At 33.6% G+C, this 103,242-nt stretch carries 97 protein-coding genes and 1 tRNA gene; 57 read left to right on the top strand and 41 right to left on the bottom strand.

Annotation, left to right across the window (positions count from 1 at the left end; all coding sequences use genetic code 11):
- Window positions 1-136: 136 nt before the first annotated feature.
- The gene (locus tag DFQ02_RS14560; RefSeq protein WP_116525181.1) at window positions 137-1,303 is read right to left on the bottom strand and encodes a vWA domain-containing protein; all 1,167 of its coding nucleotides are present in this window, start codon (window positions 1,301-1,303) and stop codon (window positions 137-139) included.
- Window positions 1,304-1,547: 244 nt separating this feature from the next.
- Between DFQ02_RS14560 and DFQ02_RS14555 the strand changes: the two genes are divergently transcribed.
- Genes DFQ02_RS14555 through DFQ02_RS14545 form a run of 3 tightly spaced genes read left to right on the top strand, consistent with a single transcriptional unit; the run spans window position 1,548 to window position 4,994 of the window.
- Window positions 1,548-3,713, top strand: a complete 2,166-nt coding sequence (locus DFQ02_RS14555) for a histidine kinase (RefSeq protein ID WP_116525180.1) — start codon at window positions 1,548-1,550, stop codon at window positions 3,711-3,713.
- Window positions 3,714-4,448 carry a LytR/AlgR family response regulator transcription factor gene (locus DFQ02_RS14550; RefSeq protein ID WP_116525179.1) on the top strand — a complete coding sequence of 245 codons (735 nt, stop codon included), beginning with the start codon at window positions 3,714-3,716 and terminating at the stop codon, window positions 4,446-4,448.
- 33 nt (window positions 4,449-4,481) lie between these two features.
- A complete protein-coding gene (locus DFQ02_RS14545) occupies window positions 4,482-4,994 on the top strand; it encodes a gamma carbonic anhydrase family protein (protein ID WP_116525178.1) in 513 nt (170 codons plus the stop codon).
- Between the two features lie 75 nt (window positions 4,995-5,069).
- Here DFQ02_RS14545 and murI read toward each other — a convergent pair whose 3' ends face one another.
- The 8 genes from murI to DFQ02_RS14505 form a co-directional block, all read right to left on the bottom strand.
- The gene (gene murI / locus DFQ02_RS14540) at window positions 5,070-5,864 is read right to left on the bottom strand and encodes a glutamate racemase (protein ID WP_116525177.1); all 795 of its coding nucleotides are present in this window, start codon (window positions 5,862-5,864) and stop codon (window positions 5,070-5,072) included.
- A 70-nt stretch (window positions 5,865-5,934) separates the two neighbouring features.
- Window positions 5,935-6,441 carry an OmpH family outer membrane protein gene (locus tag DFQ02_RS14535; RefSeq protein WP_116525176.1) on the bottom strand — a complete coding sequence of 169 codons (507 nt, stop codon included), beginning with the start codon at window positions 6,439-6,441 and terminating at the stop codon, window positions 5,935-5,937.
- A gap of 29 nt (window positions 6,442-6,470) precedes the next feature.
- Window positions 6,471-7,487 (bottom strand): OmpH family outer membrane protein, encoded by a 1,017-nt coding sequence (locus tag DFQ02_RS14530; RefSeq protein ID WP_116525175.1) that lies wholly within the window; start codon window positions 7,485-7,487, stop codon window positions 6,471-6,473.
- A gap of 124 nt (window positions 7,488-7,611) precedes the next feature.
- On the bottom strand, window positions 7,612-10,287 hold the full coding sequence (locus tag DFQ02_RS14525; RefSeq protein WP_116525174.1) for a BamA/OMP85 family outer membrane protein: 2,676 nt from the start codon (window positions 10,285-10,287) through the stop codon (window positions 7,612-7,614).
- Window positions 10,220-10,960 carry an isoprenyl transferase gene (locus tag DFQ02_RS14520; protein ID WP_116525173.1) on the bottom strand — a complete coding sequence of 247 codons (741 nt, stop codon included), beginning with the start codon at window positions 10,958-10,960 and terminating at the stop codon, window positions 10,220-10,222. The genes DFQ02_RS14525 and DFQ02_RS14520 overlap by 68 nt, the downstream gene beginning before the upstream one ends.
- On the bottom strand, window positions 10,961-11,650 hold the full coding sequence (gene porG, locus DFQ02_RS14515) for a type IX secretion system protein PorG (protein ID WP_116525172.1): 690 nt from the start codon (window positions 11,648-11,650) through the stop codon (window positions 10,961-10,963). It lies immediately after the preceding gene.
- A 98-nt stretch (window positions 11,651-11,748) separates the two neighbouring features.
- Complete coding sequence (locus tag DFQ02_RS14510) at window positions 11,749-12,633, bottom strand: NAD kinase (RefSeq protein ID WP_116525171.1); 885 nt, start codon at window positions 12,631-12,633, stop codon at window positions 11,749-11,751.
- A 4-nt stretch (window positions 12,634-12,637) separates the two neighbouring features.
- Entirely contained in the window at window positions 12,638-13,297 is a 660-nt protein-coding gene (locus DFQ02_RS14505) for a CBS domain-containing protein (protein WP_116525170.1), read from the bottom strand.
- A 68-nt stretch (window positions 13,298-13,365) separates the two neighbouring features.
- Here DFQ02_RS14505 and DFQ02_RS14500 point away from each other — a divergent pair, with 68 nt between their 5' ends.
- The 4 genes from DFQ02_RS14500 (at window position 13,366) to tig (ending at window position 16,652) form a co-directional block, all read left to right on the top strand.
- Window positions 13,366-14,079: a pyridoxine 5'-phosphate synthase gene (locus DFQ02_RS14500; protein ID WP_116525169.1), complete on the top strand. Its 714-nt coding sequence runs from the start codon at window positions 13,366-13,368 to the stop codon at window positions 14,077-14,079.
- Window positions 14,080-14,844, top strand: a complete 765-nt coding sequence (locus tag DFQ02_RS14495) for an alpha/beta fold hydrolase (RefSeq protein WP_116525168.1) — start codon at window positions 14,080-14,082, stop codon at window positions 14,842-14,844. It abuts the gene before it with no gap.
- A gap of 34 nt (window positions 14,845-14,878) precedes the next feature.
- Window positions 14,879-15,232: a phage holin family protein gene (locus tag DFQ02_RS14490; RefSeq protein WP_116525167.1), complete on the top strand. Its 354-nt coding sequence runs from the start codon at window positions 14,879-14,881 to the stop codon at window positions 15,230-15,232.
- A 91-nt stretch (window positions 15,233-15,323) separates the two neighbouring features.
- Entirely contained in the window at window positions 15,324-16,652 is a 1,329-nt protein-coding gene (gene tig, locus DFQ02_RS14485) for a trigger factor (protein WP_116525166.1), read from the top strand.
- Window positions 16,653-16,792: 140 nt separating this feature from the next.
- On the opposite strand, the gene DFQ02_RS14480 is transcribed toward tig, so the two are convergent.
- Window positions 16,793-17,542 (bottom strand): uroporphyrinogen-III synthase, encoded by a 750-nt coding sequence (locus tag DFQ02_RS14480; RefSeq protein ID WP_116525165.1) that lies wholly within the window; start codon window positions 17,540-17,542, stop codon window positions 16,793-16,795.
- Between the two features lie 25 nt (window positions 17,543-17,567).
- Window positions 17,568-18,212, bottom strand: coding sequence for a DUF4271 domain-containing protein (locus DFQ02_RS14475; RefSeq protein WP_116525164.1), 645 nt, complete (start codon window positions 18,210-18,212; stop codon window positions 17,568-17,570).
- 117 nt (window positions 18,213-18,329) lie between these two features.
- On the opposite strand from DFQ02_RS14475, the gene DFQ02_RS14470 reads away from it, so the two are divergent.
- The 3 genes from DFQ02_RS14470 to DFQ02_RS14460 are packed head-to-tail and all read left to right on the top strand — an operon-like array spanning window position 18,330 to window position 20,982.
- Entirely contained in the window at window positions 18,330-19,058 is a 729-nt protein-coding gene (locus DFQ02_RS14470) for a polyprenol monophosphomannose synthase (RefSeq protein WP_116525163.1), read from the top strand.
- Between the two features lie 50 nt (window positions 19,059-19,108).
- Window positions 19,109-20,449: a dihydroorotase gene (locus tag DFQ02_RS14465; protein WP_116525162.1), complete on the top strand. Its 1,341-nt coding sequence runs from the start codon at window positions 19,109-19,111 to the stop codon at window positions 20,447-20,449.
- Window positions 20,446-20,982, top strand: coding sequence for a DUF4296 domain-containing protein (locus DFQ02_RS14460; RefSeq protein ID WP_116525161.1), 537 nt, complete (start codon window positions 20,446-20,448; stop codon window positions 20,980-20,982). Before DFQ02_RS14465 ends, DFQ02_RS14460 begins: the two co-directional genes overlap by 4 nt.
- Here the strand turns inward: DFQ02_RS14460 and DFQ02_RS14455 are convergent.
- On the bottom strand, window positions 20,960-21,967 hold the full coding sequence (locus tag DFQ02_RS14455) for an NAD-dependent epimerase/dehydratase family protein (protein ID WP_116525160.1): 1,008 nt from the start codon (window positions 21,965-21,967) through the stop codon (window positions 20,960-20,962). The two genes, DFQ02_RS14460 and DFQ02_RS14455, sit on opposite strands and share 23 nt — an antisense overlap.
- A gap of 86 nt (window positions 21,968-22,053) precedes the next feature.
- Between DFQ02_RS14455 and tyrS the strand changes: the two genes are divergently transcribed.
- Entirely contained in the window at window positions 22,054-23,349 is a 1,296-nt protein-coding gene (gene tyrS / locus DFQ02_RS14450; protein WP_116525159.1) for a tyrosine--tRNA ligase, read from the top strand.
- 152 nt (window positions 23,350-23,501) lie between these two features.
- On the opposite strand, the gene DFQ02_RS14445 is transcribed toward tyrS, so the two are convergent.
- The 3 genes from DFQ02_RS14445 to DFQ02_RS14435 all read right to left on the bottom strand — a co-directional run bounded on the left by DFQ02_RS14445 (window position 23,502) and on the right by DFQ02_RS14435 (window position 26,937).
- Window positions 23,502-24,482: a LuxE/PaaK family acyltransferase gene (locus tag DFQ02_RS14445; protein WP_116525158.1), complete on the bottom strand. Its 981-nt coding sequence runs from the start codon at window positions 24,480-24,482 to the stop codon at window positions 23,502-23,504.
- A gap of 79 nt (window positions 24,483-24,561) precedes the next feature.
- Window positions 24,562-26,490: a T9SS type A sorting domain-containing protein gene (locus tag DFQ02_RS14440; protein ID WP_116525157.1), complete on the bottom strand. Its 1,929-nt coding sequence runs from the start codon at window positions 26,488-26,490 to the stop codon at window positions 24,562-24,564.
- A 108-nt stretch (window positions 26,491-26,598) separates the two neighbouring features.
- Window positions 26,599-26,937, bottom strand: coding sequence for a T9SS type A sorting domain-containing protein (locus DFQ02_RS14435; protein WP_116525156.1), 339 nt, complete (start codon window positions 26,935-26,937; stop codon window positions 26,599-26,601).
- A 195-nt stretch (window positions 26,938-27,132) separates the two neighbouring features.
- On the opposite strand from DFQ02_RS14435, the gene DFQ02_RS14430 reads away from it, so the two are divergent.
- Together DFQ02_RS14430 and DFQ02_RS14425 are read left to right on the top strand one after the other, a co-directional pair.
- A complete protein-coding gene (locus DFQ02_RS14430) occupies window positions 27,133-27,813 on the top strand; it encodes a response regulator transcription factor (RefSeq protein ID WP_116525155.1) in 681 nt (226 codons plus the stop codon).
- A gap of 6 nt (window positions 27,814-27,819) precedes the next feature.
- Window positions 27,820-28,863 carry a sensor histidine kinase gene (locus DFQ02_RS14425; protein WP_116525154.1) on the top strand — a complete coding sequence of 348 codons (1,044 nt, stop codon included), beginning with the start codon at window positions 27,820-27,822 and terminating at the stop codon, window positions 28,861-28,863.
- On the opposite strand, the gene DFQ02_RS14420 is transcribed toward DFQ02_RS14425, so the two are convergent.
- Entirely contained in the window at window positions 28,837-29,892 is a 1,056-nt protein-coding gene (locus DFQ02_RS14420) for a glycosyltransferase (protein WP_116525153.1), read from the bottom strand. The genes DFQ02_RS14425 and DFQ02_RS14420 overlap by 27 nt on opposite strands.
- Window positions 29,893-30,001: 109 nt before the next feature.
- Between DFQ02_RS14420 and trmB the strand changes: the two genes are divergently transcribed.
- The 3 genes from trmB to DFQ02_RS14405 are packed head-to-tail and all read left to right on the top strand — an operon-like array spanning window position 30,002 to window position 31,670.
- Window positions 30,002-30,676 carry a tRNA (guanosine(46)-N7)-methyltransferase TrmB gene (gene trmB / locus DFQ02_RS14415; RefSeq protein ID WP_116525152.1) on the top strand — a complete coding sequence of 225 codons (675 nt, stop codon included), beginning with the start codon at window positions 30,002-30,004 and terminating at the stop codon, window positions 30,674-30,676.
- Between the two features lies 1 nt (window position 30,677).
- A complete protein-coding gene (locus DFQ02_RS14410; protein WP_116525191.1) occupies window positions 30,678-31,307 on the top strand; it encodes a lysine transporter LysE in 630 nt (209 codons plus the stop codon).
- A 3-nt stretch (window positions 31,308-31,310) separates the two neighbouring features.
- Window positions 31,311-31,670: an MGMT family protein gene (locus DFQ02_RS14405; RefSeq protein WP_116525151.1), complete on the top strand. Its 360-nt coding sequence runs from the start codon at window positions 31,311-31,313 to the stop codon at window positions 31,668-31,670.
- Here the strand turns inward: DFQ02_RS14405 and DFQ02_RS14400 are convergent.
- On the bottom strand, window positions 31,645-32,484 hold the full coding sequence (locus DFQ02_RS14400) for a hypothetical protein (protein ID WP_116525150.1): 840 nt from the start codon (window positions 32,482-32,484) through the stop codon (window positions 31,645-31,647). The genes DFQ02_RS14405 and DFQ02_RS14400 overlap by 26 nt on opposite strands.
- A 156-nt stretch (window positions 32,485-32,640) precedes the next feature.
- Here DFQ02_RS14400 and DFQ02_RS14395 point away from each other — a divergent pair, with 156 nt between their 5' ends.
- Together DFQ02_RS14395 and DFQ02_RS14390 are read left to right on the top strand one after the other, a co-directional pair.
- Window positions 32,641-33,777: an Mrp/NBP35 family ATP-binding protein gene (locus DFQ02_RS14395; protein WP_116525149.1), complete on the top strand. Its 1,137-nt coding sequence runs from the start codon at window positions 32,641-32,643 to the stop codon at window positions 33,775-33,777.
- Window positions 33,778-33,782: 5 nt separating this feature from the next.
- The gene (locus DFQ02_RS14390) at window positions 33,783-34,025 is read left to right on the top strand and encodes a NifU family protein (RefSeq protein ID WP_116525148.1); all 243 of its coding nucleotides are present in this window, start codon (window positions 33,783-33,785) and stop codon (window positions 34,023-34,025) included.
- Between the two features lie 39 nt (window positions 34,026-34,064).
- Here the strand turns inward: DFQ02_RS14390 and DFQ02_RS14385 are convergent, their stop codons facing one another.
- Together DFQ02_RS14385 and DFQ02_RS14380 are read right to left on the bottom strand one after the other, a co-directional pair.
- The gene (locus tag DFQ02_RS14385) at window positions 34,065-34,439 is read right to left on the bottom strand and encodes a HEPN domain-containing protein (RefSeq protein WP_116525147.1); all 375 of its coding nucleotides are present in this window, start codon (window positions 34,437-34,439) and stop codon (window positions 34,065-34,067) included.
- Between the two features lie 305 nt (window positions 34,440-34,744).
- Window positions 34,745-35,095, bottom strand: coding sequence for a 4Fe-4S dicluster domain-containing protein (locus DFQ02_RS14380; protein ID WP_116525146.1), 351 nt, complete (start codon window positions 35,093-35,095; stop codon window positions 34,745-34,747).
- A gap of 167 nt (window positions 35,096-35,262) precedes the next feature.
- Between DFQ02_RS14380 and DFQ02_RS14375 the strand changes: the two genes are divergently transcribed.
- The 17 genes from DFQ02_RS14375 to DFQ02_RS14295 all read left to right on the top strand — a co-directional run bounded on the left by DFQ02_RS14375 (window position 35,263) and on the right by DFQ02_RS14295 (window position 50,005).
- Complete coding sequence (locus DFQ02_RS14375) at window positions 35,263-37,119, top strand: 2-oxoacid:acceptor oxidoreductase subunit alpha (protein ID WP_116525145.1); 1,857 nt, start codon at window positions 35,263-35,265, stop codon at window positions 37,117-37,119.
- 1 nt (window position 37,120) lies between these two features.
- Window positions 37,121-38,134: a 2-oxoacid:ferredoxin oxidoreductase subunit beta gene (locus tag DFQ02_RS14370; RefSeq protein WP_116525144.1), complete on the top strand. Its 1,014-nt coding sequence runs from the start codon at window positions 37,121-37,123 to the stop codon at window positions 38,132-38,134.
- An 8-nt stretch (window positions 38,135-38,142) separates the two neighbouring features.
- Window positions 38,143-38,493 (top strand): NADH-quinone oxidoreductase subunit A, encoded by a 351-nt coding sequence (locus DFQ02_RS14365; protein WP_116525143.1) that lies wholly within the window; start codon window positions 38,143-38,145, stop codon window positions 38,491-38,493.
- Complete coding sequence (locus DFQ02_RS14360) at window positions 38,484-39,050, top strand: NADH-quinone oxidoreductase subunit B (RefSeq protein ID WP_245940282.1); 567 nt, start codon at window positions 38,484-38,486, stop codon at window positions 39,048-39,050. The genes DFQ02_RS14365 and DFQ02_RS14360 overlap by 10 nt, the downstream gene beginning before the upstream one ends.
- 4 nt (window positions 39,051-39,054) lie before the next feature.
- Window positions 39,055-39,594 (top strand): NADH-quinone oxidoreductase subunit C, encoded by a 540-nt coding sequence (locus DFQ02_RS14355; protein WP_116525141.1) that lies wholly within the window; start codon window positions 39,055-39,057, stop codon window positions 39,592-39,594.
- Between the two features lie 4 nt (window positions 39,595-39,598).
- A complete protein-coding gene (locus tag DFQ02_RS14350; RefSeq protein ID WP_116525140.1) occupies window positions 39,599-40,723 on the top strand; it encodes an NADH-quinone oxidoreductase subunit D in 1,125 nt (374 codons plus the stop codon).
- 12 nt (window positions 40,724-40,735) lie between these two features.
- On the top strand, window positions 40,736-41,794 hold the full coding sequence (gene nuoH, locus DFQ02_RS14345) for an NADH-quinone oxidoreductase subunit NuoH (RefSeq protein WP_116525139.1): 1,059 nt from the start codon (window positions 40,736-40,738) through the stop codon (window positions 41,792-41,794).
- A gap of 5 nt (window positions 41,795-41,799) precedes the next feature.
- The gene (locus DFQ02_RS14340; protein WP_116525190.1) at window positions 41,800-42,276 is read left to right on the top strand and encodes a 4Fe-4S binding protein; all 477 of its coding nucleotides are present in this window, start codon (window positions 41,800-41,802) and stop codon (window positions 42,274-42,276) included.
- Between the two features lie 3 nt (window positions 42,277-42,279).
- Window positions 42,280-42,798 carry an NADH-quinone oxidoreductase subunit J family protein gene (locus tag DFQ02_RS14335; RefSeq protein ID WP_116525138.1) on the top strand — a complete coding sequence of 173 codons (519 nt, stop codon included), beginning with the start codon at window positions 42,280-42,282 and terminating at the stop codon, window positions 42,796-42,798.
- Between the two features lie 2 nt (window positions 42,799-42,800).
- Window positions 42,801-43,118, top strand: a complete 318-nt coding sequence (gene nuoK / locus DFQ02_RS14330; protein ID WP_116525137.1) for an NADH-quinone oxidoreductase subunit NuoK — start codon at window positions 42,801-42,803, stop codon at window positions 43,116-43,118.
- A gap of 182 nt (window positions 43,119-43,300) precedes the next feature.
- Complete coding sequence (gene nuoL, locus DFQ02_RS14325; protein ID WP_116525136.1) at window positions 43,301-45,220, top strand: NADH-quinone oxidoreductase subunit L; 1,920 nt, start codon at window positions 43,301-43,303, stop codon at window positions 45,218-45,220.
- 9 nt (window positions 45,221-45,229) lie between these two features.
- The gene (locus DFQ02_RS14320) at window positions 45,230-46,717 is read left to right on the top strand and encodes a complex I subunit 4 family protein (RefSeq protein WP_116525135.1); all 1,488 of its coding nucleotides are present in this window, start codon (window positions 45,230-45,232) and stop codon (window positions 46,715-46,717) included.
- Window positions 46,718-46,759: 42 nt separating this feature from the next.
- Window positions 46,760-48,166: an NADH-quinone oxidoreductase subunit N gene (locus DFQ02_RS14315; protein WP_220340302.1), complete on the top strand. Its 1,407-nt coding sequence runs from the start codon at window positions 46,760-46,762 to the stop codon at window positions 48,164-48,166.
- A gap of 3 nt (window positions 48,167-48,169) precedes the next feature.
- Window positions 48,170-48,514, top strand: a complete 345-nt coding sequence (locus DFQ02_RS14310; RefSeq protein WP_116525133.1) for a hypothetical protein — start codon at window positions 48,170-48,172, stop codon at window positions 48,512-48,514.
- Window positions 48,515-48,711: 197 nt separating this feature from the next.
- Window positions 48,712-49,041, top strand: a complete 330-nt coding sequence (locus DFQ02_RS14305) for a 2Fe-2S iron-sulfur cluster-binding family protein (protein ID WP_116525189.1) — start codon at window positions 48,712-48,714, stop codon at window positions 49,039-49,041.
- Between the two features lie 171 nt (window positions 49,042-49,212).
- Window positions 49,213-49,407, top strand: a complete 195-nt coding sequence (locus DFQ02_RS15365) for a hypothetical protein (RefSeq protein WP_245940281.1) — start codon at window positions 49,213-49,215, stop codon at window positions 49,405-49,407.
- 88 nt (window positions 49,408-49,495) lie between these two features.
- The gene (locus DFQ02_RS14295; RefSeq protein ID WP_116525188.1) at window positions 49,496-50,005 is read left to right on the top strand and encodes a ferritin; all 510 of its coding nucleotides are present in this window, start codon (window positions 49,496-49,498) and stop codon (window positions 50,003-50,005) included.
- A gap of 43 nt (window positions 50,006-50,048) precedes the next feature.
- Here the strand turns inward: DFQ02_RS14295 and DFQ02_RS14290 are convergent, their stop codons facing one another.
- From DFQ02_RS14290 to DFQ02_RS14250, 9 genes are all read right to left on the bottom strand, one after another.
- The gene (locus DFQ02_RS14290) at window positions 50,049-50,867 is read right to left on the bottom strand and encodes a DUF1853 family protein (protein WP_116525131.1); all 819 of its coding nucleotides are present in this window, start codon (window positions 50,865-50,867) and stop codon (window positions 50,049-50,051) included.
- 18 nt (window positions 50,868-50,885) lie between these two features.
- The gene (locus DFQ02_RS14285) at window positions 50,886-51,638 is read right to left on the bottom strand and encodes an SGNH/GDSL hydrolase family protein (protein ID WP_116525130.1); all 753 of its coding nucleotides are present in this window, start codon (window positions 51,636-51,638) and stop codon (window positions 50,886-50,888) included.
- A 50-nt stretch (window positions 51,639-51,688) separates the two neighbouring features.
- On the bottom strand, window positions 51,689-53,773 hold the full coding sequence (locus DFQ02_RS14280; protein WP_245940280.1) for a TonB-dependent receptor domain-containing protein: 2,085 nt from the start codon (window positions 53,771-53,773) through the stop codon (window positions 51,689-51,691).
- Between the two features lie 104 nt (window positions 53,774-53,877).
- On the bottom strand, window positions 53,878-54,246 hold the full coding sequence (locus tag DFQ02_RS14275; protein ID WP_116525129.1) for a hypothetical protein: 369 nt from the start codon (window positions 54,244-54,246) through the stop codon (window positions 53,878-53,880).
- Between the two features lie 90 nt (window positions 54,247-54,336).
- Window positions 54,337-57,789, bottom strand: coding sequence for a hypothetical protein (locus DFQ02_RS14270; protein WP_116525128.1), 3,453 nt, complete (start codon window positions 57,787-57,789; stop codon window positions 54,337-54,339).
- Window positions 57,790-57,937: 148 nt separating this feature from the next.
- Window positions 57,938-59,116: an acyl-CoA dehydrogenase family protein gene (locus tag DFQ02_RS14265; RefSeq protein ID WP_116525127.1), complete on the bottom strand. Its 1,179-nt coding sequence runs from the start codon at window positions 59,114-59,116 to the stop codon at window positions 57,938-57,940.
- A gap of 126 nt (window positions 59,117-59,242) precedes the next feature.
- Window positions 59,243-59,983 (bottom strand): tRNA1(Val) (adenine(37)-N6)-methyltransferase, encoded by a 741-nt coding sequence (locus DFQ02_RS14260; RefSeq protein ID WP_116525126.1) that lies wholly within the window; start codon window positions 59,981-59,983, stop codon window positions 59,243-59,245.
- Window positions 59,984-60,309: 326 nt separating this feature from the next.
- Window positions 60,310-61,683 (bottom strand): right-handed parallel beta-helix repeat-containing protein, encoded by a 1,374-nt coding sequence (locus tag DFQ02_RS14255; RefSeq protein WP_116525125.1) that lies wholly within the window; start codon window positions 61,681-61,683, stop codon window positions 60,310-60,312.
- Window positions 61,684-61,733: 50 nt separating this feature from the next.
- Window positions 61,734-62,342: a hypothetical protein gene (locus tag DFQ02_RS14250; RefSeq protein ID WP_116525124.1), complete on the bottom strand. Its 609-nt coding sequence runs from the start codon at window positions 62,340-62,342 to the stop codon at window positions 61,734-61,736.
- A 237-nt stretch (window positions 62,343-62,579) separates the two neighbouring features.
- Here DFQ02_RS14250 and DFQ02_RS14245 point away from each other — a divergent pair, with 237 nt between their 5' ends.
- Both DFQ02_RS14245 and DFQ02_RS14240 read left to right on the top strand, forming a co-directional pair.
- Window positions 62,580-64,460, top strand: coding sequence for a helix-turn-helix domain-containing protein (locus DFQ02_RS14245; RefSeq protein ID WP_116525123.1), 1,881 nt, complete (start codon window positions 62,580-62,582; stop codon window positions 64,458-64,460).
- A 166-nt stretch (window positions 64,461-64,626) separates the two neighbouring features.
- Complete coding sequence (locus DFQ02_RS14240; RefSeq protein ID WP_116525122.1) at window positions 64,627-65,079, top strand: DUF2383 domain-containing protein; 453 nt, start codon at window positions 64,627-64,629, stop codon at window positions 65,077-65,079.
- Window positions 65,080-65,083: 4 nt separating this feature from the next.
- On the opposite strand, the gene rimM is transcribed toward DFQ02_RS14240, so the two are convergent.
- Window positions 65,084-65,608 (bottom strand): ribosome maturation factor RimM, encoded by a 525-nt coding sequence (rimM, locus tag DFQ02_RS14235; RefSeq protein WP_116525121.1) that lies wholly within the window; start codon window positions 65,606-65,608, stop codon window positions 65,084-65,086.
- A gap of 173 nt (window positions 65,609-65,781) precedes the next feature.
- The gene (locus tag DFQ02_RS14230; protein WP_116525120.1) at window positions 65,782-66,300 is read right to left on the bottom strand and encodes a 30S ribosomal protein S16; all 519 of its coding nucleotides are present in this window, start codon (window positions 66,298-66,300) and stop codon (window positions 65,782-65,784) included.
- 358 nt (window positions 66,301-66,658) lie between these two features.
- Here DFQ02_RS14230 and DFQ02_RS14225 point away from each other — a divergent pair, with 358 nt between their 5' ends.
- Window positions 66,659-67,108, top strand: a complete 450-nt coding sequence (locus tag DFQ02_RS14225) for a ferritin-like domain-containing protein (RefSeq protein WP_116525186.1) — start codon at window positions 66,659-66,661, stop codon at window positions 67,106-67,108.
- Window positions 67,109-67,320: 212 nt separating this feature from the next.
- On the opposite strand, the gene DFQ02_RS14220 is transcribed toward DFQ02_RS14225, so the two are convergent.
- The 8 genes from DFQ02_RS14220 to DFQ02_RS14185 form a co-directional block, all read right to left on the bottom strand.
- Window positions 67,321-67,719: a c-type cytochrome gene (locus tag DFQ02_RS14220; RefSeq protein WP_116525119.1), complete on the bottom strand. Its 399-nt coding sequence runs from the start codon at window positions 67,717-67,719 to the stop codon at window positions 67,321-67,323.
- A gap of 5 nt (window positions 67,720-67,724) precedes the next feature.
- The gene (locus tag DFQ02_RS14215) at window positions 67,725-68,588 is read right to left on the bottom strand and encodes a hypothetical protein (RefSeq protein WP_116525118.1); all 864 of its coding nucleotides are present in this window, start codon (window positions 68,586-68,588) and stop codon (window positions 67,725-67,727) included.
- Entirely contained in the window at window positions 68,585-69,904 is a 1,320-nt protein-coding gene (nrfD, locus tag DFQ02_RS14210) for an NrfD/PsrC family molybdoenzyme membrane anchor subunit (protein ID WP_116525117.1), read from the bottom strand. Before nrfD ends, DFQ02_RS14215 begins: the two co-directional genes overlap by 4 nt.
- Window positions 69,905-69,906: 2 nt before the next feature.
- Window positions 69,907-70,884, bottom strand: coding sequence for a 4Fe-4S dicluster domain-containing protein (locus DFQ02_RS14205; RefSeq protein ID WP_116525116.1), 978 nt, complete (start codon window positions 70,882-70,884; stop codon window positions 69,907-69,909).
- Window positions 70,885-70,907: 23 nt separating this feature from the next.
- Window positions 70,908-71,174, bottom strand: coding sequence for a hypothetical protein (locus DFQ02_RS14200; protein WP_116525115.1), 267 nt, complete (start codon window positions 71,172-71,174; stop codon window positions 70,908-70,910).
- Window positions 71,175-71,181: 7 nt separating this feature from the next.
- Window positions 71,182-72,051, bottom strand: a complete 870-nt coding sequence (locus DFQ02_RS14195) for a DUF5777 family beta-barrel protein (RefSeq protein ID WP_245940279.1) — start codon at window positions 72,049-72,051, stop codon at window positions 71,182-71,184.
- An 11-nt stretch (window positions 72,052-72,062) separates the two neighbouring features.
- Window positions 72,063-72,428, bottom strand: a complete 366-nt coding sequence (locus DFQ02_RS14190) for a hypothetical protein (protein ID WP_116525113.1) — start codon at window positions 72,426-72,428, stop codon at window positions 72,063-72,065.
- Window positions 72,429-72,536: 108 nt separating this feature from the next.
- On the bottom strand, window positions 72,537-73,667 hold the full coding sequence (locus DFQ02_RS14185) for a hypothetical protein (RefSeq protein WP_147297790.1): 1,131 nt from the start codon (window positions 73,665-73,667) through the stop codon (window positions 72,537-72,539).
- Window positions 73,668-73,929: 262 nt separating this feature from the next.
- Between DFQ02_RS14185 and dnaE the strand changes: the two genes are divergently transcribed.
- From dnaE to DFQ02_RS14130, 11 genes are all read left to right on the top strand, one after another.
- On the top strand, window positions 73,930-78,312 hold the full coding sequence (gene dnaE, locus DFQ02_RS14180) for a DNA polymerase III subunit alpha (protein ID WP_116525111.1): 4,383 nt from the start codon (window positions 73,930-73,932) through the stop codon (window positions 78,310-78,312).
- A gap of 329 nt (window positions 78,313-78,641) precedes the next feature.
- Window positions 78,642-78,959, top strand: coding sequence for a thioredoxin (gene trxA, locus DFQ02_RS14175; RefSeq protein ID WP_116525110.1), 318 nt, complete (start codon window positions 78,642-78,644; stop codon window positions 78,957-78,959).
- Window positions 78,960-79,051: 92 nt separating this feature from the next.
- Window positions 79,052-79,597, top strand: coding sequence for a ClpP family protease (locus tag DFQ02_RS14170; RefSeq protein ID WP_116525185.1), 546 nt, complete (start codon window positions 79,052-79,054; stop codon window positions 79,595-79,597).
- Between the two features lie 17 nt (window positions 79,598-79,614).
- Window positions 79,615-80,544, top strand: coding sequence for a DUF58 domain-containing protein (locus tag DFQ02_RS14165; protein WP_116525109.1), 930 nt, complete (start codon window positions 79,615-79,617; stop codon window positions 80,542-80,544).
- A 73-nt stretch (window positions 80,545-80,617) separates the two neighbouring features.
- Window positions 80,618-80,691, top strand: a tRNA-Asp gene (locus DFQ02_RS14160).
- Between the two features lie 208 nt (window positions 80,692-80,899).
- Window positions 80,900-82,210, top strand: a complete 1,311-nt coding sequence (locus DFQ02_RS14155; RefSeq protein ID WP_245940278.1) for a site-specific integrase — start codon at window positions 80,900-80,902, stop codon at window positions 82,208-82,210.
- A 362-nt stretch (window positions 82,211-82,572) separates the two neighbouring features.
- On the top strand, window positions 82,573-83,421 hold the full coding sequence (locus DFQ02_RS14150; RefSeq protein WP_116525108.1) for a DUF4007 family protein: 849 nt from the start codon (window positions 82,573-82,575) through the stop codon (window positions 83,419-83,421).
- 97 nt (window positions 83,422-83,518) lie between these two features.
- Window positions 83,519-86,644, top strand: coding sequence for a hypothetical protein (locus DFQ02_RS14145; protein ID WP_147297789.1), 3,126 nt, complete (start codon window positions 83,519-83,521; stop codon window positions 86,642-86,644).
- The gene (locus DFQ02_RS14140) at window positions 86,637-87,776 is read left to right on the top strand and encodes a phosphoadenosine phosphosulfate reductase family protein (protein WP_116525106.1); all 1,140 of its coding nucleotides are present in this window, start codon (window positions 86,637-86,639) and stop codon (window positions 87,774-87,776) included. The genes DFQ02_RS14145 and DFQ02_RS14140 overlap by 8 nt, the downstream gene beginning before the upstream one ends.
- A 39-nt stretch (window positions 87,777-87,815) precedes the next feature.
- Entirely contained in the window at window positions 87,816-90,119 is a 2,304-nt protein-coding gene (locus tag DFQ02_RS14135; RefSeq protein WP_181896429.1) for a sensor histidine kinase, read from the top strand.
- Between the two features lie 2 nt (window positions 90,120-90,121).
- Entirely contained in the window at window positions 90,122-91,285 is a 1,164-nt protein-coding gene (locus DFQ02_RS14130; RefSeq protein ID WP_116525104.1) for a hypothetical protein, read from the top strand.
- 52 nt (window positions 91,286-91,337) lie between these two features.
- On the opposite strand, the gene DFQ02_RS14125 is transcribed toward DFQ02_RS14130, so the two are convergent.
- On the bottom strand, window positions 91,338-93,812 hold the full coding sequence (locus DFQ02_RS14125; RefSeq protein ID WP_220340300.1) for a hypothetical protein: 2,475 nt from the start codon (window positions 93,810-93,812) through the stop codon (window positions 91,338-91,340).
- 50 nt (window positions 93,813-93,862) lie between these two features.
- Window positions 93,863-94,027 carry a helix-turn-helix domain-containing protein gene (locus DFQ02_RS15065; RefSeq protein ID WP_147297788.1) on the bottom strand — a complete coding sequence of 55 codons (165 nt, stop codon included), beginning with the start codon at window positions 94,025-94,027 and terminating at the stop codon, window positions 93,863-93,865.
- Window positions 94,028-94,291: 264 nt separating this feature from the next.
- Between DFQ02_RS15065 and DFQ02_RS14120 the strand changes: the two genes are divergently transcribed.
- From DFQ02_RS14120 to DFQ02_RS14085, 8 genes are all read left to right on the top strand, one after another.
- Window positions 94,292-96,097, top strand: a complete 1,806-nt coding sequence (locus DFQ02_RS14120; RefSeq protein ID WP_245940277.1) for a ParB/RepB/Spo0J family partition protein — start codon at window positions 94,292-94,294, stop codon at window positions 96,095-96,097.
- An 87-nt stretch (window positions 96,098-96,184) separates the two neighbouring features.
- Entirely contained in the window at window positions 96,185-96,745 is a 561-nt protein-coding gene (locus DFQ02_RS14115; RefSeq protein WP_116525103.1) for a hypothetical protein, read from the top strand.
- 557 nt (window positions 96,746-97,302) lie between these two features.
- Complete coding sequence (locus tag DFQ02_RS14110; protein WP_116525102.1) at window positions 97,303-97,641, top strand: single-stranded DNA-binding protein; 339 nt, start codon at window positions 97,303-97,305, stop codon at window positions 97,639-97,641.
- An 81-nt stretch (window positions 97,642-97,722) separates the two neighbouring features.
- Window positions 97,723-98,172, top strand: a complete 450-nt coding sequence (locus DFQ02_RS14105) for a JAB domain-containing protein (RefSeq protein ID WP_116525101.1) — start codon at window positions 97,723-97,725, stop codon at window positions 98,170-98,172.
- Between the two features lie 17 nt (window positions 98,173-98,189).
- Complete coding sequence (locus DFQ02_RS14100) at window positions 98,190-98,387, top strand: hypothetical protein (RefSeq protein WP_116525100.1); 198 nt, start codon at window positions 98,190-98,192, stop codon at window positions 98,385-98,387.
- Window positions 98,388-98,809: 422 nt separating this feature from the next.
- Entirely contained in the window at window positions 98,810-99,394 is a 585-nt protein-coding gene (locus tag DFQ02_RS14095; RefSeq protein WP_116525099.1) for a BfmA/BtgA family mobilization protein, read from the top strand.
- A 4-nt stretch (window positions 99,395-99,398) separates the two neighbouring features.
- On the top strand, window positions 99,399-100,418 hold the full coding sequence (gene mobB, locus DFQ02_RS14090; RefSeq protein WP_116525098.1) for a MobB family relaxase: 1,020 nt from the start codon (window positions 99,399-99,401) through the stop codon (window positions 100,416-100,418).
- Between the two features lie 11 nt (window positions 100,419-100,429).
- Window positions 100,430-102,013, top strand: a complete 1,584-nt coding sequence (locus tag DFQ02_RS14085) for a type IV secretory system conjugative DNA transfer family protein (protein ID WP_116525097.1) — start codon at window positions 100,430-100,432, stop codon at window positions 102,011-102,013.
- Between the two features lie 31 nt (window positions 102,014-102,044).
- Here DFQ02_RS14085 and DFQ02_RS14080 read toward each other — a convergent pair whose 3' ends face one another.
- Entirely contained in the window at window positions 102,045-102,836 is a 792-nt protein-coding gene (locus DFQ02_RS14080; RefSeq protein WP_116525096.1) for a toxin-antitoxin system YwqK family antitoxin, read from the bottom strand.
- Between the last annotated feature and the right edge of the window lie 406 nt (window positions 102,837-103,242).

Below are 103,242 nucleotides of genomic sequence, written 5' to 3'. Positions count from 1 at the left end.
ATTTACTAATGGAGGGTTTCATCAGTTTACATTAGGCTATAACTTTAGTTGTAGGCGTTCAAGATATGATTGTAACTGTCCTGCAGTAAATTATTAAAATAACAAACAAGGCCCGTTCAAAACGAGCCTTGTTAATTTAATCCCAGGTATATTGTTTCTTTTTAGCTTGTTCTTTTATGGATTTGGTCATGGCGTTTTCCAAGCCGTTGTTGTTTTTAGTTTTGGTGTTATCAGATATATACTTAGTGCGTTTTGTATTTAATTCTTGAATTTGCTTCTGAATGTTTTCTCTTTCTAATTTCTTTTTAATAACATAAGCTTTTATTTCTGCGTCCGATTTTCCTTTAAGTTCATTGGGCAGAGCTTCTTCTTTTAAGTCTTCAATGACTACTTCTTCATTTTCAACAGCATCTACTAAATCCCATGATGAATTTTTGTAAAAATGAGAACTCTTGCTCACAGATCGTTTTACAGCATTGGCATTACCATAGCTAATAGCATTGGTGTCTTGCATAGCTTGTTCCGCTGCTTTAGCTCTACCTTTTGTACCATAGCCAATATAGGTTTTATTTAATTGTTGATTCAGAATTAAAATCTCATAATCATACGGAGAGGCTATATGAACTGTTCTTTGGTTGTGGTTTATAGCCATGTAATCACCATTGGTTAATTTGGCGCCATCTTTCCAGAAAGTTGAAATACCTTGATTATGATTACCACAGAAAATGGTATTTATCGTAACATCTTTTTCATTGGCATTTACGGCGGCATCCTTATAGTTTACATGCCCTTGTGTAAAAGGTTCGTTACCTGCAATAAAAATAAGTTTTAAATCATCTGGATTGTTGCCCCAATTTAATTGATTTAAAGAGGTTTGAATAACTTGTCCACAATATTCGTTACCACCATTAGTGGTTAAGGAGAAAAGTTCTTTAGAGATATCATCTAAATCATCACTAAATGGAAGTACTTGCCTTATAAAGCCTTCGTCACCATTAAGTCTGTCGTTACCATATTCATATAATGCAATTTTTAAATTAGGTTTTTCATTTCTGCATTTGGCATAAGATAGTTCATTAACAATATCCCAAAGTTGAGCTTTTGCCTGATCTATTAGTCCATCCATGCTATTACTGGTATCCAATAAAAGAGCTACCTTTATATATTGTTTGTTAGGGTTTGGGTGAATAAACGTTTTATCTACTTCAACCAAATTTAGATTTGGTTTTTTACTGTTGGCGTTACAGACCATAAATCCTGTAATTGCTAAACTCAAAATGAGTGTTTTAAAATGTGATTTCATAAGATTTATTTTTTGATTGAATGAATTAATAATCTCCCGCTTTGGGCTGTTATTGATTTAGTAAATCTATATCCAAAGTTTTTATAAAAAAAAGGGCAATGAGTAAAGCCTCTAAATGAATGAGTGAGGGCTTACTATGAATAGGTAAACATTGCTTTTTTGCCAATATAAAAGCCGAAAAATGGTTTAGCCTATTTTATTAAATCAATATAAGTGCGTAAGTTTATCTACAATAAAAGTATACATGCGCAAAGCCATAACATTTATTGGTATTTTATATTTGTTTTTCAACACCTTTGAGTTGTTGGGTCAGGTTGGTTTGGATCCAAATTCATCAAAATTTATGGTTAGAGGAAAGGTTGTTGATAGTGAAACCCAAGACCCTATTGCTAATGTAAATATTGAAATTAATGGAGGCGCTTATACAACCACAGATATATTTGGCGAGTTTCGGGTTGAGGCAAAAAAGGGCGATGAACTTACCATTAGACATAAAGATTTTGAAACCATTTTTTACACCATACAAAGTAACGAACGTATTTTGGTTAAGGTAGAACCTGACTTACAAGATAAATTTGCTACTAAACGCTCAAATAAGTCAGAGTCCCCTCAGTTTAATCATTACATAGATTCTGCCGAAGTTTATTTGAAAAAAGATGCTAAAAAGAGTATTCAATTTGTGATTGATGCCATAGAACTTAGTAACTCTAAAAAAGAAAATGCCGAAGCATATGAGGTTTTAGGTGATATAAATATGTTTTGGAAACAGTATGATTTAGCAGTGTCAAATTATACAACAAGTTTACGAGATAATAACACAAATCAAGTCAATCTAAAACTAGCATTGGCTTATAAAGAGAATAAAAATTACCAGGAAAGCATACAGCAGTATAATGATATTAATAAGAAAAGTTTATCTAATTATCAATTAGTTACATTATACGAAGGGTTAGGGGATGTTTATAAAGCAATTCAAAAATATGACCTTGCCATTCAATCGTATCAGGAAGGATTAAAGCTAGCACAGAAACATTTAATCACTCCTAAAACAACCGATTTAAACTCTAAAATAGCTGAAGTCTACAATCAAAAGGGAGAAGTGAGAGAAGCACAAAATTTCTTCACAAGTTCTTTGCGCCTTGCCGAAGGAGAGAATAAAAAAAGGGCTGTAGAGGAAAAGCTAAAAGTGGCTGATTTTGAAAATAAAAACCTTAACTACTCAAATGAAATCACACTTAGAAAACAAGCTTTAGAGTATATTATCGATATTCAGTTAGATTCTGTTTTAGGTAACGACAGTCCTTTAACTACACAAAAGCAGAATTATAAAATAGGGAAAGCTTATGCCTTTCAAAAAGATATACCAAATGCCATTAAATACCTAGAAAAAAGTATAGAAGAAGCAGATGACAGAGAGGATTTAATTGTTAAAAAAGATGCCACACGTGGGTTGTCTGAAGTTTATAGAGATGCGGGTCAATATGATAAGGCATTGATGGCATACCAAAGTTATGTTGATATTGTTGATAAAATTTATTTGTTGAAGGAGCAAGAGATTTCTCAAGCTACTAAGTTTGGTAAAGATCTTGCTGTTAAACAGAATAGGATAAACAGTTTAGAAAGCCAAAAAGATTTGGCAGATACCAAATATCAACTAAATAAAGAACAAACTAAAAGGCAAAAACTACTTATTTATTCGCTTTTTGGAGGTGTTTTATTGCTTTTAGTTGGAGCTTTTTTAATGTTTAAATACATTAGGCAGCAACGTTTAGCAAATAATTTATTGGCATTAAAATCATTACGAAGTCAAATGAATCCGCACTTTATTTTTAATGCATTAAACTCCGTAAATAGTTTTATTGCCTCAAATGATGAGCGTAAGGCCAATAAATATCTATCCGATTTTTCATTATTAATGCGTGCTGTTTTAGAAAACAGTGAAGAAGATTTTATTCCGTTAGAAAAAGAAATAGAATTGATTCAACTTTACACTAAATTGGAACATTTTAGGTTTAAAGACAGATTTGATTATAATATTAAAATTGATGAAAATGTCAATATAACAGACTTCGTAATTCCACCTATGTTGCTACAGCCTTATATTGAAAATGCGGTATGGCATGGGTTACGTTATAAAAAAAGCAAGGGATATTTAGAGATTATTATTGTACAAACAAAACCTAATGAAATTAGTATTACTATTACTGATGATGGTATTGGCAGAAAACGTTCTAAAGAAATAAAAACCCAGCATCAAAAAAAGCAAAACTCTAAAGGAATGGGTAATATTAAAAAACGCGTATCTATTTTAAACGATATGTACAAAGATAAAGTTGATGTTTTTGTAGCTGATTTAAAAGATACCGAAGATGCTGGAACTAAAGTTGTAGTAACGCTAAAAAAGGATTAAATGAAACTAAATGCAATTATAGTAGAGGACGAGCAAACCAGTAGGGATATTTTAATAAATTACTTAAAAAAGTATTGCCCCAATGTGACCATTTTGGGAGAAGCTGCTAATGTTGATCAAGCTTTGGTTTTAATAAGAAATAATGATTTAGATCTTGTTTTTTTAGATGTAGAGATGCCCTATGGTAATGCTTTTGATTTATTGGATAAAGTTGGTGAAATAGATTTTGAAACTGTGTTCGTTACTGCATATAATCATTATGCTATGGATGCGTTAAATGCCCATGCCTCCTATTATTTAATGAAGCCTATTTCAATAGACGAACTTATTAAAGCCGTGGATTATGTAACCGAAATAAAAACAAAAGAGAACGCTTTACATGATCAGGTTTTGGTGTCTAAAACAAATGGTGTGAATGGGAAAATAACCATTCCACAATTAGACGGATTTGAAGTTTTAAACACCTCAGATATTCTCTATTGTAAAGCCGACGATAATTACACCGAAATCTATTTAAACAATAATAAAAAGAAGTTGGTAAGTAAAACGCTTAAGTACTTTGAAGATGCCTTAAATGATTCTAGTTTTGCTCGTGTTCATAAATCGTATTTGGTTAATGTAAATGAGGTAGTAAAATATGTAAAAGGTAAAGGCGGTAGTGTGGTTTTGAGTAATGGAAAAGAAATTATGGTTTCAGCCTCTAAAAAATCAGATTTATTGACGTTCTTTAAATGATGAAAAACAATAACTATTAAAAAATTAGTTTAAATGCCAGTAATATTACCAGTAAACGAAAAAATGCCCCAAATACCAGACGATTGTTTTGTAGCTGAAAATGCTACTATTGTAGGTGATGTTGTTATGGGTTCTCAATGCAGTATTTGGTTTAGCGCGGTTGTTCGTGGAGATGTACATTACATAAAAATGGGAAACAAAGTAAACGTGCAAGACGGTGCCGTAATTCATGCTACTTACAAAACAGCGCCAACAAATATTGGTAATAATGTCTCCATTGGGCATAATGCTTTGGTGCATGGTTGTACTATTCATGATAACGTTTTAGTTGGTATGGGAAGTATTATTATGGATGGTTGTGTAGTTGAAAGTAATAGTATAATAGCTGCTGGTGCGGTACTTACTCAAAACACAAGAGTAGAAGCTGGCAGCATTTACGCAGGAGTTCCCGCAAAAAAAATAAAGGATATTAGTGAAGAGCTAATAGCAGGTCAAATAGATAGAATAGCTAATAATTATATAAAATACTCTAGTTGGTTTAAATAAAAATATCTGTCATCCTAAACTTGTTTCAGAATCTTATTTAATGCTGCTTTTTAGTTAGTAATTTTAGTAATAAGTTTAAAAATCTAAATATTCTATCTTAAATCTATTTTCTAAAAGTTCTTGCATCACTTTTGGATTTCCGTTCGTATAAAATTCGATTTTAGTTCTGGTAGTTATAGGGATTGAATTTTCAGTATTCAATAAATCGTTTTGTTCTAAAATAGCTTTGGTTTGTCGCGCAACAGCTTCACCAGAGTCAATTATTTTTACATACTTTGGTAATAATTCAATTAAAATAGGGCTTAAATATGGGTAATGTGTACAACCCAAAACTAAATAATCAACATTAGCAAGAATCATTGGCTTTAAATAAACTCTTAGTAGTGATTTCATTTCCTCAGAATAAAGTTTGCCACTTTCAATTAAATCTACTATCCCATCACCATCTTGTTCTATAACGGTTACGCTATTGGCAAACTTTCCAGAGGTTTCAGAAAACAGTTTACTGCTTAACGTGCCTTTGGTGGCTAAAATACCAACAGCATTGGTTTTGGTTTGTAAAGCTGCTGGTTTAATAGCAGGTTCAATACCAATAAATGGTACGTTATAGTTTGCTCTTAAATAATCAATAGCGTTTGTGGTAGCAGTATTACAGGCTACTACGATAAGTTTACAACCTTTTTCTAGAAGTAATTCTGTATTTTTGATACATAAATCTACAATGGCTTCTTTTCCTTTTGGGCCATAAGGGGCATTAATACTATCTGCTAAGTAAATGGTGTTTTCGTTGGGTAAAAGATTATGAATTTCGCTCCAAATAGAGGTTCCACCAACACCAGAATCAAAAATACCAATAGGTTGTTTGTTCATAATTTAACAAAAATAAAAAAGCTGCTTTTTAAAAAGCAGCTTTAAAGTAAGTTATTTACGTTCAGGTAAATTAAATACCTAGTTCTTTTTTTACGTCATCCAGTAAGTTTTTACCATCTGCTAAAATAGTTACACCTTGTGCAGAATCAAGAACATAATCAAAACCTTGAGCTCTACCAACCTTTAAAATGGCAGCTTTAGCTCTTTCAGTGATAGGCTGTAACAAATCAATTTCTTTTTTTCTAATATTTTGTGCAGCATCAGCTTGGAACTGTTGAATATTTTGTTGCATACCTTGAATTTCTTGCATTCTTTTTGCATTCTCTTCATCAGTCTTAGTTGGGCCTTCTGCTTCATATTGTTTTGCTTTGTTTTGAAACTCAGTTACAGACGCTTGATAATCTGTCTCGTAGGTTTTTTGTAAAGCTTGTATTTCTTTTTGGGCCGCTTTCATCTCTGGCATTGCAGCAATTAGTTCTTGAGTATTTATATGGGCAACTTTACTTTGTGCTTGTGAAAAACTAATACTCCCTATGCATACTGCCGTTGCTAATAAAATAGTTTTTAAATGTTTCATTTTTAAATAGTTAAATGTGTTATAAATTATTACTTGTTATTGTTAATACTATCTCTAATTCTTTTTCTTTCCTCTAAAGCCTTTTGCCTTTCCTCTAATATTTTTTTCTTTTTATCCTCTAAAGCTTTCATTCTAGCTTCCCGTTCTGCCAATTTTTTTAACCTGTTTTCTTCAATTAGTTGCTCTCTAGTTTTAGCTTCTGCTTTTTCTTCAGTTTGTGTTTTTGCATCTGTTGCGCTTTCCTCTACTTTATCAGTGGTCTGATTTCTAGCATCCAATTTAGCTTGCCTTGCTTTTTCACGATCTTCTAATATTTTCTGACGTCTAGCCTCGGCTTCTTTTACCTTAGCCTCACGTGCCGCTAGTTTTTTCTGTCTAGCTTCTTCAATGGCACTTTCTCGTGCTTTCTTCTTCTCCTCTAGTGCTTTTTCTCTGGCTTCTTGCTCTAGGTTTATTTCTGGAACCAGATTTTCGGCTTCAGCTGCTTTACGTTCTGCTTTAGATTGTGCCTGAGTTCTTTTAGCTGTTCTGGTGATACTTCTTATCACGGTTTCACTTAAATCATATTGCCTTGCAGAAAAAAGCATGTTGTTGGAATCGGATGATTTATCAAAAATAAAGTCATATTTCCTGCTTGTGGCAATATCTTGAACAGCGGCAAAAATTTGATCTAGAACAGGTTTTGTTAATTGGCTTTGTTGAACGTATAAGTCACCGTTAGGACCAAATCGTTTTTGTTGATAATCTAAGATCTCCTTTTCTTCAAAATAAATATCTTCTTCACGTTCTTCAATTAACTCTTTGGTTAAAAGTGCTTTTTCATTGCTTAAGTCTTGACGCTTTTGTTCAATAGCATTTAACTTAACTTCAATTTCATTTTTCCATTTATCAGCCTTTTGGTTTAATTGATTAACAGCTTCTTGATATTCAGGAACACTTTCTAATATATATTCAGTATCGATGTAAGCAACCCTTACCCCACGTTGTGCATGTAATGATAAACTTAATAAAACTAGTGTCAGTAAAAAAAGAACTTTGTTTTGCATACTGTAATATTTTAATTTTCTCACTTAATCTTCAAAATTAACGAATTTTAATCTTAAAAATTTTAAATCTCACACAAAACATCAAACAGTTATTAGAAAATATCGTGCCAAAATAATTTTCATCTTAAAATTGTTGTCCAATTATGAAGTGGGTTTCCCAGCCGTGTTTCTCTGTAGTGCCTGGCAATGGGTCAAAACCGTGACCAAAATCGATACCTAATAAACCAAACGCTGGCATGAAAATTCTAACGCCCATACCTGCAGATCTATTTACATTAAATGGGTTATAATCTTTAAAGCTATTCCATGAATTGCCAGCCTCTAAAAATGCCAAACCGTAAATTTTAGCCGATGCTTTCAATGTTACAGGATATCTAAGCTCTAATGAGAATTTATTGTATATGGTGGCGCCATCATTAAAAACTTGACCTGTACTTTTATCATAAGGAGCAAGGGATTGATTTGGGTAACCGCGTAATTGAATAGCTTCTCTACCATCTAAACTAAATTGACCTAGACCATCACCTCCAACAAAAAATCTTTCAAAAGGAATGGCTCCTCTGTCATTATTGTAAGCTCCTAAGAAACCAAACTCTACAAGGGGTCTTAAAACTAAGTTTTTTGCTATTTCATTGTACCAATCGCCTTTAAAGTTTATCTTATAGAACTCTAACCATTTAAAGCGTTCTTGGTCAATCTCAGAGATTCTGTCTCTAGCATTTTGTACTTGAGAGGGTGTGCTATTTACATTTTGAGTAATACTTTCATTAAGATCACGCTCTTCTCTTAAAGCAGTATAATCTACACCATTAACAGTTGAGTAAGGGAATGAAAATTTAGCTGTAATTGAAAAATTAGAACCACCCGTTGGGAAAATAGGATCGAACCTAGTGTTGTTTCTAGTCAAACCTATTGTATATGATAGGTTGTTAGAATAACCATCTCCAAAAGTAAATAAACCAGTGTTATAATTATTCAAATCATAACGCTGGTAACCAATGGCATTAGATAATGTAAAATAATTGTCTGGTACCGATAAGCGTTTTGCTAACCCAAAGGTAATTCCAGTTATGTTAAAACTTCTACTTCTGTCCGCTCTTCTATTAATAAAATCAAATAAAAATTGTTTGGTATGCGATATAGAGGTTGAAAATTGAACAGGTTTTTTACCGCCTAACCACGGTTCTGAAAACTGAAAACTATAAGTTTGGAAGAATCTACTGGCTTGCAAACGTAATGCTAAGCGTTGTCCGTCTCCCATTGGAACAGGTTTATAAGCCTCTTTATTGAAAATGTTTTTCATAGAGAAGTTATTAAAAGATAAACCAAGTGTGCCAATAAAGCCACCTCCACCATAACCCCCTTGTAATTCAATTTGGCTAGAGCCTGTTTCTTTAACTGAGTATTCCATATCTATGGTACCCTCAACAGGGTTAGGGTTGTTAAAGTTTGGTGATATCTCTTGGGCATCAAAAAAACCTAATTGACCAAGTTCTCTAACTGTTCTTACAACCTCGGCTTTACTGTATAGTTGACCTGGACGCGTTTTTAGTTCTCTGTAAATAACATGATCATTGGTTCTTTCATTTCCAACAACAGAAACACTATTAAAATATGCTGGTTTCCCTTCAGTTATTCTAATCTCCATGTCAATAACATTATTATCGGCGCTAACTTCTACTTGTCTTATGGTTGAAAACAAATAGCCATTGTTTTGATAAGCATTAGTAATGTCATTAGCATCTGGTTTAGAATTGTCAGCAATACGTTCTTGAAGCAAAACACCATTGTAAGTATCACCTTTTTTAATTCTGAGAATGTTGTTTAGTTGTTTATCTGTATAAACGGTATTGCCAATAAATTTAATGTCTCCAAAGGTATAAAGGTCTCCTTCTGTAACGTTAATATTTATAGATATGGTTTTGTCATTATTGTAAATAATAGAATCTGACACTATGCGGGCATCTCTATAACCATGTTCTTTAAATTTATCAACAACACTAGATAAATCTGCTTGATAAGCAGAATCTACAAACTTAGAGCGTTTTAGAATACGTAAACGATTAATTTTTTTTGTGCTTTTCATGGCTTTTCTAAGCTTTTTGTCGCTTATCATTTCATTACCATTAAACACAATGTCTTTAATCTTTACTTTTTCACCTTTGTCTATATTTAATACCATATTAACTCTGGCTGTCTTCAAAGAGTCTTTAACCTCTATGGTATTGATATGAACTTTGGTATTTAGAAATCCTTCTTTTTTATACTTTCGTGTTAAGAAATTTTTGGTATTAGTTATAAGGTTTTCAGTGACTTTGGTGCCTTTTTTTAGTTTGTTGTCCTCAACAATACCTTCAATTTTACCTTTTTTCACACCATTTACCTTTAATTCATTTAATTGAGGTAAATCCTCTAACCGTATTTGTAGATACGCAATGTTATTTTCAATATTAGTAACATAAACTTCAATATTGTTGAATAGTTTAGTGCCCCATAGTTTTTTAATGGCATTCCCTATTTCTTCTCCTGGAATATTAATTTCTTGATCTTTTTTTAGGCCAGAAAAATTAATGATAGTTTGTTCTCCAAAACTGGAGTTTCCTAAAACAGAAATACCGCCAATGGTGTATTTTTTATTAGTATTTAAACTCTGAGCTTGTATATTAAAGCAACTTACTGTCATAAGTAAAATTGCAAAACAAAACTTTATGAAGGTTTTATATGGTGAAATGTTAGTTAAGTTGCTCACTTGTTTTCCCAAATCGTCTCTCTCTTTTTTGATATTCAATAATAGCTTCATACAAATGCTCCTTTGTGAAATCTGGCCAAAGCACATTTGTAAAATATAATTCTGCATAGGCTATTTGCCAGAGCAAAAAATTACTAATACGTTGTTCTCCGCTAGTTCTAATTAGCAAGTCTACATTTGGTAAATTTTGCGTGTAAAGATGCTCATTTATAATTGATTCATCAATATTTTCGGGCGAAATTATATTATTTTTAACTTTAATACTAATCTCTTTAACAGTATTTATTAATTCTTCTCTAGAGCCATAGCTTAATGCTAAGGTTAAAGTTATCCTATTGTTAGTTTTTGTTTTATTTATAACCTCAGTGAGTTCCTTAAAAACCATAGCTGGGAGCAATTTTAAGTTTCCTATGGCGTTTAGTTTAATGTTATTGTCTTGAAGTGTTTTTATTTCTTTTCTAAGCGAAGAAATTAACAATTTCATCAAAGTTTGAACCTCTAACCTAGGGCGATTCCAATTTTCAGTTGAAAAGGCATAAAGTGTTAAGTTTTTAACACCTAATTCGGCACAGGCCTCAACGGTTCTCTTGACAGATTTAGCACCGTTTTCGTGACCAATAGCTCTTAACCTGCCTCGTTGTTTAGCCCAACGCCCATTACCATCCATAATTATGGCTATGTGTTCAGGAAGTTTCTTGTTTAATATGCGTTCTCTTAAGTCCATTTATTCATTTACACAGTAACAAGGGTTCTCACCAAAGGTATAAGTTAGGGTTATACCAGAAAACATGTACCAATCGTTATTATTGATGTTGCCAAAACTATATTCTGCTCTCCGATTGGCATCAGGAATACTGCCGTCTAATTCATCAGAGAATGTATAGCGAGCTCCTACTTCTATACCTAAAACGATATTGTCAATAAATGTTGTTTTAAAACCAAGTGTCATTGGGATACCATAAGCCCAACTTGAGGTGTTTTCTTGGGTTTGAACACCGTTTAAAAAGTAATGGTTATCATGTTTAGCTACTGTAATTCCTGTATGTAAATAAGGGGTGCTTATTTTTCTTTCGGAGTGTAAGTTAAATTCAGTAAAAGTAAATTCCATACCAACAGAAGCCTCCATGATATTACTGGAAAACTCATATCCTCTTTGAATGCGTCTAGGATCATCTGAATTAATATCTATGCCTTCTAAAGTAGTAAAAATTAGTGATGCCCTGTAGGAGTGTCTTCGGCTTCTGTTCCATTTGTAGATGCCTCCTATTGCTAATTGATTTGGCGAAATATAATCAGTAGCACCAACATCTCCAATAAAATTACTACCACCAAGATATAAGCCTAATTCATTGATTTGAGCAAAGGTTAATTGAACAAAAAAAATACTTAATACTAATACGCTTAAATGCCTCATAGGGGTTTAAAAGTTTGCAAATATAATAAATAAGATTAGCCTGATGTAATTGTATTAGAGTAAAACAGGTTTTCTTGTAAAATATTGTAGATTAGGGACTAATTACGTTTGTCTTCGCCCCAGAGCATTTTTTTTCGAAGCGTTTTTAAGAAGCTTTCGTCAAGCAGATCAATCATCTTAATTTTAAAGTCGGCTTTTTTTATTGTAATAATGGTTTCGTTGTCTAATGTAGCAATTCTAGAGTCTAAAGAGACTAAGTGTTGTTTTTCTCTACCATTAACACTTAATTGAATTTCAGTAGAATCAGGTATTATTAAAGGTCTTGCACTAAGGTTGTGTGGAGCAATGGGTGTAAGAACAAAGCTGTTTGTGCCAGGAGTAATAACAGGGCCACCACAGCTTAACGAATAACCCGTAGAGCCTGTAGGTGTGGATATTATGAGGCCATCACTCCAGTAGGAGGTTAAAAACTCACCATCTAAATGAGTTTCAACAGTAATCATAGAGGTCGTGTTCTTTCTGCTTACTGCAATTTCATTTAATGCAAAATTTATAGATTTTATCTCATCGTTTTCTGGGTTGGTTTCTATAGAAAGTAAACTGCGTTCTGATATGTTATACTTACCTTCCAAAATATTTTGAACGGCATTTTCAATATCTTCTACTTGTATGGTTGCCAAAAAACCCAGTCTACCCGTATTAATTCCAATAATAGGAATATTAAGGTTTTTCACAAATGGAATAGCTCTTAAAATAGTACCATCACCACCAATACTGATGAGTAAATCAAACGAAGAATTTAAACTGTTACACGTTTTTAAGGTGCTATACAAATTAGCATTTGAAGTTACCTCATTTACTAAGTCTAAAAACTTAGACTCAATTAAAACTTCAATATCTTTTTCTTTTAAAAAATTTAAAAGCCTATCAAAAGAAGCTATGGTTTGTTCATTGTTATAACGACCAAAAATGGCAATTTTCATAACATTACATGTTTAAGTATTTCCTTAGATAATCCGATCGCTCTTTTAAATTTTCAAAATAAGTGTCACCTTCATGACCCGAAGCAATATTGTAACTGTACCTGCGGAAGGTTTGTATGATTTCATTAATATTTGAATTGCCAATTTTAAGTGTAACCTGGACCAAATCATTTTTGATTTTCGATACAAAAGCGCCTAAAACTCGTCCTCCATTTGATTCAACTATCTGACTTATTTCACTAAAAGAATAATCGTTAATACCTTTTTCAACTACAATAACAGCCCCAGCAGAATGAAAGAAAGGAGACTCATTAAAAAGACTAATAATATCTTTTAATTCAAAATAACCTAGATAGTTATTGTTTTGATCTAGAACGGGCATAATATTAGCTGAATTTTGAGCAAAAGCCTCTAAAACATCTAACCATAAAGTGGTGTCTCTAACAAAAAAGTTTTCTAAAGCATAAAGGTAGTCACTCACAAGTTTGTTACTCTCAAAACAATGCACATCTGTTTCAAAAAGTACGCCCATAAAAACCCCATGTGTATCTTTGATAGGAATGTGAGAATACGTTAGTTGGTTAAAAAGTGATTGTAAATTGGCAACTTTACTATTGCTGTCAACAGGTTTTATGTCATTAATTATGTATTCTGATAGTTTCATGCTCGTTTGTATACCCTTGCAAATTAATTAAAAAAATCACATACTTTTGTCTCTTAAAAAAATAATTCATGACAAAGTTAAGTGTAAACATTAATAAAATAGCTACTTTAAGAAATTCGCGGGGTGGGGATATACCCAATGTAGTGCAGTTTGCTAAAGATGTACAGAGGTTTGGAGCTGAGGGGGTAACTATTCACCCAAGACCAGATGAGCGTCATATTAGATATCAAGATGCTCGCGACTTAAAACCGGAAGTTTACACAGAATATAATATTGAAGGAAACCCTATAAAATCTTTTATTGATTTGGTTTTAGAAGTGAAACCAACACAAGTAACCTTAGTTCCAGACGCTGAGGATGCTATAACCAGTAATGCTGGTTGGGATACTATAAAACACACAGATTTTTTAGTGGATGTTATAAAGGAATTTAAAAATAACGGAATTCGTACCTCAATTTTCGTAGATCCAGTTTTGAAACAAATTGAAGGTGCCAAGAAAACGGGGACCGACAGAATAGAGCTTTATACGGAGTCTTTCGCTTATCAGTATGGTTTGGGTAACAAAGAAGCTGTAAAGCCCTATAGTGATTGTGCACTATTAGCTAATAAATTAGGTTTGGGAGTTAATGCAGGTCATGATTTATCATTAGATAATATTGAATTTTTCAAACAGAATATATCTGGGCTTTTAGAAGTGTCTATAGGGCATGCCCTAATTGCAGAAAGCTTGTACTTAGGTGTGGAGAATGTCATCCAGATGTATTTAAGAAAATTAAAGTAGATGATATTACACTCAAATATAATTGGTGAAGGCAAACCATTTGTAATACTGCATGGTTTTTTAGGTATGAGTGATAACTGGAAAACATTGGGCAAACAGTTCAGTGATGAAGGCTTTCAGGTCCATTTAGTAGATCAGCGAAATCATGGGCGTAGTTTTTGGGATGATAATTTCAATTATGAAATACTAGCTCAAGATCTAAAAAATTATTATGAAGCACACAATTTAAATGATATTGTTTTGCTTGGGCATTCCATGGGCGGTAAAACCGCTATGTTATTTGCTTGCATGTATCCAGAATTAGTTTCAAAACTCTTGGTGGCCGATATTTCACCTCGTTTTTATCCAGTGCATCATCAAACTATTTTAGAAGGATTAAGTGCATTAGATTTTAGTGAGATTAAAAGCAGGGGAGAAGCTGATAAAGTTTTAAATAAATATGTTTCAGAATATGGTACTCGTCTATTCTTACTTAAAAATCTATATTGGGTTGAAAAAGGTAAGCTAGGGTTGCGTATTAACTTAGAAGTTCTAAAAAATGAAGTTTCAGAAATAGGAGAATCATTACCAGCATATTTACAGTTTGAAAAAGATACGTTGTTTTTAAAAGGTGATAGATCTGAATATATAGGTTCCGAGGATGAAAGACTCATTTTAAATCAATTTCCTAAAGCTAAAATCGTAACCATAGCTAATTCTGGACATTGGTTACATGCAGAAAATCCAAAAGACTTTTTTGAGGCAGTTTTGCAGTTTGTTAGTTGATATTTTGTAAATTGTAGTTGTTAACTTATTTCAAATGAAACTTTTAATTAAACTTTTACTAAACGCCATTGCTGTATTTGTAATTTCTCATTTGCTAAGAAATAACGGAGTATATCTTGATGGGTATCTTACAGCATTCATAGTAGCCGTTGTTTTATCGGTCTTAAATCTTTTTGTAAAACCAGTTTTGGTAATTTTTACTTTACCAATAACCATTGTAACCTTGGGTTTATTTTTGTTGGTAATCAATGCTCTTATAATACTGTTGGCAGACAAACTAATTGATGGCTTTTCAGTAAGCAGTATCTGGATAGCGATTCTTTTTAGTGTTCTATTATCCATATTACAATCTATATTACATTCTTTACTAAAAGAGGATAAAAAATAGCTTCAAAATCAAGTAATTAAAACTTTGTTGGGGTGCAAAAATTGTTATACTTTTGCATCCCAATTTTAGTTATACTAATTACATTTTAAAAATGAACATTACAAGAGAAAACGTTGATGCATTAAATGCGGTGGTAAAAGTTGATATTGCTAAAGAAGATTATAGTGACAAGGTTGAAAAAATCTTATCAGATTACCGTAAAACAGCTAACATTCCTGGATTTAGAAAAGGGATGGTTCCAATGGGGATGGTAAAAAGACAATACGGAAAAGCTGTATTGGTTGATGAGGTGAACAAGTTGTTACAGGATGCTTTAAATAAATATTTAACAGAAGAGAAATTAGATGTATTAGGGCAACCATTACCTAAACCACAGGGTAATATTGATTGGGATGCAGAAGGCTTTACTTTTGAATTTGAATTAGGTTTAGCACCAGAATTTCAAGTTGAACTTAAAAGTAAAAAAGCCATAACACATTACAATATTGTAGCAGATGATAAAATGATTGATGAACAAATTGAACGCATCCAAAAACAGTATGGGAAATTAGTTTCACAAGAGGTGGTTGAATCAGACAGTGAAATTACGGGCACCTTCAAAAATGAAGAAAAAGAAATAGAAAATACGGTTACTATTACCTTAGATAAATTTAAAGGTAAAGTAACTGAAAAGAAATTTATTGGTGCAAAAGCAGGCGATGTTATTGCTTTGAAAACTAAAGGGTTGTACGATGATGATCATGAGTTAATGCATGCTTTGAAGTTGGGTCATGATGAAGTTCACGGATTAGACATTGAAGTAACTTTTACAGTTAATGAAATTAACAAGAGAGAATTGGCAGACCTAGACCAAGACTTGTTTGATAAACTTTTTGGTGAAGGTACGGTAAAAACAGTAACTGAATTAAAAGCTAAAATTAAAGAGGATGCTGAGAAGCAATTCATTCAGCAAGCAGACCAAAAACTTTTAAATGATGTTACAGAGTATTTAATTGAGAATACTAAGTTTGACTTGCCATCAGAATTCTTAACAAAATGGATGGCTACTGCAGGTGAAAAGGAGTTAGATGAAGTTCAGGCTAAAGAAGAATATGAGAAGTCTGAAAAAAGCTTGCGTTATCAGTTAATTGAAGGCAAATTAATTGAGGAAAATGACATCAAAGTAACTATGGATGATATTAAAAATCATGCAAAAGAAATGATTAAAGGGCAAATGGCTCAATTTGGTCAGATGAATCCTTCTGATGAAGAATTAGATGGAATAGCAGCAAGAGTATTATCAAATCAAGATGAGGCGCGTAGAATTTCAGAGCAATTAGTAAGTCAAAAATTATTAAATCTTTATAAAGAGAAAGCAAATCTTAAGGTAAAGGAATTGACATACGAAAAGTTTGTTAAGGAAGTTTATGGAGATAAATAATTAAGATAAGTTTTTTATATGTATTCCTTATTTAAAAGGGATAGTTTTAAAGAAACAACGATAAATAAAAACCAGTGAACTTTTCTTCACTGGTTTTTTGTTTTATGGTAAATAATATTTTGTATTGGTAAAAAGATTGATTATTTCTTCTTATTCACCTTTTCAATGTATTTTTCTAGAGCCATTGTCATTGATGGTGTTTCTGGTGTTGGTGCTGCTATATCAACACGTAAACCTTTTTCTTCTACAGCTTTAATGGTAGTATTGCCAAAAACAGCTATTCTGGTATTATTCTGTTTGAAATCTGGAAAATTTTGGAATAGCGATTCAATTCCAGAAGGGCTAAAGAACACTAAAACATCGTAATAAACATTAGCTAAATCAGATAAATCACTTACAACTGTTTTAAAGAAAGTAGCTTGTTTCCAATCTACACCCAAAGCATTTAAAGTTTCGGGAACTAATGGTTTAACCTTGTCTGTGTTGGGTAGTAAAAATTTCTCGTCTTTATATTTTTTAATTAAAGGAGATAACTCAGGAAAAGTACGTTTACCTACATAAATTTTGCGCTTTCTGTAAACTACATATTTTTGAAGATAGTAGGCTACTGCTTCAGACTGACAGAAATATTTCATGGTGTCTGGCACCTTAAAGCGCATCTCCTCTGCTACTCTAAAAAAGTGATCTACCGCATTTCTACTTGTTAAAATAATGGCAGTGTATTTACTTAGGTCAACTTTTTGTTGTCTTACCTCTTTAGCAGAAACTCCTTCTACATGTATAAAAGGTCTAAAGTCTATTTTAACTTTTTGTTTTTCTTGTAAATCAAAGTAGGGGGAGTTTTCTATTTTAGGTTCTGGTTGAGATACCAAAATTGTTTTCACTTTCATAAGCGCAAGTAGTTTGTTCTATGTTCTAGGTCATAAACACCTTATATAATATGATATAGGGTGCTATTTCAAGAGCGCAAAGATACAAAATAAAATAGAAAAAATGCTGTTTTATTAAACTTTGATATGATTTAAAAGAGGTTATCAGCCCAATAATATTAACCAATAACAAAATAATAATGATGGTATAAATAACTGGTAACGATAATTTAAAGCTATAGAGTAAAAAGGCATTTATTGGTAATAATAAAATACCTAAATAATTCTTATAACTAATTTTCTGAAAAAGATACCCGTCTACCAATTTATCAATCTCAAAAAGACTTCCAATAAGTCGTTCTATTAAAACTTTAATTAAAAAGAAGGACGCTATGCCAATTGCAAGTTTAAAAAGTATATTAATGGAAATGTCATTATTCTCTGATAGAAATTGAAAAATAATATACGCAAATATGGAAGAAGAAATAACCAAGTTCCCAAAAAGAAGGGCGTCAAATACATCAAAGAATTTTTGTTCGCGGGCGTATATTTTTAAGTATTTAGAATTACCAATAACTAGTATAAACTCATTAAAACGCCGTGGGTCTGTTAACTTAGCAATAGCGATAATAACAAGTCCGACAACCAATAAAACTGTAAATAGCTCCTTTGATGCAATTTCTCTAAGCATGATGTAAAATTATCATAAATTCTTAAATAAGATGTCCAAATAATTAAGGAATATTTAAAATAAATAATGGCTTATTAATGTACATTTGTTAAAAGTAAAAAGCGTAACCGAATACGAATGACTGGAGCCATTGTTATCATTCCGACTTACAATGAAATTGAGAATATTGAGGCTATTATTAAAGCTGTTTTCTCGCAGTCTGATGCTATTCATATTCTTGTTGTTGATGATAATTCTCCAGATTTAACGGCTCTAAAAGTTAAGGAATTGCAACAAACTTTTTCTAATAGATTGTTTTTAGAAGTAAGGCAGGAAAAGTCTGGTTTAGGAACTGCTTATATTCATGGATTCAAATGGTGTTTAGATAAAGAATATCAATATATCTTTGAAATGGATGCCGATTTTTCTCATAATCCAAAAGATTTACAAAAATTATATGATGCTTGTGCTGTAGAAGGAGCTGATTTATCTATTGGCTCACGTTATATTACAGGAGTAAATGTTGTTAACTGGCCTATGGGTAGGGTGTTAATGTCTTATTGTGCCTCAAAATACGTACGGTTTATTACTGGGATGGATATTAATGATACTACGGCAGGATTTGTATGTTACAAAAGAAAGGTTTTGGAAGCGATTAATTTGAATACCATCAAGTTTATTGGGTATGCTTTTCAAATTGAAATGAAGTTCAAAGCCTACTTAAACAAATTTAAAATAATTGAGGTTCCTGTAATTTTTACTGATAGAACCAAAGGAGAATCTAAATTAAGCAGTGGTATTATTTCAGAAGCTATTTTTGGAGTAATATCAATGAAACTAAAGAGTCTTTTTAAAAAAACAACATAAATTAGAATCGATTTAAAATTAATATATAGTAATTATTAAAATTTAAACGTGTGAAAAAAATACTTATCAAGAATGCTAACATAGTAAATGAAGGTGTTGTTTTTAATGGCGATGTATTAATTGAAGGTGAATACATTAAAAAGGTAGGGGCGTCACTTACTCCAAAGTCTGCAGATGTATTAGTAATGGATGCTGAAGGGAAATATTTACTGCCTGGTGCTATAGATGATCAAGTACATTTTAGAGAACCAGGGCTAACACATAAAGCTAATATTGAAACAGAATCAAGAGCCGCTATTGCTGGTGGAATCACGTCTTTTATTGAAATGCCTAATACCAATCCGCAAACTACGACTATTGAAAAACTAGAAGAAAAATTTGCAATGGCAGCTAAAAGTTCTTCAGCTAATTATTCGTTTATGTTTGGTGGAACTAATGATAACTTAGACGAAATTTTAAAACTAGATGCTAGTCAGTGTGCTGGATTAAAGTTGTTTTTAGGGTCTTCAACAGGAAATATGTTGGTGGATGACCCTGAAGTGTTACGAAAGATTTTCTCAAACACAAATATGCGTATTTCTGTGCATTGTGAAGATGAAAATACCATTAAGAAAAATATGCAGGAGCATATTGATAAGTACGGTGATGATATTCCAATCAAACAACACCCTGTTATTAGAAGTGAGGAAGCTTGTTATTTGTCATCATCTAAAGCAATAGAACTTGCTAAGGAAACAGGGGCAAGATTGCATGTGTTTCATCTATCTACAGGAAAGGAAACTAAATTGTTTGATAACAAAATTCCTTTAAAAGACAAGAAAATAACTTCAGAGGTTTGTATTCACCATTTATGGTTTTCAGATGAAGACTATGAAAAAAAAGGCACTTTAATTAAATGGAATCCATCCGTAAAAAAGGCAAGTGATAGAGAACAACTTTGGGAAGCTTTATTAGATGATAGGATTGATGTTATAGCAACTGATCATGCTCCACATACTATGGAGGAGAAAAAAAACGTTTACACTAAAGCTCCCTCGGGAGGACCATTGGTACAACATGCCTTACCAGCCATGTTAGAAATGTATCATAGAGGTAAAATTTCTTTGGAGAAAATAGTAGAGAAGATGTGTCATAATCCTGCTATTTTGTTTGATATAAGTAGAAGAGGGTATATAAAGGAGGGGTATTTTGCAGATTTAGTATTGGTAGATCTAAACAACCCATGGACGGTTACCAAAGACAATACTCTCTATAAATGTGGATGGTCCCCATTTGATGGATCTACCTTTAAATCAAGAATTACGCATACCTTTGTTAACGGGCATATTGCATATCAAAACTCAAAGTTTAGTGAGGTAAAGTATGCTAAACGGTTAACTTTTAATAGATGATTCTAAAACGCTTACTCTTACTACTTATTTCGGTTTTAACCATAATAGCATGCTCTGGTCCTAAAAAGCCTGAGCGCTTAATTTCTAAAAGGGAAATGGTTAGTATTTTAATTGATGCCAAATTAATAGCAACAGCTAGCGGTGTTAATAAAAAAATAATGCAAGATAGTGGCGTTTACCCCAATTCTTATATTTACAACAAGTACAATATTGATAGTACACAGTTTGCAGAAAGCAATACATATTATACCTATAATATTAAGGATTATGAGGAAATTTACCAGATGGTAAAAGATAGTCTAGATAAACTTAAAGAGTATTATACAGCATTGCGAGACGAAGAACGGAAAAGGGCTGAACAGAAAAGTAAGGATTCTCTAGAGGCCATTTTAAAAAAGCGAGACTCTTTAAAATTTTCACAAGATATTGATTCAACAGTAGTTTTGAAAATAAAAGATTCTTTAAGTAAAATCAATCCGCTTCCAAAAATGGAGAAAGAAGGTAAATTAATTACTCCTGTTTCAGATAAATAGCGCCAATGTCTTTTATGGTTTTCTCTATGGGGCTAAAGGAGTAGTTTAAAATGGTTTTAACCTTATTGCTATTATAGTGTTTTTTTGTAGATAAAGCTCTTGCAATATGCTTTGTCAAAACCCTTTTTTTCCCAGTTAGTTTGCTTTTTAACCAATCTAATCGCCAAGCTATTTTCAAAAAAAACAAACTCGCTTGCTTTTTAGGAGGTTTGCCTTTAACTGATTCAGCAAGAGCTTCTAGAAATTCACGATAACTTAAGGTTTCGGCAACTAAGACAAAGCGTTGATTAGTTATGTTGCTTTCTATAAGTTGAACCATAATATTTACTACATCTTCTACCGAAATTAATCCAACCGAACCAGAAGTGAAGTATTTAAATCCTTTAGCGGCTCTTTTAAATAGGCTTCCAGAGCCGTATCTCCAAATACCAGAACCCAAAATCACTCCTGGATTTACAATTACAACATTAAGTCCTTCTTGGGCGGCACGCCATACTTCCATTTCGGCACCATATTTTGTGATGCCATAGACATGATTATCTGCTTCAGGATTCCAAACAGTATTTTCATCAATAGGCTTGTTGTTAATGTTTTGGCCTAAAGCTGCTATAGAACTAACGTAGCATAGTTTCTTAATATTTTGGGAACAGCACAGATTAACAATATTAGCAGTGCCTTCAATATTTATTCTCCTTAAAAGGCGGTATTTATTGGGCTCAAATGACACAAATGCAGCACAGTGGTATACATAATGAATACCCTTAAAAGCTTCAGAAAGTGCAGGAATATCTAAAATATCGGCTTTTATCCAATCAATTTTGTTGTATTGACTTTCAAAATCTTCAGTATAACAAGAAAATACATTTTTTACATTGTCCAGTTTGTGCTCATTTCTATAAATAGCCTTAACTTTCTTGTGATTATTAACTAATTTATAAAGCAAATGGGCGCCTACTAAACCTGTTCCTCCTGTTACTAGAATCATTTAACTAAAGTAAAGAATTATTCAGAATACCTTAGTAATTATACATTGATTTTTATCTTTGCACTGTTTTATGAAAAGCAAATAAAATGATAAAGAATTTTGTTGAAGAATTAACTTGGAGAGGTATGATTCATACCGTTATGCCTGGTGCTGAAGAACATTTAATGGAAGGGATGAAAAGTGCTTACATTGGGTTTGATCCTACAGCAGATTCTTTACATATTGGTAATTTGGTACCAATAATGATTTTGGCTCATTATCAACGTTGTGGGCACAAACCTGTAGCTTTGGTAGGCGGTGCAACAGGTATGATTGGTGATCCTTCGGGTAAGTCTAATGAGCGAAATTTATTAGATGAAACCACACTTCGGCATAATCAAGAAGCTATAAAAGGACAGTTGGCTCACTTTTTAGATTTTGAAAGTGATGCCGACAATGCTGCTGTTTTGGTGAATAATTATGATTGGATGAAGGATTTTTCATTTCTAGAATTTATTCGTGATGTAGGTAAGCATATTACGGTAAATTATATGATGGCAAAGGATTCTGTGAAAAACAGAATTTCTTCAGATGCATCTGAAGGGATGAGTTTTACAGAGTTTACGTATCAGTTGGTTCAGGGTTATGATTTCCTTCATTTATACAGAGCTAGCAAATGTACGTTACAAATGGGAGGCAGTGATCAATGGGGCAATATCACTACAGGAACAGAATTGATTAGACGAATTGCTGGTGGGAAAGGGTTTGCAATTACATGTCCTTTAATTACAAAGTCTGATGGTTCAAAATTTGGGAAGTCTGAAGGCGGAAACGTATGGTTAGACGCCAAAAGAACATCACCGTATAAATTTTACCAGTATTGGTTGAATTCTTCTGATGAGGATGCCGAAAAATACATTAAGATATTTACCTTTTTAAATGAAACTGAAATAAATGCTTTAATTCAAGAACATAATCAAGCACCTCATTTAAGGGTTTTGCAAAAGCGATTAGCCGAGGAGATTACTAAAATGGTGCATTCAGAGGCTGATTTGGAGAATGCCATTAGAGCTAGTAATATTTTATTTGGAAATTCTACAGGGGATGATTTAAAACAACTTGATGAGCAAACCTTTTTGGATGTTTTTGATGGTGTACCGCAAACCGAAATTTCTACTTCTGATATTGAAAAAGGTTTGGATATCATCGGTGCATTGGCTGAAAAAGGAGGCTTTTTAAAATCTAACGGTGAGGCAAGACGTGCGTTAAAGGAGAATTCTATTTCGGTAAATAAGGAGAAAGTAAAAGAAGGCTATAATATAACTTCAAAAGACTTAATAAACAACACCTTTGTACTTTTACAGCGCGGTAAGAAAAATTACTTTTTGTTGAGAATGGTATAAAAAAATATAAGACCTGATTTTGAGAGCATCAGGCCTTATACAACTAACCAACCAATTAAAAACTAATCTTTCTTCTTCTTAGCTTTTACGTTTTGTCGCTATTAACTTAAAATGCTTACACTAATAATTCATTTTTTTTAAAATAAAAGATTTTAAAGTATCATGAGGTTGCATCCGCGAATATCAGAGTGATCAAAACGCCCAATAATTTCAAAAGAACCATCGGTATTTAATCGTCCTAAATCTTGAGTAGCAATAAAAGCACAGGAATTTATATTCGCTAAATCTATAATATTTAATCCACCAGTTTTATTGGTAGTTTGTATGGAAAGTGGGTCTTCGGTATCTCTTATTAAAACACGCATCCAGTCAGGGCAATTGAAAATTCCATTTCCTTTTGAATAGGCCTGACTTAAAAGTTCTGTCATACCATATTCACTATGAATAGCATTAACCCCAAAACCAGATTTTAAAATGTGATGCAGTTCTTCTCTAATAAGTTCCTTTCGTCTACCTTTCATGCCACCTGTTTCCATGACAATGGTGTTTTTTAAACTAAACTGATAGGTTTCAACCAAATCTAAAAGCGCAAAAGACACCCCAATTAATAATACTTTTTTTCTTTCGGAATCTAGCTTAATAAGAGTCTCCTTTAATTCAGAAAAATTATTTAAATAAAAATCACTTTCAGCATTATTTGATTGCTTTATTAAGGAGTCAACCATATAAATTAAAGAAGAACCTTCGCGTTCTAGATAAGAGGGTAAAAGCGCTAGAACGATATAGTCTTCAATGTTTCCATAGAATTGTTTAAAGCCAAGTTTAAAGCTTTGTTCATATATTTTTAAATTAATTACATGATGTTTACTGGTTGAGCTTCCGGTAGTTCCAGAACTGGTAAATGTGGTTTCAATTTCATCATCAGAACTTAAAACTTGATGAGATTTAAAAAACTGAATGGGTAAAAAAGGAATGTCTTTTATTGTATGAACATCACTTGGTGTTTTATACAATAAATCACAGAAAGAACGATATACTTTGTTGTTTTCAAACTGGAATTTGAAAATTTCAAGAGCCTTCTGGTTAAACGCTTGTTCAGTTTTAATATTAAAAATAGTATTTGGGTCTATCATAGTTTTGTTTAGAGCAAAATTATATAAAATAAAAAAGCGTTGCTTACTGCAACGCTTTTAAAAATACATTTATTTGAAGTTATTTAATGACCAATCTTTTTGTAGAAGAAGCATCTTCTTGAGATACTTTTAAAATATAAACACCTGTTTTTAAAGCAGAAACGTCTAAAGTGTTATTAGTTACAGTATTTCTAAGAACCTCTTTTCCAATAATATCAAACACCGAAACATCCATTTTAGAGTTGCTTTTGCTTAAAATGTTTACATAGCCCAGATTGGTGGGGTTTGGGTAAAGCTTGAAACCTTTAATAGCAAAGACTTTATTTGATAGTGTAAAGCTATTTCCGGAACCAGGAGTCCCTGAGTCACCAGCTGTTAAAGGGCCTCCAGTTGATTCGCCCCAATTAGCGCCATTGTCATTGTCTGTAGAATTCATGGCAGTTGTAGATAATTCCATACTTATGCCACTTGGATCAGGGAAATTAGGTCCGCCATCATAGTAAACTTCATCAATTATAGTAGAACTGCAAGTTAAAATTATTTCATCTGCACCATTGCTCAAAGATATTCCAGAATATTGATAGTCAACAGTTACGCCTCCATTTGTGCCCGAATCACTATTGATGCCGAAAACGGCATATCCCATAGCAGGTACAGAAACATTTGAGGTAATAGTATGTGAATCAGTTCCAGCATCACTTATGGTCCAGCCAATCATATCAATAGCAGAGCCCGTGGTGTTGTAAACTTCGAAATATTCACCGCTACTATCAGCTACACTAGCTGGGTTTTGCATAATTTCTGTGATAATAATATCTCCAACATTAGGGCAGGTAGCAGCAGGGTTAACATCGCCAGTTACGGCCACATTTCTTTGAATAGCGCCAGGGGACGTTAGCTCCACATTTCCTGAATAAGAATTAACGGATAAGCCTGATGCTAAACGTACGTATATAGTTGTTGTAGCAACATCTCCACTACCATCTGGTGTTAAAGATCCAGAAGAGAAAAAATTAACACCATCAACAGAAACTTCAAAATTAGCTGGAGCCATAACCGTAATGTCATCAGTTAAAAACATGCCAGAGACATCAAAGCTATCGGAGGTCGAAGGTCCAGAGCCTTCGGTATAACTAAAATTGCTTAAACCTCCTGTATAACTAATTAATGGATCGTCAGGACCCACGGCACCACTAACCGGAACCTGTTTAGAGGAAGCTCCAGTTGACAAAACCGTAATATTATCAGAGTAGGGACTACTTGCGTTAGTTAATCCGGAAACTAATCGTACATAGATAGTTGTGGTATTCACGGTTCCACCACTATGAGCTATAGTTTCAGAAGAGTTAAAGGTTGTATCATCTAATGAAACTTCAAAATTTGTGGGTGCTGTAACGGTAATGTCATTAGTTAAATTAATTCCAGAAACAGTGAATGTGTCTGAAGATGAAGGGCCTAAAGTTTCATAATAAAACAATCCAGATACTCCAGCACTTGTGCTAATGGTAGGAGTTGCAGAACCAGTATAGCCAGTCCAAGTAATATCATCAATTGTTACTTGCCCATCACTATTATTTACACTAGTAAATTTAATTACAACATCTCCTGGTTGGTTTACAGTAATTGAACCAGAGGCTTTAGTGACACCTGCCTCAGCGGAAGACGTAACATTACCATAAACAACATCATTTATTAAAACATTTAAGTTTACGTTGGTAGAAAAAGCTTGTTCGTAATTAAAACTTATGGTTCCAACACCGCCAGAAATAGTTCCAGAATATACCTCAGCCTGTGGTGTTCGGTTTCTTCCTAACATTATAGATTTTCCAGTAATACTTTGGTCACCTCTAGATTGTACATAAGTCCATGTAGAACCATCTTGCCCTGTAAAAGTTCCATCAGCATAAGATGATCCAGTTTCGGCAAAATTATCAAAAGTCTCTGTGCCTTGTGAGAAATTTAAAGATGTAGTTAATAGTGCAAAGAATAAAAAGTAAAGTTTTTTCATAATAAAGGATTAATAAAATTAAGTCCTTTAAAAGTACAAATAAATCTTACTTTAAACTAAAAAAATCAACCTAATAGGTTGATTTTTAACTATGAAATAACATTGAAGTTACTTTATTACTAATTTCCTAATCTCACTAATATTATCCTCTGTAATTTTTAAAATATAAACACCTTTGTTTAAATTAATGATATTTAATTGTTTGCCAATTAGATTTGTAGAATATATACGTTTCCCTAAAACGTTAAAAAATTCAATTTTTTTAGAAAGATTTTTTTCAGAACTAATGTGTACATAAGTCTGACCATTGCTGACAGGGTTGGGATATATGGTTAGGCCTTCAATATTTTCTTGAAATGCCTTATCAATATCCTGAGCCACACTATTACACGGTGCGAAAAGTAATAATGAAAACAGTAAAAAGGTTAAATAGTAGGTTTTCTTCATAAGCCTTAATCATAATTACATTAAAGTTAATAAAATATTACAAAAGTTATACCAAAGAGTTTGTTAAAGAGTTGTGATTTTGTTTGAAAGGTTAAATTTCGGTAAGTGGTTTGTTACTATAACGTTATTAATTACACGATATTCATTATATTGGGGTATTAGTTTTATATTTACTTTTTAGAAATTTAACTTTAAATGAAAAAGAAGGATATCAAGATTCTATTAGTTGATGATGAACCCGATATTTTAGAAATAGTAGGCTATAATCTATCAAGCGAAGGGTATCAAGTTATTACAGCCGAGAATGGTTTCGAAGGTGTTAAAAAAGCAAAAAAGGAACTACCTCAGTTAATCATTTTAGATGTTATGATGCCAGAAATGGATGGTATTGAAGCTTGTGAACTTATTCGGAAAAATCCTGATTTAAAAAATTCCATAATCACTTTTTTAACGGCAAGAGGCGAAGATTATTCTCAGGTAGCAGGTTTTGATGCTGGAGCTGATGATTACATTACAAAACCAATAAAGCCCAAAGTATTGGTTAGTAAAGTGAAAGCATTATTAAGAAGATATAAAGAAGAGGAAACACCAGATACGGTTAAAGCAGGGAATTTGGTAATTGATAAGGATGAATATAAGGTTATTTCAAAAGGTAAAGAGATAGTTTTACCTAGAAAAGAATTTGAATTACTATCTTTACTGGCATCAAAGCCTGGAAAAGTTTTTAAACGAGATGAAATTCTTGATACTGTATGGGGTAATGAAGTTGTTGTTGGGGGGAGAACCATTGATGTACATATTCGTAAACTACGTGAAAAATTAGGAGACGACAGTTTCAAAACCATAAAAGGCGTTGGTTATAAGTTTGTTGATTAATGCCAAATGCAGACAAAATTTAAAAAATCGTATAGGTTTGCTGTAAACACATCGCTTTACATTACCATATTTATAACGCTCTTAACGAGTGTTTTTTTATTTTATTTCTTTGAGTTTATATGGTACTATGTTTTAGGCATCATGTTATTTACTTATCTTTTTTCCTTCTTAATAGTACAGTTTAGGGTAGAAAAATTTATTTATAAGCGTGTAAAAAAAATATATGATGATTTAACGCTTTTAGAATCAGCAAGTTTAACCAAAGGAGCTATTACTACCGATATGAGAACCCTAACTCAGGAAATTGATAAATACGCTAGGGATAAGAAAATAGAAATTGAAACCTTAAGAGTTAGAGAGCAATATCGTAAAGAGTTTTTTGGTAATGTCTCGCATGAACTAAAGACGCCGCTTTTTACCGTTCAAGGTTATATTGAAACCTTGTTAGATGGTGCTATTGACAATAAAGCTGTAAGAGAAAAATATCTTCAAAGAGCGAGTAAAGGAATTGAAAGACTGGGGTATATAGTAAAGGACTTAGATATGATCACCAAATTAGAAGTTGGTGATTTAAGTTTAAATATTGAATCATTCAATATCATAGAGTTGGTAGAAAACGTTTTTGATATGTTTGAGATGAAAGCCAATAAGAAAAAAATAACCTTAACTTTTGATACCGACTATGATAAACCAATAATGGTTAATGCAGACAAAGAGCGTATTCAGCAAGTACTAACAAACCTAATTGTGAACTCCATTAAATACGGAAGAGTAAAGGGTACTACCGAGGTGAGTATAGAAAATCTTATTAAGAACAAAGTAATAGTTAGGGTTACAGATAATGGTGAAGGTATTGAAAAAGAACATCTACCGCGTTTGTTTGAGCGTTTCTACAGAGTAGATAAAAGTGGTTCTAGAAAAGAAGGTGGCTCTGGTTTGGGGTTGTCTATTGTAAAGCATATTATTGAAGCACACAACGAAAAAATATATGTAGAAAGTGAATATGGGGTAGGTAGTGAATTTTCATTCACACTCGAAAAGGCTAAATAGCGTTTTGAAATTAACCTTATAATTAAATGCCTTTAAACTTTCAAAATTATAGACATCCCCAATTTTGGAAATTGTAAAATCATCTTGTTTACAACTAGGGACTAAATTAAGTTTTGCTAATCGTTTGGCCAAATACTCTTGTTCAAATTGTCCAGGGGTAGGTATAAAAAAAGCTTTTTTATTTAGTTTAGCTAGATCCATGACCGTAGTATAGCCAGATCTTGAAATGACTAGTTCACTTTCGTTTATAGTCTTTTCCAATAGTTTAGAGGTCATAAAATTATATACAGTTATATTACCCATGATTTCTACAACCTGTTGCTTTTCCATAACACCTTTAACAAATACAACTTTTTCAGGATAATTTTTTAGTTCCAAAAAGAGTTTTTCCTCAAGAAAGGTGCGCTGAGGTTCTGGCCCTGAAATTAAAACTAAAATTTTATTAATTGGTTTTACTACTTGCTTTTCAAACCTGCTTAAAGGTCCAATATATGTTGTTGGTATTTTAAAGTCATCAGGATGACCTAGTTTGCCACTTAAGTTAATATCTGCATCAGTATCAGGCACCCAGCATTCATCAAATTTTTCTATAAATTTTTCATGCATTTTAGTACTTAACCACGTTGTATTTCCACTAAGTACATTCAACTGATGTGTAATGAACACCGTTGGAACTTTTTTGCTGTGAACGCCCAGTCTATTATCTGAAATTATTCCTGAAATATTATGGTTTTTTACAATATCCTTCGTGGCTTTTTTTTCGGATTTAATAGTATTTAAAAGTTTTGGGGTATCTTTTATCAACTTTATTTTAAAGTTTCTACCTTTTTTAGCGTACGTTATATCATATGATGGAAGTTCTATAGAAGAAAGCATTGGGAATTCCTTTTGTAAAAGTGCTAATGCAATACCATCACTAGCAATTACAGGCTCAAAATTTAGTTCCAATAAAGCATTTATTATAGGTATGCACCTAGTGGCATGTCCTAGTCCCCAATTTAAAGGAGCGACTAAAATCCGTTTTTTCATTTAAAATTTTACTAAAATTATAAAAACAAAAATAAGCATATAAACGCTGTTGTATATTTCCTTAATTTTACCAAAAATATTTAGATACTAAGAAATAGTTAAATAATAAGTGGGGAGTAAAAACAAGTTAAAAAGATTTAAGGAAAACGAAACGTTTTCAAACGTATATCAACCTAAAAGAGAGGAGCTTGTAAGTGCTAATTATGAGTTAAAAGGCCAATGGAGAAACAAGGTTTTTAATAACAGCAATCCTATAGTTTTAGAGTTGGGTTGTGGAAAAGGAGAATACTCAGTAGCTTTAGCTCAAAAATACCCAAATAAGAATTTTATTGGAATAGATATTAAAGGAGCCCGTTTTTGGAGAGGGGCTAAAACTGCTATTAAAGAAAATATTCCGAATGTAGCTTTTTTACGAACCCAGATTGAACTTATTGAATATGCTTTTGCAGAAAACGAAGTAGATGAAATATGGATTACATTTCCAGACCCTCAAATAAAGTATAAACGTACAAAGCACCGTATGACCAATACTACTTTTTTAGGTAAATATAGAAAGGTGCTTAAACCAGAGGGTGTTGTTAATTTAAAAACAGACAGTGAGTTTATGCATGGTTACACTTTAGGTCTATTACATGGTGCCGGTCATGAGGTTTTATATGCAAACCATGATGTTTATAAACAAGAAGGAAGTCCAGACGAGGTAACTGCTATTCAAACGTTTTACGAGTCGCAATACCTTGAGCAAAACAAACCTATTACGTATATTAGATTTAAAATTAACTAGTTTGAATATTACGTTTATCTTCTTTATTGGCCTGTTTATTGCGTTTGTTGGTGTAATTCCTCCCGGGTTGTTAAACATGACAGCAGCTAAAATAAGTTTAAAAGAAGGGCATGTAAGGGGTATTGTTTTTTCTATTGGAGTTTGTGCCATAGTTGTAGCTCAAACCTATATAGCAGCTATTTTTGCAAGATATTTAAGTAATCATCCAGAAGTGATTGATGTATTACAACGTGTAGCTTTTGTGATTTTTGTGCTCATAACCGTGTATTTTTTATTCATAGCTAAATCTACCCCAAAGCAACAAATCAATCCGAAAATTAGAAGCAAGCATAGTAGATTTTTTCAAGGGATGCTTATGTCTGCTATTAATGTTTTTCCAATTCCCTATCAAGCTTATATGACCATCACTTTAGCGTCCTTTGGATGGTTAAACTTTGAACAAATAAGCATTATTTCTTACGTGGCAGGAGCTGCTACGGGTACTTTTGTTATGTTGTACATGTACATTTTCTTTTTTGATAAGATTAAAAGTAGATCTTTTACTTCACAAAAAAATATGAACTACATCATAGGAGGTATCACCGGAATTATTTCAATAGTCACTTTAGTTAACATCATTAAAGAACTTTAAACAATGAAACCTAGTACATTAAGTTTTTTTGATAAAGTTTTTGAGGTAACATGTTTGGTTCCGTATGGTCGTGTTACCAGCTATGGTGCCATAGCTAAGTATCTAGGAGCTACAAAAAGTGCTAGAATGGTGGGTTATGCATTGAATGGCTCAGGCGGAAAAAATGTGCCGGCTCATAGGGTAGTGAACAGAAAAGGTTTACTTACCGGGAAATACCATTTTGATGGCACTAACCTTATGCAACAATTATTGGAAAGTGAAGGGGTTAAAGTAAAAGACAATCAGGTTCAAGATTTTGAAAGTGTATATTGGGACCCTTCTGTGGAACTTCAATGGATTAAAAGGATATACCAAGACCAATAGTTGGTGTTTTAAACCTTTGATCTCCAATTTTTAAGAATTGGTAACCACCATTAAGCTTAAATTGCCTCATGTAATAATTAAGTAAAACGTTAAACTTGCTAATAGAACTATTATTTATAAAGGTTTGGTTGTAATTTGTTTCAATACTGATAGGTTTTCCAAGAAAAATTTCGGCTCCAAAACCTAAAGAGAATCCAAAGTCATCCACATTCCCATCAACATAAGATGCTCCTAACCCCCACCAACCATCAAATTGTCTGGTTCTAATTCTATGATACTTAATCAAGGCAGTGTAAATAGCTAGTGTTTCATATCCAAAATTAGGATTGTTTTCCCAAAGTTGTAGATAATCTAATTCTAAAGCTAATCTGTTGTAAAACCTAATATCAACATTAAGATGATGACCGTCTAGTTGGGTGTTTTCAAAAATGTACTTAGATAAAACAGTGGTTCTAGCTACTGCAGAATAATCATTCAAGTCATAACTATAATTCCCTCTATTAGAATTAGAATATGGGCGTTTGGTTAAAATAGCAGAACTGCTAGGGCTATCTCTCTCAAACGGCATTTCAACTAAAATACCGTAAACAGAATAAGCTATGACATCTATAGCTAACCTTCCAAAAGTTTCTATTAAAAGCATTTCACCAAAAGTATCGTTGTTATTGCTTAAATTATGACCTATTTTGGTAGAATTTGATGCTTTGCTGTTTTGCTTTTTTAAACTTGACTCAGATTTTTCAATTTTACTCTGTGAAAAACCAATACTAAAATTAAAAATGAGTAGTAGAATCAATCCTAGTTTTTGTTGCATTGGTGTGGTGTTTAGATATAATTTATGTACAATAATTATACCGTTTTCAAAGTATAAATATTTTACATTGAATAATAAATAAAACTTCTGGATTCTTGCTCTAATCTTCTTACCGTAATGATTATCTTTGTTTTTTTAGAATTAATCTGAATAATGATGAAGCTCAATAAGCAGGATGTATTAAAGGCCTTAGAAAATATTACCGTTCCAGGAGAAGGACAAAATATGGTAGAGAGCGGCGCTGTTAAAAATGTAGTAACATTTGGTGATGAAGTAATAGTGGACATTACAATAAACAATCCAAGTTTACAGGCTAAAAAAAGAACCGAAGTAGATATTTTAAAAACCATTCATGAGCAAGTTTATGAAAAGGCTAAAATAAAAGTGAATGTAAAAGTTGATGTTCCTGAAAAGCCCAAGGCTAATGTTATTAAAGGAAAACCAATACCAGGTATAAAGAACATAGTTGCTATTGCATCTGGAAAAGGTGGTGTTGGTAAATCAACAGTTACGGCTAATTTAGCTGTTTCGCTATCTAAAATGGGTTTTAATATAGGGGTTTTAGATGCCGATATTTATGGACCGTCTATTCCTATTATGTTTGATGTTGAAGCTGAAAAGCCTTTAGCGATTAATGTAGATGGAAAATCTAAAATGAAACCTATTGAAAATTATGGTGTAAAAGTCTTATCAATAGGATTTTTCACCCAACCTAATCAGGCAGTTGTTTGGCGTGGTCCAATGGCAGCAAAGGCCTTAAATCAAATGATTTTTGACGCGCATTGGGGTGAATTAGATTTTTTGTTAATAGATTTGCCACCAGGAACGGGCGATATTCATTTAAGCATTATGCAGTCCTTACCAATTACTGGTGCAGTTGTAGTTAGCACACCGCAAAACATAGCTTTAGCTGATGCTAAAAAAGGTGTGGCTATGTTTCAACAAGAGAGTATTCAAGTACCAGTTTTAGGAATTATCGAAAATATGGCGTACTTTACTCCAAAAGAATTACCAGACAATAAATACTATATTTTTGGTAAGGAAGGTGCTAAAAATTTGGCAGAGGATTTAAAAGTACCATTTTTAGGTGAAGTGCCTTTGGTTCAAAGTATCAGAGAAGCGGGTGATGTTGGTCGTCCGGCGGCGTTACAAACTGAAACACCATTGGAAAAAGCTTTTGAAAAATTGACCCAAAATGTGGTTGAGGAAGTGGTAAAACGTAATGATAGTTTACCACCAACTGAAGCTATAAAAATTACAACCATGGCTGGATGTTCGGCAGTTAAAAAATAGAGCAAATGACTTCAGAAGAAATAAAAGAAAATGTATTAAAGGCATTGGATGAAATACGTCCGTTTTTGCAAAGCGATGGAGGCGATATTTCTTTGCTGTCTATTGAGGATGATAAACTAGTTAAAGTACAACTACAAGGAGCTTGTGTTGGGTGTAGTGTTAATCAAATGACTTTAAAGTCAGGTGTTGAAATGACTATAAAAAAGTATGCTCCACAAATTGTAGAGGTTGTCAATATAGAGGTGTAAAATACTGACTATTATTGTTTTTAGAAGAATACACAGGCTCTAAATAATTTTCTCTTTCTTTAAAAAAGAATCCAAATTATCGGCAGTAGCAAAACAACTGTTAACTTTTGCGTATTCATTACAATATTTTGAGTCTATAATGTGATAAATACACTGAAAGTTTGTTAAATCAATTTTTTCAAAGTTCTTATTCATTTTTTTGCATGTCTCATAAAGTTGAGAGATGGTTTCTAAATCTGTAGTATCAATTCCCTTCTTTGTTAGGAATCCTCTTAAGTAATTATCGATAGCATATTGCGAATTTTTACACACAGAATATGCAACAATATCTTCTTCTGGTTTATATAATTCTTTGTTGGCCTCGTTGAGTTTTTTCTTGGCAGTCGAAAAAAGTTTATCTGCATTAGATTCCATAATATATTAAAGTTTAAATAATACTTGTCCTTAACTATTCCTCAAATAATTTGTTTTAAACGGTTTTTATAGAAGCAAATTATAGATGTTCTAGCCTAGTACAGACCTTTAAATAAAGGTTACTGTTTAAGTTCGTGTAATTAAGTAATTGTATAAATTTAATTAGAATACCCTATAAAGACTATGATAATTGTCATTTTGAGGCATTATTAATTTGGAGGCAAGAAAAGAGGTCTTATCACCATGAGAAGCTCTTTTATAATCTACTTATAATAACAAAGTATTATAAATTAAATACCATAAGTTTATTCTGCGTGTAACCAGACTTTTTTAGCTAGTAATTCTTCTTCAGATTCCACATGGTCTTCGTCTGGTATACAACAATCAACTGGACACACAGAAGCGCATTGTGGTTCTTCATGAAATCCTTTGCATTCTGTACACTTGTCTGGAACAATAAAATAAAACTCATCTGAAACAGGTTCATTCATTTTGTCGGCATCAACTTCTTCTCCATTTGGAAGTGTTACGATTCCGCTTAAGGACGTTTCATCTGAATACGCCCATTCTTGATCAGGTTCATAAATTGCATTATTAGGACATTCAACAATACAGGCGTCACAATTAATACATTCATCGGTAATTATAATTGCCATGATTAAATATTTTTAAGTCAGGATTAGTAAATATAAGTTTTGTTTCAAAACATTTGTATGACAAAGTTCATGTTTTGCACAAAAAATTAAAACTACATTTAGAACTTAAGTATTGTTAAAATGAGACATTTTTAATAAATTTAGTAGAATTTTAACTTGTTTAGTTCATGACTACAATTAAAACTAATCACCAGCCAAAAACACTCCATGCAGTTATTATTAGATTTGTAGGCGACTCTGGTGATGGAATGCAATTAACTGGAACACAGTTTTCAGATACTTCAGCTATGTTTGGTAATGATATTGCTACTTTTCCAAATTATCCAGCAGAAATTAGAGCGCCTCAAGGTAGTTTATATGGAGTGTCTGGTTTTCAGGTACACATTGGAAGTGTAGAAATCAACACACCAGGAGATGAAGTGGATTTATTAGTGGCGATGAATCCTGCTGGCTTAAAAACGAACTTACATGCTGTTAAACCAGGACATACAATAATTGTTGATACAGATGCATTTACAAAAAAGAATTTAGACAAAGCGCAATATGACACGAACCCTCTAGAGGATGGTAGTTTAGAAAATTATCAAGTTATTGAGGTTGCCATGACTTCATTAACAAAAGAAGCTTTAAAGGATATTGAAGGGTTGGATAATAAAAGCATTACTCGGAGTAAAAACATGTTTGCTTTAGGTATGGTTTATTGGATGTATAATCGCTCTACAGATCATACAATAAACTTTTTTGAGAAGAAGTTTAGTGCTAAACCAGAATTGATTGAAGCAAATATTAAAGTATTAAATACGGGATATTATTTTGCCGAAACCTTGGAGTTAATACCTAATTCCTATGGTGTAGCGCCAGCAAAAATGGCACCTGGTACCTACAGAATTATAATGGGTAATACGGCTACAGCTTGGGGTTTTTTAGCAGCTTCTGAGAAAAGTGGTTTAGATTTGTTTTTAGGATCCTATCCAATAACCCCCGCATCAGATATTCTTCATGAACTAGCAAAACATCAGCATTTTGGTGTAAAAACATTTCAGGCCGAAGATGAGATTGCCGGAATTACTTCTGCCATTGGAGCTTCCTTTGCCGGAAATTTAGCAATTACAACTACCTCTGGACCAGGTTTGGCCTTAAAAGGAGAAGCTTTAGGTTTAGCTATGATGATTGAAATGCCAATAGTAGTTGTTAATGTGCAACGGGGAGGGCCTTCAACAGGGTTGCCAACAAAAACAGAACAATCAGATTTACTTCAAGCTTTATATGGCAGAAATGGAGAGAGTCCTGTAATTGTTATAGCAGCCAGTACGCCGGCAAACTGTTTTGATTTTGCCTATCAAGCCTCTAAACTAACCCTAGAACATATGACTCCTGTGGTTTTACTAACCGATGGTTATATTGCAAATGGTTCGGCGCCTTGGAGGATAAAGTCCGTAAAAGATATGCCAGAGATTAAAACCAATATAACTCGTGAATATCAAGAGGGTTGGCATCCATACGATAGAGATGAGGAAACCCTGGCGCGGTCTTGGGCTATACCAGGAACACCTGGTTTAGAGCATAGGGTTGGTGGTTTAGAAAAAGACCGTGTTAGCGGCAATGTATCTTATGTTCCAGATAATCATGAGTATATGGTAAAGATAAGAGCCGAAAAAATAAAACGTGTTCAAAACGCAATACCCGAACTTAAATCTGAGTTTGTTGATGAGGGAGAATTACTTGTCATAGGTTGGGGAGGTACGTTTGGGTCATTATATTCCGCTATAAAAGATATTAGAGAACAAGGTTATGATAGCATTGGTCTAGCGCATTTTAATTACATAAATCCTTTACCAAAAAATACAGAAGAGGTTTTAAAGCGATTTAAAAAGATTATAGTTTGCGAGTTAAATAATGGACAATTTGCAAAAGTGCTAAAGTTGAATTTTAATGATTTTGAAATTTTACAGTTTAATAAGATTCAAGGCTTACCATTTGGTAATGAGGAGTTGATTCAAAAATTTAAACAAGTGTTGAAATAATATGGATGCAACAATAGAAAAAAAATATACTTTCAAAGATTTTGCTAGCGATCAGGAAGTTAGATGGTGCCCAGGTTGTGATGACTATGTGATTTTAAGAGCGATGCAAAAGGCACTCCCCGAAATGGGCGTTAAAAAAGAAGATGTAGTTTTTATATCTGGTATTGGCTGTTCTTCTCGTTTTCCATATTATATGGATACGTATGGTATGCACAGTATCCATGGTAGAGCACCTGCTATTGCAACTGGAACAAAATTAGCTAATCCTAATCTAAGTGTATGGGTAATTACTGGTGACGGTGATTCTATGGCTATTGGAGGAAATCATTTTATTCATGTTCTAAGAAGAAATGTAGATTTAAATATTGTTCTATTTAATAATGAAATATATGGTCTAACCAAAGGCCAGTTTTCACCGACATCATTGGTTGGTCAGAAAACAAAATCGTCTCCTTATGGAAATACGCAACCACCTTTTTCTGCAGGAGAATTAGCCATTGGTGCCCAAGCACGTTTTTTTGCCAGAATTGGAGGTAATACTCCCAAAGAGATGACTCAAATATTCATTGAGGCCGAAAAGTTTGAAGGCACCTCTTTAATTGAGGTGATGCAAAACTGTCCTATTTTTAATGATGGCTGTTATAATGAATTTACCGATAAGGCAGTACGTGAAGACAAACAATTATTTGTTGAACATGGCAAGCCTATGGTTTTTGGTAAAGAACGAGATAAAGGGTTAGTTTTAAAAGGCTTAAAATTAGAAGTGGTTACCATAGGAGAAAATGGCATAACAGAAGATGACATTTTGGTACATGATGCCAAAGAACAAGATCCCACTTTACATCAAATGCTGGTGAGATTGCATTACCCTAAAGTCACGGGAATTATCAGAAGTTATAATGATGTAACTTTTGATGAAAGAATGAATAATCAAATAAAAGAAGTTAAAATGAAATCAGACTTTCATTATACTGATGATTTGTTTTTTTCTGGAGATACCTACGAGGTTAAATAAATAATTATATGGGTTCTGAAGCTATTATAGTCTTTTTTATTTCGGGAATTGTACTAGTTGCTGGAGCAAACTTTTTGTCAAATTTAATTTCTCACAAATCTGATAGTCCACAAAAAAGAGAACCTTATGAAAGCGGTATGAAAACCATTGGTTCTACATGGGTTCAATTTAAAGTAGGCTATTATCTGTTTGCCATATTGTTTTTAATTTTTGATGTTGAGGTGACATTTCTAGTGCCTTGGGCTGTGGTTTTTGGAGATATTGGTGGTGTTGCATTTATTGAAATACTAATCTTTTTAATCATACTCGGTTTAGGGTTGCTTTATGCATGGAAAAAAGGAGCGTTAAAATGGGAGTAGATAATACATATAAAATACCAGATGATTTTCCAGGGAAGGTTATTCCAGCAGGCAATGGTGCTAATATTGTCGTAACCTCATTAGATAAAATTATTAATTGGGGGCGTTCTAACTCTTTGTGGTCTCTTTATTTTGGAACAAGTTGTTGTGCTATAGAAATGATGCAAACTGGAGCAGCAAGACATGATTATTCTAGGTTTGGTTTTGAAGTAGCACGCCCTTCACCACGGCAGGCAGACTTGATTATTATTGCAGGCACCATTGTAAATAAAATGGCTCCTGTTTTAAGACGACTTTATGATCAAATGGCTGAACCTAGATATGTTATAGCCATGGGTGCCTGTGCTATTTCTGGTGGCCCTTTCTTTTACAATACATATTCTGTTGTAAAGGGAGCAGATCATGTGATTCCTGTTGATGTTTATGTGCCTGGGTGTCCTCCAAGACCAGAAGCTTTGTTAGAAGGGATGCTTATGTTACAAGACAAAATTAGAACTGAAAATATGAAGCATAAAAAGAACCCCATTATCGGGTTCGATGATGGCTTTTACAATTAAATAAATGACTAACGAAGCATTACGGATATTAATAAGTAGTTGGTTTCCTAATCCAGAATTTGAGACAAAATCAGAGCCTGTTGAGGTTGCCGAAGGAGCAGCATCTAAAGCAATCATAAATCCAAATCTTTTGGAATTTACGGAAGAGGGCTCTCAGTTTTTGAATGTTTTGGTAAAACCAGAAAACTTACATGAATTCATGAATAAGTTGAAAACTAATTCAGATACATGTTTCGACTACTTGTTTTGCTTAACAGGTGTTGATTGGGGAGCAGAATTAGGAATTGTATATCATTTGGAATCTACCCAGCATCGCCACAATATTGTTGTAAAAGTTAAAACCGAAGATAGAGAAAACCCAACCTTCGATTCCGTTTGTGATATTTGGAGAACGGCTGAGTTTCATGAGCGTGAAGTATTTGATTTTTTTGGTATTACATTTAATAATCATCCCAATTTAAAACGACTTTTTTTAACACCGGAATGGGATGGATTTCCGCTGAGAAAAGACTATGTAGATGAGATAAATATGGTCATTAAATAAGAGTATGCAAGAATCGGCTACCTTAAATAATAGTTTTAAATCTGAGGAGTATTTCATTAATATGGGTCCTCAGCATCCCGCTACCCATGGGGTATTACGCCTATTACTTACAATAGACGGAGAGATTATTAAAAAGGTAGAGCCAGACTTAGGTTACATACATCGTTCTATTGAAAAAATGTGTGAGCGCGATAGTTACCAACAAATAGTGCATTTAACAGATAGGATGGATTATTTATCATCACATATTAATAATGAAGCGGTTTGTTTAACGGTTGAAAACGCTCTAGAATTGGAAATTCCAGATAGGGTGAAAGTTATAAGAACCATAATTGGAGAGCTTACTAGAATTGCTTCGCATTGTTTATGGTGGGGCGTTATGGGTATGGATGTTGGTGCGCTTACCACATACTTTTATGGGTTTAGAGATCGAGAAATGATTAATGATATTTTTGAAGAAACTTGTGGGGCTCGATTAACGATGAACTATAATGTTCCCGGAGGTTTAATGTGGGATATTCACCCAAATTTCATAAAAAGGGTCAAGGATTTTGTAGCTCATTTTAAAACAAAAATACCAGAGTACAACAAACTGCTAACGGGCAATATCATCTTTCAGAAACGAACTAAAGGAGTGGGAGTGTTATCAAAAGAAGATGCTATTTCTTTTGGGGTTTCAGGACCTGTGGCTCGGGGTTCGGGTTATTCATGCGACGTTAGAAAATACCATCCGTATAGCGCATTAGATAAAGTGACTTTTAATGAAGTCTTGGAAGCAGATGGCGATACCTTTGCCAGGTACAATGTGAGAATTAGAGAATTATGGGAGTCTTTGTCAATTATTGAACAATTAATAGATAATATACCAGACGGAGAACATCGTGTAAAAACCAATGCTGTTATTAAGTTACCAAAAGGGGAGTTTTATCAAAAGGTAGAAACAGCCAGAGGTGAGTTAGGAGTTTATATTATTAGTACTGGTACAAAGAATCCTTATAGAATGAAATTTAGGTCGCCGGGTTTTTCAAATTTATCGGCCCTGAACCATATGGCCGTTGGTGGAAAAATAGGTGATCTAGTGGCTACTATGGCAACCTTAGATTTAGTGATTCCAGATATAGATAGATAGAAATTAATACAAATGCCATTGAGTATAACCAAAAGCATACAAGAAATGCTTTTAAGCATGATGTCTGAATCAGCGGCTTATTATGCTGCTATGGTTGTTGTGGCATTATTGTATTTAGGGATTTTTGCAATTGCTGGCTTGTTTCTGGTGTTACTTGAAAGAAGAATAGCGGCTTGGTTTCAACTCAGGATTGGCCCCAATAGAGTAGGTTTTCAGGGGCTACTTCAAACCATGGCTGATGCACTTAAGTTAGTTTCAAAGGAACTTACAGGTACAGACAGAGCAGATAAATTTCTGTATAATTTAGCACCTTATTTCGTGATAATTTCTGCTTTAATGGCTTTAGGCCTTATACCATTTACTAAAGAATTTCAAGCGTTCGATATTAATATTGGTATTTTCTTTTTAATAGCTATTTCATCAATTGGGGTTATTGGTATTTTATTAGGTGGTTGGGCAAGTAACAACAAGTTTGCCTTAATTGGAGCTATGCGTAGTGGCGTGCAAACCATTAGTTATGAACTCTCGGTTGGGTTATCACTTTTAACCATGATTTTGTTAACGGGCTCCTTACAACTATCTGAAATTGTTGAAGTTCAAAAAGGTGGTTGGTTAATTGTTCAAGGACATATACCTGCAATTATTGCATTTATGATTTATATGATTGCTGGAACCGCTGAAACCAATAGAGCTCCTTTTGATATGGTTGAAGCAGAATCTGAACTTGGGGCTGGTTTTCACACCGAATATTCTGGGATGAAGTTTGCTTATTTCTTTCTAGCAGAGTTTATCAATATGTTTTTAATAGCGGCTATTGCTACCACGGTATTTTTTGGAGCTTGGTTATCTCCTTTTGGAATAACCGAATCGATACCATGGCTAGGGGTTTTCTGGTTTTTAGCCAAAACATTGTTGCTGGTCTTTTTAATGATGTGGTTTAGATGGACATTCCCTAGGTTAAGAGTAGATCAATTACTAACTCTTGAATGGAAATATTTGCTGCCAATTAATTTGGTAAATATTGTTGTTATGGCATTTATTGTTTGGCAAAATTTAATAATACAGATTTAAATAGTATGAGCTATTTTTCAAATATATTTAATGGAATTAAAACGTTACTTACCGGTATGAGTATTACCGGAAAGTATTTTTTAAATTCCAGAAAGGGAGCCATAACACAGCAATATCCAGATAATAGAGATACTTTAAAAATGTTTGATCGTTTTAGAGGTGAAGTTATAATGCCTCATGACGAGAATAATGAACACGCATGTACTGGCTGTCAGAAATGTGAAATAGCCTGTCCTAATGGTACTATTGAGATAATTTGGGATCGAGGCATCGACGAGTATACGGGAAAAAACAAAAAGAAAATAGACAAGTTTGTGTACCACTTAAGTATGTGTACTATGTGTGGTTTGTGTATTGATGTTTGCCCAACAGATGCCATAAAATGGGGGCAGAATTTTGAAAATTCAGTGTATGATAGAACCGCGTTAACTAGAGTTTTAAATAAACCTGGTTCTAAATTAAGACCTGGGGTAGAAGATTAAATTATGGAAAGAGTCATATTTTACATAATAGCCGTTATCATGATAGTGTTTGCGGTTGCTGCTGTAAGTAACCGAAAAATGCTTCGGTCGGTGATTTATTTGTTGTTTGTTCTTGTTGGTGTTGCGGGTATCTTTTTTTTAATTGACTATAATTTTCTAGCAGCTGTTCAACTTACCGTATATGCTGGAGGTATTATTGTTTTAATGATATTCTCGGTGCTCTTAGTGCATCATATAGAACTAGAATTGGAGGTAGCAAAACCGTTAAAACAAGTCATTACTGCTATAACGTGTTTAATTGGAATTGGTGTGGTGTTAAGCACTATATATACTCACAATTTTAATGTTGTTGAAAATGATAAGCTTACTACAACAGCAGATGTTGGTTCAAAAATGTTAAGCTATGAAGCAGGTGGTTTTATTCTGCCGTTTGAAGTTATAAGTATACTTTTATTAGCTGCTATGGTTGGAGCCATAATTATTGCAAAAGGAAAAAAATTAGTCAATAAAACTAAAGATTGATCATGATTGAAGGTATTACTATATATGAACTATTAACGCTAACTACCATCATTTTTTTTATTGGGGTTTACGGGTTTTTAACACGAACTAATTTAATATCTATGTTAATATCGGTTGAATTAATTTTAAATGCCTCTGTTGTAAACTTTGTAATAATAAATAAGTATCTCTATCCAGATATGTTACAAGGGGTGTTTTTTTCAATTTTTATCATAGCTGTAGCAGCGGCTGAAACAGCTTTAGCTATTTCAATAATAATAAATCTTTACAGACAAATTAGTTCTGTTGAAGTTAAGGATACCGAAATAATGAAGCATTAAAAGTTAAAAGATGGAAGCCAGAAGACAGAAGCATAAGAAGATTTCATTAATTAGGAAATGTTAAGTAAGATGAGTTCAATAAATACAACAGTGGTTTTTAAACCATTCTTCGGTCACCGGTCTTCTGTCCAAAAAAACACTAAAGATTTTTTTGCTGTTAGATACTGAAACTGAATATAATTATGAATATAACTTATATCATATTAATCCCAATAATTCCTTTTGTGATTTTCCTATTTCTGGGTGTTTTTTACAAAAGAATTAAACCTGCAGTTTCGGGTTATGTTGGGGTTTTTGGTTTATTGGCCTCAGCGATACTTTCCTTTTATGCCGCCTATCAATATTTCTTCGTACATGGAAAAGTAGATGGAGTCTATCAAACATTTTTAAAGAAATCTGTTTGGATGAATTTCACAGACACCCTTCATATAGATATGGGTATTCTTATAGACCCCATTTCAGTTATGATGTTGGTTGTGGTTTCCGTAGTGTCTCTAATGGTACATATTTATAGCAGAGGTTACATGAAAGGTGATGAAGGCTATACCAAATTCTTTGCGTTTCTGGGACTTTTTACCTTTTCAATGTATGGTTTGGTATTAGCAACTAACTTGTTTCAAATTTATATATTCTGGGAATTGGTTGGGGTGTCTTCTTATTTACTAATTGGCTATTATTACACAAAAACATCGGCTATAGCTGCAGCAAAAAAGGCCTTTATAGTAACCCGGTTCGCCGATTTTGGGTTCCTTATCGGAATTATGATTATAGGCTACTATACAGGAACATTCGATTTCGAAACCTTGAATAATCCTGAAGGTAGTGCCATAATGAATTGGGCAGCAACTTCGTTCATGGGGCTTTCAGTAATTACCTGGGCGCTAATCTTTATTTTTATTGGAGGTGCGGGAAAATCTGCCATGTTTCCATTACATATTTGGTTACCTGACGCTATGGAAGGGCCTACACCTGTTTCGGCTTTAATACACGCCGCAACTATGGTTGTGGCAGGCGTGTTTTTGGTAGCAAGATTGTTTCCAATGTTTTATTTTGTTGAAGATGGATTTGTCTTAAAAATCGTGGCGTATGTGGGTGCGTTTTCGGCATTATTTGCTGCTATTATAGCTATAACACAAACCGATATAAAAAGGGTTCTAGCCTTTTCTACCATGTCTCAATTGGGGTATATGATGTTGGCTTTAGGTGTCTCTGGTTATGAAGGACATGAGGGAGTTGGCTATATGGCTTCTATGTTCCATTTGTTTACACATGCTATGTTTAAAGCACTTCTATTTTTAGGCGCAGGGTCTGTTATTCATGCGGTACATAGCAATTATTTGAAAGATATGGGGGGCTTACGCAGGTATATGCCTATTACCAATATTACTTTTTTAATTGCAGCTTTGGCAATTGCTGGTGTACCGCCGTTGGCAGGATTCTGGAGTAAAGATGAAATTTTGGTAGCCGCTTATGAACATAACAAACTCATATATTATGTTGGTTTATTTGTAGCTGGATTAACCGCATTTTATATGTTTAGATTGTACTTCAGTATTTTCTGGAGAAAAGACACAAGCTATGAAAAAAAGCCTAAAGAATCGCCATTATCAATGACGTTTCCATTATTGGTGCTAGCTGTTTTAAGTGTGGTAAGTGGTTTTATTCCTTTTAGTGAATTTGTCACGGCAGATAAAGCCGGGTTTGAAGCGCATTTAAACTATCCTCTGGCCGTAATAGCAACTACTGTTGGTATTATTGGTATTATACTGGCTTGGATATTTTATAAAAAGGAGAATAATTTATCAGATAAATACGCCAGGGATTTTGGGCCACTATATAAATGGGCATGTGATAAATTCTATTTCGATGAGATTTACATGTTTGTAACCAAAAAGATTTTGTTTAAAAGAGTGTCTGCTCCCATTGCTAAATTCGATAAACAAGTGGTTGACGGCACCATGAATGGTATCGGAAATAAAACGGTTTTAATATCTCAAAAGATTAAAGGTATACAATCGGGTAAGGTGCAAGATTATGCTTTTGCATTTGTAGTAGGTATTGTTGTGATAGCTTTGGTGTTTATTTATTTATGGACAAACTAAACTAGTAATATGGATATTTTATCACTTTTTATTATCGTTCCTATTATAACTATCCTAGTTTTGGTTTTCACCAAAAATTTAAAGCAGGCACGAGTGGTTTCTATGTTAGGTAGTGTGGTTCAACTGGTGATGGCCATAAACCTTGTGTTTGCTTATTTTAATGAACGGGTGGTGAACGATAACATTATGGTTTTTACCAAGGATGTTGTTTGGTTTGAGCATTTTAATATTCATTATAATATTGGAGTTGATGGTATTTCAGTAGCTCTATTACTTCTAACTGCTATTGTGGTATTAGCCGGTATTTTTATCTCTTGGAAGATGTACGATTTACCTAAAGAATTCTTTATGTCACTTATTGTATTATCTGTTGGTGTTTATGGCTTTTTCATTTCCATTGATTTGTTCACCATGTTTGTATTCTTTGAAATAGCGGTTATTCCTATGTATTTATTAATAGGGATTTGGGGCTCTGGCCCTAAAGAATATTCAGCAATGAAATTAACCCTGATGCTCATGGGAGCTTCTGCTATACTTTTAGTTGGAATTCTAGGAATTTATTTTAATTCTAATGCCGATGGTGGTGCATTAACATTTAATATATTAGAAATAGCTCAGGTTAATATTCCTTATGAAGCCCAAAAACTATTCTTCCCGTTAACCTTTATTGGTTTTGCTGTTATTGGAGCCTTATTCCCATTTCATACTTGGTCGCCAGATGGTCACGCATCGGCACCAACGGCGGTATCTATGTTGCATGCAGGGGTTCTTATGAAGTTAGGAGGCTATGGGGTGTTTAGAGTAGCTATGTATTTGTTACCATTAGGAGCCATTGACTGGTCGTGGGTATTTATCATACTCTCTGTAATCGGTGTGGTTTATGGTGCTTTTAGTGCCATTAGGCAAACCGATTTAAAGTATATTAATGCCTATTCATCGGTAAGTCATTTAGGCTTAGTATTGTTTGCTTTATTGATGTTGAATAAAACCGCTTGGAATGGTGCCATTTTACAGTCGTTATCTCACGGATTTATGACGGCACTTTTCTTTGCATTAATAGGAATGATTTACGAAAGAACCCATACCAGAGATATTAGTAAGCTAGGTGGTTTGTTAAAAGTGATTCCATTTATATCGGTAATTTACGTTATAGCAGGTTTGGCATCTCTAGGATTACCTGGTTTTAGCGGATTTGTAGCGGAGATGAATATTTTTGTGGGGGCGTTTCAGCAAAAAGACACCTTTATGAGAGTGGCAACTATATTTTCTATTTCAGTCATAGTTATTACCGCAGTTTATATTTTAAGAGTGGTTGGAATAATGTTAATGGGACCTGTAAAGAATGAGGCTTTTTTAAAGTTAAAAAAAGTAACATGGTATGAGCGATTTGGAATTTTATTATTATTAATCCCCATTGTAGGAATTGGTGTGGCGCCACTATGGTTGAGTGACATGATATTAGAAAGTTTAGATCCTTTTATTAAAGGGTTATTATAAAAGTTAAAAAACTAAATAGTGGATTTCAGTAGTTTTTTATTAATGAGACACGAAATAATACTTTTGGCAATAATCTTATTGTTAGTGGTAGCCGAAGTGTCCATTGCAAATAATAAAAAGAACAGTATAGTTCATTTAGCTATTTTCTTATTCGGAATTCATACCATTATAGGCTTTTTAAAAATGAATTATGGAAATCTTTTCGGTGGCATGTTTCATACCAATGAACTCATCCAGTTCTTTAAGAACATCCTAAATATTGGTGTATTAATTTTGTTACTACAATCTGGTGATTGGATTGAAGAAAAGATACTACAGCAACAACGGGGAACGGAGTTTTTTATTCTTATTTTTTCGTCCTTATTAGGCGTGTATTTTATGATTTCTGCGGGCGATTTCGTAATGTTTTATTTAGGTTTAGAATTGTCTACTCTACCTCTAGCAGCTTTAGCTGCTTATGATATTACAAAGAGGCTATCAAGTGAATCTGGTATTAAACTTATTTTATCAGCAGCTTTGGCATCAGGAGCGTCATTATTTGGAATTTCTTTGCTTTATGCAACAACAGGGTCTATCTATTTTGCTGAAATTTCAGAGGCAATTACAGCAAACAATCTTACCATTTTAGGTTTTGTATTCTTCTTTGCTGGTTTGGGATTTAAAATCTCATTGGTGCCATTTCATTTCTGGACAGCCGATGTGTACGAAGGTGCCCCTGTAAGTATAGCGACTTATTTATCGGTAATTTCAAAAGGAGCTGCTGTATTTATTTTAATGATTTTACTATTTACAGTTCTAAAACCTTTGATGGCTATTTGGGAAAATATTATTTATGTTATAGCCATTATAACCATGTTTGTTGGTAATCTATTTGCGTTGAGGCAGCAAAACATGAAGCGCTTTTTAGCCTTTTCATCTATTGCACAAGCAGGCTTTATATTACTGGGATTGATTACGGGAAATCAACTAGGGTCAGCTACAGTGGTTTACTTTGTATTGATTTATGTGTTTTCAAATTTAGCAGCCTTTGGAGTGGTTCAAGCTATTTCACTCCAAACTGGAAAAGAAAATATGAAAGATTATGAGGGCTTATACAGAACAAATCCCAATTTGAGTTTGGTTATGATGCTTGCCCTATTCTCACTAGCTGGAATTCCTCCGTTAGCCGGTTTTTTTGGTAAATTCTTTCTATTCACTGCTGCTGCAAGCAAAGGTTATTATTTACTAGTTTTCCTAGCTGTTGTTAATGTTACTATATCCTTATATTACTATTTGTTAGTAGTAAGAGCTATGTTTCTTCGAAAAAATGAAAATGCTATACCATATTTCAAAAGTAAAATTTATATGAGATTAGGTTTGCTCATTACAGCAGTTGGTATATTGTTTATTGGTTTATATAGTCCATTATATAATTACATTCATGAATTAAGTAAAAGTTTTTTTAATTAAATTATGGCATTGGGAGGCAAACATATGTTTGGAAGTATTGATGATACACGAGTTACTTTTGTTGAAAAAGGAATAAGTGCTGATAGGCTAGATTTTCTAAAAAAACTTTTGGAGTATAACGGATTTGAGGTCCTTGTTCAGGAAGATAAGAGAAAATCTGATGAAGACCCACAACTATATACTATTGCCGTTACAGATATGGTATTTAACCCTACTATCTGGGTATTTCAGCGTAAACTAGAAACTTTTGATGGTAAAAAGGTAACACAAGCCTATTGGAACCAAGAAACTGAAGATTCCAAACCTCAATATTGGAATAACGGTAGTAATTTTGAAAATAAAGGTTAAATAAAGTCATATTTACATAATTTTTTTCGCACCTTATATTTATTCTAAATAACAGATTTTAAACGGGTTGTCTTTTATCATAACTTAATCCTATTAAATCGATAGAAATAATTGATTTAAAAAACAAAATCTAAATAAAAATAATTTTATTTTTGTCGGCTCATTCTATTTTGAAAATAAAAATTATTGTTTTTGTTATGGTTGATGTAAAAATAAAAGTAACAGATAGAGAAGGAATAAAACACGAAATTTTAGCCCCAACAGATATGGCTATGAATTTAATGGAAGTTGTTAGATCCTATGAGCTAGCGCCAGAAGGAACCATTGGTGTTTGTGGTGGAATGGCCATGTGCGCTTCTTGTCAATGCTACATAAATAGTGATAATGAATTGCCTCCTATGAGTGACGATGAAGAGGCTATGTTATCGGAGGCGTTTGATGTAAGGAATAACTCGCGTTTGGGATGTCAAATACAGTTAACTCCAGATTTAGAGGGTCTTGAAGTTGAGTTGGCTCCAGAGAGTTAAATTTTCAAAATTTCTAAGGAATTATTATTTTTATTTATTCTAAATAAGTTTTATATTTGTATAGTGGAGTTGAAAACCTATATACAAAGCAATTATCAAATAAAACAGTCTACCTTTTGCAGGTATGTTTTGTTGACACCTAATAAAGAAATTATATTAACGTTTCCACAAATGTTAGAATTAAGGCGTAAAATAAATGAGTTAACAACTTTTAAGGCACTTAATAAAATCATTAATAATGAAAATTTTGTGTTGCTTTTTATAGCAGACAAACAACACTTAATCTTCTTAGATATTCCTCAATTATTAAAATTAAAGGAGGAAATCGCATTGTTCTTTTTAGATTTTAAGCCAGCTATAGTATAATTTTAAATTTATTTAGACCTTTTTAAAATTTCAACCAAATTGGTTTATGGCCTATTTTTATTGTAACTTTGATAAAAACAAGATAGTTATGAATACAACAGCGATAAGAAAACAAATGTCAATTCATCCAGATGTGATGGATTTACTTAATAATCAGATTGGTATGGAAATGAAAGCTTCGGCTTCTTATCTAGCCATGGCATCTTGGTGTGATCAACGTGAATTGCTAAATAGCAAAGCCTTTTTCTACAAACAAGCAGAAGAGGAGCGTGAGCATGCCATGAAAATCTTTACATTTATAAATGACAATGGTGGTTCTGCTTTATCACCAGATGTTACCAATGTAAATAACGATTTTGAAAGTTTGAGAGGTATTTATGAAACTGGATTGGAGCAAGAAATAGCAGTTACCGAATCTATTTTCAAAATATTTAAAACCGCCAGAAAAGAAGGTGACTTAATTACCGAAGTGTTTTTACAGTGGTTTATCTCAGAACAATCAGAAGAAGAAGACACCTTTAGGAGTATTATTGATGTATTTGATTTAATGGAAGGTATGCCACTTAAAATGATTGATGAAAGATTACCAAAAGAGTAAATAATATCTACTTACCGGATACGCATCCGAATAGAGTAGCCTATTAAATGTTCTTAGTTTGCCACCAAACTAAGAACATTTTTTTTATGTCACCGTTTTTGAATTTTAACCAGCATAATGGGGAATAGGTATTCTTAAGATAGTCTTTAGTTATACTTCTAAAAGAATCAAAGTTTAGCCATGTTACATTGGTATGGGGAATTAGTAACCAATCTTTTTTATCAGGGAGGTAGAATTTACATGCTTTAAATGCTAATAATTGCTTATGATTAATATAGAATCCTTCTACACAGGCATTGTTTAAGGTTTTTAATGCCATATTTTGATTTGAATAAGGCATAAACAATTGAGCATTAAAGTAAACTTGTTGTAACATTGATGTGGCTTGTAAACCTAAATTTTCTAAGTAGGGTTGGCATTCTTTAGAGTAAAGCAGTGGTAGTTGTTTTTCTTTTAGCTTATTAAGTTTTTCAATTAGGGAGTCTTTTCTATTAGGCCCAATGAAGTGTTCAATTTCGGAGGCTCCTACGGTATCATCATACAAATAAAATTTGTAGATAACTTCAAGATGAATAGGAGTGTGTTTTTTTAGAAGCAAAAAGTCTAATTCACCTAAAGTTATTTTGTCCTTTAGTATTTGAATGTTTTCGGCTATAATTTTAACTTTTGTTTGTTGTTTAAGTTCAAATGATACAAAACGTTCAATATATTTTCCTAGACGTAGTGTGGGGTCAGTGGTTATATGAATTTTTGAAGAAGAGGATTCAATTTCAAATTGTTTTAAGCCAAAAACACTATCACTTTTCCATAAAAATGATGTGTACAAAAACCCTTCATATCGTTTACTTAGTTTAGTTGTCACTAAATTTTCGATAAAACTTTAATTGTTTAACTTCTTGAGCACCAAAGGTAACATAAGGTTTACAACCCTGTTGTAAGCCAGAGTTGAGAGGTGTAAACCATCATCAGCTACTAACGAAGTATTTGTTAATCCTGTTCTACTCAAATCTGTAATATTTACAAAGTCTAAATTATTAGAATCACAAAATGACTGGATGAATGCATTATAATTATCTATTTGAGCGCTTACATTTACAGTACTTGCAAAATTTGCCCCATATGGAGTAAAAGAATAGTCTGGTATTGAAATAACAATAATATTAGATTTATCCCCTTTTGCAATTACAATAGATTTATCTATCAGTTGATTAAATTCACGTTCAAAAATAGAAAAGGAAAGCCCTTGAAATTGATTGTTAACTCCAATAAGTAATGTAACAAGATCATAATCTTTACTTAAATTTTCATCATTAATAGCATTGATTAGTCTGCTTGTAGTCCATCCAGTTTGTGCAATTATCTTTAAATCAAAAGTTTTGTCTGCACCCATTTCAGATTTTAATTTATCTTTTAATTGTTCTGGAAAACTACAGGTGTCACAAACCCCTTCACCAATAGTGTAACTATCACCTAGAGCTAAAAGTTTAAAGTTTGTTTGGTTATTGGTATTCTGATTTTCTTCGGGAGTATCTAGGTCTTCAACAAACCCTAGATCATTGATGCTATAGTTGTCTTTACTGCAGTTAAAGTTCCAAAAAAGCACTATAAACAATAAACAAAGTTTTTTGCACATTTTTCTTTGATTTGGTTACAAAAATAATGCTTTATAATTAATCAATAAAGTTAGAACTTATATTGAAGGAACGTTGTAAAATTTCTTCCGGGCTCTGTAATTGGACTCATGTTAAAGTCTGCCTGATTTCTGTAAGAAAAGTTTAAATGATTGACATAGGTCGCATCAAAAAGATTTAAACAAGCAATACCTATTGTGAATTTTTTAAATAAGGTAGCGCCTAATTTCACATCTAAAGTTTCAAAACTTGGAGTCTCTATTTCTCCAAAAGACGGTGCTATATGAGATTGCTTTGAAGTAAGATTGTATGATATTTTTGCCCAATAATAATCTTTATCTACACCCCAAATAAATGTTGAAGTAAATGGCGGATTTAATGGTAAAGACTCCCCGAAATCATTATTTTTAGTTCTTACATAAGCAGATTGGTTTTGAATATAAAAATCTTTCAGAATATTAAACTTAACCATAAACTCTACTCCTGTTTTATAAGCATCATCAATATTTATAAAAACCTTAGTGAATTGTGGTTGTTGCATTGGCATGAACTTTCTTGGAATAGAAGGATCTATAATAGCAGAAATATAATTTTCGTACACACTGTAAAAAGCAGATAGTTGATAATTGAAATTATTAAATTCATTAAGTTGGGAATGACCTTTAAACCCAATTTCAAATTGATTATTAACTTCTGGTTTTAAAAAAGGGTTCCCTAAATATTCAAAGCTGTCTTGACCAACAGTAAAATGATTTATGTAACGTTCAATCATGTTAGCAGTTCTTACACCACGTCCATAAGCTACCTCCAAAATGGTATTGTTAGATATTTTTTGTTTCACTGAGACGGTTCCACTAAAATTAGTTTCACTTTGTTGTACATCAGTTCCATAAATTAAGGCAAAATCATCTTCTAAATCCATGGCATTAGCATATACAAAATCTAATCGTAAGCCGGCTGTAAAAGTTGTTCTATTAATTTGATATTTAGCCTCAGAAAATAAACCAATGTCACTTAAACTAGCATCTTGCCAAATTTTATCTTGCCTTACTATGGGTTCTGGAAGGATATTCCCATTCATTATTTTAATAGTACGTATACGTGTTCCTTCTCTACTAATTAAGTTAGCGTCAGCACCAATAAAAAGGTTTATTTTATCAAACAACCAATGTGTCTCTATTTTACCACCAATTGTGGTTGAAGTTACGGGAGAAGATGCAAAAACCATGTTAAAATTAGGTCTATTTTCATTGGTCATTAAGTGATCAACATAGCTGTAAAAGCCTTTGGCTGTAATACCTTGTAAAGTATTCGAAATGTTTTCATATTTATAATCTAATGAAGCAATGCTGCTATTGTCATATTCTGTATCCATTGGTAATGCAGCATGTTTAGTGTCTCTTCCAAAGGATTGACGCCAGTGACCTTGTATGTATTGTTTTTCAGAAAGGTTATATCCTAATTTTAATCCATAATCGGTGCTCCTGAAAGCCGATGGAATGGTATTATTGTCACCATCTTCGTAATCGTCAAAATCTCTATAACCTACATTTCCAGTGATGTTGAATTTAGAGGAAATATGTTGCAAATGAAGCATATTAACAAGGGCATTTCCATTGGTTTCATAGCCAACAGAAGCTTTTCCATGAAATCCATTTTCAAGAGTGTTATGGTCTTTGGTAACCATATTAACGATGCCTCCAAAAGTAGCACCGTATCTTACAGTATAGGGGCCTTTTACTACTTCAATTTTTTCAATTTCTTCTGGTATAACATGAGTAGTGATAGGGTCCATTCTATTAGGGCATGCATGTACTGCCTTAGTTCCACCATCATACATCACATTTAATTGTTCATAGGCTGATGCTCTAAATGTTGGGTCAATTGCATAGTTACCACGTTTTATAGCAGAGAATCCATTAATTTCAGAAAATAGATCTGCTACATTTTTAGGTTGTGAGCCTCTTTTCTGGTAGTCATTTTTAACAGTGCTATGTATAGGGTCTGTATTTGAGTTTCCTGTTACAATTACATCAGGTAATTGTGTTGTTTTTGTGCCAGTACTGTCTTGTTTTGTTTGAGAGTATGTTAAACCAACAAACAAAATATTAAGGCATAAAGCCATATATTTTCTCATTTTTATAGTTTGAAAATGTTTTTAAATATTTTTTCTCTAGATGACATCTAAAGTTCTTTCGCACAGATAATTTCTGAGTATTTGTGCGGTAATTTTTTTAAAAACTAAACTATAGGAGGTTGGAAAATAACTTTTTTAAAATTGAAGTTGTAAAGATTGTTGTAAAAGAATGATTGCGTTTCTTTTAAAGTGTAATTTTGTTTTGTTTTGATATTCAAAATATTAACAAATCCAATCGGGTAATTCTCCATTGAAATTGATAACGCGGTAAAGGGTTCTTGCTCTTGTTGTTTTTTAATTTCTTTAGCAAGATGGCATTTACCATTACATTGTAGCTTTGGTTTGTCTTTATTAATACATAAAAACTCAGCTATATAATCTTGATTAAGTACATATTCAACATAGGGTTGAATAGGTCTTAACATAGCAATTAAATATAAAAAAGCTAAAAATGTTGCTGTTGTTTTATGCAAGTGCAAAAAAATTTTTGCAAATATATTTATAGGATTTAGACCAACAAAAGGAAGTTTAAAGAATTCTTTAATCTTCCTTTTGTTTCAATATTACTTTTTAAATAAAGGGTCTGCGCCAATAGTACCAACTAAACTGGTTACATAATCCTTAGATGTTACTCTGTTGTATAATTTTTGTAAGGCTTGTAAGCGTTCCTTGATGTTTAACTCTTCAACTAAAACATCATTGTTTGGGTCTGCTTTAAAGGATTCTAAATATTTAATTTGAGAACCATAATATTGGATATCTTTTTGTTGTTTAAGTTCTAATCTTTCGTTATACCAATCGCTGCTTAAAACATAAGCTCTACTAAAATACTTTCTCAATTCAGAATCATTAATGTCCTTGCCTTCATAATTTCCATAGGCCATTATGTGTAACAATATTTTTAAAGGAGGTATTGCCGATTCAATACTACCATCTTCAAAATAGTTTAAAGCTACTTTTTGTTGTGCCTCTACAATATTGTTTATGCCGTCAACGTAATCTTCCATTCCTTGAAGTTCAGGTTTTAGCATTCTTTCGTTAAATACGGCCGTAGGTTCATCAAATAATCTGTTTAAGCATAATAATGCAAAGGTTTTAGTAATTCTGTAACCTAACCTACTGGCTAATACTTTTTTGCCTTCAAACTCAAAATCTTCAAGTTTTTCTAGAGAGCCGTTATTAATAAGGTTATTAGGGTCTCTATCTTCGGGAGCCATTCTCGCCCAAATTTCAGGAATTAGTAAACTAACATCATGGTCTATTTTATTTTCGGCTCCTACGTATCCTGCAGCTGTACTAAATCCATTAGATTCTGTTAAAATATGAGATAACAGGGCATTATTTAAGTCTGTTGTTGGTGTTAACATATTAAACGGTGCCTTAGTTAAAGCTCCCTCAGATCCTGCTCCAGTAGTTGATGGTGATTTACCAGTTAAACTACAGATGAAATCCATAAACAATTCTGGAGTTTCTTGATAATGAATTGGGTTGTAAACCGCTAACGGTCTAATGCCAGCTTCTTTATCTACAGGATTGTTTCTTCTGCCAGGTAGTACTGCATTTACAACGTGAATTACGGGGTCTTCTAGCTTAATTTTTCTTTTTAAACGTACACCCATATCAGAGATATATATGGCTTCATTTTCTTTATAAAACCTATTGGGTTCTAGATAACGTGGGTTTTTAGTTGGTAAACCATCTTCTATTATTCTAGGATGTGATGGCAAGACGAACTGAACTTTGTCATCTTCATTATTAATAATATCTAATATAAAATCCTGAACAGGTTTGGTGTACTTATCAAAATTAATGGTGTCCTCATAAATTTCAATGGCATCCTTCCTAGTTAACATTTCATAATTAGTTAAAAATCTACCATCAGAAATAATATCTAATTCAGCGCCTTTATCATAACCCCTTACAATGGCTTCATCTGGTCTTTGAAACAAATGCGCTTCACAATTAACCAAGACTTTTACACTTTTGTTCGTATACTCAGGGTTTAAATCTTTGATTTTTTCCTTAGGAAGTGTGATTGATGCTGTGATATCGTCTTCAGTTTGAATTTTTTCACTGGCCGAAAAATCAGAGCGTAGTTTATTCAACATCCAGTTACCTTGTTGGTTAAAGCCAATTCTAACATAACTACCAACTACAGGTGTGTGGTTATATAGTAAATTCGTACCCTTTACACCATTGATGATATCAACGGTCATCATATCTTTCCAATTAAGATTAGCGCCATGAGCTTGTCTAAACAAGCGTTTTACAAATAGTACTAGAGAGCGGATATGCACAGGGATGTTATTTAACCATTCGTTAAACTCATCTGAGTTTTCTTCTGAAGGTGTTAATAGTTTTACAACAGAACCTAATGTTCTTTTTTCGCTTAAAAGCGATCTTGATTTAGGTCTGTTAGGGTCTTTGTCTTTCCACCTTGTAGAGTAATCAAATTCAATAATTTCATCAGCCTTCTTAAAATCTTCTTCTATATTATGAATATTGAACACGCTATAAGTGATAGCGTTTTGCATAGATTTAGAAATCTCAGATTTTCCGCCACCAGAAACAGTACAAGGTTTATGACAAAATACACCTTCTGGGTAGGTTTCTATCATACGCCACAAATCAACAGATTTATGTTTTTCTAACCTTAGCTTATTTCCAGACGGATGCATATAGGTTTTGTAAGGCGATATTTTTAATTTTTGTTCTTTACCCTTATAATGCCATGTTATGCTGTTTGTATTGGTGTTAAAAAACGACGATTCTGGAATGTAAACAATATTGGGATACTTCTTGTCTATGGCATAATTCTCAGGTTTTACCTCAATGCGGTCTCCTAAAAGCTGTTTAACATCTTCAAAGGTATGGTCTAATCCGTAATATGTATTGTAATCATCACAGTTTACAGTATCTCCCATAACACGTCTAGCATAGGCAATGGCTCCACCAGCATGCTCTTCTTCTAGAATACCATACAAGTTAGCAGAATAACTAATTTGAGTTTTAATTTCTTTTTTGGAGTATCCGTAATAGTTATCGGCTATTAAGGTAACAACAACTCCCCTTTCATCTCTGCATGTAATTTTAAAAGCGCCACCATCATTATACAGTTCGTGTTCGTCTACCCAACACATGCCGTCTTTTTTCTGACGCTCTGTGGCATCATCAAAATGGGGAAGTCCCACATCCTTCTTTTTAAGTTTTAAAAGTTGAGGTGCAAGAATAATACATCCTGTATGCCCTGTCCAATGTTCTGGATCTAATGCCGCATCGTTATGAGCTAAATTTGGGTTACCACCATTACCAAATATATTTTCAACAAAGTCTAGATTGCTTACCAAAGAGCCAGGGGCAAAGAAGCGAACCTCCAATCTTTTTTCTGAAATCACACCTTTCACTTCAGGGCAAACAACAGGTCTTAAAAGCATGGAAACCATGGTTTTAGCTTGCGCTTCTTGATTAGATGTAAAAGGGAGTGTATTTAACTCATCCGAAGGTTTAAAAGCTTCATTTAAAAAGTGAGCTAAAACTACTCTTGGAACTTCTTTCTTATCTAGAGGAACTGGAAGCGGTCCTTCAACAATATGAAACGTTCCTTTTGTAGTTCTTTTATCATGTAAAGGGTTATTTAAAATACCCTGTTTTAACCTCTTGGAGTTAACGAGATTACTTTCAAAAGAATTACCATCAGGAGGTAAACTAGCTTCTCTAGCTTGCCCTTTTTTAGATAGGATTAAAGTGTTATTAGGCAGCTTATATGATTTATCAACTTTTACATCCTTCAAATAATCGTCAATAAAAGCCTGAATTCTTGAGTCTGCTGGACATAGGTGCTCTGCTAATAGCCTTGATTTTTCTTTAAGGCTCATAATAAGAGGCTTTGTGGTTTTTTCAAATTCTGGGTCGCAAAACTTCTCTAAACTCTCTTTCTTGTCTTTAAAGGTGGGTTGTCCAATTGCTGCCAATTGTAAATTGATAAATTGAACAAGATCTTTTCTTGATGCTTTCATGTTTTCTAATTTTGATTGTTGCTCGTAGTATACCTGTTACGAAATATTGGAACAAATTTAGTTAGTGAAGGTATTAAAAAACCTGTCAAAAGTCATGTTACGAGTATAATTTTCACTAAAACGATGTAGTTCTGAGAAGTTAAAAAAATTACTTAAACCCATTCAATCCTGTAACATCCAATCCGGTAATCAACAAATGAATATCGTGGGTGCCTTCGTAAGTAATTACACTTTCTAGATTCATCATATGTCGCATTATTGAGTATTCTCCCGTAATACCCATGCCACCTAAAATTTGGCGTGCTTCTCTTGCAACATTAATAGCCATTTCTACATTATTGCGTTTTGCCATAGATATTTGAGCTGAGGTTGCTTTGTCTTCGTTACGCAAAACACCCAATCTCCAAGCTAGTAATTGTGCTTTGGTGATTTCTGTAATCATTTCAGCCAGTTTTTTTTGTTGCAATTGAAATTGACCAATAGGTTTTCCAAATTGGGTACGCTCTTTGCTGTATCTTAAAGCAGTGTCATAACAATCCATTGCGGCTCCAATAGCACCCCAAGCAATGCCATAGCGCGCAGAATCTAAACAACCTAAGGGTGCTCCTAAACCAGATTTATTAGGAAGTAGATTTTCTTTAGGTACTTTAACGTTATCAAAAATCAGTTCTCCGGTTGCTGAAGCGCGTAAGGACCATTTATTGTGAGTTTCCGGTGTTGAAAAACCCTCCATGCCTCGCTCCACAATCAAACCATGAATTCGCCCTGCTTCGTTTTTAGCCCATACAATTGCTACTTGGGCAAAAGGTGCATTGCTAATCCATAGTTTGGCTCCGTTTAGTAAATAATGGTCTCCCATATCTTTAAAGTTGGTCACCATACCACTAGGGTTACTTCCGTGGTCTGGTTCGGTAAGACCAAAACACCCTATCCATTCTCCGCTAGCTAATTTTGGTAAATACTTTTTACGCTGCGCTTCATTACCGTATTTCCAAATAGGGTACATGACCAATGATGATTGTACTGAAGCCGTAGAGCGGATACCAGAATCACCTCTTTCAATTTCTTGCATGATAAGTCCATAACTAATTTGATCTAGGCCTGCACCTCCATATTGCATAGGAATATAAGGTCCAAAAGCACCAATGTCTGCTAAACCACCAATAATTTGTTTTGGAAACTCAGCTTTTTGAGCATAGTCCTCAATAATGGGGGATATTGATCGTTTTACCCATTTGCGCGTGGCATCTCTTATAAGTTTGTGTTCTTCAGAAAGTAATTCGTCTAAATTGTAGTAATCTGGGGCTTCAAATACATCAGGCTTCATAAATTTAATTTTATTCAGTCATTACGTAAATTTATTGAAAATAATTGATTTTATTCATCCATATTTAGGCGATATTTTATTTTTAAGACCGAAGACCGAAGACCGAAGACCGAAGTTTGGAATTTTCTACTTCATCTTTAAATAAAAATCTTTGGTGAGATTGATATAGTCTTGTGTGTATTGATGCCTTGCAGTTTCAATTGTTAGCTTTTCTATGTGGATTTCACTTTTGCGGAAAGATAATTGAATTAAACTTCGTTTAATTTCTGAAGTTTCATTGCCTTTTACATGAAGAATTTTATTTGTAAAAAGATTGTGTTGTTTTCCTAATTCAATAAAACGGGCTTCTTCATTAAAAGGAATGATTACACAAAAGCAGCCGTTTTCTGAAAGTAATTTTGAAGTGTTTTCAAGGAGATGTTTAAAAGGAAGTGCTTCTTGAAATCTAGCAAGATCTCTAGCTATATTATCCGTTTTATAATCTTCTGAATAAAATGGCGGGTTTGATACAATTAAATCGTATTTGTCGTCATTTTCCAGTCCCTCTTCCAGTAGTTCTTCTGTAAATTCTTCTAAAGCGGCATGATAGCAAAACAGTCTGTCTCCCCAAGGTGATTGCTCAAAATTATTTACACACTGCTCGTAAGCATCATCGTCAATTTCAATAGCATCTATTATTTCGGCATGGCTTCTTTGAGCTAACATTAAGGTAATAATACCAGTGCCCGCACCAATGTCTAAAATAGAAAACGGATTGTTTTCAATTGTTGCCCAAGCACCCAATAAAACACCATCAGTTCCTACTTTCATAGCACATCGGTCTTGGTCTATTTTAAATTGCTTAAAATGAAAAGGTTTGTTAGTCATATGCCTGTTTTAGGGACGCTGCAATAGTAAAAATTAATTTTAAATTTTCATTGCCTAATTAAAGTTTATTAGAAATCCGTTTTAGTTTTAGACCCTTTTTTTAAAGCGAAAAGTTTTATTCTCGATACCTGTCTGCCGGCAGACAGGTAAATTGAGCTCATTCAAACCGCAAAATTTACTCGAATTGACAAAATTTACTCAAAATTTTCAATGGTTTTTTTAGAAAGTTAATTGTTTCTTTTCTTTTGAAAAACAAAAAGGGTAGACTTTAAAAACCCACCCTTTTCTTAGTCAAAACAACCAAATATTTGACTAACAAATATGTTCTAATCTTCTATACAAGCTTCCCAATTATGAATAGAGGTATTGCTACCATTGTCATTAACCATATCGCAAACGGTTAGGCCGAGAGGAAACATGGTTTCATAAACATAGGTATTAGTAACATTCCCATGTATTAATAAAGCGCCAGGACCGTTTGAGGTTTCTGTCCATCCAGGTAGACCACTTTCTCTATAATCATTTTGGATGATGGAACAATCTGTGGCGTTAAAAATACGAATGGCGGCCCTACCAGCATTGCAATTAATGAAGCTTGTGTTTGTAACTTTGGAATGACTCGAGTTATTTAACAAGATTGTTGCATCCACATTATTGGAATTTTTGATTGTTGTGTTTGCAATTGTTGAGTTAGGCGAGTTGCGAATCATTATTGAAAATCTGCCTTGAGAATTTTCAATTTTAGAATCGGTAATTGTAACGCCAGATTCTATCCCCCAAAATATCATGGTAGGTGCAGTAATCCTGTTATGGGGAGTTGCTTTGAAATTTTCGACCAAAACATTAGAGTCGTTTATTCTCTCACCTACTAAACCTACTCCAACATTTTTAGCAATAATATTATTAATTAGAACTTCTGATCCATCCCGATAATCCATAAAGGTAATAGCCTGAGTTGCTAGATTTTCTATGTCTATATTTTTAATGGTTAAGGTTCCTTGAGTTCTTGGTGGAGGACCTCCCATAGGCCCATCGCCCCATGGCATGACATGAAGCCCCCAGTTTAGATTATAACCAAATAAATTGCCATCGGCACTACTTTCATTGCCTTCAATTCGGATCTTCTCAATAGTAGTGTTAAAATGACCTCCAATGAGTTCAAAGGCTACGCCTAGAAATGTATTGCCATTGTAGACTTCAGATGGTTGGTCATCCTTAACTAATACCGTCATATTTTTTATGGTAACATGATCTGTAGGTTTATCAAATTGAAATATATGGGCCACAGGACTATTTCGAGCTGTAGAGAATCCTGGTGAAAAGCCTTCTGAATCCGATTTTCTGCCTGCGTGAATCATGGTTTTGTCCTTGTGCTCTCCTAAAAAGGCCCCGTTAAAACCCTCAACCCTAATCGTTCTGCTGACATAATAACTATCCTTTGTGTTCATCAAACCATCAGATAAATAGACGGTGCCTCCTGTTGCTTTGGCTTCATTAAGTGCGGCTTCTATATTGTCGGCATCGGTAACCCCGGTCATGTCATTACTAGGAGCGACTACAATGGCGTCGGCTAAAGATTTAGAATTAATAGATTTAGCAGTATTACTAACTCCTTGTTCGTTTTCGAGTATTACCTCTTCATTGCTGCAAGAGGTCAAAATCAAAAGGGCTATTGTTGTTATGTAAATTATTTTTTTCATCGTTTAAATTTTATTTTTAGTCCAATATTTAAATTGATAGGATTAAGGGCTTATGATTCTTTATCTAAAATAATAGTACCTTCCCATGAATGATCTGTTCCAGTATCATCAATACGTACCTTACCATGCCAAACAAATTCCCCCGAGGCATTTTCAAATCGTCCGGTTCCGCCAATAATGTGCCAAGTATCTTCAAATTCAAACCTATATACTTCGCTTTGAACAGGAATGAGTCTGCCACCATCAGGGTTATCAAGTGTTAATAAATCCCCGTTAGAGGCTTCAAGGGAAACGGGTTCGTCACCAGAATATTCGCCAAACCCTCCCTCAAAATCAGGAAAGCCATGTTCGTTTAATACCACATGAAAACAAAACATAAGATCGATGTTGAAATTTCCAACATGCGTGGCATTTCCATAACCTACTTGGTGATCCAACCCCCAAAAATCCGTAGGTGAAGTAGCAGAGCATATTTCAGAAAAAGCATCATCCGCTTGACCTGTAAATAGTTTGCCCTTAAAAGGAACTTCTTTCTGCTTAGATGTTTTTGCATTTATTTCTGTTAGGCTGTCTTCAATTATGGGGTTTTGGGTGTCATCGCATGCAGTAAAAAAACAAACTGCAATTGTTGCAAGTAATAATAATTTTAGTGATTTCATTTTAAAGTTTTTTAGTTGAACAATATCCTCTTTAGCTAAAGGTTAATAGCGTATATTAAAATTAGTGACATCATTGTTTCAAGTCATTTAATTATGTTTCAGAGTCTGACAATTATGTTGCAAATCCTTTTAATTACGTTGTAGGGAGCAAAACATCTTTAAATTTTGATTCTTAACCCCAAATTTTTGTCCGAATTGTTTTATTGTGTAAATTCATGACTCATATTTGTTTAAGTCATGAGCCAACCTTTTTCGAATGATCAAGCTTTTATAGCAAAGCTAAAGGGTATATTGGAGGAAAACTTCCATAAGGAAACCTTTGGGGTGACCGAGCTGGCTTTGGCTATGGGGATTAGTAGGTCGCAACTCCACAGAAAACTCCATCAAATAAAAAATACAAGTGCGAGTGAATTCATTAAGGCATTCAGGTTAGAAAAAGCACATGCCCTGTTAAAAGATGATGTGTCTACGGTTTCTGAAATTGCCTATGCGGTTGGTTTTGGAAGTCCATCCTACTTTTCAAAGTGTTTTCAAGAACGCTATAAATATTCACCTACAGAGATTAAAGCGAAACAAAATAACAATAATGAGAGCAATGAGGAGTCTAACAAAAGTTCAAGGTCTTCAAGCGATAAGAAAATTAAGAATAAATGGGTTATTATAGGGGGAGTTTTAACTCTAGTCCTAGTAATCTTAATTTCCTTTACAATCTCAAGCAGTTCGGCAAAGAAAACAGATTTGATAACTATAGGGGTACTTCCATTTAAGAATTTAAGTGATGATACAGAGAATCAATATTTTGCAGACGGGGTTATGGAAGAAATTCTTAACCATTTGTCAAGATTGGATAGTCTTAAAGTAATATCAAGAACTACCATGGAAAATTACCCAGAAGCAATTAAAACGGTTCCAGAGATTGCTAGCAAGCTTAATATGACACATGTTATTGAGGCCAGTGTTCAAAAACATGATAATAGGGTGAGGATTGTGATACAGTTAATTGATGCTCAAAATGACAAACATTTGTGGGCTGAAAGTTATGACAGGGATTACCAAGATATTTTTGCATTACAAAGTGATATTGCCAAAGAGGTAGCTAGGCAACTGGAAAGGGAGCTTACAGTTTCTAGTATAGCAAAATTAGAGGAAGCCCTAGCGGAAAACGTGGAAGCCTATAATTTGTATTTGAAAGGACGCTTTTTTTGGCTCCGAAGGACCAAGGAAGACTTAGAAAAGAGTATTCATTACTTTGAAGAAGCGCTACGATTAGATTCTACTTACGCCTTAGCTTACGCTGGTTTGGCGGAAGCTTATGTTGCGCTACCACATCACGGAGATTGGGGAGACAAGCACGACTTACAAGACAAAGAAGATACTTTTGAAAAGGGTAACTACTATGCAGAAAAAGCACTTGAGATTAATCCTCAAATGGCATCAGCATACACTGCTATTGGTTCTTATTATGCTTCTTATAAAAGAAATTGGAAACAAGCAGAAAGTGCTTTGAAGAAGGCACTAGAAATAGATGTAAATCATGCAAACGCACATCAGCAATATGCAACATGGTTAGATATATTAAGAAGAAGGGACGAAGCTCGTGAGCACATTAATTTAGCCCTCAAAATAAACCCCGTGGCACCAATTGCACTTCAAATGAGTGCATTATTATATTACCATGATGGAAATTTTAATAATGCTATAGAAGAAATGGATAAAGCTGTAGAGATTAGAAATAAACCATGGAACACGTTATATATAAGAAGTCATTTAAGGTTGGGGGAAGAGGACAAGGCTTTAAAGCGGTTTAAAATTTTAATGGAAAGAACAAGTGTAAACCAAGTGATGGTTGATAGCATTTATAGACAAAGAGGAATACAAGAAGTTTTAAACCAGTATATTGATAGCATGTATGTGCCTAAAAAAGTGATGCAATATTATGAAGGAGCAGCGATAAATGGTCTTTTAGGAAATAAGCAAAAAGAGTTAGAACTTCTGGAAAAGAGTTTTGAATCAGGTGAGTTTATAATGGATAGAATAAATGCAAATCCAGATTTTGATTCTATTAGAAGCGACCCTCGATTTGTAGCCCTTTTAAAGAAAATTAATTTAAAAGATTAAATCATTAAGTATTGTTGCAAAAGAGTTTTTAGTTTTTATTTCAGATTAAAAGGAACATTAAAGAATAAACATTAATGTTGAAAATTATGTTAAAACTTTATACTTAAAGAGTCATAAAGGGGTTATTATTACGTATATTGTTGTTGTTAAAAAACAATTAAGATTGATGAAACACATTGAATTTATCCTTGAAAAGTTAAACGATTTATTGATTTTAAACGAAGAAGTTGAAAAGGCTTATAATAGGGCAAGTAACTTGGTTGAAGATTCTTATTACAAAGCTTTTTCTAAAGAAAGAAGTGCAGAAAGAGGTGAATTTGCCAGATTATTAAAAATAGAGTTGCAAAAATTGGAAGGAAAAAGTAGTAATTTAATTGCTATAAAAAGAAGGGGGCAACTTATTAGAACGAATTATAAAAGTTCTCTAAAAATTGAAAATGAATCTGGGTTTCTTGGAAAAATATATGATATAGAAATGTTAAGTATTAGAAATTATGACGAATTTCTTAGTCAAATGAATTTACCGTTATCACTTTGTAAGTTGGTGCTTAAACAACGCGATATCATTCAAACAAGACTTCATGCTATTGAAAGGGGCGAGGAAATTTTTGCTTCTTAAAAATTTACAGATATAAATCTATAAGACCTTCTGGGGTTTCCACAACAATAGTTTTATTTTCTCTATCAACCTTTACGATGAATTCATCGTTCATGGGAATCAAAATATCTTTGCCTTTTCTGTCAATTTCAAACAAGGCTTGTGCTGTAGAGTCATTAATGCCAGTTATAATACCAACTTCACCAAAATTCTTATCTTTAATAGTAAACCCAATAACTTCATGGAAGTAAAATTTATTGCCTTCTAGTTTTGGTAATAATTCTAAGGGTAGGTATAATTCTTTTTTAATCAAGGTATCTGCGTCAGCATCAGAATCAACATCTTCAAATTTAATTCGTAATAAATCAGATTTGTGAAGTTGTGATTTTTCAATAAAAAAAGGGACGAGGTTATTTTTTAAGTCAATAAAAATAGCATCTAGTTTTTCATAAAGCTCAGGTTGATCGGTATCAAGTTTTGCAAGTACTTCTCCTTTAAAACTGTATTTTTTTACAATCTTGCCTAAATAAAAACAATCGTCTTTTTTCATAATGAATAATTTTTGTCATGCTGTCCCGATTGTGAACGATTTTATTTAAATACCTCATAAGTGTACAACTAAGCTGAGGTAATGAAACCAGGAAGACACAAAAAGAAATCTTTTTTTGCATAAAAAAACTCCGACACTTAGTATCGGAGTTTAAAAGTATAAAAATAATTTTTTTATTCTTCTTCGTTTGTAGCCTCAGCTTCTGCGGCAACTTCTTCAGTAGCCTCTTCTGCTTCTTCAACAACCGGAGCTGCAGCAGCTATTCTTGCTTCGTTAACTGCTTTTTCAGCAGCTAAGGCATCAGCTTTAGCTTTAGCATCAGCTTTAGATAATCCATCGGCTTTAGCTTGAATTTTAGCCGCTTTTTCCTCTAACCAAGCGTTAAATTTTTCCTCAGCTTGTTCTTCTGTTAAAGCGCCTTTTTTCACACCACCTGCTAAATGATTCTTTAATAAAGCACCTTTGTAAGATAATATTGCTTTAGCAGTATCAGTAGGTTGTGCACCATTTTGTAACCACTTTACAGAACCGTCTACATCTAGTTCAACAGTTGCTGGGTTAGTGTTAGGATTATAAACACCTAATTTTTCTAAGTATTTACCATCTCGTTTTGAGCGCGCATCTGCGGCAACAATCCAGTAAAAAGGTTTCCCTTTTTTACCATGTCTTTGTAATCTAATTTTTACTGGCATAATAATTAATTATTTGAGGTTCCCGACCTCGGGTTATTAATGAGGCCGCAAATATACTCCATTATTTTTAATTTTCAAGCAATTATAGAAATAATAAGTGCTGTTAAAGTGGTTTTTTATGTAATTCATGAGAGTGAGTTTTTTGGTCTTTAAATTAGTGTTGAAGGCAACATTATTATAAGACTTTTGATGTGTTCCAGTTAAGCGAATTCAAGAAAATGTTAATACATCTTAATAAAACTATAAAATTGTTAAAATACTTGACAAAAGAGGTTTTTAGCCTTATGTTGAATGTAGAGATGTGAAACAATACGCATCTATAAAGAATTTATTGAAATTTAAAATGAAAATGAAAGTAATGAAGTACACTGAAGAAATTTCAAACAATTTAAATGAGTTATTAATTAAGAATTATGATGCTGAAAAAGGTTATAAGCACGCTGCAGAAAATGTAAGTAGTCATACTTTAAAGCATTTCTTTGAAAGAATGTCGAGTGAGCGCGCTGAATTTGCAAGAGAATTAAAGACCGAAATCTTGCGATATGGAGAAGAACCTGAAGATTCTGGAAGTTTTAAGGGAGTAGTTCATAGAAACTGGATGACCCTTAAAAGTCTGTTCTTAAGTAATGATGAAGAAGCAATTTTAGAAGAAGTTATTCGAGGTGAAGAAAAGAGTTTAGAGTCATACTTTAATATTCTTAGAGAAAGAAACTTGCCGGCAAGTACTGATGCTCTCTTATTCAAACAAAAAACAGCCATACAGACTACTATTAATTCAGTAAAAAAACAAGAAGAGTTAGTTTCTTAGAATTTATAACAACTAAGTAATATCAAAGACCCTTTCATTTTTTATGGAAGGGTCTTTGATACTTTGAAAAACATACATCAAGTACCTAGTTTAATTTTAAAAATTTCTTAGAAGAACTTAGCTAAGAAATGATAATTGATTTTGGTTATAACACTTTATACCTTAATAATTTAAGATCAAAAAATAAAAATAGAATAAATGATTAAGAGCCTCTATTCTTCTAGTGTTCTAATGTAATTAACTATTAACCATACATCTTCTTCATCAGTAATTTTCTTTTCAAAATTAGGCATGTCGTTTCTTCCAATGTAGCTTTTGTAAAAAAGAGCACCATCAGATTGACTTTGAAATTCTGCTGTTGAGAAATCTCCTAAATCACCCTCTTGTTCTTCAGCTTTAGGACCGTCGCCGTAACCTTCTTTACCATGACAAGACTTACAATGTTTACTGTAAAGAGATTTCCCAATGGCTAAATCAACTTTTGGGTCTGTTGGATTTTTCATTTTTTCGTACTTTTCAGGAACTACCCATTCGTCCTGAACAACTGAAGTAAACGAAACTAAAGCAAAAGAGATAATGCTAATGATAATTAAGATTTTAAATGTTTTCATAAATATTAACTTTTTTTGATTTTAAATAAATTTGTAATTAAGTATATAATAACACTCCACATACTAAATATTAACAAGTTAGTGAAAATTAGAATAAAAAATGGTGTTTTAATTCTCGGGGACCACAAAGTTCTTTTTTCAAAAGTATTGTCAATGACTACAGGGGTTCCAAAAGAAGTGTTCATAAGGGCTTTTACAGTGCCATAATCATCACTATCGTTCAAAGTAACCTCTATGTTGATATTTCCATCAATTCCAGGTATCCCTTTTTCAATTGGTACCACAATCATGCCATTTTGGTCTGTATAATTAAATTCTTTTCCTAGAGGTAATGATTTAAATAATCTTTCAACATTTACATTTAGTGATATTTCAGGTAATAGACTATCTAAGAAAACGTCTTTAATTGTGGCGCTCACATAGTTAATGCTATCTTCTGTAAAAGACTTGGCTTCAATATGTGCATCTCTAAAAGTAAGATATTTTGAAGCTTTTTTAAAATTATCGTCACCTTTGAATCTTATTCTTAAATTGTAAAATCCAAGGCTGTCTCTCAATAATTTACTAAAGTCTTTAATGATATATCTAGCTTTTCCGTCTGCATTTGTTGTGACTTGTCCTAATTCTAATTGGTCATCATCAGTTTCAGAAAAGATCATTAGATTGATTTTAGAAATAGCAGTGTTTTTTTTGTTAATTCTAGCTGTTGCTGCTAAGTCTATGTAGCTGTGCTTATCAATAATCTTTGTGTAATCGGCCTTGATTCTAATTTTTTCTTTTTCTTGAGCTTGAGTCTGATTGGACCAACCAAGTAGAATAAACACAATTAACAAAAAAGGCGTTATATGTTTTATGTGTAGACTTTTCATGATTCCAAGTTTTTGCCATTAGCATTAGTTGCTTGTAATTCATCAATGGTTCTTTGAATGGGTATTACAGGTAAGAAACGAACACAAATAGTAATGATTAGTAAGGCCATGGCTAGTGTTGCTATGGTGATTAACCATTCATGTAAGCTTGGAAAGTAATGATGCCAAGATTCTGGAACACCTTGTATAGGTAAAAAAGGATGCAAAAGTGTGGGTGTTACAATTACAAAACGTTTCCACCAAGAACCAATAACAACCAGTAAACCTATATAAAACATAGTGCGAGGTTGCCTTCCTTTTTTAAATAAAAGAATAATTATTGGAAGAATCAAGCCTCCTATGGTGACAAGCCAGAATAAACCTGAGTAGCTTCCTGTGAACAAAGTTTCTAAATGTGTTAATTCACCTTTCTTTGCTGTAAAAAGAGGTATTAAATACTCATTTATGTTAAAGTAAAGGTAAATCAAACAGGCTAGAGCTAATAATTTACCCATTTTATCAAAATGATAATCAGTGATATATTCTTCTAATTTTTTAACCTTTCTAACTACATATATTAATGTGGCCAAAGCCCCAACGCCGGCAACAAAAGCCCCTGAGATGAAATAAGGAGCGAAGTTTGTGCTATCCCATCCTATTCTGTAAGTTGTAGAAAACAACCAAGCATCAATAGTTTGTAGCAATAATCCAACAGGAATAATCATAATTGCTATAATTTTTATTGACTTTTCCTGCAATATTTTCTGAGGTATACTTCCTGTCCAATTTAAAGCTAGCTTACCATAAATTTTACTCCATCTGGAATTACTCTGTTTAAAATGGTTTTTAAGAATAGCAAAATCAGGAATTAAAGGAAAATAAAGGAGTAATAAAGAAATGACAATGTAAGTTGGAATAATTACAACATCCCATGTAATGGGTGATTGAAGTCTGGCATGAATAAATAAATTTAATAACCTGTCAGGTCTAGCCATATCAATAATTATGGTAATACCTGCCATGATGATTGCAGCCAGGGCAATAATTTCAGCAATTCTTACCAAAGGCGTTCGCCATGAATTATTGGTTAATCTTAAAATTGCTACGGTTACAGTGCCAACAAAACTTGTGGCTACAAAAAAAACAAAATTTGAAATATAAATACCCCATAGGGCATAATCTCTCATGTTAGTAACTTCTTGACCTTTAATTAGTTGATCTATGTAGGCAATAAGTCCTATCACTATTAACGCAATAAGAAAAGTAGTCCAAATAATCCCTCTTTTAGTGAATTTTTTAGGAACTAAATCGTTTATAATTTTATTGTTGGTCTCCATGGTTATTCTGTTTTTTCAACAGGTTCAACAGATTCGAATTCCTTAAAATCTTCTAAGCCATCTTTAAAGTCAACCAGTCTATCTACTGGAGGTAAATAGTAAACACTAGGAGATGTTCCAAGTTCTTCCATCAAGCGATAACCAGCTTTGTCTTCCAATAATTTACTTAACCGAAGGCTTTCCTCTCCGTTTGTCACGGTGTCTTCGTATTTGTCGCCAAAATAAAATACGCCATTTGGGCATGCTGTAACGCAATGTGGTAATTCATTCTTTTCTATGGCATGCGGACAAAAATCACATTTGTCGACAGTACCTTTTATGCTAGGCATTCCAGCATGTTCAGGAGATGAAGTGTGATTGGTTAAATCCATATTTAAAGTGACTTCTTGACCAGGTTCCCCCCAATTAAATACCCTCGTAGAATATGGGCAAGCCGCCATACAAAATCTACAACCAATACAGCGTTCGTTATCAATTAAAACAAGTCCATCTTTTCTTTTAAAAGTAGCATCAACAGGACAAACAGTAACACAAGCGGGTTTGTCGCAATGCATGCACATGGTTGGCATCCAATAAGGAGCGGTGTCCTCAGCTTCTTGCATTTTATAAACTTTAAGCCATGCATTTTCACCTGTTACATAGTGGTGTTTATTACAAGCACTTTGACATTTTAGAGCGTTTTTGCATTTTGCCAAATCTACCACCATTACAAACTTTCTGTTTGGGATGCCTTCTCTAACATTATATTTAGTATCATGACTATTGCAGTGCTCAATTTCCATAACTTCAGAAGAGTCTACATGAATTAAAGTGCCGTCTGTAGTCATCAATTCCATTTTTTCATCTGAACCGCTACTATTTGAAGCATTTAATTTAGAAGATATTTTAGATAAACCCAAACCGCCTATGGCTCCTATAACACCTATTTTTAATCCCTTATCAAGAAATTTTCGTCTTGAATTTTTGTTGTCCTCTTCCATGATTAGTAATCATTTAATTAAGATTAGATTTTCTTTGTAATCCAACTAAGCAATGACTTGTTAGAAATACGTTTCTTAATAACCTTCGATTTTTTTATGGTGCTTACTTTAACTTTTACTACAGTTCCATCTGATTTTAATAAGGTTTGGTACGCCTCATTATTGGAATTAGTTTCTTTGAAATTGTCATTGTTGCCAAACCCTAGAAAAGGCAAGAGTAGACTGCCTCCAAGTATTGGCAAGACACTTCTTCTGGAAATTTTTTTCCCTTCTCTGGATGTGTTTTTCATGATTTAGTTAAAAATTATAGTTTCTTGTTATGTTAAAACCAATTAAAAAATCGCCATTAAAAAAGTCGTTAGTCGTTTTCATGTAATTTTGCTGAGGTACAATGCCTCTAAAATTGGTAATAAATAATTGAAAGGCGTGGTTCGAGGTTCCAAATTCAACACCTAAACTAATTCCTGGATGATTATAATTGGTGATTGAACCATCTGCCTCTGTAACATTTTTAAATTGGGTTATCGGCTGACTGTAGTCAAGCAAGATGGATGTTTGTGGACTTATTTTTGCACGCCCACCAAAGGCTATTGCAAAACGATCATTCTCCATAAAAGACTCTACTGTATTATAATGTGAAATACTTGGTGCAATTTGAAATGAAACATTGGGGCTAAAACGACGTGAAAAAATGATTTGATGGAAATATGAATATCGGTCTTGTTTGGTATAAAATCTATTACCAGGTCTGGCATCAATGGTAAAGTTACCGTAGTAAGATATATTTAAGGGTGTTTTATCAGAACGTGTTTGTCTTAGTAGTCCCACTTTCCAGTTAAAATCTTGCAGCCGTCCTTCTTTGGTAGTTCCAAAACCAACAGTTAAACGGTCATGCAAAGCATAGGAAAGTGCTATTCTTATGTTAGAAGCTCCCCAAAACCCAGCAAGATCATTAGTGCCGCCATTAATTTCTCCAAACCGGTGTTGCATCATAACTTCCAAAGTGTTCTTATTAAATAATACATCAGTTGCATTATCAATAAGCGTGGCGCTTTCAAAAGCAGGACGTGATGGTTTATCTACAATGGAGTCTTTTTTCTTTTCTTGAGATAATACCATTAATGGTAACAATAGAAAAGTACAAAGTATAATTTTATAATTTTTCATGTCTTAAAATATTAATTGTTTTCAGCACCATCATCAATCCACTTTTTAATTAATGCTATTGAAGTAGCGTCAAGCTCTCTATGATTTTCTACAGCTAGTTTTGTGTAAAGCTTACTGGTGTTTGGACTTTGAGCTGTGACGTAATCTGGTATTAGAGAACTATATTCATTGCCCGCTCTTAAATCAGGATCTAAATTGGCGTTGTGGCATTGCGAACAATTGTTTGATGAAAATATTGGAACAATATCATTCACAAAAGAGACTTCTTCGTTAGGATCAATAACAACATCTTCTAACTCTGGAAATTCATTGTAATAACATGAAAAACATATTAAGGTTAAACCGCAAGCCAGAACTATTTTAAATAGTTTTTTCATTTCTTAATAATTTTAATTAAACTGTCACCTAATTTCAAATGGAAATTTAAGTTAGCTTCGTTTTAATAAAGCCCGAGTGTGACCTCGGGCGTTGTGTGTTTTCAGTCATTATAGGTTTTGCAACGCTTCAATGGAATTTTTTAACAAAGCTCTGGTATAAGCCGGGTTGTGTATACCTTTACTCTGATCTTCCAAGGCAGTTCTGTAATTCCAAGTAGCTTTTGCTACATCGGCTGAATAAGTTCCTGGAACAGTTCTATCATTCTCCAACAAAGGACTTGGATTAAGGGCTAATAATAAATTTTTAAGTGTTTCCATGTCTTCACTAAATCCTGCAATTTCATCAGGTATGGCGGTCATATTAGTGTGGCATTCAGTACAGGTGTTTAAGGTTGGTTTCCATGTGTGACCACCAACAAGATTGTCATCAGATGGTCCCATGTGGCATGTTGTACATGAAGCACCCGTTCTATGGGTTGCAGAGGCAACACCAGGATAGCCAGTTGATCCTGCAATCGGAGCCCCCATAATACCTTGAAGCATTGTGGACTGTGGTCCATGATGAGGTCCAAATCGAGAGCTAGTTATTTCATAATTATCAGTGCCAGCTGGAATAGGATAACTTGGACGTGGTTGGTGACATGTAATACAAGCATTGCTTAATCCAAGTGGATCTGCATCGTTTTTTAAATCTAAAGCTGTACTTGGGTCTAATACCAATTTAACTGGGTCAATATTTCTCAAAGCGTAGTCATTACCATCATTTTCAAAATCAAAGGATCTATGATCGCTATGACAACCTGTGCAAGATATAGGGTTTGAAACAGCATAACCATTAGGGTTAGCTGATGGAATAGGTTCTCCTGTTACAGGGTGTGATGCAAAATCACCAGTGTCTTCGTCAATTTCATAGAATTTACCAGATAAGTAATCAATATAACCCTCGTTATTATGACATTGTGCACATGATGAACTTGTTCCTCTTGCCCAAGAACTTCCAACACCATGAGCAGACATGTCATAGGCAGTCCAAATAGGGCTTCTATGTGATGAAGAATGACAGTTTATACAAGCTTCAGCTGAAGTATCGGCTCCGTCAACTCCATCAACCCCGTCAATTCCATCTTCTCCATTAATTCCATCTTCTCCAGGGATAGCTATATAGTCGTTTGTACAGTTGGTTAGCAATAAACTTGAGACTATCAAAATCAAGTATTGCAAAAGCTTTAATTTTTTCATGATTACTTATTTTACATTATAATTAGAAAGAGATTGCATAAATGTAACCAGATATGTTATGCTATTTTATGACTTATGTCATGAAAACCTGTAGTTTGCTGTTTTGTATTGAAGTGAAGTAATTAGTTGGTTCATGAGAATTGAATTTTATTATATAGCAATAATTATATAAGTAGGTGGCTTTTGTTTATAACTCCTAATAATTTTAAAAATGGTAAAGGAGTTTTATGCTTAAATTTATCATTCTTTTTATTAAATTTTTATGTACTTAATTTTTGATACTGAAACTACCGGATTGCCAAAACGCTGGGACGCTCCTATAACAGATGTTGATAATTGGCCACGATGTGTTCAAATTGCTTGGCAGCTTCACGATGCTACAGGTAATTGTTTAGAATATCAGGATTTTTTGGTACAGCCAGAAGGGTTTAATATTCCGTATGATGCCGAAAAAATACATGGTATTTCTACCGAATTGGCACAGGAACAGGGCGTATCTTTGGCTGAAGTTTTAGAAAAGTTTAATGCGGTTTTAGAAAAAACTAAGTTTATAGTAGGTCAGAACGTCAAGTTCGATTTAAATATTATGGGAGCTGAGTTTGTGCGTGCAGACATAGCAAACCCACTACAAGAACTCCCTGTCTTAGACACTTGTACAGAACATACGGCTAATTTATGCCAGATTCCTGGTGGTCGTGGAGGGCGTTTTAAATTGCCAACCCTAACCGAGTTACATGAACACTTATTTAGCGAGCCCTTTGCAGAAGCTCATAACGCCACTGCTGATGTGGAGGCAACAACCCGGTGTTTCTTAGAGTTGGTTCGACTAGGGGAGTACACCAAGGAGGAACTGGATGTTGAACCCGATTATTTTGAAAATTTTTCTAAAGCCAATCCTGCTCCCATTCAATTAATTGGCTTAAAGCACATCAATCTAAAACAGGAGAGTAAAAAGATTCGTAAACGTCTTCAAGAATTAGAGCCGTCTGAAACAATACCTGATGATGTTGCCAAAGATATCGATTTAAGTCAAGTTGATTTTGTGCATCTGCATAATCATTCTCAGTTTTCGGTATTACAATCCACCATGAGTATTGCAGATTTAGTAGCCGCCGCCGCCTCTCACAATATGCCGGCAGTAGCACTTACAGATCATGGTAATATGATGGGGGCTTTTCATTTTATCAATGCAGTCAATAATCAAAATAAAAGCATAAAAGCGGCTATAGCCGAAGCTGAAGAAAAAGGAGAAAACCCCCAAAAACAACTCTTAAAACCTATTATAGGTTGTGAGTTTTTCGTTTGCGAAAATCATCAAGATAAAACCAGAAAAGATAATGGCTATCAAATTGTGCTGTTGGCAAAAAATAAAAATGGCTATCATAATTTAGCTAAATTATCATCGCATGCCTTTGTAGATGGGTTTTATTATGTTCCAAGAATCGATAAAAAACTCATTCAGCAATACAAAGAAGACCTAATTGTTCTAACAGGAAATCTCTACGGAGAAGTTCCTAGTAAAGTACTAAATATAGGCGAAAATCAGGCTGAAGAAGCGCTTTTATGGTGGAAGCATGAGTTTGGTAATGATTTGTATGTAGAGCTTATGCGTCATAACCAAGAGGATGAAAATAGGGTTAATGAAACTTTGATAAAGTTAGCTAGGAAACATGATGTTAAGTTAGTTGCTACAAACAATACCTATTATCAAAATCAGGATGATGCCAATGCTCATGATATTTTACTTTGTGTAAAAGATGGTGAAAAACAAGCAACTCCCATTGGAAGAGGACGTGGTTATCGGTATGGTTTACCTAATCAAGAGTACTATTTCAAATCTTCAGAAGAGATGAAAAAACTCTTTAAAGATTTACCAGAAGCTATATTAAGCACAAATGAAATAGTTGAAAAAATTGAAGCCTTCCAGTTAGCGCGTGATGTGTTATTACCTGCTTTTGATATTCCTGATGAATTTAAACATGAGGAGGATTTAGTTGATGGTGGTAAGCGAGGTGAAAATGCTTATTTACGTCATTTAACCTATGAAGGAGCCAAAAAGCGTTATGGTGAACCATTATCTCAAGAAATAACAGAGCGCTTAGATTTTGAACTTAGTGTTATTGAAAACACGGGATATCCAGGGTATTTCTTAATTGTAGAAGATTTTATTCGTGAAGCACGAAATATGGATGTATCAGTAGGTCCGGGTCGTGGTTCTGCTGCGGGATCTGTAGTGGCTTACTGTTTGTGGATAACCAACATAGACCCCATGAAGTACGACCTTCTTTTTGAGCGTTTCTTAAATCCAGATCGTATTAGTATGCCTGATATTGATATTGATTTTGATGACGAGGGTAGAAGTAGGGTTATGGATTACGTCATAGAAAAATATGGTGCTAATCAAGTAGCACAAATTATTACCTACGGAACTATGGCGGCAAAGTCCTCCATACGAGATACAGCTAGAGTACTTGATTTACCGCTTTTTGATGCCGACAGGATAGCGAAATTAATTCCGAATATGTCTAAACTCAATAAGATTTTTGGTTTAGACGAAAAAGCATTGGCTAGTAAGTTTAGGGCTGAAGAACTAGAAAAGGTGAATCAGCTTTTAAATATTTCAGAAGGTGATGATCTAGAAGCAGAAACGGTTAATACCGCCAGAACACTCGAAGGTTCTGTTAGAAATACAGGTATTCATGCTTGTGGTGTTATTATCACGCCCGATGATATTACCAAATTTGTTCCTGTTTCCGTGGCCAAAGATTCCGAGTTATATGTTACGCAGTTTGATAACTCGGTTGTAGAATCTGCCGGACTTCTAAAAATGGATTTCCTAGGGCTAAAAACACTAACCCTTATAAAGGACACAGTAAAAATTGTAAAAGCTAAACATGGTATTCAACTAGACCCCGAAAGCTTTCCCTTAGATGATGAAGAAACTTATGCTTTGTTTCAAAGAGGTGAAACGGTAGGTGTATTCCAATACGAATCTCCAGGTATGCAAAAGCATCTTAGGGATTTAAAGCCAACGGTTTTTGAAGATTTAATTGCTATGAATGCCTTGTATAGACCTGGACCAATGGAATACATCCCTAGTTTTGTGAGGCGTAAACATGGTGAGGAGGAGATAGAGTACGATTTACCGGCTATGGAAGAGTATCTTAAAGAAACTTATGGTATTACGGTGTATCAAGAGCAGGTTATGTTACTGTCTCAAAAGTTGGCAGATTTCACTAAAGGTGAAGCCGATGTACTTAGAAAGGCAATGGGTAAAAAACAAATTGCTGTTTTGGCTAAAATGAAGCCGAAATTTATAGAACAAGCCAGTGCTAATGGTCATGATGCCAAAGTTTTAGAAAAAGTTTGGAAAGATTGGGAAGCTTTTGCTAGTTATGCATTTAATAAATCGCATTCTACATGTTATGCGTGGATAGCCTACCAAACTGCTTATTTAAAAGCGCATTATCCGGCAGAATATATGGCTGCAGTGCTTTCAAATAATATGAATGATATTAAGTTAGTTACTTTTTTTATGGAAGAGTGTAAGCGTATGAAGTTGGATGTATTAGGTCCAGATGTTAATGAGAGTTACTATAAATTTTCCGTAAATAAAGATGGTGCTGTGCGTTTTGGAATGGGCGCCATAAAAGGTGTTGGGCACGGTGCTGTAATGACCATTGTAGATAACCGAAAAAAGGATGGTTATTATAAATCTATTTTTGATTTGGCTAAACGCATCGATTTGAGAGCCGCCAATAAAAAGGCTTTTGAAAATTTGGCTTTGGCAGGAGGTTTTGATTGTTTTAAAGGCACTCATAGAGCTCAATATTTTCATCAGGACAATGGGCTGACTTTTTTAGAAATGGTGATTAAGTATGCCCAAAAGCATAAAGAAAATGAAAATTCTGCTCAAGTAAGTTTGTTTGGAGAATCTAGCGATGTTCAAATTGCTGAACCCACTATTCCGCCCTGTGAGGAATGGGGTACTATGGAAAAACTTGCAAAAGAAAAAGAAGTTGTAGGTATTTATATTTCCGGACACCCTTTAGACGATTTTAAAACTGAAATGAATACCTTTTGTAACGCTAACTTAGGCATGTTCTCTAACTTAGAGCCTTATGTTAATAGAGAATTGGTTTTTGGCGGTGTAGTAACCGATGTGCAGCATAGGGTAAGTAAGCAAGGTAAAGGATGGGCTTTGTTTACTGTAGAAGATTATACCGATAGTTATGAATTCAGAATTTTTGGAGAAGAGTATTTGAAGTTTAGGCACTTTTTAATGATTAATAATTTTGTGTTTGTTAAAACATTTGTTCGAGAAGGTTGGGTTAATAAAGATACGGGCAAAAAAGGTGAACCAAGATTACAGTTTAATAACTTTCAGTTGCTACATGATGTCATGGAGCAATATGCCAAAAAGCTATCTGTACAAATAGATATTAACGATATAAAAGAAGATAAGATTCTTCAGCTTCAAGATTTGTTTAAAATGCATCCCGGAAATCAGTCATTGAATTTTGTTGTTTATGACACTCAAGAAAAACTTAAACTTAATATGCCTAGTAGAAAACAAAAGGTAAAAGTGTGCCAAGAATTACTAAATGAATTAGAGGCACAACATGTACATTATAAACTAAATTAAGATTTTGGTTTTAAATTTATGCGCAAAAGGATAGAGCATTTGTTGGAACTCTTGTATATTGTTTTGAATCAGCAACAAATAATAAAAAAAAAACGACTTGCGATAGCCCGACTACAAAGAGGGTACGCCCAAAAAAAATATTCAGTTTGCAGTATGAATAGTTTAATAAGAAAGTTGTTAAAGCATAATTTATTTTTAGATTAGATTTAACTAATAAGACTAGATAATGATGTTATAAGTAAAACAAATTGTTAGTTTGTAAGTATTCGGTTTTTTTTTGACTAATTTTGTATTGTAAAATAAATTTAAGAAAATAAACAAGATATATTATGGCATTAGAGATAACAGATGCAACGTTTGAAGAAACTGTATTAAAGAGCGATAAACCAGTATTGGTTGACTTTTGGGCTGCTTGGTGTGGACCATGTAGAATGGTTGGACCTATCATTGAAGAAATAAGTGGTGAATATGAAGGAAAAGCGGTTGTTGGAAAGGTAGATGTAGATAACAACCAAGAGTTTGCTGCTAAGTATGGAGTACGTAATATTCCTACAGTATTGGTATTTAAGAATGGTGAAGTTGTAGACAGAAAAGTAGGTGTTGCTCCTAAAAACTCTTACACTGAAGCCATAGAGTCACTACTATAAAATATTAGGATAAAGAAAATGAAGAAGGTTTGCTGTAATAGCAAACCTTTTTTATTTTAGATGAAATTTAAAAAATGCATAAAAATTTATATATGAGCAAAAAAGGAAAAGTTCAAGATGCCATAGACGCCAAATTAATAGAAGACCGTAAAGTGTTTCTTTGGGGGCAGGTAGATGATGACTCTGCTAAACATGTTGTTGATAGATTGATGTACTTAGATGCTTTAGAAACGGCCGATATTCATTTATATATTAATAGTCCCGGGGGTTATGTAACCTCTGGATTTGCTATTTATGATTGTATAAAGTCGCTAAAAAGTGATGTATCTACTATATGTACAGGTTTTGCGGCTTCTATGGGATCTATTATTTTATCTGCAGGTACTAAAGGAAAGCGTTTCATTCAACCCCATGCCAGAGTAATGATTCACCAACCCAGTGGAGGTGCTCGCGGACAGGCCAGTGATATTGAAATTACAGCCAAAGAAATTATCCTTACTAAAGAATTAAGCGCTCAGATTTTAGCCGATAATTGCGGTCAAACTTTTGAAAAAGTTATGAAAGATTTTAATAGGGATCATTGGATGGGTGCAGATGAATCTGTTGCTTATGGTATTGTAGATGGGGTTTTGAAGTAGGATCTATTTAAAATTGAATGGACTTACGTAAAGAACTCAATAAAGCAGAAGGATTTAAAAACCTTGGACTACTTGCTAAACAGGTTGTTGAAGGGTTTATTGCTGGTATGCATAAGAGTCCGTTTCATGGGTTTTCTTCAGAATTTGCAGAACACAAAATTTATAATAGAGGCGAGAGCACTCGGCATATAGATTGGAAGCTCTATGCCAAAACAGACAAGTTGTATACCAAGCGCTATGATGATGAAACTAATTTACGTTGCCATATCATTATAGATAATAGTAGCTCCATGCATTATCCAGAAATGACTAATTTTTCGATTGATAATTTGAATAAAATTGCTTTTAGTTCTCTGGCTGCTGCTGCTTTAATGCAAATGCTAAAACGACAACGAGATGCCGTGGGTTTAAGTGTTTATAGTGATACATATGATTTTTATGCTCAGGAAAAAGGGAGTGAGCGCCACCATCAAATGTTATTGAATCAACTTAGTGATATAGTTGTTACAAAGCCATTAAACAAGCAAACAGAAACATATACCTATTTACATGAAGTAGCAGAAAAAATTCATAGGCGTTCCATGATTTTTTTGTTTACCGATATGTTTCAGACTAAAACAGATGAGATAAAACTATTTGAGGCACTTCGCCATTTAAAATATAATAAGCATGAAGTAATTTTATTTCATGTTTTTGATAAACAAAGAGAATATACTTTTGATTTTGATAATAGCCCCAAACGTTTTATTGATGTTGAAACAGGAGAGTATATAAATTTATATGCCGATACTATCAAAGAAAATTATAATATAAAAGTATCTAGTTACTTTTCGGCATTAAAATTAAAATGTGCGCAGTACAAAATTAAGTATGTAGAAGCCAATATAAATGACAGTTTTAATCATATTTTAACCACCTATATGGTGGAGCGACAAAAGTTTGCTTAAAAGTTTAAAAAAGGCAAAAAAAGATTTGACATATTAAAAAAGGCGTGTATATTTGCATCCGCAATCATGCAACGGTCTGGTAGTTCAGTTGGTTAGAATATCTGCCTGTCACGCAGGGGGTCGCGGGTTCGAGTCCCGTCCAGACCGCTTTTAAGAACATCAATTTAAATCAAAACCCTATTAATTATATGATTAACAGGGTTTTGTCGTTTTTAGGCTTTTGTGTTTTATTAATTTTTTTTATTTTAATAGTTCACAAATCGTCAACAGTTTTTTTAAACTGTCAACATAGTTAAAAAAAGCTAAGATTATGACGATTTACCTTATATAGTTGATTTGACTTTCGATTAAAAGAATGTTTAACAATCTAAAATCGACAGCTATGCGTACTTCAACAACATTTTCAATCCTTTTCTGGATTTATGCAAAACGTGCAAAAAACAATCAGACTGGAATCTATGCTAGAATTTCAGTTAATGGTAAAAAGGTCAACATCAGTTTAAAACAAAAGGTTGATGTTGACAAATGGGATGCTAAAGGTCAAAAAATGAAAGGTAACTGCCTTAAAGCAAATAAGCTGAATCAATACCTAGATGAGATCAAATCTGACATTGTTCAGTGTTATCGGGATTTAAAATCAGAAAATCGAGTCCTAACAGCCGAGTTGGTTAAAGCTAGGTATTTAGGAGAGGACAAAAAAAACCATACTCTACTAGATATTTTTGAATATCATAATGAGAATATGACTCACAATTTAGCTGATTGTACAATCGGTAAATTCCTTACTACACAAAAGTATCTTTTAGTTTATGTTCAAGAAAAATATAAACGAGACAATATGTTTCTGCAAAATCTGGATTATGAATTTGTTTTAGGTTTTGAAAGTTTTCTAAGAAAATATAGGTCAAGACCATCACAAGGAACAATCGGAAATAATGTTGCAATGAAACATATCCAAAGACTAAAAAAAATGATTAGGCTTGCATACGAAATGGATTGGATTCAACGAGACCCATTTACCAAATTCAAACTTAAGTATGAGAAAAAGGAGCGTGAATTTCTAACTAAACAAGAACTTAAAAAAGTTGAGGAACTAATTACCTCAATTGAGAGGTTAACAACTGTAAGAGATTTGTTTGTTTTCAGTTGTTATACCGGACTTTCGTATATCGACGTTATCAATCTATCACAAGGTAACATAGTAAAGGGAGATGATGGAAACAAATGGATTAAGACTAAAAGACAGAAAACTGGAGTTCCTGTGAAGATTCCACTTCTTGAACAAGCTGAAAAATTAATTATTAACTATAAAGAGCATCCAAGAACTGAAAATACTAATAGATTGTTCCCTCACATGTCGAATCAAAAATTGAATAGTTATTTAAAAGAGATCGCCGATTTGTGCGAAATTTCTAAATCTCTCACTTTCCACATGGCACGACACACTTTTGCAACTACCATTACATTAACAAATAATGTTCCTGTTGAAACGGTGTCAAAGCTTTTAGGTCATACTAAAATAGCTACTACCCAAATCTATGCTCAGGTGGTTGAGAATAAAATTAGTAATGATATGAATAATCTTAAAACGACTTTGAAAGTCCAAAACCAACATAAACCAAGAGGCTCAAATTTGAAAATAAACATTATGCAGATAGTTAGGTAGTTTCAGTCTAAAAGCCTCTAATTTTTAAGAGGAGATAATCCTTTAATGTTTTAAATATACTTGACTATTTTAATTTTCATTTCTATTTGAAAAGTAAGTGACCTTTATTCAGGATGGGGCTAGTATCTATTCGCTATAATAAAAATTGCCGAATTAAGTGAGAGTCGGTATATTTTAAGAAAAATGGTTTTAGGTTAAGTGGTAATGAATAAATTATTAAATTAGTCTGAGCTACTTTAAGTTTTTGTTAACCTACAGCTATAAAGGGTTTGTTAATTTGTTTTTTCAGTGTTGCTCAAATATGTGCTAAAACAAATTTTCTAAAGTTGTACATTTACCAATGTTTTTATTTATTTTAAAGTATGAGTGAAAGATTAATGTTTTCAGGTCATGAAACCTTCCATTGTAAAGGGTTGTGGTTGAAAAAAGGATACGATTTTGTAAAAGTTGACGGGAAATTTACAGACCAAGCATGTATCGATTTAGGTGTTGGAAGAAATATGGTTAGTTCAATACGATTTTGGTTAAAAGCGTTTAACATTATTAATACTGAAAATGAAAAAGTAACTAAAATAGCAAACTTTTTATTTGATGAAATTCACGGGAAAGATAAATATCTAGAGAACGAAACCTCACTTTGGCTATTACATTATCTATTAATTATAAATGATTACTCTTCTATTTATTCAATAATATTCAATGAGTTTAGAAAACTAAAACCTGAGTTTAGTAAAGAAAACTTTATTACTTATATAGATGGGATTGATTCTGGTCTCAATCATAACACATTGTCTAAAGATTTTTCAGTCTTTTTAAGAACATATCATTCAAAGAACGAAAAAGATATAGAAGATAGTTTTTCTGGAATTTTATCTGATCTTGAGTTGGTTCAAGAAATAAAGAGAAATAATTCTACAAAATATACTATTCAGAACAATAGACAAGAGGACATCCCAATAGAACTTATATTATTTATAATATTAGAAAATGATGGATATGGTAAATCTATAAGCTTTAAAAACCTTTACAGTGATTATAATAGTGTAGGTAATATTTTTGCCTTTTCAAAAGAACAACTTGAAAAAAAACTTATACTTATTTCAGAGAAATACAATGATATTGTATATTCTAATGATTCAGGGATTAAAGAGTTGCAATTTAAAAATGTAAAACCAAATTCTTTTGACATTTTAAGCCAATATTATGACTAACATAAAGCAGCTATCATCAATAAATATAGTTAGAGACCAAGATAAGTCTATCGAATATATTCCTACCGGTAATTCTAAACGTATTGCTAATTTTATATTGAATGAATTTGATAAAGGGGTTCATAGTTTTAATCTTATAGGGTCATATGGTACAGGTAAGTCTTCATTTTTATGGGCTTTTAACAGAAGTATTTCTAATTCGAATACAGATAATTTTTTTGATTTCAATTCTAATGCTTTAAGAAATTGTGAGTTTATTAATGTCGTTGGAGAACACAATTCACTGATAACCTATTTTAAAACCTATTTTTCTATTGAAAATAAGCTTAAAGGAAATCAAGAGATTTTTGATTGTATCTACCAGCAATATGAGAAAGTAAAGAAGCAAAATGGGTTATTGGTTATTTGTATAGATGAATTTGGTAAGTTTTTGGAATATGCATCACAGCATAATCCTGAAAGGGAGATGTACTTTATTCAACAGCTTGCAGAGTTTGTTAACGATTCTAGCAGAAATATAATCTTATTAACATCTGTTCATCAAGCAATAGACTCATATTCGAATGATTTATCGGAATCGCAAAAGAACGAATGGAAAAAAGTAAAAGGGAGACTTTCCGAAATTACTTTTAATGAACCGATTGAACAGCTACTTTTTTTAGCATCAAAATATTTTGGCTCTAAATACAAGGCTTCTAAAAATTACATTAGCTATAATGAAGTCCTGAATAAATTAAATCAGAGTAATAATTGTTTTTCAATTTCAAAAGAGTTTATAGATAACATTGGAAACAATCTATTTCCATTAGATATATTTTCAGCAATTACATTGACTTATTCTTTACAAAGATATGGTCAAAATGAAAGATCTTTATTTACATTCTTAAATACTTCTGATCATTTAGGAATAGAGAGTTTGAAAGACGGAGAGTTATTTGATATACCAAAACTTTATGATTATTTACTTGTCAACTTGTACTCAATTTTAGTCAGTAAGCATAATCCCGATTATACACAGTGGGCTTTAATCAAAAGTTCAATTGAAAGGGCTGAAACAAAGGTTGATGAAAATCAAAATTTGTCATTGGATATTTTAAAAGTCATCGGACTAGTTAATTTATTTGCAAGTAAGGGTGCTAGTATTGATGATTGGTTTTTAACAAACTACTTATCATTCAAATACAATTCAAGTGCTATTGAAAAAGCGTTGAAGAGTTTAACGAAGCTAAAAATTATAAGATTCAATAGCTTTAATAATTCATATAAGCTTTTTGGTGGTACTGATATGGATATTGAAAGTGCTATACTTAAAGCTAGTGATAGTATTGATGAAGGTCTTGACATAGTCTACAGATTAAACGAAGCTTTTGATTTTCCAATATTAACAGCAAAGGAAACACTATATATTACTGGAACGCCAAGGCTTTTTAAATTTAATATTAGTGAAAACCCTTCTTTTGAAACTCCTGTTAATGAAATAGATGGCTTTATTAACCTAATTTTTAATGAAAAGCTAACTGGTAAAGATATCATTGAAAAGACTTCGAAAAGAGATATACCAATTCTCTATGGGTTATATAAAAACTCATCAACGATAAGGAAGACTCTATTGGATATTGTGAAAACAGAAAAAGTTTTAAGTGAGGTTGATATAGATGATAGGTTTGCCAAAATAGAATTAAAAACTATTATTAAGAGTCAAAAAGCGTTACTAAATCATTACGTTTTACACTCTTTGTATTCTAAGAATATTGAATGGTTCTTTAATGGAGAGAGACGAGTTATAAAAAGTAAACAAGAATTAAATAAAATACTTTCTGAGATTTGTTTATCTATTTATCCTCATACTCCTAAAATCAATATGGAGTTGATAAATAAGCATAAAGTATCTGGCGCTATAAACTCAGCAAGAAAATCGTATTTTAATAGATTAGTAAATAATTGGGGGGAAAAGGACTTAGGCTATCCTGATGATAAATTTCCGTCAGATAAAACGATTTACTGGAGTCTAATTAAAAATAATGGAATTCATATAGAAGAGGATGGAAGTTATATACTTACTTTCCCTAATTCAGAAGACGAAAATTTTATTAGAGTATGGCAAGAATGTGAATCATTCTTACAGGAGGCTAAAAAAGAGCAAAGGCCAATTACCGATTTAATGTCCATCTTAAAACAAAAACCTTATAAATTAAAACAAGGCGTAGTTGATTTCTTAATACCGACTTTTTTATTCGTAAGACGAGGTGATTTTGCACTTTATAATGTTGATGGCGGTTATATGCCTTATATCAATGAAACAATTCTATATCTAATTACAAGAAACCCAAACGAATACTCAGTCAAATCATTCGAGCTTGATAATTTAAGATTAAACTTATTTAATAAGTACAGAGTTTATTTAAATCAGGATAAACAAGCGTCAATGTCAAATGAGTCTTTTATTGAAAGTGTTAGACCGTTTTTGATTTTATATAAAAGCCTTACTGATTATTCGAAGAAAACAAAAAGGTTAACTCCAGAAGCATTGAAATTAAGAAGTGCCATTTCCCATGCTGAAGACCCAGAAAAGATATTTTTTGAACAGTTTCCCATAGCATTAGGGTATAATGTCAAAGAACTAATTCAAAATGAGCAGTTGTTTGATGAGTATATCATCAAGTTTCAAAAAACAATTATAGAATTAAGGGACTCTTATAAGGAATTATTAAATCGTTTTGAAAACTTTTTGACAACTGAGGTTTTAGGAATAAGGAGTGATTTTCCCCAATATAAAGTACAGTTGCAAAAACGATATGATTCATTAAAAGAGCATCAAATTTTACCTTCTCAAAAGACCTTTATGTTAAGAGTCAATTCAGAACTCGATGACAGAGATAGTTGGTTGAACTCTATTTGTTTTTCTTTATTATCAAAACCTCTAGATAGAGTATCAGATAAAGATGAAGATGTTTTAAAAGAGAAGCTAAGTTTTATCATTAAAGAGTTAGATAACTTATGTGATATAAAAAATGTTAACTTTGATGAAAGTGAAGAAGAGATTTATAAAATAGATTTTACTTCTCAAAATCAAGGGTTGAAGAATCATTTAGTACGTATCTCAAAGAGGCAAAAGGAAGAAGTTAAAAAATCAATTTCTAAAATAGAAAATACCTTAGGAGGGGATAAACAATTAAGAATTGCAGTTTTAACAGAATTATTGAAAAAGGAATTAAATGAGTAAACTACAACACGTATTGGGGATATCAGGAGGTAAAGATAGTGCTGCATTGGCAATATACCTAAAGGATAAATACCCCATGCTCGATATAAAGTACTATTTTACTGATACGGGAAAAGAACTAGATGAAACCTATCAATTGATTGATGCTTTGGAGGGACAATATGGAATAAATATTGATAGACTTGAAGACAAAAAAATTTCAAGTACTAATGAAGACCCTTTTGATTTTCATTTTAAATCTTTTAGAGGTTATTTACCTTCGCCACAAGCAAGATGGTGTACTGCATTAATGAAACTAAAACCTTTTGAGAAGTTTGTGAATGGAAAACCAACGGTTTCTTATGTTGGAATTAGAGGTGATGAACAAAGAGAGGGTTATATATCAAGAGAAAAAAATATTCAATCCATATTTCCATTTAGAAGAAATATCTGGAGTCAAGATGTATTAGAAAAAATCTTCAACCCTGAAAATCATGAACAATTATTGACTTATTATAGTCAGTATATAAAAGGGGGCAAATTAGATAAAATAGAAGCTGTCTTTTCTAAACCAATTCCATTTAATAGAAATTATAGATTAGAGAAAGAACGAATTATAAAAGAGAAACTTGACGCTTTACTTGAGTTTGGAGTTGTGGAATACAACAAAAGTATTTTTCAGTATCTAAAAACTACTGATTATCCTTTATCAATGGAAGACGATTATCCTTTGCTAGAAAATGAAGACAACTTGGTAAGAGCTGATATTTTTAAAATACTTGAAGAAAGTGGTGTAGGTGTTCCAGCTTATTACAATAAAGTGAAATATGAAGTTGATGGACAAGTAGGTGAATATGCAAGAAGTAGATCAGGTTGTTATTTTTGTTTCTTTCAACAAAAAATAGAGTGGGTTTGGTTATATGAACAACACCCTGAAAGATTTAAAGAGGCTATGAAGTATGAAAATGAGGATGAATATTTTACTTGGATTCCTAATGAATCTTTAAAAGAGCTAATGGATCCAAAAAGAATTAGAGAAATTAAATTAGACCATTTAAAACGTACAAATAAGCATAAATCTAAAAACTCTAAATTTTTATTGGATATTTTAGATGATACAGAAAGTGATGCTTGTACCGCTTGTTTTTTGTAAATGGATAAATTCAACAAATATAAATTTGAACCAGGTGCAATGTCCATCATCCAAATGGGTGAAGAACTTATAGGGCATCCTTCAACGGCAGTAAATGAATTAGTTAAAAACAGTTATGATGCTGATGCTGGTAAATGTTGGGTCTATACACAATATGACAAGAACCCTCAAAAGAACTTTATTCTCTTGATGGACAATGGATTGGGAATGGATTCGGGGACTCTCTTTGGGGATTGGTTAAAGCCCTCTAAGAGTAGTAAAAGAAATGAAGACCAAAGCTTACGTAGAAGCACAATATATAATAGAAGGTTTTTAGGTTCTAAAGGGATAGGCCGGCTTGCTGCAATGGCTCTTGGAAGACATCTAACGGTTATTTCAAAACAGAATAATGAAAATGCATATAATTGGATAAGAATAGATAGGGAGAATTTTAGAAATGAATCTTTACTAAAGTTGGTCGATTTTCCTGGTGGGCAAATAGAAAATTATCAAGAATTATTTCGAGATACAGAAATTTTAGAAGAATCAAAACTAAAGATCAATGGAAACCTTATCAACTTACTCAAAAATCAACCCTTCAATTCATTTAACGAGGGCACATTAGTAGTAATTCAGGATGTGGACAGTTCCTTGAGAAACCTAATTGAGGAGGAATTTAAAGTATTGGATTTGGAGCAAACATCAATGTTTAAGTCTTTGAGGGATTTAATTACACCTCTAAAACTAAACAACAAAATCCAAGAAGAGCTTTTAGAAATTGATATCATTGATGAAAAGCTAAAAATTGATAATGGCGAAGGAACTTTTGAACTATTTTATGGTATCAATTTTATAAAAGACCAGAAAAAGGGAGAGACAAGTTTTATAGAAATTGAACCTTCCAAAATTTTAGACCACTTCGATTATAGAGTTTTCGGAAAGGCATTTAAGGATGGAAGTGTTAAAGCTCAATACCTGTGCAATAGATTTGCAGAAGATAGCTACGAAAAAACATTAGAAATACCCTCAACATTCAATTTATCCCAAGAAGAAAAAGATGTTCGAAAGCTGGACGAAATTGAGGATGAAAATAAAGACCAAAAGAAAGTTGGGGTTGGCGAATTTTACTTTGATATCAGGGTATATGATTTAGATTTCGATGCCAAAGATAAAATGGTTAAGCTATTAAATGCCAGTGGAAGAAGAGAAGCATCAGCGACTTTTACCAAGTATTTGGGTCTGAGAATATCCAAAAATGGCTTTGGTGTTAAGCCTTATGGGGAGGAAGAACACGACTGGATGGGCTTAGGAGCTAAAAGAGTTCAAAAGCATATAGTAACGATTGGCCCAAATCAAATAATTGGTAATATCTTTCTTTATTCACCTCAGAATGATGGATTAAAGGAAAAAACGAACCGAGAAGGTTTCTACGAAAGTAGAGAGTTTATGAACTTTAAAAAGATTATTGCTGGAGTTTTAGAAACAACGGGAAGAGAAAGAGCAAAGTATAGATTAAAACATAATTTAGGAAGAAAGACTAAAAACAAATTAGACCGTCCTGATACCGAAAAATTCATCCAATATGTGTTAGGTAATTCTCAAGACGAAAAACTTATTTCCAAGGCAAAAGAGTTTGTTCTTGAAACTAATGATGCCTTGGACAATATGGAGGATTCTTTATCATTTTCCCAACGTCTTGCCTCATTAGGTACAGGCTTAGAACTTGTGTACCACGAACTATCCCAACCCCTGTCTGTTTTGGGAACGGTTAAATCATCACTTCACAAAAACACCGTGAAGCTACCAGATGAAAAGATAAAGCAGCTTTTCTCTAAAAGAATTGATAATATGCAGGGAGCTATTACGTTACTTGAGGAACTCAAAAATTCTTTACAACCTGCGATTGGGAGATCAACCAAGAAAAATTTTAAGCCAGTTGAAACCTTTAAAAAGGTTTGTCATTTATTTGAACGGATTTTTGAAGACTCAAATATTATACTTGAAATTAAAAACAAAAACCTCGATTATGAAATCAAGGGCTTAGAGTATTTATTTTGGATTTCATTTCTCAATATACTCAATAACGCAGTCTATTGGCTTCAAAATGTTGAGAAAAGATATATCGTATTCGAAATAAATGATGAAGAAATCATAGTTAGCAATACGGGACCTAAAATTCCGGAAGATGATTTGGAAGTAATTTTTGAATACGGAATTACCTCAAAGAAAGAAAAGAATGCGACCGGTCTTGGTCTTGCATTCACAAGGAATATGTTATCATCCGATAAATGGAAGATTTGGGCAGAAAATAGAAGCTATGGACCTGCATTCCATATTAAAAAAGAACAATCATCTTCAAATTAAATATGACTACAAGCAAAAAAAATCAAGGTGTAATTATTTTACTAGAGAATGAAAAAGCAATCAGAGATGCTTTTGCAATAGCCTTTGAAGATCACGAAATTGATTTGCATTTGGTGCAATGTGAAACACCAAATGAATATGAGGTTTCTTTAAAAAAGGCAAAGGAAGAAAACAATCTTCGAGGCCTCATTATTGATTTGTCTAATACATCAATAGAAGAAGACTCTAGAGTTTATAGGGCTTCTGAATATATACAAGCAGAGTTTGACCATAACAGAATACCGATTTTTATTCATAGCGGGAATCTGGAACATTATAATGACCTAAAAGACAAGGGTACAGTATTTAGAACGCCTAAATCTGCAAAATCAATTGAAGGAATTTTGACTAGTTTAAAAAAAATGCAGGACTCTGGTTTTCTAAATATTTTCTGCCTTGGTGGTGAATTAGAAAGTCGGATAATGAAAGAAATTCATAGTGCATTCGTCAGTCAATTTAAAGATAAAGAGATAGAAGGGATAATAGACTCTATTGAAAGATCGTGCGAACCTGAAAATTTAATAGGGAGAACACACGAAGTATTTGAAAGGATAGCCTTAAGAACCGTTTTTGAGAATTTAGTGAGTGCTTCTAAGTTAGAAGATGGAAATATTAAAGAGGTTCAATTGAATTCAATTGAACACTATTACAGAAGAACTAGTGATTTTGATTTTTGGACAGGTGATATTTTTAAAGCAAAAGAAGGAAATAATCGCTGCGTAATACTTACCCCTAGATGCAATATTGGGCATAAAAATTATGATGAATTGTTGTTATGTAAAGTTCAGGATATCAGTGAACAGAACCTTAAGGATCTAACAGGTAGGAAAGGAGAAGAAAAACTTAGAAAAAATATTACTGACCATCAAATAGTTGGTGAGAGATACAGGTTTTTACCACCTACACCTCAGTTTTCAGGTGGATTAGTTGATTTTAAGACCAATTTTACCATGAGTGAAGACAGCTTTAAAGAATTATACGAACTTGAATTAACACTAAGTGATGAGCTCACAAATGATGTTGTTAGAAAATATGCATCCTATGTTTTAAGAGGTGGAATTTCGGAAACCGAGTTTAGAGAAGCCCATCATTATGTAAAAATGCTTCTTCCTGAAGAAAAAGATTGATTTAAAATATAGTTGATTAGTCTCTAAAAAGGTAATTTTGTCATATGCTTTTTTAATCCGCCAACCCTTGCATCATTTCTTCCATACCACCAAAATTCAAAATAAAAGTAGAATAATAATGGTCAAATAGATCTTTGAGATATTGCCCTAAATCTACTTCCTCATATTGATTGGTGTTTTCGTTCTTTTGATTGATTTGATAACCTCTGTTTTTTGTAATGGTATATAGGAATAGTGTGTGGAAATATACAGCAGTGTAATACTTTCTGTTAGATAGTTCTATTTGCTCTTCGTTTGGATTATTGTGTTTTGATTTAAAATTCTTTAAAACAGTACTATCCATATTAATGAAAATACTATTTAGATTGTCCCCCTCAGCCTCTGGAACCATAACAGTTTTGTAATCTATATCTAAACCTGTGGCTTCTTCAACATCTTCCCAAGATACTGCATTTTCACCTTTTTCTTCTTTGTTTTCATAGGCAAAAACCATTTTTGGTAACCCTAAAGGTTCATTATCACCTTCATCTTTGGGTGTTTTTTCCTTTTTCTTTTCAGGATCAGATATTTTGACCCAAAAAATTTCATCAAAATCTTCATTTGGTGATGTTAAAGAAACTTTTAATTGAATAGCATCATTAACCTTTAGTTCTTCTTTAGGGTTAAGGTTAACTCTTATAGTTCCTTTATTCGGACTGCTTTTGTTGACATTGAATAGTTCGCTAACTTCTTTTGGTTCTCCAACTTGATTACCTCCTTTGGTTTCGTTTTCTTTTATTTTTAAAACAGCTATTTTGAGTTCTCCTGGTTCATCAGTTCGGTCAAAATAATCGTTTACACAGTCAGTGCTGAAACGAATAGTTTTCTCTCCATTAAGGGGGATTTTTGCAACTTCAGTATCTCCTTTAGCTTTAGAATTTATTTTAAATTGAGATGGGAATCTTTGAGGTAAAAATGGAGTTTCAATCCTTTTGGAATCAGATTTCTTTTTCTTTTTATTGTTCTTTGTTTCTTTTTTTAAATCCAATTTAAAGGTGTCTCCGAGTAACTTCATTAAATCTGAATTCAGAGGCAGGTTTTTGGTAAAGTTTTTAAGTAGTTGATTGGTGTTTGTTGATGTATCAACATTAACAGCCTGTTTTCTGAATTTCTGAATTTCATTTAATCTACCATCTTTTGAGCTTAATTTCGAGGCTAAATAGTGTCTTAGTTGCTGCGTTTCTTCTCCATCCTTTAACCTATCTCTTGAAGCCATAAAAAGTTCTTTCCTAAACTCATACTTCATTTCTGTACAGTCTACGTGAATTAAAAGATGATTCTTTAATAAATTTAATTTCAAAGATCTAGTAATAAATTCAGAGGTATAATAGCCATGAACTTGACCATTCATTGAGAACATCACATTCATACCATTTTTAAAATACCTTCTGCCTATTTCATCTTTAGTTTTCTTTAAGTCAAAATCTTTGACTTTAACGTTAAAAACAAAGCATGACACTTTCATCTTTCCAAATAATTCATCTTCATAAGTTTCAGAAAACTGATCTGATATATAATCTCCTTCTTCTTTTTGAAGCCTTCTCTTGAGTCCAAAAAGATCATTCGATAAAACCTTGTTATTTGGATATCTTTCAATGGTATCTTTAGTTAACATCGGAAGAGCAGGGTTAAAAAGAAATTCATTAATACTTTGATTTAAGTCCTGAGCAAATCCAGAATACCCTTTAGGAAACTGGTACGAATACATTTTTATTATAGTCCCCGTTTTGAATACTCTATTTTCCAACCCTAAATCAAGACTATCGATTTTAAACGAAGGTATTTTATTGCTTATAAGTAAGTATTCATACCAAGTCTCTTTAGCTTGATCATTTTCTGTTTTTGGATGTTCTCTTATTAACGTAAAACCAAAATCACCTGTATTATCAAACCTTTTGGAGGCTATAAGTTGGTATCTCTTTTTTCCACAAAAGACAATAGCCCCACTCCCTCCCATATTATATTTACCTTGAACAAAATGGACATTGTTTTTATTTCCCCTTAAAAGAGAAAGGAAAGTTTCTTCAAACTTTTCAGGGTGTTGCCCTTCACCATTGTCGTAAATTATAACTGAGGTTGGGTATTGTTTCCTTTGGCTTCTAGGGCCATTACCATCTGCGATGATCTGAATTTCTTCTGCTTGAGAACGTCTGTTTTTCTGTAAATCCCAATTATTATTTGGGTAGAATAAATTAATGGCTTCATCCATTGATTGAGGAGCATCTGAATCTGTTGGGTTAGTGCCCATTTCTAAACACTTTTTAGTAAGAATCGCATCTATTGAGTTGGTAGTCTTCTCAATTAGTGCCGCAATAGGGTTTGACTGTTGGTTTTTTACAACGCCATAATTACTAAAATTACCTCCTAATGGTTTCCAATTATCACGCTTAAACAGTTCTGGATTTTTATCAATAAATGATTGAAGTTCTGTTTCGTCTTTTGAGTTAAATAATTTAAAGAAGACTTCGTTAGGTTTCAATTTGTTCATCTCACAAAAAAGTTAGGACTAACAAATCTATCAAAAAAAACCTACATCAACTATGATTGTTTTAACTTTTCGATATCATCTTTTTTATATAAAAATGCGTTTCCTTTTTTGGTGAATGATAAAGCTCCTTTAACTCTTAAATGCATTAAATCACAAGAAGAAATTTTTAGGGCTTTCTCAGTTTCTTTATTTGTGCAGTATTCTTTTTTATTCATGCTTTTTTGTCGATGTGATTAGTGCGAACTTTCAAGTGTTTATAGAAACCACTAAAATATATTTATCTTTAATTTCTTAGATAGATGTAATATATTCCATCCAATATTCCCGAAAGTTAAACTCGCAAAATATTTCTCGGAAAAGGGACGGCATAAAGCCATCACTACCTCCCATGCTCATTTATTCCGTTTCCTTTCCCCTCCAAAATTTTGACTTCCGTTTGATGTCATGCTTAAATATTGTTTAACACAAAAAATTTAATCATGGAAACAACAAAAAGTAATGCAGTAACGAACAGGCCTGCAAGAAGAAGTCAAACAGTTCCCGAGGAAGAGCCAAAAGCTACCAATACAATGGTAAGCACTGAATTAAAGATTGAAAATTTGGATTTAGGTCTAATCCAGCCCGATCCAAATCAACCAAGGAAATCTTATGATGAATTGAAACTACTGGGTTTGGCTGATAGTATAAAGGAGTTTGGAGTACTACAGCCCATCACCGTCAGGAAATCCGATAAAGGCTACACAATCGTTATGGGAGAAAGAAGATACCGATCAAGCAAAATTGCAGGAAAACGAACCATTCCAGCAATAGTTCGGAAATATGAAAACAATGACGTATTGGAACTGCAAATCATTGAAAACCTACAGCGCCAGGACGTTGAGCCAACCGAGGAAGCAGAAGCCATCGCATTTTTAAGTGAAAAGTACACGCCATCCGAGATTGCCCAACGATTAGGGAGAGGCGAAAATTTTGTGCGACAAAGAATCAAATTATCAGGGCTGATAGAAGGATTCAAACACTTTGTCAGAAACGGTGAAATGACCATTTCATTGGGCGTAGCAGTGGCACTTTTCGAACCAGAAGACCAAAAGATGATGCTTGAGATTATGGGAAAAGAATTTAATGGCAACCAATTAAAAAGAATGGTTGACAATAAGACCTACGATCTGTCCAAAGCTCCCTTTAAAGTTGAGGATAAAGATCTGATTGCCAATGCCGGTTCATGCATCCAATGTCCGTTCAATGCCATTAACCAGGGCAACCTGTTCGGGGATGGCAAAATGATCTGTACAAAATCAGCCTGTTACGAAACCAAAAAACTGAAAGTGCTTTTAAACCTTATAAAAAGGGCCAAGAAAGAAAACCGGATTTTGATTCCCGATATCAGAAGGCATTTTGCAGGCCAAGAAGGTAATCAGCTCATAATTTCCCAAATGGAAAAAGAAGGACTGACGGTCTATCTTTTAGATGACATTGACCTATTGAAAAGACCTTCCAAGCCAACCACTAAAAGTATTAAGGAAGATTACTACTGGAAAGAGTTTACCAAAGAAGAGCTTAAAAAGCAATTGGATGGAGCTATCAAAGTATACAATACAGAATTGGAAGCATTTAATACAGCCGAAGAAAATGGGTATATAAAAGGATTTTATTTTGATACGGACTCCTACAAAACTGAAAAGGTCTTCGTTAAAATTGAAAAAGAGGAAGACAATGAATCCCCTGAGTGTTCAGTACCCCTTGAAAAAAGAAAAATGGAAGATTGCACACCGGAAGAACAGATTACAAAGCTGAATTCCAAAGAAGTTCGCAAAAAAGAGATCGAGAACAACAAGCAATTTGAAGAAGTGGCCACAATGATCCGTGAAACAGATTATATACATTCAAAAAAGGCACTTACCATAGATGAAATGGTAGCGTTCACCATTACACTTTACGAGAATACTATAGGCTACTACGAAAGGCAGCAGCACTTTAAGGATTTCTATGGAAAGTCTTTAATAACGAGCCGGGAAAACCTGGTAAAACGATTCAAGAAGAACTTCAAAAAGGAAACGTTCAATAAACTCATTCGATTTGTACTGACCAAGCAAGTCCACTTTGGAGAAGCCAACCATACAAACAACTTTACGAACATTTCTTTTTACACTGCCATGCAGGGTTTCCATGGGACAGAGATCGCAAAAATTGAGAAAGCTTATGCCGAAACACGAAGCAAACGGGAGAAACGCCTCGAAGCGCGTATTGCCGAACTTCAAAAACAGGTGAAAGCACTCAAAGCGTAATCTCTGTTTAACCGAAGAGGAGTCCAGTTTACGGATTCCTCTTTTTCATTTAAAAAACATTTCTAAATAAAATTAAAAAATACCATCATGGAAAACCCTAAACTATTACAACTGGATTTTGGTTTTGATATAGATCCTGTTCAAAATCAAAAAAACATTAAAACCAATACCAAAAAAGCAAAATCTGATTTTGTATTTGAATTCATGGATGCCCTAACCAGTCCAATTATCATATACAATACAGCATGGCAAGATGCCATACCAAAAGATTTATTGGAAAGAATCACCATAAGCCGAATGCTATGCCTTATGAAAGGAGAGAAAATGGCATCCATTACGGAAACAGTGGCCTATATGATGCCAAGAACCTTCGAAGCCCCTATGTCCTCAGAATGGTGCAATATCTATACCTGGTGCGGACTGCAATATGCTACGCAATTCAATAGTGAAAATAAGAAAAAAGCTATGATAGAAGCTATGGAAGGCATAGCACCAAAAACACTATCGGACTATGAACAAGTCTTATTAAAACGACTGAGACTTTGGATCTATGAAAAACGGCGCAAAGCATTAAAAGCATCCATGAAAAACGATAAACCAAAGAAACTAGAAACTCCAGAGACAGAACAAAAATGTCTATTCCACTGATTACAAGATTTAAAGGAAATCGGAAAGCCAAAACCCGAATATCCTTGACCGCACTATCGGCAAAACCATCTTGGGGTTTTGCCGGGTAATGCTGGGACATCCGGATTTTGTCTAGACAATTTTAAGGGGTTTTATAATAAAAGAAGCCTTTCGTTGTTTTTCGGGGCATCGAAAAACAGGCAGTGCATAAGCATTTCTTAACCTGCCTGCCGGCAGGCAGGTTAAGCCCCATCCACTGCGTTCGCTTAACTTCCCGTATGCTCCCTTGCGGACGGGCTTAAAAGAACCTGCTAATGCCCTATGGAACTTGTCAAGACCAAGACAGGTTTTAGAAAAAAATAAGGTATCTACTACCTTGTTTTTAGCCCTTCGGTAAAAACGACGTTGCAGACACTCCTGATTTTTCCCTAAAAGTCTTGACAAAACCCACTTCGTTTATTGTGCTACGCACGAAAGAAATCATACAACGCACCCCTTAAAATTTAGAGCAACCTAAATCGAGAAAGGGAAATTATTAACCCGTCTGCCAAAGGGTGGACATTTAAAAATCTTTTATCATGAGTACATTAAAGAACAAAGTACAGCTGATCGGAAACGTAGGACTAGAGCCTACCATTACCAACCTTGAAAACGGAAAGAAAGTAGCCCGATTGTCATTGGCGACCAATGAACATTATAAGAACGGACAGGGCGAAAAACAAACCGACACCAATTGGCATACCATTATCGCCTGGGGAAAAACAGCCGATATTATAGAAAAGTATGTTACCAAGGGCAAGGAAATTGCCGTAGAGGGCAAACTGAGCACGAGAGCCTATGACGATAAGGACGGCAACAAACGCTATGTGACCGAGGTCATCGTATCGGAAATCCTATTGTTAGGAAATAACAATTAGAATAAAAAATAAAGAGGGCGTATGCATATCTCTAAAATATTACTGCCCTCTTTTTCATCATTCACTCTAAATAAGAAAACAATGAAGAACAAAGTTAGCGAAATAAAAATCAGTTACAAAGAAAAGGTAAGTACATTAAACTCACCCAAAATAACATGCTCAAAGGATACTGCCGAATTACTGTTTAAGCACTGGAATAAGGACACCATAGAATTGCAGGAAACCTTTAAAATACTATTGTTAAACAATAGTAATAAGGTAAAGGGCATCTATGAACTGTCCACAGGAAGCATAACAGGTACGTTGGTAGATTTAAGAATCCTGTTTGCGGTAGTTTTAAAATCATTAAGTGTAGGACTGGTTCTTTCACACAATCACCCATCACATAAACTAAAACCGAGCCATGCCGATATACAGATAACGGAAAAAATCAAAAAAGCAGCCGAGTTTTTCGATATAAAGGTTTTGGACCATTTGATACTGGCACCCAATGGAGAGTACTACAGCTTTGCAGATAACGGGGATCTATAATTTAAAACAATAGAACAATGATACAATTAAATTATAACAACCTCGATGAAGCCACCCAAGAACGATTACTTAGCATGTCCAAAAAAGATGTAGAAAAGCGATTTGGGGAACAGCTTAAGAACTATGCCAAGAAACACTATACAAATTACCATACCTTATTGGAAGAAGAAGCCATACGGAATTTGTACAATTACAAATATGTTTTCAAAATCTAAAATTTAAGACCAAGCATAAAAGACCTTTGATAAAAAAGTCAAAGGTTTTTTCTTTTCATAAGCCCAAATCTGACGTTCTATTGTCCTTTTCACTTGCAAATCATACAGAATGAACCCAAAACGGTTCATTTGGCAACAAACCACGTTTCATGGTTAACGATCAAAACAATACCTTTAAAAGAAGCAGGAAGCTTAAAAAAATGCAATCTGATTTTTAATCAGGTTGTTTGAAAATTTTTGTCCCTGCGGGACGAAAAATGATAAGCAAGAGGGTAGCGTGTTGTCACACCGCTACAAATCTCATTTACTTCGTAAAACCCCTGTTTATAAGGGTTTGTAGAGTTTTTGCAAAAAGGGATAAAAGAGGTTTTTTATGAAAAAATCCGCTCAGCCCAGTAAAACCGTTGATTTTTTATGAAAAAATGGATAAAGGATACGAAAAAGAACAGTTTGAAGGCTTGAAAATCAAATCTTCAGTAGCCAAAAAGTTCAGGGCATATTGCAAGGTAATTTCAAAATCCCAGTCCATGGGATTATTGGCTATGTTGGATTTTTTTGAGATCCATGAACTGTCCCCGACGGATTCCATCGATGGTAACTTAAGAGCCATAGAAATACGCATCAAAAAACGGATAAATAATGCCATAGCCATAATAAAGAGCATAGAACAAAGTCAGACCCTGCCAACGGCAGCTATGCTACAAGCCCTGTTCGAGCAGCAATTGGAGCATGAAGACGACGATGATTATTTGGGCGAGCATTTGGAATTCATAGAAAAGAAATTTGAGCACGTTGAAGCAGGAGAGGAGAAACTGATGGAAGAGTACACAGTCCCCAAAATTAGGTATGAACGTCTGGAAGAAAACATGGCAAGGCTAAGGGCGGACTTTGGCTATGTGCTGGGCAAAGTAAAAACGGTCAATAGCCCTTTTGGGAAAGGCTATCTGAAACTGGAAATAACGCCCGAAGAACTTGAAAAATATAAACGCACCATAAAAAACTCGTAAACTTATGTATATAGCCATCAGCAAACAGCACCAGGGAGAAAACTTCAGTGGGAGCGTCCGTGATTTTGTCAACTACCTTGAAAAAGAGAATCAGGAACAAAACCTGGAGCAACAAGAATATTTCTTTGACCAAAACAACGACCGGATCAACGCCGAAGAAGTTATCACGGAAATAGACAGCAATACTACCAAACTCAACAAAAAAGATCCCAAATTCTATTCCATGGTGGTCAGCCCTTCCCAAAGCGAGCTAAAGGCCATTAACAACGATCCCGAAAAACTGCGCCAGTACGTCCGAGAGATAATGAAGGATTATGCCGCTTCGTTTTACAGGAATAAAACCGTCACGGTAAACGATATAAAATACTATGCCAAAATAGAAAAAGAGCGCACCTATAAGGGAACGGACAGGGAAATTAGAGAAAACCAACCCTATGCCACAAAAATACTGGAGCTCAAAAAAGAAATGCGACATATAGAACAAGGTAAATCAAAAGGACAAATTAAGACCATTAAAAAAGAAATAGAGCGTTTGGAACGCGACGCTCCACATAAAATAAATGGTAAACGCATTGTAAGAGATATGAACAAAGAAGGTATGCAAAACCATGTCCATATCATCGTAAGCCATAAGGACGTTACCAATACCTTTAAACTATCCCCTTTATCACAACATAAAGAAGCCGAGACCATTTTGAATGGAAAAACTATAAAACAAGGCTTTAACAGGGACAAATTTTATGAAGCCGCAGAAAAGACCTTTGATAGGACCTTTAACTATAAACGGAATTTTATGGAAAGCTATAAAGCGAGGAACGTTTTGGACAAAGACCCCAAGCGGTTTTTAGCCATGCTGGCAGGGTTGCCAACAACGGAGAAACAGGCTGCACTCAAATCGCTGTACAAAGCAGGTGTAAAAGTAGCGACCATACCAACAAATAAAGTACAACTGGCCTATAAAGCCCTAATGAAGCTCAAAAGAGGTGTGGAAACCGCCATCAGTTCAGGTTCTATAGGCATTTAAACCATAGCATTATGACAGATATACCAATATATACACTGATAGCATCCTGGAGCTTGGGAGGACTTATCTCCTATATTGCCAATAAATATATCCGACAGGGGTTTTTAATGATACTGTTAAGCTTGATTATAGCTACGATTATCGTGAACCATAGCGTAGGATTTCAATCCATATTAAAAGCCATGATGCTCATGGTCTTACCATTACAATTTATAAATGTGGTCATTTACGCCTATTGTGGAAATGCCAATGGTCAAGCCACCAGAAAAGAACATAAAGTAACCATGAGGACCAAGGGTAATAAATTAATCTTAGAAAACATTAGAAGAGGCATATCGGTAATAGCCTCCGCAGGAAGTGGCAAGACCGAAAGCGTCATCTACAATTTGATGGCACATTTTAAGAAACACAAGTTCAGTGGGGTAATACATGACTACAAAAATTTTGAGATTACCGAAATGGCCTATCCCATGTTCCAAAACGGGGGGAACCAGTTCCACATTGTGTCGTTCGATCCCATCTATAGTAGGGTAAATCCCATAGCACCAAAATACCTACCAGATGAAGAAAGTGTCTATGAAGTATCCAGGGTGCTTCTAGAAAACCTATTGGAGACCAAGGAATCTGATGACAACAGTACCTCACGGTTTTTTAAGGATGCAGTGGAAGGACTTATAAGTGGACTTATATGGCGTTTAAAAACAGATTACCCCGATTATTGCACCATCCCCCATTTGATAGCCTTGTACCAAGAGGTAAACACCAAAGGGTTAATAAAATTTCTAAAGGGTAACCTAACTTCCAAGTCCATGGCCGATGCCTTTATCAGTGGTGTAGGATCAGAACGCCAAACAGCAGGGGTGAAAAGTACCCTGGCCAATGCCTTTAAAAAGATCAGTACGCAAAAGATATTCATGGTACTTTCTGCAGATGATATACCGCTTAATATCAACAATTCGAAAAACCCGTCGGTGATAGCCATTGTCAATAATCCGAAGAAGGATGCCTCATTATCTCCGGTCATAGCCACCATCATACACACCATTACCAAACAAATGAGCGAACGGAACCAATTGCCCTCATTTGTACTGTTGGAAGAAGCACCGACAATAAGGCTGCCAAACATGCATCGTATACCGGCAACACTACGGAGCTATGATATTGCTACCGTTTATGTGATGCAGGACAAGATACAGAATGATATGCTGTATGGTGAAAAGGCGAGCAAAGCCATATTGAGCAACCTGTCCTACCAGTTTTTCGGCAAAGTAAACGATCCCGACACTGCAAAATATTACGAACGCTTTTTTGAGATCATAAAAAACCCAACAAGGAGCGTGAGCAAGGGAACGGGGCTATCATGGGAAGCCCGGGTAACCAAGGGGGAGCGGGAAGTGCCCAAGCGTAGGGCAGAAATCTTTTTTAGGCTGAAACAGGGCGAATTTGTGGTGTTTGCAGATGGTAAGGACAGAAAGGTACAATTTAAACGGCCTAAAATACAAAGAGGGTTGCCCGCTCCAACTGCTTTAACTCCCCAAGACCTGGAAAAGAATTTTGCCAAAATACATGATGAGATAAAATCAATATTTAAGTAGCTTTAAATATGTTTTGAAAAGAATAGGCTTCCTATTGCTCTTTTTTGAACAACTTTTTAAAGAAGCCTTTGTCGCTGTTTTCTTCGGTAGCTCTATTTTGCTTTTTGTTAGCCCTGTTAATGGAATCCTGTATTTTCTCAAGGCGTCTGTCCAATATCTTTTGGGATTTTTGGATGGAATCCTGTCGTTTTAAATAGCGTTTTTTGGACTTAATCTTAGCTTTTTTAATGGAATCATTCCGCTTTTTAAGTAATTTTTCATGCTTTATACCAGCTTTTTCTAAGGAATCTTTTTTTCTTAAAAGTTCATGGATAATACTCCTGGGTTTTTCGGTATAGATGCTATCCTTTTTATGGTATGTTGTATCCTTTGTTTTATAGTTTATCCATCTGCCAACCTTTGTATTATTTCTGTAATTCCCAATAGCAGCCAATTTGCCTTTGTTATCATAAGTAATGGATTTGCCATTCCTTAAGCCTTCATTCCAGTGTTCTTCCAACAGTAATTGCCCATTTTCGTTCCATATTTTCCAGACTCCTGTCTTTAGCCCAAAAATAAAAGTCCCTTTTTCTGCAAGCTGGTTGGATCGATAATATTTTTGGTAAGATTCGTGTAAAACGCTACCGCCCACATTTCCAAGGGATTGGTGTATGCCACCCGATTTAAACCAAAAATAGGTTTTATTGGCATCAAAACGATTTAATTTCTTGGATGAAATATAACATTCCGTATCGAATCCGTTTTGGCGCACTATCCGTTTTTGTACATCTGTATTGAATGCAAGACATATGACTATGGCAATCAAAATAAAGGAAGTTCTCATCTGTAATGTAATGAATAGATATTTTTGTTCAATAAGGATAAAGTTAACCCAAAACTTAAAACATCAATAAGGGATTTGCACCTAACTTGTAGTGGAGATTCATTATTATCAGTATCAAAAAAATATAGCATACAAGCTATATAAACCGCTCAAATTATTTATAGGTAAAATCCCATAAAAAATTGTTATATTTATATCATAAAACAGTCTTTTTAATAAGTTAAAAAAAAGGATATATACCCCAAAAAGGTATATTTTATTGTTTTAAAATTTATGATACGTTCTTATAAATACTAATGTTTCGGACATTTTGATTACTATCCTTTCGGAATGCTGCAGCCTAATCGTCACGGTTCCAGTGATAGCTACCGTTACGGTTTTCAAGGTCAGGAGAAGGATGATGAGG

The sequence above is a fragment of the Seonamhaeicola aphaedonensis genome (genome assembly GCF_003386195.1).
In the GTDB taxonomy this organism is placed as follows: Bacteria; Bacteroidota; Bacteroidia; order Flavobacteriales; family Flavobacteriaceae; genus Seonamhaeicola; species Seonamhaeicola aphaedonensis.
This window is presented reverse-complemented; position numbering and strand designations above follow the sequence as displayed.

Coding starts and splice junctions, on each gene's coding strand:
- DFQ02_RS14545 (WP_116525178.1), top strand. CDS start 4,482: ATGCCAGTAATATTACCAGTAAACGAAAAAATGCCCCAAATACCAGAC.
- DFQ02_RS14205 (WP_116525116.1), bottom strand. CDS start 70,884: ATGGAAGAGGACAACAAAAATTCAAGACGAAAATTTCTTGATAAGGGA.
- DFQ02_RS14190 (WP_116525113.1), bottom strand. CDS start 72,428: ATGAAAAAACTATTTAAAATAGTTCTGGCTTGCGGTTTAACCTTAATA.
- DFQ02_RS14455 (WP_116525160.1), bottom strand. CDS start 21,967: ATGATTCTAGTAACAGGAGGAACAGGTTTAGTAGGCGCCCATTTGCTT.
- DFQ02_RS14560 (WP_116525181.1), bottom strand. CDS start 1,303: ATGAAATCACATTTTAAAACACTCATTTTGAGTTTAGCAATTACAGGA.
- DFQ02_RS14105 (WP_116525101.1), top strand. CDS start 97,723: ATGAAGAACAAAGTTAGCGAAATAAAAATCAGTTACAAAGAAAAGGTA.
- DFQ02_RS14230 (WP_116525120.1), bottom strand. CDS start 66,300: ATGCCAGTAAAAATTAGATTACAAAGACATGGTAAAAAAGGGAAACCT.
- DFQ02_RS14130 (WP_116525104.1), top strand. CDS start 90,122: ATGACTACAAGCAAAAAAAATCAAGGTGTAATTATTTTACTAGAGAAT.
- DFQ02_RS15065 (WP_147297788.1), bottom strand. CDS start 94,027: ATGAATAAAAAAGAATACTGCACAAATAAAGAAACTGAGAAAGCCCTA.
- DFQ02_RS14435 (WP_116525156.1), bottom strand. CDS start 26,937: ATGAAGAAAACCTACTATTTAACCTTTTTACTGTTTTCATTATTACTT.
- DFQ02_RS14185 (WP_147297790.1), bottom strand. CDS start 73,667: ATGAAAAAATTAAAGCTTTTGCAATACTTGATTTTGATAGTCTCAAGT.
- DFQ02_RS14320 (WP_116525135.1), top strand. CDS start 45,230: ATGGATATTTTATCACTTTTTATTATCGTTCCTATTATAACTATCCTA.
- DFQ02_RS14365 (WP_116525143.1), top strand. CDS start 38,143: ATGGGTTCTGAAGCTATTATAGTCTTTTTTATTTCGGGAATTGTACTA.
- DFQ02_RS14195 (WP_245940279.1), bottom strand. CDS start 72,051: ATGAAAAATTATAAAATTATACTTTGTACTTTTCTATTGTTACCATTA.
- DFQ02_RS14480 (WP_116525165.1), bottom strand. CDS start 17,542: ATGAAAGTGAAAACAATTTTGGTATCTCAACCAGAACCTAAAATAGAA.
- DFQ02_RS14490 (WP_116525167.1), top strand. CDS start 14,879: ATGAAACTTTTAATTAAACTTTTACTAAACGCCATTGCTGTATTTGTA.
- DFQ02_RS15365 (WP_245940281.1), top strand. CDS start 49,213: ATGTTAGAATTAAGGCGTAAAATAAATGAGTTAACAACTTTTAAGGCA.
- DFQ02_RS14355 (WP_116525141.1), top strand. CDS start 39,055: ATGACTAACGAAGCATTACGGATATTAATAAGTAGTTGGTTTCCTAAT.
- DFQ02_RS14400 (WP_116525150.1), bottom strand. CDS start 32,484: ATGCAACAAAAACTAGGATTGATTCTACTACTCATTTTTAATTTTAGT.
- DFQ02_RS14405 (WP_116525151.1), top strand. CDS start 31,311: ATGAAACCTAGTACATTAAGTTTTTTTGATAAAGTTTTTGAGGTAACA.
- nuoL (WP_116525136.1), top strand. CDS start 43,301: ATGAATATAACTTATATCATATTAATCCCAATAATTCCTTTTGTGATT.
- DFQ02_RS14375 (WP_116525145.1), top strand. CDS start 35,263: ATGACTACAATTAAAACTAATCACCAGCCAAAAACACTCCATGCAGTT.
- DFQ02_RS14555 (WP_116525180.1), top strand. CDS start 1,548: ATGCGCAAAGCCATAACATTTATTGGTATTTTATATTTGTTTTTCAAC.
- DFQ02_RS14250 (WP_116525124.1), bottom strand. CDS start 62,342: ATGAAATCACTAAAATTATTATTACTTGCAACAATTGCAGTTTGTTTT.
- DFQ02_RS14285 (WP_116525130.1), bottom strand. CDS start 51,638: ATGTGCAAAAAACTTTGTTTATTGTTTATAGTGCTTTTTTGGAACTTT.
- DFQ02_RS14115 (WP_116525103.1), top strand. CDS start 96,185: ATGGAAAACCCTAAACTATTACAACTGGATTTTGGTTTTGATATAGAT.
- DFQ02_RS14370 (WP_116525144.1), top strand. CDS start 37,121: ATGGATGCAACAATAGAAAAAAAATATACTTTCAAAGATTTTGCTAGC.
- DFQ02_RS14110 (WP_116525102.1), top strand. CDS start 97,303: ATGAGTACATTAAAGAACAAAGTACAGCTGATCGGAAACGTAGGACTA.
- DFQ02_RS14335 (WP_116525138.1), top strand. CDS start 42,280: ATGGAAAGAGTCATATTTTACATAATAGCCGTTATCATGATAGTGTTT.
- DFQ02_RS14525 (WP_116525174.1), bottom strand. CDS start 10,287: ATGAAGCTATTATTGAATATCAAAAAAGAGAGAGACGATTTGGGAAAA.
- rimM (WP_116525121.1), bottom strand. CDS start 65,608: ATGAAAAAAGACGATTGTTTTTATTTAGGCAAGATTGTAAAAAAATAC.
- DFQ02_RS14095 (WP_116525099.1), top strand. CDS start 98,810: ATGGATAAAGGATACGAAAAAGAACAGTTTGAAGGCTTGAAAATCAAA.
- DFQ02_RS14505 (WP_116525170.1), bottom strand. CDS start 13,297: ATGAAACTATCAGAATACATAATTAATGACATAAAACCTGTTGACAGC.
- DFQ02_RS14200 (WP_116525115.1), bottom strand. CDS start 71,174: ATGAAAAACACATCCAGAGAAGGGAAAAAAATTTCCAGAAGAAGTGTC.
- DFQ02_RS14445 (WP_116525158.1), bottom strand. CDS start 24,482: ATGATAGACCCAAATACTATTTTTAATATTAAAACTGAACAAGCGTTT.
- nuoK (WP_116525137.1), top strand. CDS start 42,801: ATGATTGAAGGTATTACTATATATGAACTATTAACGCTAACTACCATC.
- DFQ02_RS14260 (WP_116525126.1), bottom strand. CDS start 59,983: ATGACTAACAAACCTTTTCATTTTAAGCAATTTAAAATAGACCAAGAC.
- DFQ02_RS14425 (WP_116525154.1), top strand. CDS start 27,820: ATGCAGACAAAATTTAAAAAATCGTATAGGTTTGCTGTAAACACATCG.
- DFQ02_RS14140 (WP_116525106.1), top strand. CDS start 86,637: ATGAGTAAACTACAACACGTATTGGGGATATCAGGAGGTAAAGATAGT.
- DFQ02_RS14440 (WP_116525157.1), bottom strand. CDS start 26,490: ATGAAAAAACTTTACTTTTTATTCTTTGCACTATTAACTACATCTTTA.
- DFQ02_RS14240 (WP_116525122.1), top strand. CDS start 64,627: ATGAAACACATTGAATTTATCCTTGAAAAGTTAAACGATTTATTGATT.
- nuoH (WP_116525139.1), top strand. CDS start 40,736: ATGCCATTGAGTATAACCAAAAGCATACAAGAAATGCTTTTAAGCATG.
- DFQ02_RS14295 (WP_116525188.1), top strand. CDS start 49,496: ATGAATACAACAGCGATAAGAAAACAAATGTCAATTCATCCAGATGTG.
- DFQ02_RS14305 (WP_116525189.1), top strand. CDS start 48,712: ATGGTTGATGTAAAAATAAAAGTAACAGATAGAGAAGGAATAAAACAC.
- DFQ02_RS14165 (WP_116525109.1), top strand. CDS start 79,615: ATGGACTTACGTAAAGAACTCAATAAAGCAGAAGGATTTAAAAACCTT.
- DFQ02_RS14215 (WP_116525118.1), bottom strand. CDS start 68,588: ATGAAAAGTCTACACATAAAACATATAACGCCTTTTTTGTTAATTGTG.
- murI (WP_116525177.1), bottom strand. CDS start 5,864: ATGAACAAACAACCTATTGGTATTTTTGATTCTGGTGTTGGTGGAACC.
- DFQ02_RS14245 (WP_116525123.1), top strand. CDS start 62,580: ATGAGCCAACCTTTTTCGAATGATCAAGCTTTTATAGCAAAGCTAAAG.
- DFQ02_RS14120 (WP_245940277.1), top strand. CDS start 94,292: ATGGAAACAACAAAAAGTAATGCAGTAACGAACAGGCCTGCAAGAAGA.
- DFQ02_RS14265 (WP_116525127.1), bottom strand. CDS start 59,116: ATGAAGCCTGATGTATTTGAAGCCCCAGATTACTACAATTTAGACGAA.
- DFQ02_RS14460 (WP_116525161.1), top strand. CDS start 20,446: ATGATTCTAAAACGCTTACTCTTACTACTTATTTCGGTTTTAACCATA.
- DFQ02_RS14100 (WP_116525100.1), top strand. CDS start 98,190: ATGATACAATTAAATTATAACAACCTCGATGAAGCCACCCAAGAACGA.
- trxA (WP_116525110.1), top strand. CDS start 78,642: ATGGCATTAGAGATAACAGATGCAACGTTTGAAGAAACTGTATTAAAG.
- DFQ02_RS14225 (WP_116525186.1), top strand. CDS start 66,659: ATGAAGTACACTGAAGAAATTTCAAACAATTTAAATGAGTTATTAATT.
- DFQ02_RS14520 (WP_116525173.1), bottom strand. CDS start 10,960: ATGGACTTAAGAGAACGCATATTAAACAAGAAACTTCCTGAACACATA.
- DFQ02_RS14340 (WP_116525190.1), top strand. CDS start 41,800: ATGAGCTATTTTTCAAATATATTTAATGGAATTAAAACGTTACTTACC.
- porG (WP_116525172.1), bottom strand. CDS start 11,650: ATGAGGCATTTAAGCGTATTAGTATTAAGTATTTTTTTTGTTCAATTA.
- DFQ02_RS14420 (WP_116525153.1), bottom strand. CDS start 29,892: ATGAAAAAACGGATTTTAGTCGCTCCTTTAAATTGGGGACTAGGACAT.
- DFQ02_RS14310 (WP_116525133.1), top strand. CDS start 48,170: ATGGCATTGGGAGGCAAACATATGTTTGGAAGTATTGATGATACACGA.
- DFQ02_RS14550 (WP_116525179.1), top strand. CDS start 3,714: ATGAAACTAAATGCAATTATAGTAGAGGACGAGCAAACCAGTAGGGAT.
- DFQ02_RS14270 (WP_116525128.1), bottom strand. CDS start 57,789: ATGAAAGCATCAAGAAAAGATCTTGTTCAATTTATCAATTTACAATTG.
- DFQ02_RS14085 (WP_116525097.1), top strand. CDS start 100,430: ATGACAGATATACCAATATATACACTGATAGCATCCTGGAGCTTGGGA.
- tig (WP_116525166.1), top strand. CDS start 15,324: ATGAACATTACAAGAGAAAACGTTGATGCATTAAATGCGGTGGTAAAA.
- DFQ02_RS14170 (WP_116525185.1), top strand. CDS start 79,052: ATGAGCAAAAAAGGAAAAGTTCAAGATGCCATAGACGCCAAATTAATA.
- DFQ02_RS14080 (WP_116525096.1), bottom strand. CDS start 102,836: ATGAGAACTTCCTTTATTTTGATTGCCATAGTCATATGTCTTGCATTC.
- DFQ02_RS14125 (WP_220340300.1), bottom strand. CDS start 93,812: ATGAACAAATTGAAACCTAACGAAGTCTTCTTTAAATTATTTAACTCA.
- dnaE (WP_116525111.1), top strand. CDS start 73,930: ATGTACTTAATTTTTGATACTGAAACTACCGGATTGCCAAAACGCTGG.
- DFQ02_RS14530 (WP_116525175.1), bottom strand. CDS start 7,487: ATGCAAAACAAAGTTCTTTTTTTACTGACACTAGTTTTATTAAGTTTA.
- DFQ02_RS14380 (WP_116525146.1), bottom strand. CDS start 35,095: ATGGCAATTATAATTACCGATGAATGTATTAATTGTGACGCCTGTATT.
- DFQ02_RS14430 (WP_116525155.1), top strand. CDS start 27,133: ATGAAAAAGAAGGATATCAAGATTCTATTAGTTGATGATGAACCCGAT.
- DFQ02_RS14135 (WP_181896429.1), top strand. CDS start 87,816: ATGTCCATCATCCAAATGGGTGAAGAACTTATAGGGCATCCTTCAACG.
- DFQ02_RS14500 (WP_116525169.1), top strand. CDS start 13,366: ATGACAAAGTTAAGTGTAAACATTAATAAAATAGCTACTTTAAGAAAT.
- DFQ02_RS14495 (WP_116525168.1), top strand. CDS start 14,080: ATGATATTACACTCAAATATAATTGGTGAAGGCAAACCATTTGTAATA.
- DFQ02_RS14220 (WP_116525119.1), bottom strand. CDS start 67,719: ATGAAAACATTTAAAATCTTAATTATCATTAGCATTATCTCTTTTGCT.
- DFQ02_RS14535 (WP_116525176.1), bottom strand. CDS start 6,441: ATGAAACATTTAAAAACTATTTTATTAGCAACGGCAGTATGCATAGGG.
- DFQ02_RS14280 (WP_245940280.1), bottom strand. CDS start 53,773: ATGAGAAAATATATGGCTTTATGCCTTAATATTTTGTTTGTTGGTTTA.
- tyrS (WP_116525159.1), top strand. CDS start 22,054: ATGATAAAGAATTTTGTTGAAGAATTAACTTGGAGAGGTATGATTCAT.
- DFQ02_RS14255 (WP_116525125.1), bottom strand. CDS start 61,683: ATGAAAAAAATAATTTACATAACAACAATAGCCCTTTTGATTTTGACC.
- nrfD (WP_116525117.1), bottom strand. CDS start 69,904: ATGGAGACCAACAATAAAATTATAAACGATTTAGTTCCTAAAAAATTC.
- DFQ02_RS14385 (WP_116525147.1), bottom strand. CDS start 34,439: ATGGAATCTAATGCAGATAAACTTTTTTCGACTGCCAAGAAAAAACTC.
- DFQ02_RS14350 (WP_116525140.1), top strand. CDS start 39,599: ATGCAAGAATCGGCTACCTTAAATAATAGTTTTAAATCTGAGGAGTAT.
- DFQ02_RS14390 (WP_116525148.1), top strand. CDS start 33,783: ATGACTTCAGAAGAAATAAAAGAAAATGTATTAAAGGCATTGGATGAA.
- mobB (WP_116525098.1), top strand. CDS start 99,399: ATGTATATAGCCATCAGCAAACAGCACCAGGGAGAAAACTTCAGTGGG.
- DFQ02_RS14510 (WP_116525171.1), bottom strand. CDS start 12,633: ATGAAAATTGCCATTTTTGGTCGTTATAACAATGAACAAACCATAGCT.
- DFQ02_RS14360 (WP_245940282.1), top strand. CDS start 38,484: ATGGGAGTAGATAATACATATAAAATACCAGATGATTTTCCAGGGAAG.
- DFQ02_RS14475 (WP_116525164.1), bottom strand. CDS start 18,212: ATGCTTAGAGAAATTGCATCAAAGGAGCTATTTACAGTTTTATTGGTT.
- DFQ02_RS14470 (WP_116525163.1), top strand. CDS start 18,330: ATGACTGGAGCCATTGTTATCATTCCGACTTACAATGAAATTGAGAAT.
- DFQ02_RS14315 (WP_220340302.1), top strand. CDS start 46,760: ATGAGACACGAAATAATACTTTTGGCAATAATCTTATTGTTAGTGGTA.
- DFQ02_RS14395 (WP_116525149.1), top strand. CDS start 32,641: ATGAAGCTCAATAAGCAGGATGTATTAAAGGCCTTAGAAAATATTACC.
- DFQ02_RS14150 (WP_116525108.1), top strand. CDS start 82,573: ATGAGTGAAAGATTAATGTTTTCAGGTCATGAAACCTTCCATTGTAAA.
- DFQ02_RS14155 (WP_245940278.1), top strand. CDS start 80,900: ATGTTTAACAATCTAAAATCGACAGCTATGCGTACTTCAACAACATTT.